Annotated in this window: 92 protein-coding genes and 2 pseudogenes; 41 read left to right on the forward strand and 53 right to left on the reverse strand. The window is 58.3% G+C overall.

What is annotated here, in order from left to right:
* Positions 1-203: 203 nt before the first annotated feature.
* Positions 204-1,307, forward strand: coding sequence for an NADH:flavin oxidoreductase (locus ACWKV9_RS18855; RefSeq protein WP_483837646.1), 1,104 nt, complete (start codon positions 204-206; stop codon positions 1,305-1,307).
* Between the two features lie 6 nt (positions 1,308-1,313).
* On the opposite strand, the gene ACWKV9_RS18860 is transcribed toward ACWKV9_RS18855, so the two are convergent.
* The 3 genes from ACWKV9_RS18860 to cysZ form a co-directional block, all read right to left on the reverse strand.
* Entirely contained in the window at positions 1,314-2,501 is a 1,188-nt protein-coding gene (locus tag ACWKV9_RS18860; RefSeq protein ID WP_483837647.1) for a glycosyltransferase family 4 protein, read from the reverse strand.
* 63 nt (positions 2,502-2,564) lie between these two features.
* Complete coding sequence (locus ACWKV9_RS18865) at positions 2,565-2,867, reverse strand: hypothetical protein (RefSeq protein WP_483837648.1); 303 nt, start codon at positions 2,865-2,867, stop codon at positions 2,565-2,567.
* Positions 2,868-3,200: 333 nt separating this feature from the next.
* Positions 3,201-3,965, reverse strand: coding sequence for a sulfate transporter CysZ (gene cysZ, locus ACWKV9_RS18870; RefSeq protein WP_483837734.1), 765 nt, complete (start codon positions 3,963-3,965; stop codon positions 3,201-3,203).
* Positions 3,966-4,400: 435 nt separating this feature from the next.
* Between cysZ and trxB the strand changes: the two genes are divergently transcribed.
* A complete protein-coding gene (gene trxB, locus ACWKV9_RS18875; protein ID WP_483837649.1) occupies positions 4,401-5,363 on the forward strand; it encodes a thioredoxin-disulfide reductase in 963 nt (320 codons plus the stop codon).
* 150 nt (positions 5,364-5,513) lie between these two features.
* Here the strand turns inward: trxB and ACWKV9_RS18880 are convergent, their stop codons facing one another.
* The 6 genes from ACWKV9_RS18880 to ACWKV9_RS18905 all read right to left on the reverse strand — a co-directional run bounded on the left by ACWKV9_RS18880 (position 5,514) and on the right by ACWKV9_RS18905 (position 8,852).
* A complete protein-coding gene (locus ACWKV9_RS18880) occupies positions 5,514-5,855 on the reverse strand; it encodes a HopJ type III effector protein (protein ID WP_483837650.1) in 342 nt (113 codons plus the stop codon).
* On the reverse strand, positions 5,848-6,144 hold the full coding sequence (locus ACWKV9_RS18885; RefSeq protein WP_483837651.1) for a DUF1244 domain-containing protein: 297 nt from the start codon (positions 6,142-6,144) through the stop codon (positions 5,848-5,850). The genes ACWKV9_RS18880 and ACWKV9_RS18885 overlap by 8 nt, the downstream gene beginning before the upstream one ends.
* Before the next feature lie 187 nt (positions 6,145-6,331).
* Positions 6,332-6,703, reverse strand: a complete 372-nt coding sequence (folX, locus tag ACWKV9_RS18890; protein ID WP_483837652.1) for a dihydroneopterin triphosphate 2'-epimerase — start codon at positions 6,701-6,703, stop codon at positions 6,332-6,334.
* Between the two features lie 3 nt (positions 6,704-6,706).
* Positions 6,707-7,267: a GTP cyclohydrolase I FolE gene (gene folE, locus ACWKV9_RS18895; RefSeq protein ID WP_483837653.1), complete on the reverse strand. Its 561-nt coding sequence runs from the start codon at positions 7,265-7,267 to the stop codon at positions 6,707-6,709.
* Positions 7,268-7,288: 21 nt separating this feature from the next.
* Complete coding sequence (gene folM / locus ACWKV9_RS18900; protein WP_483837654.1) at positions 7,289-7,999, reverse strand: dihydromonapterin reductase; 711 nt, start codon at positions 7,997-7,999, stop codon at positions 7,289-7,291.
* A 283-nt stretch (positions 8,000-8,282) separates the two neighbouring features.
* On the reverse strand, positions 8,283-8,852 hold the full coding sequence (locus tag ACWKV9_RS18905) for an antibiotic biosynthesis monooxygenase (protein WP_483837655.1): 570 nt from the start codon (positions 8,850-8,852) through the stop codon (positions 8,283-8,285).
* Positions 8,853-9,065: 213 nt separating this feature from the next.
* Between ACWKV9_RS18905 and ACWKV9_RS18910 the strand changes: the two genes are divergently transcribed.
* On the forward strand, positions 9,066-10,016 hold the full coding sequence (locus ACWKV9_RS18910) for a MerR family transcriptional regulator (RefSeq protein ID WP_483837656.1): 951 nt from the start codon (positions 9,066-9,068) through the stop codon (positions 10,014-10,016).
* A 108-nt stretch (positions 10,017-10,124) separates the two neighbouring features.
* On the opposite strand, the gene ACWKV9_RS18915 is transcribed toward ACWKV9_RS18910, so the two are convergent.
* Together ACWKV9_RS18915 and ACWKV9_RS18920 are read right to left on the reverse strand one after the other, a co-directional pair.
* Positions 10,125-10,730: a hypothetical protein gene (locus tag ACWKV9_RS18915; RefSeq protein WP_483837657.1), complete on the reverse strand. Its 606-nt coding sequence runs from the start codon at positions 10,728-10,730 to the stop codon at positions 10,125-10,127.
* A 73-nt stretch (positions 10,731-10,803) separates the two neighbouring features.
* Positions 10,804-11,259 (reverse strand): PAS domain-containing protein, encoded by a 456-nt coding sequence (locus ACWKV9_RS18920; protein ID WP_483837658.1) that lies wholly within the window; start codon positions 11,257-11,259, stop codon positions 10,804-10,806.
* Positions 11,260-11,358: 99 nt separating this feature from the next.
* Between ACWKV9_RS18920 and ACWKV9_RS18925 the strand changes: the two genes are divergently transcribed.
* Complete coding sequence (locus tag ACWKV9_RS18925) at positions 11,359-11,814, forward strand: flavodoxin (protein WP_483837659.1); 456 nt, start codon at positions 11,359-11,361, stop codon at positions 11,812-11,814.
* Between the two features lie 30 nt (positions 11,815-11,844).
* Here the strand turns inward: ACWKV9_RS18925 and ACWKV9_RS18930 are convergent, their stop codons facing one another.
* Positions 11,845-13,305: an aldehyde dehydrogenase family protein gene (locus ACWKV9_RS18930; RefSeq protein ID WP_483837660.1), complete on the reverse strand. Its 1,461-nt coding sequence runs from the start codon at positions 13,303-13,305 to the stop codon at positions 11,845-11,847.
* A 302-nt stretch (positions 13,306-13,607) separates the two neighbouring features.
* On the opposite strand from ACWKV9_RS18930, the gene ACWKV9_RS18935 reads away from it, so the two are divergent.
* The 4 genes from ACWKV9_RS18935 (at position 13,608) to ACWKV9_RS18950 (ending at position 20,481) form a co-directional block, all read left to right on the forward strand.
* Positions 13,608-14,405 carry a class II aldolase/adducin family protein gene (locus ACWKV9_RS18935; RefSeq protein WP_483837661.1) on the forward strand — a complete coding sequence of 266 codons (798 nt, stop codon included), beginning with the start codon at positions 13,608-13,610 and terminating at the stop codon, positions 14,403-14,405.
* A complete protein-coding gene (locus tag ACWKV9_RS18940) occupies positions 14,405-15,307 on the forward strand; it encodes an alpha/beta fold hydrolase (protein WP_483837662.1) in 903 nt (300 codons plus the stop codon). The genes ACWKV9_RS18935 and ACWKV9_RS18940 overlap by 1 nt, the downstream gene beginning before the upstream one ends.
* 347 nt (positions 15,308-15,654) lie before the next feature.
* Positions 15,655-16,566 carry an SDR family oxidoreductase gene (locus ACWKV9_RS18945; RefSeq protein ID WP_483837663.1) on the forward strand — a complete coding sequence of 304 codons (912 nt, stop codon included), beginning with the start codon at positions 15,655-15,657 and terminating at the stop codon, positions 16,564-16,566.
* A gap of 429 nt (positions 16,567-16,995) precedes the next feature.
* Positions 16,996-20,481, forward strand: a complete 3,486-nt coding sequence (locus ACWKV9_RS18950; protein WP_483837664.1) for a dermonecrotic toxin domain-containing protein — start codon at positions 16,996-16,998, stop codon at positions 20,479-20,481.
* Here ACWKV9_RS18950 and ACWKV9_RS18955 read toward each other — a convergent pair.
* Positions 20,478-21,281 (reverse strand): SirB1 family protein, encoded by an 804-nt coding sequence (locus tag ACWKV9_RS18955; RefSeq protein ID WP_483837665.1) that lies wholly within the window; start codon positions 21,279-21,281, stop codon positions 20,478-20,480. The two genes, ACWKV9_RS18950 and ACWKV9_RS18955, sit on opposite strands and share 4 nt — an antisense overlap.
* A gap of 206 nt (positions 21,282-21,487) precedes the next feature.
* Here ACWKV9_RS18955 and ACWKV9_RS18960 point away from each other — a divergent pair, with 206 nt between their 5' ends.
* Entirely contained in the window at positions 21,488-22,510 is a 1,023-nt protein-coding gene (locus ACWKV9_RS18960; protein WP_483837666.1) for a Leu/Phe/Val dehydrogenase, read from the forward strand.
* Between the two features lie 109 nt (positions 22,511-22,619).
* Here the strand turns inward: ACWKV9_RS18960 and ACWKV9_RS18965 are convergent, their stop codons facing one another.
* The gene (locus ACWKV9_RS18965) at positions 22,620-22,880 is read right to left on the reverse strand and encodes a YebG family protein (protein ID WP_483837667.1); all 261 of its coding nucleotides are present in this window, start codon (positions 22,878-22,880) and stop codon (positions 22,620-22,622) included.
* A gap of 253 nt (positions 22,881-23,133) precedes the next feature.
* Here ACWKV9_RS18965 and ACWKV9_RS18970 point away from each other — a divergent pair, with 253 nt between their 5' ends.
* Positions 23,134-23,622 carry a phosphate-starvation-inducible protein PsiE gene (locus ACWKV9_RS18970; RefSeq protein ID WP_483837668.1) on the forward strand — a complete coding sequence of 163 codons (489 nt, stop codon included), beginning with the start codon at positions 23,134-23,136 and terminating at the stop codon, positions 23,620-23,622.
* Between the two features lie 63 nt (positions 23,623-23,685).
* Here the strand turns inward: ACWKV9_RS18970 and ACWKV9_RS18975 are convergent, their stop codons facing one another.
* From ACWKV9_RS18975 to ACWKV9_RS18985, 3 genes are all read right to left on the reverse strand, one after another.
* Complete coding sequence (locus ACWKV9_RS18975) at positions 23,686-24,030, reverse strand: YXWGXW repeat-containing protein (RefSeq protein WP_483837669.1); 345 nt, start codon at positions 24,028-24,030, stop codon at positions 23,686-23,688.
* A 367-nt stretch (positions 24,031-24,397) separates the two neighbouring features.
* Positions 24,398-24,727 carry a DUF3509 domain-containing protein gene (locus ACWKV9_RS18980; RefSeq protein ID WP_483837670.1) on the reverse strand — a complete coding sequence of 110 codons (330 nt, stop codon included), beginning with the start codon at positions 24,725-24,727 and terminating at the stop codon, positions 24,398-24,400.
* 526 nt (positions 24,728-25,253) lie between these two features.
* Positions 25,254-25,673, reverse strand: coding sequence for an HPF/RaiA family ribosome-associated protein (locus ACWKV9_RS18985; protein WP_483837671.1), 420 nt, complete (start codon positions 25,671-25,673; stop codon positions 25,254-25,256).
* 325 nt (positions 25,674-25,998) lie between these two features.
* Between ACWKV9_RS18985 and ACWKV9_RS18990 the strand changes: the two genes are divergently transcribed.
* From ACWKV9_RS18990 to ACWKV9_RS19015, 6 genes are all read left to right on the forward strand, one after another.
* Positions 25,999-26,316: a DUF3649 domain-containing protein gene (locus tag ACWKV9_RS18990; RefSeq protein ID WP_483837672.1), complete on the forward strand. Its 318-nt coding sequence runs from the start codon at positions 25,999-26,001 to the stop codon at positions 26,314-26,316.
* Entirely contained in the window at positions 26,313-27,938 is a 1,626-nt protein-coding gene (locus ACWKV9_RS18995; RefSeq protein ID WP_483837673.1) for a PepSY-associated TM helix domain-containing protein, read from the forward strand. The genes ACWKV9_RS18990 and ACWKV9_RS18995 overlap by 4 nt, the downstream gene beginning before the upstream one ends.
* Positions 27,938-28,270: a DUF3325 domain-containing protein gene (locus ACWKV9_RS19000; protein WP_483837674.1), complete on the forward strand. Its 333-nt coding sequence runs from the start codon at positions 27,938-27,940 to the stop codon at positions 28,268-28,270. Before ACWKV9_RS18995 ends, ACWKV9_RS19000 begins: the two co-directional genes overlap by 1 nt.
* 7 nt (positions 28,271-28,277) lie before the next feature.
* Positions 28,278-28,889: an RNA polymerase sigma factor gene (locus ACWKV9_RS19005; protein WP_483837735.1), complete on the forward strand. Its 612-nt coding sequence runs from the start codon at positions 28,278-28,280 to the stop codon at positions 28,887-28,889.
* Positions 28,886-29,878 carry a FecR family protein gene (locus tag ACWKV9_RS19010; RefSeq protein ID WP_483837675.1) on the forward strand — a complete coding sequence of 331 codons (993 nt, stop codon included), beginning with the start codon at positions 28,886-28,888 and terminating at the stop codon, positions 29,876-29,878. Before ACWKV9_RS19005 ends, ACWKV9_RS19010 begins: the two co-directional genes overlap by 4 nt.
* 122 nt (positions 29,879-30,000) lie before the next feature.
* On the forward strand, positions 30,001-32,355 hold the full coding sequence (locus tag ACWKV9_RS19015; protein ID WP_483837736.1) for a TonB-dependent siderophore receptor: 2,355 nt from the start codon (positions 30,001-30,003) through the stop codon (positions 32,353-32,355).
* 239 nt (positions 32,356-32,594) lie between these two features.
* Here ACWKV9_RS19015 and ACWKV9_RS19020 read toward each other — a convergent pair whose 3' ends face one another.
* On the reverse strand, positions 32,595-33,467 hold the full coding sequence (locus ACWKV9_RS19020) for a helix-turn-helix transcriptional regulator (RefSeq protein WP_483837676.1): 873 nt from the start codon (positions 33,465-33,467) through the stop codon (positions 32,595-32,597).
* Positions 33,468-33,728: 261 nt separating this feature from the next.
* On the opposite strand from ACWKV9_RS19020, the gene ACWKV9_RS19025 reads away from it, so the two are divergent.
* Positions 33,729-34,628, forward strand: coding sequence for a DMT family transporter (locus ACWKV9_RS19025; protein WP_483837677.1), 900 nt, complete (start codon positions 33,729-33,731; stop codon positions 34,626-34,628).
* 114 nt (positions 34,629-34,742) lie between these two features.
* Here ACWKV9_RS19025 and ACWKV9_RS19030 read toward each other — a convergent pair whose 3' ends face one another.
* Positions 34,743-35,717 carry a 2-hydroxyacid dehydrogenase gene (locus ACWKV9_RS19030; RefSeq protein WP_483837678.1) on the reverse strand — a complete coding sequence of 325 codons (975 nt, stop codon included), beginning with the start codon at positions 35,715-35,717 and terminating at the stop codon, positions 34,743-34,745.
* Between the two features lie 271 nt (positions 35,718-35,988).
* Complete coding sequence (locus ACWKV9_RS19035) at positions 35,989-36,936, reverse strand: LysR family transcriptional regulator (RefSeq protein WP_483837679.1); 948 nt, start codon at positions 36,934-36,936, stop codon at positions 35,989-35,991.
* Positions 36,937-37,118: 182 nt separating this feature from the next.
* Here ACWKV9_RS19035 and ACWKV9_RS19040 point away from each other — a divergent pair, with 182 nt between their 5' ends.
* From ACWKV9_RS19040 to ACWKV9_RS19055, 4 genes are all read left to right on the forward strand, one after another.
* The gene (locus ACWKV9_RS19040) at positions 37,119-38,630 is read left to right on the forward strand and encodes an efflux transporter outer membrane subunit (RefSeq protein ID WP_483837680.1); all 1,512 of its coding nucleotides are present in this window, start codon (positions 37,119-37,121) and stop codon (positions 38,628-38,630) included.
* Between the two features lie 133 nt (positions 38,631-38,763).
* The gene (locus tag ACWKV9_RS19045) at positions 38,764-40,950 is read left to right on the forward strand and encodes an FUSC family protein (RefSeq protein WP_483837681.1); all 2,187 of its coding nucleotides are present in this window, start codon (positions 38,764-38,766) and stop codon (positions 40,948-40,950) included.
* Positions 40,940-41,140 (forward strand): DUF1656 domain-containing protein, encoded by a 201-nt coding sequence (locus tag ACWKV9_RS19050; protein WP_483837682.1) that lies wholly within the window; start codon positions 40,940-40,942, stop codon positions 41,138-41,140. The genes ACWKV9_RS19045 and ACWKV9_RS19050 overlap by 11 nt, the downstream gene beginning before the upstream one ends.
* 15 nt (positions 41,141-41,155) lie before the next feature.
* On the forward strand, positions 41,156-42,019 hold the full coding sequence (locus ACWKV9_RS19055) for an efflux RND transporter periplasmic adaptor subunit (RefSeq protein ID WP_483837683.1): 864 nt from the start codon (positions 41,156-41,158) through the stop codon (positions 42,017-42,019).
* On the opposite strand, the gene ACWKV9_RS19060 is transcribed toward ACWKV9_RS19055, so the two are convergent.
* The 17 genes from ACWKV9_RS19060 to yaaA all read right to left on the reverse strand — a co-directional run bounded on the left by ACWKV9_RS19060 (position 42,010) and on the right by yaaA (position 64,987).
* Positions 42,010-44,130 (reverse strand): hypothetical protein, encoded by a 2,121-nt coding sequence (locus tag ACWKV9_RS19060; protein ID WP_483837684.1) that lies wholly within the window; start codon positions 44,128-44,130, stop codon positions 42,010-42,012. The two genes, ACWKV9_RS19055 and ACWKV9_RS19060, sit on opposite strands and share 10 nt — an antisense overlap.
* Positions 44,131-44,435: 305 nt before the next feature.
* Complete coding sequence (locus tag ACWKV9_RS19065) at positions 44,436-44,825, reverse strand: hypothetical protein (protein ID WP_483837685.1); 390 nt, start codon at positions 44,823-44,825, stop codon at positions 44,436-44,438.
* 134 nt (positions 44,826-44,959) lie between these two features.
* The gene (locus ACWKV9_RS19070) at positions 44,960-45,784 is read right to left on the reverse strand and encodes an SDR family oxidoreductase (RefSeq protein ID WP_483837686.1); all 825 of its coding nucleotides are present in this window, start codon (positions 45,782-45,784) and stop codon (positions 44,960-44,962) included.
* Positions 45,785-45,927: 143 nt separating this feature from the next.
* A complete protein-coding gene (locus ACWKV9_RS19075) occupies positions 45,928-46,392 on the reverse strand; it encodes a multidrug transporter (protein WP_483837687.1) in 465 nt (154 codons plus the stop codon).
* A 286-nt stretch (positions 46,393-46,678) separates the two neighbouring features.
* Positions 46,679-48,133, reverse strand: coding sequence for a mannose-1-phosphate guanylyltransferase/mannose-6-phosphate isomerase (locus tag ACWKV9_RS19080; RefSeq protein WP_483837688.1), 1,455 nt, complete (start codon positions 48,131-48,133; stop codon positions 46,679-46,681).
* A gap of 259 nt (positions 48,134-48,392) precedes the next feature.
* On the reverse strand, positions 48,393-49,073 hold the full coding sequence (locus tag ACWKV9_RS19085; RefSeq protein ID WP_483837689.1) for an alginate O-acetyltransferase AlgF: 681 nt from the start codon (positions 49,071-49,073) through the stop codon (positions 48,393-48,395).
* Between the two features lie 13 nt (positions 49,074-49,086).
* A complete protein-coding gene (locus ACWKV9_RS19090; RefSeq protein WP_483837690.1) occupies positions 49,087-50,262 on the reverse strand; it encodes an alginate O-acetyltransferase in 1,176 nt (391 codons plus the stop codon).
* A 10-nt stretch (positions 50,263-50,272) separates the two neighbouring features.
* The gene (locus ACWKV9_RS19095) at positions 50,273-51,853 is read right to left on the reverse strand and encodes an MBOAT family O-acyltransferase (RefSeq protein ID WP_483837691.1); all 1,581 of its coding nucleotides are present in this window, start codon (positions 51,851-51,853) and stop codon (positions 50,273-50,275) included.
* Positions 51,854-52,068: 215 nt separating this feature from the next.
* A complete protein-coding gene (locus ACWKV9_RS19100) occupies positions 52,069-53,205 on the reverse strand; it encodes a mannuronate-specific alginate lyase (RefSeq protein ID WP_483837692.1) in 1,137 nt (378 codons plus the stop codon).
* Positions 53,206-53,212: 7 nt separating this feature from the next.
* Positions 53,213-54,652, reverse strand: coding sequence for an alginate O-acetyltransferase AlgX-related protein (locus tag ACWKV9_RS19105; protein ID WP_483837693.1), 1,440 nt, complete (start codon positions 54,650-54,652; stop codon positions 53,213-53,215).
* A 9-nt stretch (positions 54,653-54,661) separates the two neighbouring features.
* Complete coding sequence (gene algG / locus ACWKV9_RS19110; protein WP_483837694.1) at positions 54,662-56,293, reverse strand: mannuronan 5-epimerase AlgG; 1,632 nt, start codon at positions 56,291-56,293, stop codon at positions 54,662-54,664.
* Positions 56,294-56,319: 26 nt separating this feature from the next.
* Complete coding sequence (locus ACWKV9_RS19115; protein WP_483837737.1) at positions 56,320-57,828, reverse strand: alginate export family protein; 1,509 nt, start codon at positions 57,826-57,828, stop codon at positions 56,320-56,322.
* Between the two features lie 2 nt (positions 57,829-57,830).
* Positions 57,831-59,243, reverse strand: a complete 1,413-nt coding sequence (gene algK / locus ACWKV9_RS19120; RefSeq protein WP_483837695.1) for an alginate biosynthesis TPR repeat lipoprotein AlgK — start codon at positions 59,241-59,243, stop codon at positions 57,831-57,833.
* A 2-nt stretch (positions 59,244-59,245) separates the two neighbouring features.
* Positions 59,246-60,418, reverse strand: a complete 1,173-nt coding sequence (locus ACWKV9_RS19125; RefSeq protein ID WP_483837696.1) for a PilZ domain-containing protein — start codon at positions 60,416-60,418, stop codon at positions 59,246-59,248.
* Positions 60,419-60,471: 53 nt separating this feature from the next.
* Complete coding sequence (gene alg8 / locus ACWKV9_RS19130) at positions 60,472-61,953, reverse strand: mannuronan synthase (RefSeq protein WP_483837697.1); 1,482 nt, start codon at positions 61,951-61,953, stop codon at positions 60,472-60,474.
* A gap of 127 nt (positions 61,954-62,080) precedes the next feature.
* On the reverse strand, positions 62,081-63,397 hold the full coding sequence (locus tag ACWKV9_RS19135) for a nucleotide sugar dehydrogenase (RefSeq protein WP_483837698.1): 1,317 nt from the start codon (positions 63,395-63,397) through the stop codon (positions 62,081-62,083).
* 810 nt (positions 63,398-64,207) lie between these two features.
* Entirely contained in the window at positions 64,208-64,987 is a 780-nt protein-coding gene (gene yaaA / locus ACWKV9_RS19140) for a peroxide stress protein YaaA (RefSeq protein ID WP_483837699.1), read from the reverse strand.
* Between the two features lie 231 nt (positions 64,988-65,218).
* Between yaaA and ACWKV9_RS19145 the strand changes: the two are divergent.
* The 8 genes and pseudogenes from ACWKV9_RS19145 to ACWKV9_RS19180 all read left to right on the forward strand — a co-directional run.
* Positions 65,219-66,382, forward strand: a pseudogene (locus ACWKV9_RS19145) (polysaccharide deacetylase family protein); the annotation flags it as partial.
* A gap of 414 nt (positions 66,383-66,796) precedes the next feature.
* On the forward strand, positions 66,797-68,191 hold the full coding sequence (locus ACWKV9_RS19150; protein WP_483837700.1) for a PhoH family protein: 1,395 nt from the start codon (positions 66,797-66,799) through the stop codon (positions 68,189-68,191).
* A 155-nt stretch (positions 68,192-68,346) separates the two neighbouring features.
* Entirely contained in the window at positions 68,347-68,832 is a 486-nt protein-coding gene (gene moaC / locus ACWKV9_RS19155; protein ID WP_483837701.1) for a cyclic pyranopterin monophosphate synthase MoaC, read from the forward strand.
* A 2-nt stretch (positions 68,833-68,834) separates the two neighbouring features.
* On the forward strand, positions 68,835-69,080 hold the full coding sequence (locus ACWKV9_RS19160; RefSeq protein WP_483837738.1) for a MoaD/ThiS family protein: 246 nt from the start codon (positions 68,835-68,837) through the stop codon (positions 69,078-69,080).
* A 2-nt stretch (positions 69,081-69,082) separates the two neighbouring features.
* Positions 69,083-69,532, forward strand: a complete 450-nt coding sequence (gene moaE, locus ACWKV9_RS19165) for a molybdopterin synthase catalytic subunit MoaE (RefSeq protein WP_483837702.1) — start codon at positions 69,083-69,085, stop codon at positions 69,530-69,532.
* Between the two features lie 369 nt (positions 69,533-69,901).
* Positions 69,902-70,576: a CsgG/HfaB family protein gene (locus tag ACWKV9_RS19170; protein ID WP_483837739.1), complete on the forward strand. Its 675-nt coding sequence runs from the start codon at positions 69,902-69,904 to the stop codon at positions 70,574-70,576.
* A 24-nt stretch (positions 70,577-70,600) separates the two neighbouring features.
* Positions 70,601-70,972, forward strand: a complete 372-nt coding sequence (locus ACWKV9_RS19175) for a DUF4810 domain-containing protein (RefSeq protein WP_483837703.1) — start codon at positions 70,601-70,603, stop codon at positions 70,970-70,972.
* A complete protein-coding gene (locus ACWKV9_RS19180) occupies positions 70,969-71,631 on the forward strand; it encodes a DUF799 domain-containing protein (RefSeq protein WP_483837704.1) in 663 nt (220 codons plus the stop codon). Before ACWKV9_RS19175 ends, ACWKV9_RS19180 begins: the two co-directional genes overlap by 4 nt.
* Before the next feature lie 234 nt (positions 71,632-71,865).
* Here ACWKV9_RS19180 and rhlB read toward each other — a convergent pair.
* Positions 71,866-73,152: pseudogene (gene rhlB / locus ACWKV9_RS19185) on the reverse strand (ATP-dependent RNA helicase RhlB); the annotation flags it as partial.
* Positions 73,153-73,457: 305 nt separating this feature from the next.
* Positions 73,458-74,114, reverse strand: coding sequence for an alpha/beta hydrolase (locus ACWKV9_RS19190; RefSeq protein WP_483837705.1), 657 nt, complete (start codon positions 74,112-74,114; stop codon positions 73,458-73,460).
* Positions 74,115-74,593: 479 nt separating this feature from the next.
* Here ACWKV9_RS19190 and ACWKV9_RS19195 point away from each other — a divergent pair, with 479 nt between their 5' ends.
* The 9 genes from ACWKV9_RS19195 (at position 74,594) to ACWKV9_RS19235 (ending at position 88,051) form a co-directional block, all read left to right on the forward strand.
* Positions 74,594-75,625, forward strand: coding sequence for an amino acid ABC transporter substrate-binding protein (locus ACWKV9_RS19195; RefSeq protein ID WP_483837706.1), 1,032 nt, complete (start codon positions 74,594-74,596; stop codon positions 75,623-75,625).
* A gap of 65 nt (positions 75,626-75,690) precedes the next feature.
* Positions 75,691-76,872 carry an amino acid ABC transporter permease gene (locus tag ACWKV9_RS19200; RefSeq protein WP_483837707.1) on the forward strand — a complete coding sequence of 394 codons (1,182 nt, stop codon included), beginning with the start codon at positions 75,691-75,693 and terminating at the stop codon, positions 76,870-76,872.
* Between the two features lie 10 nt (positions 76,873-76,882).
* Positions 76,883-77,980, forward strand: coding sequence for an amino acid ABC transporter permease (locus ACWKV9_RS19205; protein ID WP_483837708.1), 1,098 nt, complete (start codon positions 76,883-76,885; stop codon positions 77,978-77,980).
* Between the two features lie 10 nt (positions 77,981-77,990).
* Positions 77,991-78,755: an amino acid ABC transporter ATP-binding protein gene (locus ACWKV9_RS19210; protein WP_122726492.1), complete on the forward strand. Its 765-nt coding sequence runs from the start codon at positions 77,991-77,993 to the stop codon at positions 78,753-78,755.
* Between the two features lie 317 nt (positions 78,756-79,072).
* Entirely contained in the window at positions 79,073-80,368 is a 1,296-nt protein-coding gene (locus ACWKV9_RS19215; protein WP_483837709.1) for a CynX/NimT family MFS transporter, read from the forward strand.
* Between the two features lie 103 nt (positions 80,369-80,471).
* Positions 80,472-80,957 carry a nuclear transport factor 2 family protein gene (locus ACWKV9_RS19220; RefSeq protein WP_483837740.1) on the forward strand — a complete coding sequence of 162 codons (486 nt, stop codon included), beginning with the start codon at positions 80,472-80,474 and terminating at the stop codon, positions 80,955-80,957.
* 99 nt (positions 80,958-81,056) lie between these two features.
* Positions 81,057-86,588: an NEL-type E3 ubiquitin ligase domain-containing protein gene (locus tag ACWKV9_RS19225; protein ID WP_483837710.1), complete on the forward strand. Its 5,532-nt coding sequence runs from the start codon at positions 81,057-81,059 to the stop codon at positions 86,586-86,588.
* A 134-nt stretch (positions 86,589-86,722) separates the two neighbouring features.
* Positions 86,723-87,055 carry a GIY-YIG nuclease family protein gene (locus ACWKV9_RS19230; RefSeq protein WP_483837711.1) on the forward strand — a complete coding sequence of 111 codons (333 nt, stop codon included), beginning with the start codon at positions 86,723-86,725 and terminating at the stop codon, positions 87,053-87,055.
* 63 nt (positions 87,056-87,118) lie between these two features.
* A complete protein-coding gene (locus ACWKV9_RS19235; protein WP_483837712.1) occupies positions 87,119-88,051 on the forward strand; it encodes a glutathione S-transferase family protein in 933 nt (310 codons plus the stop codon).
* Between the two features lie 10 nt (positions 88,052-88,061).
* Here ACWKV9_RS19235 and ACWKV9_RS19240 read toward each other — a convergent pair whose 3' ends face one another.
* Together ACWKV9_RS19240 and yejK are read right to left on the reverse strand one after the other, a co-directional pair.
* A complete protein-coding gene (locus ACWKV9_RS19240; RefSeq protein ID WP_483837713.1) occupies positions 88,062-88,412 on the reverse strand; it encodes a glutaredoxin family protein in 351 nt (116 codons plus the stop codon).
* Between the two features lie 36 nt (positions 88,413-88,448).
* The gene (gene yejK / locus ACWKV9_RS19245; protein WP_483837714.1) at positions 88,449-89,450 is read right to left on the reverse strand and encodes a nucleoid-associated protein YejK; all 1,002 of its coding nucleotides are present in this window, start codon (positions 89,448-89,450) and stop codon (positions 88,449-88,451) included.
* 353 nt (positions 89,451-89,803) lie between these two features.
* On the opposite strand from yejK, the gene ACWKV9_RS19250 reads away from it, so the two are divergent.
* Positions 89,804-90,085, forward strand: a complete 282-nt coding sequence (locus tag ACWKV9_RS19250; RefSeq protein WP_483837715.1) for an HU family DNA-binding protein — start codon at positions 89,804-89,806, stop codon at positions 90,083-90,085.
* 173 nt (positions 90,086-90,258) lie between these two features.
* Here ACWKV9_RS19250 and rlmF read toward each other — a convergent pair whose 3' ends face one another.
* The 5 genes from rlmF to ACWKV9_RS19275 form a co-directional block, all read right to left on the reverse strand.
* Complete coding sequence (rlmF, locus tag ACWKV9_RS19255; RefSeq protein ID WP_483837716.1) at positions 90,259-91,281, reverse strand: 23S rRNA (adenine(1618)-N(6))-methyltransferase RlmF; 1,023 nt, start codon at positions 91,279-91,281, stop codon at positions 90,259-90,261.
* 193 nt (positions 91,282-91,474) lie between these two features.
* Entirely contained in the window at positions 91,475-94,321 is a 2,847-nt protein-coding gene (locus ACWKV9_RS19260) for a valine--tRNA ligase (protein ID WP_483837717.1), read from the reverse strand.
* Between the two features lie 243 nt (positions 94,322-94,564).
* On the reverse strand, positions 94,565-94,981 hold the full coding sequence (locus ACWKV9_RS19265) for a DNA polymerase III subunit chi (protein WP_483837718.1): 417 nt from the start codon (positions 94,979-94,981) through the stop codon (positions 94,565-94,567).
* Positions 94,982-94,988: 7 nt separating this feature from the next.
* Positions 94,989-95,417, reverse strand: a complete 429-nt coding sequence (locus ACWKV9_RS19270; protein WP_483837719.1) for a DNA polymerase III subunit chi — start codon at positions 95,415-95,417, stop codon at positions 94,989-94,991.
* A gap of 53 nt (positions 95,418-95,470) precedes the next feature.
* On the reverse strand, positions 95,471-96,961 hold the full coding sequence (locus ACWKV9_RS19275) for a leucyl aminopeptidase (RefSeq protein WP_483837720.1): 1,491 nt from the start codon (positions 96,959-96,961) through the stop codon (positions 95,471-95,473).
* 306 nt (positions 96,962-97,267) lie between these two features.
* Between ACWKV9_RS19275 and lptF the strand changes: the two genes are divergently transcribed.
* Positions 97,268-98,392: an LPS export ABC transporter permease LptF gene (gene lptF, locus ACWKV9_RS19280; protein WP_483837721.1), complete on the forward strand. Its 1,125-nt coding sequence runs from the start codon at positions 97,268-97,270 to the stop codon at positions 98,390-98,392.
* Entirely contained in the window at positions 98,385-99,446 is a 1,062-nt protein-coding gene (lptG, locus tag ACWKV9_RS19285) for an LPS export ABC transporter permease LptG (protein WP_483837722.1), read from the forward strand. The genes lptF and lptG overlap by 8 nt, the downstream gene beginning before the upstream one ends.
* 171 nt (positions 99,447-99,617) lie before the next feature.
* On the opposite strand, the gene ACWKV9_RS19290 is transcribed toward lptG, so the two are convergent.
* From ACWKV9_RS19290 to ACWKV9_RS19320, 7 genes are all read right to left on the reverse strand, one after another.
* On the reverse strand, positions 99,618-100,106 hold the full coding sequence (locus ACWKV9_RS19290; RefSeq protein WP_483837741.1) for an RDD family protein: 489 nt from the start codon (positions 100,104-100,106) through the stop codon (positions 99,618-99,620).
* Between the two features lie 99 nt (positions 100,107-100,205).
* On the reverse strand, positions 100,206-100,418 hold the full coding sequence (locus ACWKV9_RS19295) for a cold-shock protein (protein WP_003227496.1): 213 nt from the start codon (positions 100,416-100,418) through the stop codon (positions 100,206-100,208).
* Between the two features lie 394 nt (positions 100,419-100,812).
* Positions 100,813-101,934, reverse strand: coding sequence for a glycine cleavage system aminomethyltransferase GcvT (gcvT, locus tag ACWKV9_RS19300; protein ID WP_483837723.1), 1,122 nt, complete (start codon positions 101,932-101,934; stop codon positions 100,813-100,815).
* A 62-nt stretch (positions 101,935-101,996) separates the two neighbouring features.
* On the reverse strand, positions 101,997-103,373 hold the full coding sequence (locus ACWKV9_RS19305) for an L-serine ammonia-lyase (protein ID WP_483837724.1): 1,377 nt from the start codon (positions 103,371-103,373) through the stop codon (positions 101,997-101,999).
* 178 nt (positions 103,374-103,551) lie between these two features.
* Complete coding sequence (gene gcvP / locus ACWKV9_RS19310; protein WP_483837725.1) at positions 103,552-106,413, reverse strand: aminomethyl-transferring glycine dehydrogenase; 2,862 nt, start codon at positions 106,411-106,413, stop codon at positions 103,552-103,554.
* A 10-nt stretch (positions 106,414-106,423) separates the two neighbouring features.
* A complete protein-coding gene (gene gcvH / locus ACWKV9_RS19315) occupies positions 106,424-106,807 on the reverse strand; it encodes a glycine cleavage system protein GcvH (protein ID WP_483837726.1) in 384 nt (127 codons plus the stop codon).
* A 386-nt stretch (positions 106,808-107,193) separates the two neighbouring features.
* Positions 107,194-108,702, reverse strand: coding sequence for a sigma-54-dependent transcriptional regulator (locus ACWKV9_RS19320; protein WP_483837727.1), 1,509 nt, complete (start codon positions 108,700-108,702; stop codon positions 107,194-107,196).
* Between the last annotated feature and the right edge of the window lie 251 nt (positions 108,703-108,953).

A 108,953-nucleotide genomic window follows, 5' to 3' on the forward strand; every position in this document is an offset into this window, starting at 1 on the left:
TGTAGGAGCCAACTTGTTGGCGAGGCGGCCGATGCGGTGTGTCTGTCGTACTGCCTCGCGAACAAGTTCGCTCCTACCGTCGGGTGTTGTTTTTACCCGCTTCTTGGCCTTAATCACTCCAATCAATAGTGCTGTCACCCGCCCAATCTCCGGCTCTATCCTCCGTGGTCTGAATTTCGACCTGATTCCCGAGGACGCCACTAATGCCGGTAAAAGCTTTGTTCAAACCCTTCCACCTGGGCAGCCTGCAACTGCCGTCGCGTGTGGTGATGGCGCCCATGACTCGCTCGTTTTCTCCCGGTGGCGTGCCGAACTCCAAGGTTATCGAATACTACCGCCGTCGTGCGGCGGCGGGCGTTGGCCTGATCATCACCGAGGGCACCACGGTCGATCACAAGGCCTCCAATGGCTACCCGAACGTGCCGCAGTTTTTCGGCGAAGCACCGCTGGCGGGTTGGAAGAAAGTGGTGGATGCGGTGCATGCAGAGGGCGGCAAGATCGTCCCGCAGCTTTGGCATGTCGGCGCCGTTCGCCGCCTGGGCACCGAACCGGATGGTGCAGTGCCTGCTTACGGCCCGACTGAAAAGCTAAAAGACGGCAATGTTGTGATTCACGGCATGACCAAAGCGGACATCGACGAGGTCATCGCAGCCTTTGCCCAGGCCGCCAGTGATGCCAAATCCATTGGCATGGATGGCGTTGAGATCCACGGCGCACACGGCTACATCGTCGATCAGTTTTTCTGGGAAGGCACCAATCAGCGCACCGATGAGTACGGTGGCAGCCTGGCTAATCGTTCGCGTTTTGCCATCGAGTTGATTCAGGCAGTGCGTGCGGCGGTGGGGCCGGACTATCCGATCATTTTCCGTTTCTCTCAGTGGAAACAGCAGGACTACAGCGCCCGCCTAGTGCAGACGCCTGAAGAGCTGGACGCGTTTCTCAAGCCACTCTCCGAGGCGGGCGTGGACATTTTTCACTGCTCGACACGGCGCTTCTGGGAGCCTGAGTTCGACGGTTCTGATCTGAATCTTGCCGGGTGGACGCGCAAGCTCACCGGCAAGCCGACCATTACAGTCGGTAGCGTGGGACTGGACGGCGAGTTTTTGCAGTTCATGGTCAACACCGACAAAGTCGCCCAACCTGCGAGCCTGGAAAACCTGCTGCACCGATTGGCGAACGATGAGTTCGATCTGGTGGCGGTGGGCCGGGCGCTGCTGGTCGATCCTGATTGGGCGGTCAAGGTACGCGAAGGCCGCGAGCAAGACATCCTGCCGTTCAGCCGTGATGCCCTGACGCGGCTAGATTGAGATGGTCTAGTGTGATTCCGAACGCGGGAGATGGCCCATTGCAGGCATGTCCCGCGTCTCGATCACTGAGCTCAACTGCTTTTCGAACAGCTCCACAATCGCTGACCAACCTTGATGGCTCGCATGCTGGCGCGCGTTCAATCGCACCCGCCGCAGCGTTTCCCGATCCTCAAGCATCCAGCACGCCGCATCGATAAATCCCTCCTCATCGCCCGGCATCGCCACAGCACCATTGTGGCCATGGCGGATGTGCTGCGCGGCAGCGGCTTCGTCGTAGGCGACCACGCCAAGCCCTGAAGCCAAGGCTTCCATGACCACATTGCCGAAGGTATCAGTCAGGCTCGGGAATAAAAAAATATCGCCGCAGGCATAGTGCGCCGCCAGTGTCTCGCCACACTGGGTGCCGCAGAACACAGCATCGGGCAACTGCTGCTCAAGGGATGCGCGTTCCGGACCGTCGCCAACGACGATCAGCTTGATTCTTTTGTTCGGATGGGTGTTTGTCAGCGCCTCTAACGTGGGCCTGAGCAGCCGCAGGTTTTTCTCCGGAGCCAGGCGACCGACGTGCAACAGGGCGATGTCATCTGGCGCCAGGCCCCAGCTTTCCCGCAGCGTGTTTGAGCGTTTGGCGGGGTGAAACAGCTGGCTATCGACGCCGCGTGACAGCAGTTCCAGACGTTCGAAGCCCCGTCGCTCCAGTTCCGCTTTTTGACTCAGGCTCGGCACCAGCGTGGCGTTAGAACGGTTGTGGAACCAGCGCAGATAATGGGTTAGCGCCCGTGTGAGAAATCCTAATCCGTACTGCGATGCGTATTGCTGGAAGTTGGTGCTGAAGCCGCTGATGGTCGCAATCCCCAGACGCCGCGCCGCACGCAGCGCAGAAAACCCTAGTGGCCCTTCTGTGGCGATATATAAAACGTCCGGTCGGCTGCGCTTCCAGCGCCGCAGCAACTTGTGCATCGACGATTGCCCCCACTGCAATCCTGGATACCCCGGAATCGGCCACCCCCGGCACAGCATCACATCGTCCCCGGCATGGCCCGGTTTATCGCCGCTCTGCCTCGGGCGCACCACTTCAACCTGATGCCCGCGCGCGCGTAATCCGTCGCACAACCGACTCAGGGTGTTGGCGACGCCGTTAATCTCAGGGGCGAAGGTTTCGGTCACTAGCGTGATATGCAGGGGTTTGCTCATGACTGCCAGTTTCGAGGGCGGCCGTTGCGCTTGTGTGGCGATTGGGTGATGGATTTGTGAACGTCAAGGGGAGCTGCCCACCGCAAATGGTACAAGCCGTGACGTGCCGATCTTCTCAAGCGCGGCAGCCTTTGGTGAGTAGATCGTTTCCACCGGATTCAGACTTCTCAGCTCCATGGATGAGCGCGGGCTGACGAGGCGGGTGAGGGCGGCGGATTGGGGGGCGACCGTCTTTTTATCGACTTGCTTTGCCGTGTCCAACGTTTCGGCCAGCGCCTGCATGAATTTTGTCGAGCGGGGCTCCACTTTGCGCTGCAGATAGGCCGGTGGATTTTGGACCGATTGAGTATTGTTTTTCACTTCCATGGCGATCAAGGCTCCTGAGGATAACGCTGGCCTGCGAACAATGTTCACAGGCATTTGCTCTCTCGGATGAGGCTTGTTGATGGTTGTTCAGGTGGGCTGTGGGACGTATGGAAGAGTGTTGTAGGACGGGTCCTGATTTTCGCAGCGGCGCTGATGAGCCAGTTCAACCGCCACACCGCAATCGCGGCGTTCGGCAGCACGGCAGCTCCTACAGGTTACTGTGTGTACCAAGTGATGTAGGAGGGAGCTTGCTCGCGATCGCGGCCGATCAATTGCGCAGCGGGCGGCTGGCCTGCCTCCATTTCGGGCAGGCGGTTTCCTATAGGGGAGCGTTTATCTGGGCTGCTGGATCTTCGCCAGCTGCGTCTCTGCCCCTCGCTCCCTGACCCAAAATAACGTCGCCCCGGCCACGGCCGCCGGCATCATCAGGATGTTGACCACCGGGATCAGCAGCACCAGATACACAATCCCGCCAAAGCTCAGGCTCTGCCAGCGTTTGGCCCGTAGCCAGGCGAGCATGTCCTGCCAGCTCATTTTGTGGTTGTCGGCGGGGTAGTCGATGTACTGAATCGCCATCATCCACACCCCGAACAGCAGCCAGAGCGGCGCGGCGATGATGTTGACCGCAGGTATCCACGACAGGATGAACAAGCCGATGGCCCGGGGCAGGAAGTAGCCCAGCTTGCGCATCTCCCGGCTGAGGGTGCGGGGGACCATTTCCGCCAGTTCGCCCCAACTGAAGGCTGGAAAATCGTCCGTGCCACGGATCACGACCTCAACCTTCTCCGCAAGAAACCCGTTGAACGGGGCAGCAATGACGTTGGCGATCATGGTGAAGGTGAAGAACACCATCAGGATCACCAGCACCACAAACAACGGCCAGAGAATGTAGTTGAGGAAACTCAACCAGCTCGGCAGCGTGGGCATGAGGGTGTCGACCCACATTTCGAACTGATGACCTGCGAGGTAAATCAGCCCGGCGAACAGCACCAGGTTGATGGTGAGCGGCAATAGCACAAACAGTCGCAGGCTGGGACTGAGTACCAGTTTCAGGCCTTCGCGCAGGTATTGCGGGCCAGACAGAGCGGGTGCAGGCATGGTGGCCTCCAGACAGGGGAACGCGCCGACCTTACCGACTTTGCCGATGGGTTGAAAGCGGCGTTGGGGCAGGGCGAGGTCTGCGTGAGGGCGTGGGTCGCCAAGGGCCATGTCGGGCATGTGAAAAGGCGCCGTGGCTGACATTCGCCGAAACAATCCAGCGTCGCGAACGTCTATTCACTCGATCGTAGCAACAGCTCGTCGGGATAGGCCCCGGCTATGAGCTGGATTGCAAAACGAAATTTCCTTAAATCACCTCGGCCCGATAAGCTTGCGGCCAATTTATACCGTTGCTGCAGTTTTGGCCGCAGTTTCATATTTTCAGGATCAGCGAGTTACTAGCCTTCCCCAAGTGCGGTCGCCGATCCTTTTTATCCCGCCGGTGCGCCGGTTTCCCGACCTCGCGTCACGAAGGCCGGTTGATAGGAGTGTGTCATGTCCGATTCACGTCATTCCCGAGTGATTATTCTTGGCTCCGGCCCTGCCGGTTATAGCGCAGCGGTCTACGCCGCCCGCGCCAACCTCAAGCCATTGTTGATTACGGGCATGCAGGCTGGCGGTCAATTGACCACCACCACCGAAGTCGACAACTGGCCCGGCGATCCGCACGGCCTGACTGGCCCGGTTCTGATGGAACGCATGCGTGAACACGCAGAGCGTTTTGAAACCGAGATCGTGTTCGATCACATCAACGCAGTGGACCTGGCCGGCAAACCGTTCAGCCTCAAAGGCGACAACGGCACCTACACCTGCGATGCGCTGATCATCGCGACCGGCGCCAGCGCTCGTTATCTGGGGCTGCCGTCCGAAGAAGCGTTCATGGGCAAAGGCGTATCGGCCTGCGCAACCTGCGACGGTTTCTTCTATCGCAACAAGCCAGTGGCTGTGGTCGGTGGCGGCAACACGGCCGTGGAAGAGGCACTGTATCTTGCCAACATCGCTAGCAAGGTAACCCTGGTTCATCGTCGCGAGACTTTCCGTGCCGAGAAGATCCTGATCGACAAGCTGCATGCGCGGATTGCCGAAGGCAAGATCGAGTTGAAGCTCAACGCCACGCTGGACGAAGTGCTGGGCGACAACATGGGCGTCACCGGTGCGCGATTGAAGAACAACGACGGCAGCTTTGACGAGCTCAAGGTTGATGGGGTGTTCATCGCCATCGGCCATACGCCAAACACTTCGTTGTTCGATGGCCAGTTGGCGTTGAAAGACGGCTACATGGTCGTTCAGGGCGGACGTGAAGGTAATGCGACGGCCACCAGTGTTGAGGGTGTATTTGCGGCGGGCGACGTGGCTGACCACGTTTATCGTCAGGCGATCACCTCGGCAGGCGCCGGTTGCATGGCGGCACTGGACGTAGAGCGTTATCTGGACGGACTGGCGAACGTTTCGTTCTGATCAGCGTACGGACGTAAAAAAACCGGCTTCGGCCGGTTTTTTGTATTCGCCATAAACTTGGTCACTGTAGGAGCCAACTTGTTGGCGAGCCCGGACACTCGGTGTGTCAGTCAAATCGCCTCGCGAACAAATTCGCTCCTACAGAAACTCTTAGGCCTTGCGGGTCAGCGGCGGGGCGCTGAACGTTACGCCCGCCAAACCGTTGGCAATCAACGCACGGATATTGCCGTGGTCGCTGCCTTCTGGCGTTGCCTGCACAGAGCGGTAATGCTCGCCGAACGCCAGCAGCGCCTCTTCGTCGCTCAATCCTTCCAGCAGCGCCAGGCCCAACGTCTTGCACGAGCCTTCGTTCTGACCGGCAGCGTTTTCCACATTGCCGTTAACGAACGCCTGTGGCTGGTAGACATAATGCTCGGTTACGAACGCCAGGGTGTCGGCGAACGCGTGTTCGCCGCTGCGCAGGCTGTCTCGCAGGGTGTTCAGATCAGTCATGCTTCTTTTCCTTGGCGAACGCCGCTTGCTGCTCGGTGCTGGCTTCTTTCTGGTAGGTGGCTTTCCACTCGTTGTACGGCATGCCGTAAACCACTTCGCGGGCGTCATCGAGGCTGATGTCGATCTGCTTCTCGTCGGCGGCGGCTTTGTACCACTTGGACAAGCAGTTACGGCAGAAGCCGGACAGGTTCATCAAGTCGATGTTTTGAACGTCTTTGCGGCTGTCCAGATGTGCGACCAGACGGCGAAAGGAAGCGGCTTCGAGTTCGAGGCGTTCTTGCTCGGTCATGGGAAGGCTCTGTGGGGAAATGATGGGGCGGATGATAAGAGTGATGGGCGAGGCGGGCAATGGTTGCAGGCTTAACGCTAATCAAGTGTAGGAGCGCGCTTGCCCGCGATATAGGGGTGAATCAATCGACAATGAGGTCACAGACAAACGGCTATCGCGGGCAAGCGCGCTCCTGCATCAGCATCAACTAGCGTTCTGCGGCGAGGGTAATCGACACCGATTCTGCAAACCGCAGCGCGTGGGGCTTGTCGACTTCCACTTCGGCGTACTGAACGGCCTCATGGCTCATCACCAGGTCCAGCACTTCCTGGGTCAGGCGCTCCAGCAAAGCAAAACGGTTGCTTTCGACGTGCTGAATGATGGCCTTGGTGATGGTCCGGTAATTCAGCGCGTGGTCGATGTCGTTGTCGCGCACTGCCTCCTGCGCGGCGTACTCGATCGTCAGATTGATCAGCACATCCTGCTTGTTAAGAATCTCGTCTTCGTTGATCCCGATGAAGGTGCGCAGACACAGGTCCTTGACCCGTATACGCGCGGTGCCTGGTTCAAGTCTTGCCATGGACTAATTACTCCGTCCGATCAGTTGCAAAAATTCCATCCGGGTATTGGTCTGTTCCCGAAACGCGCCCAGCATCACTGACGTGTTCATCGTCGAATTCTGCTTCTCGACGCCGCGCATCATCATGCACATGTGCTGCGCTTCGATCACCACAGCCACGCCAGCAGCGTTGGTCACTTCCTGGATGGCGTCGGCGATTTGCCGGGTCAGGTTTTCCTGGATTTGCAGGCGGCGAGCGAACATGTCGACGATCCTCGCGATCTTCGACAGCCCCAGCACCTTGCCAGTCGGGATATAGGCCACGTGGGCCTTGCCGATAAAGGGCAGCAGGTGATGCTCGCACAGTGAATACAACTCGATATTTTTGACGATCACCATCTCATCGTTATCGGAGGCAAATAGCGCGCCGTTGACGATTTCTTCGATGGTTTGATCGTAACCATGACACAGGTATTGCATGGCCTTGGCCGCGCGTTTAGGCGTGTCCAACAAGCCTTCGCGGTCAGGGTCTTCGCCCAGGCCGACAAGAATTTCACGGTAGTGCTGCGGCAGTGACAAAGTCATCAAAAGGATCCTCGGGGCGGCTTACTTGACGTGCCGTCCACCGTTTACGGTCAGGGTGGTGCCGGTAACGTAGGGGTTGTCCAGCAAATAGCGCACGCTTTGGTAAATGACCTCGGCGCCGGGTTCAATGCCCAGCGCGGATTTGGCCAGCGTGCGGGCGCGGTACGCCGCGTCGTCGTCGGGTTGAAACATGACCATCGCTGGAGCGATGCCATTAACTTTGATCTCAGGGGCAAACCGGGCAGCGAACGACAGCGTCAGGTTGTCCAGCCCCGCTTTGCTGGCGCAGTAGGCAATGTGCTTGCTGCTGCCCTTGCGGGTGACGTCGTCACCGATATGGATAATGTCGGCCGTTTCCGAACGGTGCAACAACTGCGCGCAATGCAGGTTGATCAGGTAGGGCGCCAGCATGTGAACGTTGAACATGCGCATGAATACGTCACCTTCGTCCCCCTGTGTCTCGGCAAGCCATTCGGATGCATTGTGGACAATGGCGCGCAGGCAATCGGTGTGGGTTTTCAGTTCGGCAATGAACGCGAGAATCGTGTCCTGCGACGAAAAATCTCCATGAATCGCAATGGCCCCCAAGTCCCGCAGATGCTGGATGCCGGGGCGATCGTTTCGATAGCTGACGATCACGGCTTGCCCCTCCGCCAGCAGACGCTCGGCGCAATACAGGCCGACACGCTGACTGGCACCGGTGATCAAGACAGGGGCAGAGGAAGAAGCCATGAGCCGCTCGCGTATCAGGTAGGGAATTGGACGTCGTGGGATTTTTGGCGCTGAAGGAAGAAGCGGCTGCACTCCATCAACCCATTCGCGCGGCAGAAAACCTGCAGGGAAGTTATACCAAGTGGGAGCGGCTGTACAACTGAAGGGGAGTCCAGTCAGGCGTGCGGCAATAGATTGGTGGGACAGAGCTTGCTCGCGATGCTCTACGGCAGACATTGCTGAAGTGTCGATTGCAATAATCTCTCGCGAGCAAGCTCCCTCCCACGTCAGTGCGTGATGCCAATTACCGAGTGGAAGCAGGATCGGCGATAACGGCAGGCACCGGAGGGGCAGGGTGCAGCCAGGACGCCAGCAGGTGCGTCGACAGCGGAATAAACCAGAACACCATCAGCGGCGTCAGGATCAGCGTGCTGACCATAATCCGTGGCATCAACTCAAGCTGACCCAGCAAAGGTCCTAGCGCGAAATTGAAAATAAGCGACACCGGAAAGAACGCCAGCCAGATGGCCACGGCCTGTTTCCAGCGAGGCGGGCGCTGACCCGCGGCGCCAAACCAGCCGTCGATGCCTTTGACCCGATGTTCAGACGGCGCAGCAAACAGCCCGCTGCCGCGCACCAACCAGGAGCGGCGCGACGCCGAATGCTCCCAGGCGTGCAGGGTGGCCTCATCGGCAAAGCGGAAAATAATCTGGAACTCGTCATCGTCGGGCGGCGGAGCAAGCACACCTGAACCGAGATAACCGGGGAAGTCTGTAGCGAGTTGTTCGCCTTCATGCAGCCAGGCAATCAGTTCCTGATAGCGGCCATGGGCGACGCGACGGGCAACCATCAGCGTGACGGGTGAGGTAGACATTGTGTATCTCCGATAAACGAGTGAGGTTCCCGGGTAGGGAAATCACATGGCGAAACGCCTAGGTGGTGGCGCTGCGTCAGCTTCGCTGGAAAAAGCAAGCAAGGATTATTCCTGAAACCATCTGAAAAGCCAGAAGACTTTGTCGGACTTCACGCTTATATGCCGGACGGCGAAGGTACAATGCGCGCACTGCCCATGACCGACACCTGATCAATGACCGAGCTCCTGACCCACCACGCGGTTGCCGAAGCGCTGCAGCAGGAAGAACTTTTCCCGATCCGTGAAGTGTCGCGCCTGACCGGTATCAATCCCGTGACGCTCCGGGCCTGGGAGCGTCGATATGGTTTGATTCAGCCGACACGCACCGAGAGCGGCCATCGTCTTTATTCCCAGTCCGACATCGAGGACGTTCGCAGCATTCTCGGCTGGATCGAGCGCGGCGTAGCCGTGAGCAAAGTCGGCAAGATTCTCGCCAAAGCCCACACAGCGCGTGCTGAAATCCAGACGGTTGACAGCGACGTCGGCGCAGGCGAATGGAGCGAGTGGCAGACGCAAATCCGGCGAGCCGTCAATGAGTTCGATGAGCGACGCCTTGAGCAGGTGTACGGCCAGATCTTTTCCAGCTATCCGATCGTTCAGGTGTTTCAGGATATTCTGATGCCGGTATGGCGAGAATTTACCACCCATCACGATCAGTTCGGCCAGGCCAGCGAATGGCTGTTTCTCGACAGCTTTCTGCGTGCCCGGACGCTGCAACGGCTGCAATTATCCAGTGCAAATGCCGAGAAACGCGTGGTGCTGGCTGCCATTCCCGGCCAATGTCGCGAGCTTGAGTTGTGGGTGGCGGGATTGATGATGGGCACTGCCGATACGGCGATCATCGCGCTCGCGCCCGGCCAGCCGCTGGAAGAACTGAGCCTGGTGTGCGGCAAGATGAAACCGGATGCGCTGATCATGTTTTCCAATCACCCGCCGACCACCGATTTGGCCAAGCGGCTGGTCAGGTTGGGACTGGGTCTGTATTGCCCGCTGTTGCTGGCCGGCGAGGCCGCGGATATGGGGCAGGAAAACTTCGAGGGCACCCCGGTTGCGTGCCTGGGCAGCGACGCGCTCGTTATGCGGCGACGCTTGCAGCAGTTTTTGGCGGACAGGTTGGATAGCTAAGGGCGTGTGATATGTAGGAACGAATTCATTCGCGAGACGATCTGGCAGCCAACACAGATACATCAGCGGCTGCCGAACTTCGCGAATGAATTTCGCTAATACAAAGGGTCAGAGGTGCATCGAAGGATGTATCTTGCGGTGTTCCTGAAGGATGTACTGGCGCAGCCGTTCTGTGTCTTCTTTTTTGTTCTGGCTCAGGCGGTATGCCGCAAGCCCCTGCTCGGTCAAACGCTCGAAGGTCCCGCGAAGGGCGATGGGCGCCAGACCGATGGGTGTGAACCAGGCCGAAAAATACTTGGGGGGTTTGGTCTGTTTGCGGATTTCCAGCAGGATGCCTTTGAACGAAATCTCATGAACCCATAAAGCGGTCAGTGAACCTTTTTCGGTTTCCAGCGCAACGGGCTCAGTCAATATAAGGCGCCACGGACGTATTCGAGGGCCTTCTTCAAAAATGCTGGGTGCGCCCAGTTCCAGATGCAAGGCGTGGAACTCGTCTTCGACCAGATGCAGCGGGAAGGTCATCTGCTGGTTATCGAACTGTGCCTGGATAGTGACTTGTTCATGGGCCGCGAGTCGGGTCAGCAGGTCCTGAATCTGCACGCCACCGTTTACCACCAGGCTGCGGGATTTGTCGCGCAGATTGAGGTTCGGGTTGTGCTGCATATTCTGGATGAAATCCAGTTCATCCTGCGTGAGGATCGTGTCGCGCTGCATGATCGAGCTCGATTAACCGGTTATTGTCAAAGCAGACAGTAAATTCCGTAACAGGTTGCTGCCGCTCATCAGTCTAGACGCTCTTGTGCTTCAAATCGATGATTTCAAGCCGAGCTTGCGCCAGTTCAGCCTGCAGTTCGACAACTTTCTGTTGCGCCAGAACCTGCTCAGTGACGTCCTTCTGGATGCCAATGAAATACATCAATTTTTCAGCGTCGTTGAATACCGGGGTAATCGATAGCTCATTCCAGAAAGACGTGCCGTCCTTGCGATAGTTGCGCAGTACCTGACGACAGGGCTGATTATTGATGATGGCCTCGCGAATCAGCGCCAGACCCTCCTGCTGACGGTCGTCGCCCTGCAGGAAACGGCAGTCCTGATAAAGGATGTCGTCGCTTGCGTACCCGGTCATTACCTCAAATGCCTTGTTGGCATAGATCAGGATGTTGTCGTCACCTTCCTGTTCGGCGACGACGATCCCATCGTTGGACGAATCGACCACCAACTGCAGTAATTTTGCACTGATCATGAAAGGCATTCCGAGGCAGGTCGTGAGGTTGCATTCTAAGACATTGCGCCTTCCTGGGGCATAATGCCGGACGTTTTTACTCTGCCACAGGATTACGCAATGAAAGTCGCCATCCTTTCAGGATCAGTCTATGGCTCGGCCGAAGAGGTCGCCCGACACGCCGAGACCCTCATCAAAGCTGCTGGTCATGAAGTGCTGCACAACCCGCGCATCACGTTAGCTGCGCTGCAGGCGTTCGAGCCTCAGGCTTTTCTGGCCGTGACCTCGACTACGGGGATGGGGGAGCTGCCAGACAATATTCAGCCCATCTATTCGCAAATTCGTGATTTCTTGCCAGCAACGTGGCGGGGGCTACCGGGCGGGGTCATCGGCCTGGGCGACGCCAGCTACGGCGACACTTTCTGCGGCGGCGGCGAGCAGATGCGTGAGTTGTTCGCAGAGCTGGGCGTGCAGGAAGTGCTTGAGATGCTGCGACTGGACGCCAGCGAAACGGTCACGCCGGAAACAGATGCGGAACCGTGGCTGGCTGATTTTCTCGAACGACTTCAGGCCTGAATCAAACGTTAAGTCGCGCCGCAATCGGGATTAGCAGAAACCGACAATCGCTTTGGTTTCCAGATACTCCTCAAAACCGTGGACACCGTATTCGCGGCCATTGCCCGAGCGCTTGTAGCCGCCAAAAGGCGCCATCGGGTTCCAAGCCGGGTAATTCAGATGCACTTGCCCGGCACGGATGCGAGCAGCGACTGCCCGTGCAAGATCAAGGTCCTGACCCTGAACATGGGCGCCAAGGCCGTAAACCGTGTCATTGGCGATAGCGACTGCTTCATCCACTGTCTCGTAGGCGATGAGGCACAGCACCGGGCCGAAGATTTCTTCCTGGGCAATCCGCATACCGGTGCTGACGTTGGAGAACACGGTAGGCCTGGCATAAAAGCCCTTTTCGAAACCTTCCATGCGGCCCGGACCGCCGCAGATCAGTTTCGCGCCTTCGCTCAGGCCTGCGTCGATCATGGCTTGCACCCGAGTGAACTGGGCCTCGTTAGCAATAGGGCCCAGGACCGTCTCTTCCAATCGGGGATCACCCACAACAATTGCATTGGCAGTCTCGACCGCCAGCGCTTCGACTTCGGCCAGGCGGCTTTTCGGCACAATCATGCGGGTCGGTGCGCTGCACGATTGACCGACATTGCGAAAGGCTGCCATCACGCCTTGGGCGACAGCCTTGGGGAAATCCGCGTCGGCCAGCAGGATGTTCGGCGACTTGCCGCCCAGCTCTTGAGTAACGCGTTTGACTGTGACGGCTGCCGCCTGAGCGACCAGCGCACCAGCGCGGTTGGAGCCGGTGATGGAAATCATGTCGACATCGGGATGAGCCGCCAACGCACCGCCCACTTCCGGGCCACTGCCGTTCACCAGATTGAATACTCCCGCAGGCAGCCCGGCGTCATGCACCAATTGGGCAAACAACAGAGCGCTCAGGGGGGACAGTTCGCTGGGTTTGAGCACCACGGTGCAACCGGCGGCGATGGCGGGCGCGACTTTCGCCGTGATTTGATACAGCGGCCAGTTCCACGGTGTGATGAGCGCACACACACCGATAGGTTCGCGGGCAATGGCGGTGCTGCCTTCGACGGTCTGAAAGCGATAGGTGGACAGCAGGTCCCGGGCGACCCGCACATGTTCGGCTGCGAATGGCACCTGCGCCGCCCGTGCTGACGTGATCGAAGCGCCCATTTCCAGCGATATCGCCTGGGCCAACTCTTCTTTGCGCTCGATAATCAGGTCGTAGATTCTTCCCAGGATCTGCGCCCGGGATTCGACCGGGGTGGCCGACCAGTCCGCTAATGCAGCGCGTGCCGCCGCCACGGCAGCGTCGACGTCCTCGGCGCGCCCGCTTGCCACATGCGCAACGACTTCCTCGGTGGCCGGATTGATCACGGGCACGCTGTCCGGTGTGATCGGCGCGCACCAGCGGCCATTGATATAAAAGCTGTGGGAAGTTTCTGGATCGGCACGATAGCTGTTCGACGCGTGAATGGTCATCCGGCGGGCTCCTGGAGCGGTCATGAGTTGCAGGTGAATACGCTAACAAAGCGCCTGAAAAAAAATGCACCGTTGTTGGAATCCCCAAAGAATAATCTACTGTATCGCCTCGGCTAACTGTGCATTAACGCTGCTCCAGAGCCGTCGCTGCCACACTGACTCGCCAAGCCATTAACGTGGCTGCCAAGGCGACTATCGCAGGTTCGGCGGCTGGCTAGACTGCTCACTCCCAAGAGCAAGAAAAACGCCGAGGACCTGCCACTGTGAATGTCGCCCAGGTTGTACCAGGCGCTGACGCGCCCATGAGTCAACAGTCCGTTACACCCAATCCCGTCACCCGGATAGAGGCCGTGAAAGATCAGGTCAGTGCCGCCGAGTGGAAGGCGCGCGTGGATCTGGCTGCCTGCTATCGCCTGGTAGCCATGCACGGTTGGGACGACCTGATCTTCACCCACATTTCGGCCAAGGTTCCGGGGACGGATGACTTCCTGATCAATCCATTTGGGTTGATGTTCCACGAGATCACAGCGTCCAGTCTGGTCAAGGTCGATCAGTCCGGCCGCAAATTGATGGACAGTCCCTACGAGATCAACCCCGCGGGCTACACCATTCACAGTGCCGTGCACGAAGTGCGTCACGACGTGAACTGTGTTCTGCATACGCACACCGCCGCCGGAGTTGCGGTTTCGGCGCAGAAGCAGGGCGTATTGCCGATCAGTCAGCAGTCGTTGTTTGTTCTTTCAAGCCTGGCGTATCACCCGTATGAAGGCGTAGCGCTCAATCATGAGGAAAAGGCTCGGCTGCAAGCAGACCTGGGACCCAACAGTTTTTTGATGCTCAATAACCACGGTTTGCTGACCTGCGGTGGCACCATCGCCGATACCTTTCTGATGATGTTCACTTTCCAGCGCGCCTGCGAGATTCAGGTGCTGGCACAAGGTGGTGGAGCGCAACTGATCCCCATCGACGGGCAGATTCTGGCCGGCGCCAAGGCAATGATTGCCGGTGTCACTCGAAGCGCGGAAGGCATGGGCGGTTTGCTTGCCTGGCCGGCACTGCTGCGCAAGCTCGACCAATTCTCTCCGGGCTACGCAGCATAATGAGAATCGCCGAAATCCCTCTCTCGGTATGGCGTACCCGTGGGCACGACTTTGTGTTTCGCGGCCATGTCATTCGCTACTGGGTGGCCGGGCAGGGCGAACCGCTGCTGTTATTGCATGGGTTTCCTACGGCCAGCTGGGACTGGAATTACCTATGGCAACCTTTGGCACAGCGCTATCAGGTGATCGCCTGCGACATGCTTGGTTTCGGCGATTCGGCCAAGCCGCGCAAGCATAAATACAGTCTCGTCGAACAGGCCGACCTGCAATTGGCGCTACTGGCCCATTTGCAGATCGATCAGCCGCTCCACATTCTGGCCCATGACTACGGTAACAGCGTTGCCCAAGAGTTGTTGGCACGCCAAAGCGCGTGCAGGGCTGAGCTGGCCAGTTGCGTGTTCCTTAACGGCGGACTTTTTCCAGAAACCCATCGCCCGTTGTTTATCCAGAAACTGTTGCTAAGCCCGGTGGGCTGGATGATAGGCCGGGTGTTTGATCGCGCCCGTCTGGACAAGGATTTCAGCCGCATTTTTGGGGTTGATACCCGGCCCAGCGAGAGCGAGCTGGATGACTTCTGGAGCCTGATTGCGGCCAACCACGGCACTCGCGTACTCCATCGTTTGATCAACTACATTCCCGAACGCATTCAGTACCGCGAACGCTGGGTGTCGGCGATGCAGCAGACCCATGTGCCGATGAAGTTCATCAGCGGTTCCGCCGATCCGGTCGCAGGTACACACATGGTCCAACGCTACCGCGAACTGGTGCCCAACCCGGACACTGTTCTGTTGCACGGCATCGGCCGTTACCCCCACACCGAAGCGCCGATGCTGCTGTTGAAGCATTACCTGGCTTTGCGCGCGTCACTCGTCACCTGCCGCAAACGGCTTGCCGTGTCCTGAGCATTGATCGTTCTGCATACACTGATTCCCAGCGCTTCACATCAGCCCGCACCGACACAAAACCCGTGGGAACGGACTGTCCGCGACGGCATTTGTTTTGACGAATGGTTTGTATTGCCTGGCCCGGCCTCTTCGCGGACAGGTCCGGTCCCAAGTTGGAGCTGCGGCGCGACTGAAGTCTTGGGTCAAGGCAGACCGGTGGGAGAAGTCTGCTTTGTAAGCCAGTTCATCGCGCTGCGTTATCGAGCACTATTCAGCGCTCCCTGTTTTGATTGTGACCATCAGCGCTCTGATCGACACTCGACCGATTCGCACGTGCGTGCGCTGGCCATATTCGGGAGATGAACATGAGTGAATCCGTACGTCTGGAAGACAAGGTCGTGATTGTCACGGGGGCTGGCGGCGGGCTAGGGCGTGCCCACGCGCTGCTGTTTGCGCGGCATGGCGCGAAGGTGGTGGTCAATGATCTGGGCGGGTCCGCTCACGGCGAGGGCGCCAATGCCTCGGCCGCTGACCGAGTGGTAACAGAGATTCACGAAGCAGGCGGGCAAGCGGTGGCCAATCATGACTCGGTCACCGATGGCGACAAAATTGTGCAGAACGCACTCGATGCGTTTGGGCGTATCGACGTAGTGGTCAACAACGCGGGCATTCTTCGCGACAAGACCTTCGCGAAAATGGACGACGCCGACTGGGATCTTGTCTACCGCGTGCATGTCGAGGGCGCCTACAAAGTCACCCGCGCGGCCTGGCCTCATCTGCGCGAGCAAAATTACGGGCGAGTGATCTTCACTTCCTCAACTTCCGGCATCTACGGCAACTTCGGGCAGTCCAATTACGGGATGGCAAAACTGGGGCTGTATGGACTGACCAGAACCCTGGCCATCGAAGGGCGTAAAAACAATATTTTGGTCAACGCTATCGCCCCCACGGGCGGCACGCGCATGACCGAAGGCCTGATTCCAGCCAACGTTTTTGAATTGCTCAAGCCAGAACTGATCAGCCCGCTGGTGGTTTTTCTGGGCAGCGAGCAATGCCAGGACAGCGCCGGCCTGTATGAAGTCGGCGGCGGCTGGATCGGAAAAGTCCGTTGGGAGCGTAGCCTGGGCAAAGGCTTCGATCCACGTGCTGGTTTTACTCCTGAAGATGTGGCGGCACAGTGGGGCGTCATTGCTGATTTCGAAGGTGCGGTACATCCGCAGGACACCGCAGAGGCCCTTCGAGAAATGATGGCTAATCTGCAAAAATATGCAGATTGAATCAGCTGTTTCACAGGCAAAAAAAAGCCGTTGCAATCGCAACGGCTAAAACAAAACGTTGAATTCAGGAGCTTCAAAAAACAACGTCGAGGGAATATCGGACAGTCATCGAAATTGCTCGCTGACCTTTGAAACATGATTGATGACTTCGCATCGAATGGCTAAATGTTAGGTTTTAACCTGCGCCAGAAAAAGCCTGATTTACGAGATGCACCCTTACCGCCATCGCAACAGTAAGAAGAATTCCTCATTAGGCGGCTGTGGTTTCCATTTCCTTCAAACTGCGTCGGTCCGCTGGTCATCGCCCAGCAATATGTACCGCCGACCGAGGGCTGAGGCGGTTTTAGATAGGCGCTCTTTCGAACGGCTCAGGTTGTACTCATTGGCTGGATGCCCTTGAGCGTGAGCGTTCAATTTTGGAGCGTCAGCATGACCGATCTAACCGTTTTAAATGCCATCAAAGAACAAAGTGCAGTGCTCCGCCAACGCAAAGTTGCCGATCACCTGATTGCATTCACGGCTGCCTGTTCTCAGTGTTCCGCAGTGCTGGAAAATACCCCTTCGCTTCGAGAGGTCGCCTTTGATCGTCTCTCCAGCTTTCTGCGTGGAAACACCAAGGTCTGGAATCCGGATGTGCTGTTCTTGAACATGGCCTGCGCTTCCCCCGCCTCGGGATGTTTTCAGTCTCTTACGGACGCATTGATGCAGGCGATGGCGCAGGGCAAGAATCCTTTCGATCACGATGCACAGGCGCTCTATTACCGTCATGACAGCCTGGATGCGCAACATCGGGTCGCCGACGCTGAATTTGCGACGATTAAAAGCATCTTTGCCCAAGCCTTGCAGCTTCTTCAACAGACCTATCAGGGTGTGCTTGCGCAAGCATGGAGCAGCGTTGAGAACAGCCCAGGAAATCCCGGGCAAAGCGCCCCTCGCCATCAAATCGTCAGCAGTCTTCATCATTCGGCACTTGAGCATGAAGTCAAGATCGAAGTCGCTCAACAACGAATTGGCGCTAAAGAGCAGCAAGTGCTGCTGGACGTTTTAAGTCAACGGCCGCCCAAGGGACTGTTTAAAATCTTTCTCCGAATGCCTGACGGGAGAGCGGCTCCCTTATTTTCAGTTTTTGCGGTCGCTCATGATCAGCAGGCTACTGAGGCGCGAAGTACTGCGGGAGTCTTTCATTTGGTGATGCCGACAGGTGGCATTGAGCTGTGTGAGTCCTTTGCGGTGCTAAACAGCAAACTGGTCCAGCAGTTCTCGATGCCAGCGAGCAGGGAGTCGCTGCTCAACGGTATGTATTTGTCTGACATCAATGCCGTACCGGAAGGCCTTCAGATCGGTGACGATGATTTTATTTATGAAGTCTGCTCCGAGCCAATGTTGCACTGCCACGTGCAAACACTTCGTAGCAAGCAACTGGAAGACTTCGATTATCTGGTTGCGCAGGCAAGAGCAGGCATTGACGATGTTCAAACCTTTTGCGCCAAGCTTGGCAAAGTCCAGATATGCGCTCATGTCGACCAGGCGATGGGATATCGCTTCAACAGTCTTGCCGTGCAAGCTGAGGAAAACGCGCGACCTGAATGGCTAATGCATGCCGCGGACGATCATCGAGAGGGCCACCTCAGATTGCTTCAGATGTATCGCGAGCGAAAAAGCGCTGTCGATACGTTGCTTGCCGGGTTTGAATCCCTGGAAGTATTTGGCCGCCATGAAATTGACCGTTATGTCCTGGAACACTTGGGATACCGGATTGACCCACAGAAAGTAACGATCGCTGTGTCGGACGATTTCGATATTCAGGATGGCAAGTTCTCAGCGAACTACAACAAGTCGTTGCTTGAGTTCGCAATGGAAGGTCTGCCTGTCGTGGCCCAGGGAAACGCGCATCTGACAGTGCCGGAAGCGCACGCGAATCCGGCTCTCACGATCACTTTTGTAAAAGCCATGATCGATCAGTTGGACTTGCCACGCCGCTACCGTCAGCAACTACGGCAGCGCTACACCGCCGAGGCGACTTTACGAGCACTCACTCACATGCGCGATAGTGCTCTAGCTGTAAGCACTTCGGCGGCAGTGCTTCAAGGCCACTTCAACAATGACCGAAGTGAGGAACTGGTGCATCGGGTGCGGGGTGACAGCGGCAAGAACGGCGCTGAACTGAGTATGGGAGCGCTACGGCTGGCAGCGAGCGACACAAGATTCAAGGATCTGTTGGTGTTTCGTAACCGCGCTGGGGCAGGGGACGATCATTACGTGCTCCACGCACCGGGTGCCCCAGGTGGGCGGGACATGTTCGAGTTCACTTCATGGCGTCAGTTGTCTTTTGAAGTGGGTGGCTGGCTCAAAACCGATAATGGCAGCCGTTATGTAAGCGATCAGACGGCAACGACAATTGAGCCTGGCCATTCCGATTTCCTTGAGAGGGTTCGCCAGAAAGGGACTTTATGGAATGAGCACAGTGTGAGTTTCCAGGAGTTGGAAGGGCAAAACTTTGAAGAACAGTTGTCGGATGCGACGCTCCAAAAGTTAGAGCGAGCGCTGACAATGGACGACATTGCGTCCTTGGGGCTTAACACTGAAACAAGCTATGCAAACCGCGGGACTCTTGCACTGCTCGAACACAGGATCGATGAGTTGAACAGCGCCTTCGTGCGCACCACACAGGACATGGTTTCCTTCCAGGCCTTCGCTCGACGCGAAGGGAGCAAACTCATTAATGACTACCTCCGCAAAGAGGGTTTTAGCGAGACAATTGATACCGACACTGTCTACATCGATCTTGATAACCCGTTCCATGTCGAGCATCCGGACTTCAGTGAATACACGCAATTGACGTCGCTCACCCAGCTGTTCATGGATGGATTTTCCGATAAGTACGACTATAAACCGACGGCTCCCATGTACTCCTCAATCGGTCAGGATCTCAGGGCATTGCCGCTGTACTTTGTCCAGTTCGTGGATAAAGCATTACGGGATGCGGCCTTGGGGGAGCGATACATAAAGTGGATTCAAGGCGAATTTCTTACCACGGGTCATGATCGGTATGCCTACCGCAGAGCATTGTTCGGCAGACGCATGCAGTTCGGTATGCGCGCGGCGGCAATGCGGGAGTTTTTGCAAGGCGATCTGTCGTCAGAACAATATCAGTGGCTGGTCAAGTTAATCGTTTCGCTGGATAAGCAGGTACTTGCAAATGACCAAGGGCTGCAGCGCGATATCAGTCGCAGTACGGCATCGGTCTTTCGGTTTGCCGGTTATATAGTCCAGGGCGTTTATATGCTCAGGGACTTCAGCACGGAGGATGGAGACTTCAATCTGCTCTATACGCCGAACGCGCCGGATGGCGTGAGCTTCAGAAAGATTACCGATTACGTTGATCTAATGAGTTCGCCGCAGATGCGCCAATATTATTATCTTCGGGTTCCTTACAACGGGCAGCCAAGTGTGGGTTCGCTTTTTGATGACATGGACCGCAATATCGCGCCGCAATGGGTGAGCGTCGAGAACCATGAGAGTCTCGATCCTGACCGGGTGCTGGACGTTCATGATCTGTACGATGCCTTGATAAGCCGCATCATTCACGATGTTGACGAGCGGACCGAAAGCACCGCTGAGCGATGGGCCGGCAGGGCTTACTCAGTCGTAAGAGTTTTGGGGTCTGTACTGCTTATTCCGTTTCCTGGCGCATCGCTTGCCTGGACAGCGCTTCATGTGGCAGTTGATGCGCAGCGAGGATTACTTGCGTACCAAGACGGAGACCGTGCCACGGCGTCATGGTTTTTTGGGAGCGCTTTATATGGGGCGGCCAGTGGCACCGACGGTGCCTTGGCAATCCTGATGAAGAATGAAACGCTAATCAAGCAAGTCGGCTGGTGGGCGGCAGGAAAACTGGCGACGCGGCTTTCTTAATGAATCGCTCGTCCGCTGGGCAACGCTTGTAGCCGTTGAGCAAGGCGCAAGCGCTGGACCTGATCATCGCTGAGCAACAACGCATGCTCCAGGTCGAAACGTTCGGCCTGCGGGCATTCCAGCGATTGATACAAGCTGGCACGCGCAAGGTAGTCGCTGGTAGTGGCAGCACCTAACTCCAGGACGCGGGTGGCATCCTTGAGCGATGCCAGCAAATCGTCGTTGATCTGATGCAGATGCCGCAGGTTGCGTGACAGTCGTTGCAGCATCGCCTGTGGCGTGGCCGTTCGCATATGTTCGGCGGTGAGTGGCATGTCCGGGCCAAACTGACGCATTAGCAGTTCTCGGCAATCTTTGGGGTAAAGTCGGCGCCCCCCGCAAGAGTCCAGCAGATGATCAGCGCCTGGTACTCGTAGTAAAAAATGTCCCGGAAAGTTGACACCCTCTAGCGGAATCTCCAAACGCCGGGCAATTTCCAGACTTATCATCGCCAAGCCCAAGGGTTGACCGCGACGACGCTGAATCACTTTGTGCAACAGCGCCGAGTGCGGCTTTGGATGCGCCACATCATCCTGCTGAAAACCCAGTGTCGCCAGTTGGCGAAGCAGTGGCTGTGCCAGCTCAGCGGGGGGCAACATCGGCAATGCGCAGCTGATCTTGCGGGTGAGGTCGTCGATCTCGCTCAGCGTATCTTTCACGCTGCATTGCGCATCGTGCTCAACGGAAATCCAAAGCCCCGCTTCAAACGCCGAAGGAGGCGTACGTTGCAGGCAGGCAAGGCATTGGCTAAGTGGGGTCATCGACTTCTCCGGCAGGATCAGGCGGTTGGACTTGGGTCTTCACATCACTCGTTGTAGCCCTTCTGCCACCGGTTCGTCCAGTGGCGATCAAGGCAGCGAAGCTTATGCCGCAAGTGCTTGGCCGTCTCGTCGCCATATGCCGCAGCAGTCCGTCATTTTTTGCGGCAGCGCCTATACTCGCAATACAAAAATCGGGAGCCCCGCCGATGTTTGCTCTCATGCAAAGTTCACGCGTTGAGTCGTTGCATGTGGTCGTTGATTCGGCCTCGTGCCTTAAAGCTGTGATCGCCATTCACAGCAGCCATAGAGGCCCTGCACTGGGCGGCTGCCGATATTTGTCCTATCCCAACGAACAGAGCGCCATGGAAGACGCTATTCAGTTGGCAAGGATCATGAGCTACAAAGCCGTGCTGGCAGGTTTGTCGCTAGGTGGCGGTACAGCGGTGATCTTGCGTCCCGCTCATGTGCCCGACAGGTCGGCGTTATTCGAGGCCTTCGGGCGATTCGTTCAGACCCTGGATGGGCGATACATCACCGCGATAGACAGCGGCACCTCCAGCGAAGACATGGACTGCATCGCTCAATACACCCAACACGTCACCAGCACAACAGAGGTCGGCGATCCATCACCCCATACTGCGATGGGGCTTTATTCGGGCATCCGGACTACCGCCATGGCGCGGTTGGGCAGCGAAAATCTGGAAGGGTTGCGGGTAGCGATCCAGGGTCTGGGGCATGTGGGTTATGCCTTGGCCGAGCAGTTACATGCGTCGGGCGCCGAGTTGCTGGTCAGCGATCTGGACAGCGGAAAAGTGCAATTGGCCATGGAGCAATTCGGCGCCAAACCCATCGCCGCTGAAGCGTTGCTCAGTACGCCGTGCGACATTCTCGCACCCTGCGGGTTGGGCGGTGTGCTCAATAGTCACAGCGTCGCCAAACTGCGTTGCGCGGCGGTGGCAGGCGGCGCCAATAACCAGCTGAGCTGTGCGGCGATTGCCGATCAACTGGAAGCGAGGGGCATCTTGTATGCCCCTGATTACGTCATCAACGCTGGCGGCCTGATCTACGTCGCGCTTCAGCATCAGGGGGAAACCCCCAATACCATCAGCGCTCATCTGACTCAGATTGGCAGGCGACTGACGGAAGTGTTCGCTCATGCACAGGCAGAAAAGCGTTCACCCGCGAGAGTGGCCGATGCACTGGCCGAGCGGTTGTTGAATATTGAGTAGTCAGTTAATGGTCTAGTGAGCGCGGACCTGTAGGAGCCAACTTGTTGGCGACAGGCCCTTTGATTGAATCATTCAGCACGCCTCGCGAACAAGTTCTCTCCTACAGGGGCTAGTCGTCTGACGGGCTTATTAACTCAGCCAGCGCGCTGGCGTTGCTCTTGAACGCTGCGGCGAACACGGCGCGATTCTTGGCCATGAAAATGCCAGCGTCTTCTGCCTGCTTCTCGGTCAGGCCAGCCACGTTCTTTTGCAAAACCTCCGTGAGCGATTCAGCCAGCTCAAGCATTTGGTCATGCGCATCGGCGAGTTTGCGGTCCACGAATGTAGTCTCCAAGTCGCGGGTACTGCGATACAGGGTCTCAACAGCCATCTTTCGGCCTCGTCATCGGGTGCAGTAATGAGTACTGTTTATTTATACAGTGCGCAGCATAAGGGAATCGATTCGGTTTGGATAGTGGCGCTGCAAGTACATTTTTGGTGATCGATGTGCCTTGCGACAACCCGTCACGCCCTGAACCCTAGTCGATGGCCCCGTTTCTGCTAGAGAATATGCCGATCGGCGCGACCAAAAGCGTCATGCTGGCGCGGCATCATCCGTTCTGGATTACTCAAGGAAGTACATCGTGAAAATCAACTGGGCCGAATCACTGCGTCAACAGGTGCACAGCTGTGCCGAGTCGATCGGCAACCTGTTCGTCGAAAGTTTCCACTACCTGGCGCTCTTCGCCATTGGCGGCGTCACAGCGTGGGCGGCCGTCGTAGCGTTTCTCGGGATGCTTGAAAAGGGGCATATCAACGTCGATGACATCCTGCTGCTGTTCATCTACCTGGAACTGGGTGCGATGGTGGGGATTTATTTCAAGACCAACCACATGCCCGTGCGCTTTCTCATCTACGTGGCTATCACTGCGCTGACCCGCTTGTTGATTTCTGATGTGTCTCATCACGCGCCGCCGGACTTGGGCGTGGTGTACTTGTCCGGCGCGATTCTGCTGCTGGCGTTTGCGATTCTGGTGGTGCGTTACGCGTCCTCGCAATTTCCTTCGGCGAAGGTGCCAGACCCCCATGGCAAGGCCAAAGGTGCGCTGGTGGAGGAGAAAGGGGAGATTTGATTCCGTGATTTCCGGAATAAAAAATGCCCCGTTGATCGGGGCATTTTGCCGTGTGTCTGATGCTCAGTTAACCCAAACGCCAACATGATAATGCCAGCCGTCACCGCGGCTTTCCCAATAAGGATGCTGGTAGCGATAACCGGGACGCACGGCTTCCCAGTGTCCGTGAACCGGCACGTAGCGGTTGCCATTCCAGTGCCAGTAGCCGCGGGCCCAGACATAGCCGGGGCGAGGGGCGGGTTCTTCTTCGATGATTCGTTCCGGTGGCGCTTGCGGGGCGACGACTTCGACATATTCGGTGCGTGGCCCTGGTCGGTCGACGACCCGACGCTCATGGACAACCCGCTCCTGCACGCAGCCGGAGGCCACGGCCAGTGCTGCGATCACTGCTGCATTACGTATAAACATGGCGCCACCTCAGACTTATCCACAGCGTGAACACGCACGATTGATCGACCGAAGTCTCTCTTGTAGGTTTGTTGTAACAGGTGGTTTCTGTATGAGGCCTGAACTGGAGGGGGATCAGGACTTTGGCGCGATGACTGGAAGTTTGGGGGAGTCTGGACGTTTTGCTGCCGGTGCCCGGCAGATCGCGAGCAAGCTACGTTCCTACGCCTTCGGCAGAAGCAGAATTTACACCCCTACGCCTTCGGCAGAAGAAGTTAAGCGTCCACGCCTTCGGCAGAAGCGGCGTCGTAGTCAGTACCGGGATCGGAAAATAGAAAAAAAGAAGGGGGAGGCGATAGATTTATCGCCTCCGGGCGATTGAAGTCATTCAGATGCCCACTGCCGCTGCGGGCCTGCTGTACAAGGCAGTTTTAGCGGGGATAGGCGCCAGTTGCCTGAGATCGCCATCGGTCATGGCGGCGAGGATTTTTATGGCGCTGTGGCCTTGTTCGATCGCAATGCCAAATTGCACGCTTTCGATCAGGCGCCGAAGCCGCTTGGGCGAGTTGCGTTGTTCTGCACTGATCAAACGTTTGGCAACCACCCCTGACTCGTTTGAGAGTGTCAGCATGATGGTGCCGTCCAAGCCTTGGATACTTAAATTAACCCGGTAGTCGGGGTGGAATGCATCGGTGATCTGTTGAAACGGATTGTCCATGGCTTGATACCTGATAATCGATTCTGCATAAATTGACCGGGGGTTAGTCCCTTTAGTTCTCGACGCTGATCAACGGTAGAGAAATTCCTGCCTTGGCCGTTATCGCTGACTTAACGGTTTCGTCCGTCACTGATCCGTTGATGTGCAATCTGTTAAGCGAAGTACTGATCATTAGTTGCGTCAGCGCATCTGCGCCCCGTTGTAACTCTCTCGATACAAGGCTTGCATGGTTTGGGCCACCTGCGATGAATGGTATTCACGAAACGATTCAGCGGCGTGGATGCGACATTTACGAACGCATTAGAGACTTAACCCAGGAAAACGCGTAACGGCCAAATGCCCCCACTGCCCACTGTCAGCACCAATAAGGCACGGTCCGCCTGTTTTGTGTGCAGCCCTTGTCCCCCGTGGCCTGCGTACGATCCGGAAAAACAAAAAAGGGCGAGCCTGTTTGCACAGGCCCGCCCTTTATTAACGCTTGAATCGTGAATCGACTGTTGTCAGTCGATCCTCGAATGCTGCCGGATTAACCGTGCAGAGCGTCGTCTTTTTCCAGAAATTCTTCTTGCAACAGTGCATCCGGACTTTCTATATCGCTATCGCGTGCTGTGCTGATGGACGAGACGCCTCCGCGTTTGCTGCGCAATTTGCCGAAAAGATGTTCCAGCGCGTGATCAAGTTTTACGGCCGCGCCGTCCACCGCCAAGTCCAGAGAGCTGGCTTTGTGGGTAACAGAAATAGGTTGGTGTCCTTTTGGCCGGGCTTCCATCTGGCAACGGATGTCATGCGGGCCGGGCTTATCGCCGTTCTCGTCCTGAATATGGACTTCGATGCGGGTGAGATCTTCTTCATAGCGGTCGAGGTTGCTTTCAACGGTGGTTCGTACCCACTCCTCCAGTCGCACGCTGCTTTCGATGTGGTTATCGCTGTTGACCTGGATTTGCATAGTTCTTCCCTTACTTTGGCTTGCTCGGGAGAGTCTCGACGTCACTGAGTTTCGTCTGCCCTCATTCACAGTGTTGGCGCCGATGAAGGAACAATTCAACCCCTAATCACAGAGAATATATTTCACCGTAGTGCGGAACTTTGGGTCGGCATCCTTTGCGTATGAGAATATTTATCATTAATATTGCGATCCGTCGTACGCCAGTTCTTACGAATTCCTACCCACTACCACCTTCCAGGGGACAGCACCCGATGTCGATTCAGACAAATATTGGCGAAATCTCCTGCGCTCATCCGGGTGTTTTTTGCTGATGGAAGGCGTTGCGATGAGTAGACGCAAGGCAGGCAAAGCCAGACGAGGGGGGATTTCCCTGCGCTGGCGTCTGGCGGTGGCTTCTCGCGTGCTCGCTGCGGCATTGGGGGGGTATCTGGTGGCAGCGCTATTCAGCGTGTGCCTGGCGCAATGGCTACCATTCACCCGCGCTGAATCCGTGGTTTTGGCCATGACGGTCTCGTTTCTGGCCTGGTTGCTGATCGCGCTCTGGTGTTTCGCCTGTCGCTACGCGTGGCAGGCCTGGTTCGGGGTATTGGCACCATCGGCGGCGTTCGCAGCGCTCTATGGTGTCGGGCGGTGGCTGTCATGAAGGAGGGACTGCGTCAATCCTTGGGCTGGCTGCACACTTGGGCGGGACTGGTGTTCGGCTGGTTGCTGTTCGCGATATTCCTGACGGGCACAATGTCGTATTTCAAGGACGAGATCACACAATGGGCGCAGCCGGAAGTCCAGGTGCGTGACGTGGACGCAGGTCTGAGCCTGGACCGCGCGCAAAGCTGGCTCCAGCAAAACGCCGCCGACGCCCCGCGTTGGTTCATCAGCCTGCCCGATGCGCGTTCACCCGGTCTGTCGGTGATGTGGCAAAAAGCTGCGGGCGGTTTCGAAGACAAGACGCTGGACCCGCTGACCGGCACCAAGGCCAACGCGCGTGAAACCAAAGGGGGTGAGTTTTTCTACCGCTTCCATTTCCAGCTGCAGATGCCATATCCCTGGGGACGCTGGCTGGCGGCGATCGCCGCGATGGTCATGCTGGTGACGATGATCAGCGGGATCATCATCCACAAGAAGATTTTCAAAGAGTTCTTCACCTTCCGCCCGCGCAAAGGCCAGCGTTCTTGGCTCGACGGGCATAACGCTGTCGGCGTGCTGATCCTGCCGTTTCACCTGATGATCACCTACAGCAGTCTGGTCATCTTCATGACGATGGTCATGCCGGCGAGCATCCTCACGGCCTATGACGGCAACCCTCAAGCGTTTTTCAACGATCTGTTTCCTTCCCAAAAACCGGTGCAGGCAGCTGGCACGCCTGTGCCGCTGGCGCCATTGCGAGCGATGGTAGATACCGCGCGCGAGCATTGGCAGGGTGCTGCGGTGGCGCGAGTGGTGGTGAATCGGCCGGGCGACGCCAACGCAACGGTGACTGTGGTGCGCGGCGACGATAATCGGATTGTCTACGAGCCAGGCTCCGGGATGACCTTCAACGGCACTACCGGTGCGCTGGACAGTGAAAGCGTGATGAGCGCGGCGCCACTGAAACTGGCGGGGACGCTGTACGGGTTGCATATGGGCCACTTCGCCGGGCCCGTGCTGCGCTGGCTGTACTTTGTGTTTGGCGTGGGCGGTACGGCGTTGATTGGGACGGGCCTGGTGATGTGGCTCGGTAAGCGCCGCCTCAAGCATGCGAGCGCTGGCGTGTTGCCCTTTGAATTGCGTCTGGTTGAAGTGCTGAACGTTGCCAGCATGGCTGGGCTGATGCTGGCGGTGGTGAGTTTTTTCTGGGCCAATCGCTTGTTGCCGGTCAGCTTTACCGCACGCGAAGGATGGGAAGTGAACATCTTCTTCATCGTCTGGGGCTTGGCAGTGCTGCACGCCCTGGTGCGCAAAGGTGCTGCCGCGTGGCGCGAACAATTGGGGCTGGGCGCCGTGTTGTTTGCCGGTTTGCCGGTACTCGATGGGCTGACGGCCGGGCCTTATTTGCTGGACGCCATTGAACAGGGCCATTGGGCAATGCCCGGGCTGGATCTGACGGCGTTGGCGGTTGGGTTGTTTCTTGGATGGACGGCGTTGAAGTTTCGGGTGACGCGGCAAAAACGCATCGCGAGCAAGCTCACTCCCACACAAATTAGCAGCACGCAAAAACGTTATCTGGCCGACGTCCGTGGAAGGGATCTTGCTCGCGAAAAAATGGCCTCCCATCGAGAGGCGCACTGATGTTCCTCGCCACGCTGTTGTGTTATCTGGGGTTCACCGCGCTGAGCCTGTCGATGAGCCGTCACTATGCCGATGTGGTCGGCGGCAAGCTGGCGCCTGGGCGCCGTCAGCTATTGCGCGTGCTGGGTTGGCTCACTTTGCTGTTGTCCGTTTGGGCGGGCGTGGTGGCCGGTGGCTTGAGTATCGGCCTGGTGCAATGGTTCGCCGCGCTGATGGTCAGTGCGTTGGTGTTGTTGATCGCGATGTCCTTGCGCCCTCGGCTGGTGCTGTTGCTGGCCGGCGTGGGTTTGCTGATTAGCCCCGTCGTTGTTGTCAGTCAGTGGTTAGCCTGACGTGAGCCTGATGACTTCACCGACTCCCGATACGCCAGAACCTCTGCCCTCAAGCGCAGACCAGGACGGGGCAAGCGGCAGTCGCGCGCATTTTCTCAAGGTGTTTTTGTCCCAGCGTCCGCAGATGGAAGCCTTGGTCAGCCGCCGCGTGGGATGTCGGGCCACGGCAGCGGATCTGGTGCAGGATTTGTTCGTGCGCTTCTGGCGGCGTCCGCTGGTGCAAGTCGAAGAGCTCAACACCTATCTGCTGCGTTGCGCGAGCAATATCGCCATCGACCATTTGCGCAATGAGGGCACGCGGGCGCGGGTCAGTGAAGAATGCATGTCGCAGCCTCAAGACGTGATCGACGATCAACCTCATGCCGCACTGCAAGCCAAAAACGATTTGCGCTATGTCGAAGCCGCGTTGCGCGGTCTGCCGGAAAAGACCCGGCAGATCTTCCTGCTCAACCGCATCCACGGCCGCAAATACGCCGAAATTGCCAAGGTCATGGGGCTTTCGCAAAGCGCGGTGGAAAAACATATGATGCGCGCCCTGCAGGCCTGCAAGGCGAGTCTTGATCACGACGCGTTGCCGGCCCGCGCCCTGCGAAGCCAGTCAGAGGACGCTCGCCGATGAACGCGTCATCTGAAGCCATCAACGTTTCTGCGGATCAGCACCAGGCCGCGCTGGTCTGGCTCATCCGTTTGCATGATCAGCCTGACGCCGCCGATCACGCTGATTTCGGCCGCTGGCTGCGCGCCGATCCTGCGCACGCCGAAGCCTACGCCCAGGCGCAAGTGCTGTGGGAGTTGAGCGAAGGGCCCGCTGCACAACTTGCTCGTGAAGACGATGCCACGCTTCAGGCGCTGATGGCCGCAATGGACGCTCCCAAACGCAGGGCGTTGCCGCGCTGGAGTGTAGGTCTGGCGATGGCGGCGTGTCTGGTACTGACGGTCAGCGTCGGCATGGGCTGGCAGCCGCAACGCTGGATGGATGATTTCGGTGCGGATTATGTCTCGGCGCCGGGGCAAGTTCGGACCGTGACGCTGGCCGATCAGTCTCAGGTCACGCTGGACGCCGACAGCGCCATTGCCGTCGATTTCAAACAGGGCGAACGCCATGTTCAGTTGCGTCGAGGGGCAGCATTTTTTCAAGTGACCCATACCGGTCAGCCGTTTGTGGTCGATGCTCATGGCGGCGAAACCCGGGTGTTGGGCACGCAGTTCGAAGTGCGTCTGCAACCGGTGGGCGCCCAAGTTACAGTGCTGTCGGGCAAGGTGGGGGTGAGTGCTGGCGGTGATCATGCACAACAACTGCTCAACGCTGGACAGCAAGTCAGTTATGACGCGCTCAGTACCCGCGATCCGGCTGCGGTAGACAGCGAAAACCACCTGGCCTGGCGTCAGGGCTGGCTGAATTATTACCGGACTCCGCTGGCCGACGTGATCGACGATCTGAGCCGTTATTACCCCGGCCGGATCGTGTTGCTCAACGACCAGCTTGCAGCCAAACGCATCAGCGGCAGCTTCCCCAGCCATGACCCTGAGGCGGTACTGGCGGGGTTGAAGTCAGTGGTCGGGTTTGAGCAGACCGAACTGTTTGGCCGCGTGATTGTGCTGCGGTGAGAAACGCGCCTCCCTGCCTTGTAGGAGCGCGCTTGCCCGCGAAAACAGTGGGTCAGTCGAGTTCGCAAGTGCCGATAAAATGCTATCGCGGGCAAGCGCGCTCCTACAGGGTTTGCTGGGGATTGATACTCGCGCTCTGGAGTCTCTGCGCCCAGGCCGCCGAACCGGTGTTCACCTTCGCCATCCCGGCCAAATCCTTGCCTCAGGCGCTCAGTGACTTCACCCGCACCACCGGCCTGAGCGTTGTTTACGTCCAGGAAACGCCCTACAGCATCAATACCCCCGCGCTCGAAGGTGCCTACAACCCGGAACAGGCGCTGAAAACCCTGCTGGGCGGTTCAGGATTGACCTACCGCCGCGCCACCGAGCGCACCTTCACGCTGGAGCCGGTCGCGAGCGAAGAGGCGATCACCCTGCAAGCCACCACCATCGACTCGCGCTCGCAATCAGCGTTCAGCTACCAGCCGCCGTCGGGCAGTTCAGTCGTCCGCTCATCCACGCCAATCCTCCAGACACCGCAAGCCATCAGCGTTGTGCCCGCGCAAGTGCTGCGTGATCAGGCGCCGCGCAATCTCGATGACGCCCTGAGCAATGTCAGCGGCGTGACTCAGGGCAACACGCTGGGCAGCACGCAGGACACCCTGATGAAGCGGGGTTTTGGCGACAATCGGGACGGCTCGATCATGCGCGATGGCATGCCTGTGGTGCAGGGCCGCAGCCTCAACGCCAGCGCCGAGCGCATCGAAGTGCTCAAAGGCCCATCGACCCTTCTTTATGGCATTCAAGACCCGGGCGGGGTGGTGAATGTGGTTAGTAAACGTCCGGAAATGACGCCCTATAACGCCCTTACTGCACGCGGCTCGACTTTCGGCAACGGCAAGAACGGCAGCGGCGGCACGCTGGACAGCACCGGCCCATTGGGCGGCCCGGAATTGGACGGTCTGGCTTATCGCCTGATCCTCGACCACGAAGACGAGGATTACTGGCGCAACTTCGGCGTACACCGCGAGACGCTGATTGCCCCGTCGCTGGCCTGGTATGGCGACACCACGCAGCTGCTTGCTGCCTATGAGCATCGCGAGTTCGTCTTCCCGTTTGATCGCGGCACGGCCATCGATCCGCGTACCGGGCACCCGCTGGACATCCCGGCGACGCGGCGGCTGGACGAGCCGTTCAACAACATGGAAGGGCGCTCGGGCTTGTATCGTTTCGAGGCCGATCATCAATTCGACGACAACTGGACCGGGCACCTGGGATACAGCTACAACCGCGAAACCTACGACGCCAGTCAGGTGCGGATCACGGCGGTGAATCCCGTAAACGGCACTTTGACTCGCTCGATAGACGGCACGGGGGGCGCGTTGAGCACCGACCGCTTCACGACGATGACGCTCAATGGCAGCGCCCAATTACTGGGGATGCAACACGACCTGTTGCTGGGGCTGGATGACGAGTACCGCAAAATCTACCGTGGCGAGTTGATTCGCCAGAAAAGCCAGACCACCTTCAGCTACCTCGACCCGATCTATGGTCTGGAGCCGAGGGGCACGGCGGCCAGCCTGCCGGACAGCAATCAGAGCGATATTCTGCGCACTGATTCGGTGTTCGCTCAGGACGCGATTCACCTGACTGATCACTGGATTCTGGTCGCCGGCGCACGCTTTCAAATGTACGACCAGGTGGCTGGAAAGGGACGGCCGTTCACCGTCAATACCGACCTGAATGGCCAGAAGTGGATACCACGCGCCGGGTTGGTGTATCGCGTCGATGATCAGCTGTCGTTTTATGGCAGCTACACCGAGTCCTTCAAGCCCAACTCCAGCATCGCTGCGCTGGCGGGGGGCACCACGCTGGATTCGGCCACGCTGCCCGAGCAGGCGAAATCCTGGGAACTAGGCGCCAAGTGGGAGGTGCCGGACGCGTTCAGCGGGACACTGGCGCTGTTCGATATCAAAAAGCGCAACGTGCTGGTGGCGAACTTTGATTCGTTGACCGCCAACACGGTGTACAGCACGGCAGGCGAGGTGCGGTCACGTGGTCTGGAGCTGGACCTGAGCGGGCAGTTGTCCGAGCGCTGGAGCCTGATCGGCGGTTACGCGTTCACCGATGCGCAAGTGATTGAAGATCCGACGCTCAAAGGCAATCGCCTGCAAAACGTGCCCAAACACAGTGGGTCGTTGTCGGCGGTGTATGACGTGGGATCGGTGTTTGGTGGCGATCGCTTGCGATTGGGCGCCGGCGCGCATTATGTGGGGCGGAGGGCGGGCAATCCGGACAACGACTTTGACCTGCCGGGTTACACCGTTGCCGATGCGTTCGCCACCTACGAAACCCGTCTGGACGGGCAGAAAGTGAAGGTTCAGCTCAACGTCAAAAACCTGTTCGATCGCACGTATTACAGCTCGGCAGTGAGCCGATACTTCGTGTCCATGGGGGATTCGCGGCAAGTGGTGGTGGCGACGACGCTGGAGTTTTGATTCGAGACCGGTGCATCGTAATCGCGAGCAAGCTCCCTCCCACATGTTTGCCGCAATCCTTGTAGGAGCGCGCTTGCCCGCGAAGACATTCTACCCGACTCATTGCCACCGACTGACCCAATGCAATCGCGGGCAAGCGCGCTCCTACAACGGTATGTCCTGTGGCGATTACACGTTGGAGTGCCATTCTTGTAGGCCGTCGCTTCCTCGCGAAGCGTCGGATCAGACGCTGCAAGATTTCAAACAAACGCCAACCGATACTCCCCCGGCGTTGCCCCCACTGCCTGGCGAAAGCGATTACTGAAGTGGCTGGCGCTGCCAAAGCCGCAATCCAGCGCGATGTCGCCAAAAGCCAGGCGGGTGGTCCGCAGCAACAGGCGCGCCCGGAGCAGTCGGCGAGCGAGCAAATACTGATGGGGCGGCACACCGAAGCTTTCACGAAACATCCGCGCAAAATGGTATTCCGACAGAGCGCACATTCCTGCCAGTTGCCCAAGGCTCAGTGGGTCGGCCAAGTGGCTGTCGATGAACTCGATCAACTGCCGACGCAGATGCGGCGCCAGCCCGCCTTTCAAACGCACGCCGTCTCGCGGCCCGACTTGAGCGAGCATCGTGTGATTGAGCATTTCATGGGCCAGGCTGCTGGCCAGCAACCGTTCGCCGGGCTCGCTCCAGTCCATCTGAATAAGCTGGCGAAACCGCATGGCCTGCAGCGGGTCGTCTGTGAAAGTGCTTTCGCGCAACGCCATTTCTCGGGGTTCACGGTCAAGCATCGTCACGCAGCTGAGGGCGAACTGTTCAGGGCTGATGTACAGATGCGCCAAGCGAATTTCCCCGTTTACTACCCATGCCGATTCATGGCCTGCGGGCAAAATGCACAACTTGCCGGGGGCGCCTTTATTGTCCGGCTGACCGCGCCGGTGCGTGCCAAGACCGCCATCGATGTAGCACGACAACGTGTGATGCGTCGGACCGTGATACTCCTGCGCGTCATGCCGGTTATTCCACAACGCCGCCACCATCCCGTCGCCCAGCGACGCACTCTGCTCTAGACGAGCATTGGGCGAGCTGTTCAGGGACTGGAACACCTGGATGGTTTCGAGGGGTGGCATAGGGTTGAACTCGGTGCATAACCTGTGGGAGCGGACCCGTCCGCGAATACGGTGTATCAGATGGAAACGATGTATCGGATTCACTGGCCCCTTCGCGGACGGGTCCGCTCCCACAAGAGTTAGATCGAATGTAATGATTCACGCCTTGCATCCTACGCTGTAGCGACCGCGCTGCCAGCCACCTGCCGATCAAATGCGCAAGATTGTGCAAGTGCCCGCCGTGCTGACTGTTCAGACTGAGGCTTCATTGAGGAGCCCGCCATGAACATCTCGCTGTATCTGCTGACCGTCTTGATCTGGGGCACCACCTGGATCGCCCTGAAGCTGCAACTGGGCGATGTGGCGATTCCGGTTTCTATCGTTTATCGCTTCGGCCTGGCGGCGCTGATCCTGTTCGCCATGCTGTTGTTCAGTGGCAAACTGCAGCCGGTCAATCGGCGCGGGCAGCTGATTTGTCTGGCCCAGGGCTTGTGCCTGTTCTGCGTCAACTTCATGTGTTTCCTGCACGCCAGCCAGTGGATTCCCAGCGGGCTGGTGGCGGTGGTGTTCTCAACCTCCACGCTGTGGAATGCCCTGAATGCGCGGATCTTCTTTCGTCAAAAGATCGCCCGTAACGTCTTGACCGGTGGCGCACTGGGGTTGGTCGGGCTTGCGTGCCTGTTCTGGCCGCAGTTGGCGGGGCATGGCGCCAGCCACGAAACCCTGATTGGCCTGGGGTTGGCGCTGCTGGGGACCCTTTGCTTTTCGGCGGGCAACATGCTGTCGAGCGTGCAGCAGAAGGCCGGTCTGCGCCCGCTGACCACCAACGCCTACGGCATGCTTTACGGCGCGGCGATGCTCAGCGTTTATTGCCTGATCAGCGGCACGCCGTTCACGTTCGAATGGAACACACGGTACATCGGTTCGCTGCTGTATCTGGTGATCCCGGGTTCGGTGATCGGCTTTACCGCGTACCTGACACTGGTCGGACGCATGGGGCCGGAGCGCGCGGCCTACTGCACGGTATTGTTCCCGGTGGTGGCGCTGAATGTGTCGGCGTTCGCCGAAGGCTACCAATGGACGGCGCCGGCGCTGATGGGGCTGGTGTTGGTGATGCTGGGTAATGTGTTGGTGTTCAGAAAGCCTAAGACAGTGGTGCCGGTGGGGGCGAAGCTGGCTTGAGGTTTGTGGCGTCTGAAACGGCCTATCGCGGGCAAGCGCGCTCCTACAGCGGACTACGGTCATCTGTAGGAGCGCGCTTGCCCGCGAAGGCGTTGGATCAGGCACCGAAGAATTTCACCCCTTCCACACCTGTTGATTCACCAGATCCTGCGGTTTCTCGCCCAGCAGCGCAGCGCGCAGGTTGGCGTAGGCGCGGTCTGCCATGGCCTGACGGGTTTCGTGGGTCGCGGAGCCGATGTGCGGCAGGGTTACGGCGTTGCTCAGCTTATAAAGCGGCGACTCGGCCAGTGGCTCTTTCTCGTACACATCCAGCCCGGCGCCACGGATGGTGCCGTTCTGCAACGCTGCAATCAGCGCCGGTTCGTCGACAATCGGGCCGCGTGCAATGTTGATCAGGATCGCGCTTTTCTTCATCAGCGACAGTTCGCGGGTGCTGATCAGGTGTTTGGTCTTCTCACTCAACGGCACCACCAGGCATACAAAGTCCGACTCAGCCAACAGCTGATCCAGCGTGCGGAATTGCGCGCCCAACTCCTGCTCAATCTCGGCCTTGCGGCTGTTGCCGCTGTAGAGGATCGGCATGTTGAAACCCAGGCGCCCACGACGCGCCACTGCTGCGCCAATGTTGCCCATGCCCACAATGCCCAACGTCTTGCCATGCACATCGGTGCCGAAATGCGGCGCTTCGATGCTGCGCGTCCAGTTGCCGGCCTTGGTCCAGGCGTCCAGTTCAGCGACGCGGCGGGCGCTGCTCATGATCAGGGAGAAACCCAGGTCTGCCGTGCTTTCAGTCAGTACGTCCGGGGTGTTGGTCAGCATGATCCCGCGTTCGCTCAGATAGCTGACGTCGTAATTGTCGTAACCGACCGAAATGCTTGATACCACTTCAAGTTGCGTCGCGCTTGCCAGTTGCTCACGGCCCAGCTTGCGGCCCGCGCCGATCATGCCGTGGGCGTGGGGCAGCGCTTCATCGAACTGCTGGTTGAGGTCGCCTTTTTTCGGATCAGGGATGATCACATTGAAATCTTGCTGCAAGCGCTCGGCCATTTCCGGGGACACGCGGCTGAAGGCAAGGACGGTCTTTTTCATCGGATAGCTTCTCTCGGGCAGTTCAGAAGTGAGTTGCGTAGCACGCTAACATTCTTGCCGGGGGATTGGCAGCGGGAGCTTTTTCTTTCATCAGATCGAGGATTATCTGACGGTACTCGATACCTGTGGGAGCGGACTCGTCCGCGAAGACGGATGTCCGGGCGCTAACGATATGTCGTTTGTTCCGGCATCTTCGCGGACGGGTCCGCTCCCACAGGTTTTGCGTATGACGCAGAAATTGCGTGCGTGTCTCAATGGATCGTTGCCGCCGTTAGACCGACTCAAGCACTGCGTGGGTCTGCAAGTCCGCCTCATGAGCGGCCATGATTTCCGGCAGCGAGCCGCGCAGGTACTCGACCCAGGTCTTGATCTTCGCGTCTAGGTACTGACGAGAAGGATAAATGGCGTACAGATTCAGCTCATGGGAACGGTATTGCGGCAACAGCCGGACCAGCGTGCCGTTGCGCAGCCCTTCGATGGCCGAGTAAATCGGCAGATTGCCAATCCCCATACCGCTGATGATCGCTGCCGTCATCGCATCGGCCGAATTCACCAGGAACGGCGAGTTGGCAATCGTCACCACTTCCTGGCCATCAGGGCCATCGAATGCCCACTTCTCCACCGGAAACACCGGGCTGATCAGACGCAGACAGGCGTGATTAAGCAGATCGGCCGGTTTGTTGGCGGTGCCGAAGGCTTTTATGTAGGCCGGAGACGCACAAACGATGCTGTAGGTGATGCCCAGACGCTGCGAGACGAAGCCCGAATCCGGCAGTTCGCTGGCGAGCACGATCGAAACGTCGTAGCCCTCTTCGAGCAGGTCCGGCACGCGGTTGGTCATGGTCAGGTCGAACGAGACGTCCGGGTGATTGCGCCGATAACGGGCAATGGCGTCGATCACATAATGCTGGCCGACACCGGTCATCGAATGCACGCGAAGCTGCCCGGAAGGTCGCGCGTGGGCGTCGCTGGCTTCGGCTTCGGCTTCCTCGACATACCCCAGAATCTGCTCGCAGCGCAGCAAATAACGCTTGCCTGCTTCGGTCAGCGCGATGCGTCGGGTGGTGCGGTTGAGCAGTCGGGTCTGCAGGTGGGCTTCGAGATTAGAGACTGCCCGCGAGACGTTGGCGGTGGTGGTGTCCAGCTGAACTGCTGCTGCAGTGAAGCTGCCCGCTTGTGCCACGCAACTGAAAGCGCGCATGTTTTGCAGAGTGTCCATTGGCCGTTCTCTGGAGAGATGGCAAATTGTGACATGAAGTAACTGATCCATGTCAGCCATACCAAAGGATTATCCTTCGTTCGGTAACAAAGATTCACAGAAGTCCCGGCTTATCGCCGTGGCAGACGCATCCTAGAATCGCGGCTCCTTTGGTATTCCTCTTCATTCGGGTATTTGCAGCTGTGCCGCGTCGCATCATCAGAGGGCTCAAGCCCCTCACTGTTCTGGCTTTAACGTTGGTCATCAGCGGCTGCATCGGAACGGGCGGGATAGCCCCTCAAGGCACCTCATTGCCAGCCAATACGCTGGCCACCGACGAAGCCATCAAAGACGCGGCCCAAGACGCCCACTGGCCTGCAGGTCAATGGTGGCGTGCGTATGGCGACGATCAGCTCAATCACTGGATCGACCTGGCCGCGCTTGGCAGCCCGAGTCTGGCGATGGCTGCTGCGCGCGTGCGTCAGGCGAAAGCCATGGCGGGCGTGGCCGAATCGGCAGAGTCGATACAGATCAACGGCGACAGCACCCTGAAACGGCACAACTGGCCGACAGACCAGTTCTATGGTCCCGGTGAGTTATCCAACACCAGCACGTGGGACAACAACGCATCCTTGGGGCTGAGTTATTCCCTGGACCTGTGGGGCCGTGAAAGTAATAACAGCGAACGCGCGCTGGACCTTGCCCATATGAGCGCGGCGCAAGAGCGTCAGGCACAGCTGGAATTGCAGGACAACATGGTCCGCGCTTACATCCAGTTGTCGCTCAACTATGCCCAGCGCGATATCGCCCAAGCCACGCTCGCTCAGCAACAGCAGATTCTCGACCTGGCGCAACGGCGTCTGCAGGGTGGCATCGGCACGCATTTCGAGGTCAGCCAGGCTGAAACTCCGTTGCCGGAAACCCACCGCCAGATCGACGCGCTGGACGAGGCCATTGCCCTGAGCCGTAACCAGATTGCAGCACTGGCAGGCAAAGGACCGGGGGAGGGCGCGCAGTTGCACCGGCCGACCCTGTCGCTGCAAGCGGCGTTGAAACTGCCGTCGGCATTGCCGGCCGAATTGCTGGGGCAGCGTCCGGACGTGGTCGCCAGCCGTTGGCGTGTAGCGGCGCAGGCGCGGGGCATTGATGTGGCGCACGCAGGCTTTTATCCCAACGTCGATTTGGTGGGTAGCCTCGGTTACATGGCCACCGGTGGCGGCATGCTGGAATTTTTGACCGGCAAGAAATTCAACTACAGCGTCGGTCCGGCGATCACGTTGCCGATCTTCGACGGTGGGCGCTTGCGTTCCGAGCTGGGCGAAGCGTCGGCGGGCTATGACGAGGCCGTGGCGCAGTACAACCAGACCCTGGTGAACGCGCTGAAGAGCATTTCCGACCAGCTGATTCGCCGGGCGTCGATGGACAAGCAGCAAGGCTTTGCCGATGAATCGGTGGCGACGGCGCAGAGGACTTACGACATCGCGATGGTCGCCTACAAACGCGGGCTGACCGATTACCTGAATGTGCTGAACGCGCAGACATTGCTGTTTCATCAGCAGCAGGTGCAACAGCAAGTGCAGGCTGCGCGTTTGACCGTGCATGCCGAGTTGGTGGTGGCGTTGGGTGGCGGTTTGATGGCGGGCAATGATTCGCCGGAGCAGGAGCGGACGGCTGCGCCGAAGACGCCTAAGACGTTGGCGGTGTTTGATCAGTGAACCAGATAATTGTGCAGTGCCGATTCAGGCCTCTTCGCGGACAGGTCCGCTCCCACGAAAACTCCACTTCGCCTTGTGGGAGCGGACCTGTCCGCGAATGCGATAGGCCGGTCGCCACCGGCCGTGACCTGAAATGACCACTCTCCTGCACCGCTTCACCGCTCTGCCATGGCGCCGGGAACTCAACGGCTGGGCGCGCAGCGATGGCGTGACCTGGATCTACATTTTCAAGGTGCTGATTGCCGCGTTCCTGACCTATTGGCTGGCGATGCGTCTGGAGCTTCCGCAACCGCGCACGGCGATGATCACGGTGTTCATCGTCATGCAGCCGCAGAGCGGGCACGTGTTCGCCAAGAGTTTCTATCGCTTCCTCGGCACGCTGGCGGGTTCGGTGGTGATGGTGCTGCTGATGGCGCTGTTCGCACAAAACAGCGAGCTGTTTCTCGGCAGCCTGGCGCTGTGGGTTGGCTTTTGTTGCGCTGGCGCAGCCCGTTATCGCAACTTCCGCGCCTACGGTTTCGTGCTGGCGGGCTACACCGCAGCGATGACCGGCCTGCCTGCGCTGGCACACCCGGAAACATCGTTTATGGCGGCCATGTGGCGGGTGCTGGAAATCTCCCTGGGGATCGCCTGTTCGACGCTGGTCACGGCTGCGATCCTGCCGCAAAGCTCCGGCGCATCGATGCGCAACGCGTTGTATCAGCGCTTCGGCGTCTTCGCTGCATTCGTCAATCATGGGCTGCGCGGCACCTCCGATCCTGCGGCGTTCGAAGCCAATAATGTGCGCTTCATTGCCGATGCGGTCGGGCTGGAAGGGCTGCGTGCGGTCACCGTGTTTGAAGACCCGCACATGCGTCGGCGCAACGGGCGGCTTAATCGCCTGAACAGCGAATTCATGACCCTGACCACGCGTTTCAATGCGCTGCATCAGCTGCTCGAACGCCTGCGCAATCGTGGGGAAACGACGGCCCTCACAGCCATCGAACCAGGCCTTGCGTCACTGGCGACTCTGCTTGATCAGTTCTCAGGGCGCGCGCTGATCGATGCGGATGCCAAGCTGCTGGCGAGCCGGTTAAGTGCCTACCAGGCGGAGTTGCCCGAGCGGGTGCGCAGCCTTCGCGCCGAGTTTATGAAAAGCGAACCCAGCGACGACGAGCTGCTGGATTTTCATACCGCCTATGAACTGCTTTATCGCTTCGTCGACGACATGCACGACTACGCGCAAACCCACGCTTCGCTGGCGGATCACAACCACGAGCGAGAGAAGTGGGTTGAGCCGTTCCTGTCGAAAACCAACTGGATGGCCTCAGCCGCGTCGGGTATTCGGGCGACGTTCATACTGGGCGTGATGTCGGTGTATTGGGTGGCGACAGCGTGGCCCAGCGGCGCGACGATGACGCTGGTGTCGGCAGCCACCGTGGCGCTTTCGGCGACCACCCCCAATCCGCGCCGCATGTCTTTCCAGATGGCCTGCGGAACGGCACTCGGTGCGGTGCTGGGGTTTTTCGAAACTTTCTTCATCTTCCCGCAGATCGACGGTTTTCCCTTGCTGTGCATGGTGCTGGCGCCGGTGTTTGCCCTTGGCGCATTCCTGGCCTCGCGTCCGCAGTGGGCCGGATACGGTTTGGGCTTGCTGATCTTCTTCAGCATTGGATCGGCACCCGACAACCTCACGGTCTACAACCCGTACGTGTTCATCAACGACTACATCGCCATGGTCATCGGCATGCTGCTGTGTGCAGCCGCGGGTGCGATCATCCTGCCGCCCAACAGTCGCTGGCTATGGCGGCGGCTGGAAAATGACCTGCGACGGCAAGTGGTGTTTGCCATCAGCGCGCCGCTCAAAGGCATGCGTTCAGGCTTCGAAAGCCGCACCCGGGATTTGATGCATCAAGCCTACGGCCTGGCAGCGGGGCGTCCTGAAGTGCAGCGCAATCTGCTGCGCTGGATGTTCGTGGTGCTGGAAATCGGTCAGGCGATCATCGAACTGCGTCGCGAGCAGGATGTGTTGCCGGTCCATCCCAGCTACGCCGAATCGCAAGCTTGGCGACAGGCGATTCGTGTCATGGGGCGCTCGCTGATTCGGCTGTTTATCCAGCCGGATCGCAACAATCTGGAGCGCAGTCTGTACGCCGTCGATCACGCCATTACCTGCGTGGCGCAGACCGACGAGCCCTTTGCACCGCACTTCGACACTTCGCCGTTGCGTCGGGTCAAGAGCCATCTGCACTTCATCCGCACCTCGCTGCTCGACCCGCAGTCGCCGCTCGCCGCCTACGCCCCCAACCACGAGCCCCAAGGACTTCTGCATGCCGCGTGAAATTGCTTTCCACGGCGTTTACATGCCCACCGTGACCGTGATGTTCGTGGTGGCGATGTTTATCGCCTGGGCCTTGGACCGGTTGATGTCGGGGCTCGATCTATACCGTTTTTTCTGGCATCCGGCGCTGCTGCGTCTGAGCCTGTTCAGCTGCATTTTCGGCGCCATGGCGCTCACTGTTTACCGTTGAGGCACGTTGGTTGAGATGAAAAAGCTCTTGAGTCTGATTGCCACTTTGTTGGTGCTGGCGTTGGCCATCTGGATAGGCCGGCTGCTGTGGATTCACTACATGGACACGCCTTGGACCCGCGACGGGCGTGTGCGCGCGGACGTGATCAACGTTGCCGCCGACGTGACAGGCACTGTGGTGGATGTGCCGGTGCGCGATAACCAACAGGTGAAAAAGGGCGATCTGTTGATGCAGATCGACCCCGAGCATTATCAGCTGGCGGTCAAGCAGGCGCAGGCGCTGGTGTCGTCGCGCAAAGCCACGTGGGAAATGCGCAAGGTCAATGCCAGCCGCCGCGCCGATATGGACAATCTGGTGATTTCAGCCGAAAGCCGCGAAGACGCGTCCAACGTCGCTACCTCCGCCCAGGCCGATTACCAACTGGCCCAGGCGCAACTGGAAGCTGCCGAACTGAACCTCAAACGCACCCGAGTGCTGGCGGCAGTCGACGGCTACGTGACCAACCTTAACGTGCATCGCGGCGACTACGCGCGCATCGGCGAGGCGAAGATGGCGGTGGTCGACATGAACTCGTTCTGGGTTTACGGCTTCTTCGAAGAAACCAAGTTGCCCCACGTCAATATCGGTGATCCGGCGGATATGCAATTGATGAGCGGCGAAGTCATGAAAGGCCACGTCGAAAGCATCGCCCGCGCCATCTACGACCGCGATAACCCGGAGAGCCGCGAACTGATCGCCGACGTCAATCCGACCTTCAACTGGGTGCGCCTGGCCCAGCGCGTGCCGGTACGTATTCACTTGGATCACGTACCGGCCGGCGTGGTGTTGGCGGCGGGCATCACTTGTACTGTGATCGTCAATCCGGGTGATCAGTTGTAGAGATAGGCAGGATCGATCTCTAAATCTTGGGCCTGAGCGTTTAAAGCCGCACCCGGTTTGATCGCCACTGCGGCTGCCGACGCTGCCAGCAGCTCTCTGATGGCAGCTTTGGCCTGCTCGCGGCCCAGCTTGCGCAAGGCTGGGGGGTTGGGGATAAACACTCCGAGCCTGTCGTAGGCCCCGAGCACCGTGGACCCGGCCAGCCCCTCGGCGTAGTTGATCTCGGTCGGCTTGAAGTCGACAGGAGGCGCCTTCGGATACTGCGCTTTGTAATGGTTGGCGTAGAGGTGATAGCCCTCGTACCGGCGAGCATCGATGAGGTAGGTGTAACCGCCTTTGCCGCCGCCATAGACGAATGCCCCGGTGTTTTCCTCCAGGTAAAAAAGCGACGTGGAGATGCCCTTGCCGTCGGGGTCCAGCGCATCGTGACCACCGCCGAATCCACCGCGCACACCGGTGACCTGATGAATATCGCGTTTGATATCCCCAGGTGGCGTACGCAGCTGGAATCCTTCTTTGAACACCACTTCGGGCGGCCGCATGTCGCCGCGAAACACCTGGCCGCGCCAGATCGTCAGGTCATGACCTTCCACAGGCCTGTTCAACATCCGCCCCTGACGCTTGATTAGTTTTTGCGCATGCTCAGGTCCCGTTGCGAGCTGTTGGGTGAGCGCCACTTTGAAACGTTCGATTTGCGCCATAGTGGGTTTACGTATCGCGCCCATTACCTGATGAGGCAGCCGCGCGGGGGTGGAAAGATAGTAGCTGCGCAGCAATCTGGCGACTCGTGTGCTGACCTTCGATTGCATCGCTGCTGACAGGGCTTTACCCAGCATCTTTTGTGCAAGCGGCCCTGCTATTTCTGAAATGCCCATGATGAAAGCAACTGTATAGCGCTCGCTTGCTTGATGCGGTGTGTCGGCCAGGGCGCCGCGAATCGTTTCCAGCGTCGATGCCGTCATCCCTAAGAGGAACGAGGCGACCATCCTCCCCGCCAATGCAGCGCTGCCCGCCGGCAACAGCACGGCCATAGAGAGTCCTTGCAACATCGCCACGCCCAGCTCAAGGCTTTTGTCAGCGAAGCGTTCAGCGTCTGTGGAGATCAGCGTGTCCATGTCCGACAACATTCGGTTGAGCCGGAGCACATACAGCTCGCCGACGATATCGTCGCTGTCGACGAACGTCAGAGAAGGCCGGGTTATGGCTTTCGTGCCCAGGTAAGTCTTCCTATAGAGCAGGCTGTCGTTACCGTCCCTGAGCCGTTCATAAATGGGCAGGCGTTCGAGTATCAGGCGCTTGAGCGTCGCAGAGCGTGTGACAAATATCATGCGCTGAGTGTTGCTGGCGGGCAGCTCCAGCACCGCCATCCCGGGGGTAACGCCAAGGAAAATCAGCAAGCTGTTTCGGGTCGCGGCGTGCTCACTGTCTTTGGGCCACGCCAGCCGCGCGACCTGTCCCAGGCGTACCCCGCTGGCCCGATGAAATTGAACCGTTTGCAGTTTGATTTGCTTGTCCAGGCATTCCTTCACCAGGCTGCGATTATCGGCCGTAATGTCGCCGCGGCTCAGATACGCGTTGAGGATAGTGTCCAGCTCGTTTTCGATCAGCAGTTTGGAGATGTACTCGACATCCGGGCGCACGAATGTCGTGTCGATTTCGCTCTTGTAATCGCTTTGCAAGTCGGCACTTTCCAATGCTGTGGTGAGGGCATTGGGGTATTCGGGAGGCCAGATGATGCGCAGGCTTGTGCCGTTTTGCAGCTGTTTGAGGTAGCTGTCGGTGACGATGTCGAACAGTCTGAATTGCCTGCTTCTGGGCAGCAAGTTAGGTATGCCGCCCTGAATAGGACCGGAAAAAGGCGCAGGCAGATGTTCCAGATAGCGCACGGTAATCAGCGTTTGGCTGGTGATGGCGGCTTTGATTTGCGGCGTTGCTCCTGACTCCTCCACCATTCTTGCGATTGCCGATTCGATATAGGCAATAGGACTGAAGAGCCTGGGGTTTACGACGTTGGTGAAGAAGTGGGCGATTTCTTCAATCGCGGTATCCAGTGCGGGGGTTTCGGTCTCTATCGTGTCCGGCACCCGGATGTTGCTTTGCTCGTCGCTCATGTTCGTCATCCTTGACGTTAGGCGTCAGCAGTGTGGCTGACGTTCGTCACGGAGTATGGCGACAGGCATGGGAAACGGCTGTCGGAAAAGTCGTCTGTCCGGATAGGGCGGGGGCGTGTTTCACGCTGATTTCTGCGGCTGTGCTGCGGGATTTTGTCAGCACCGCTGACGTTTATCCGACATTCAACCGGGGGCGATTGGCCCATCTTGCCGGTACGTATTCATTTTGGGGCACGTACCGGCTGCGGGTTTGGCGGCGAGGATTACGTTTTCGGTGGTTCTGATTGCGAAAAAGTAATTAAAGATTACGAAGTTGCGAATGTGTAAAGCGGCGAGTCAGGCAAATTTCGACTTCCACCGCCGAACTCAGGTTTTACAATGATAATAGTGTGAATATAAGCCTGTTCGCCGGGAGAGAATGGTTGGGCGAGCGAGCTATTTCTTATTACTATCCTATGTGCTTGATTGTCTACCAGCGGTTCAGAGATCGTGACAGTTCCTCCTGTTCCAGTAATCCCGTGAACACTCATGACAGTCCTGTTGTAGCTGGTGCTAACAACGGGTACTACTACGGTGAACGATGTGTCGAGCATGTTTTTCGTAATGATGTTGTTTACGGCTCCCTCTACATAGGAAGGTTGTTCCTGCTGAGGTAATACGGTTTTATTGCCGGGTTTTTCGTCTTTCGTGCTCATGCTAACGCTCCTTGTTTTTAAAGCTATCGCGCCGGTTTTTTAATGGCGTTTCATTAAACTAGCAGTGACTAAAAGTTTTTCAATAGTCCTGCTAGAGTGATTCGCGATAGGTAAAAAAACCCTTATCGCGAATATTATAATTTCCCGCCCAACCCAAACCGTTTGCTCAACACCCGATCCAGCAATCCTTTTGGCAGCAACCAGGCCAGCAGCGGCAGGGCGTGGCAGCCGTTGCCGGACCTCAGCAGACGGGGCGGTCGGCTTTTTTGCACGGCTTTGAGCACATCTCGGGCAAAGTCGACGGCGGGTGTTGGATTGTTTTGCGAGGCGTTGGCCCGGGCGCGGATGCTGTCACGCAGCGGCCACCACGGTGAGCCTTCGTGGATCACGCTCTCTGCTTCGCGTTTGGCGTTGTTGGCAAACTGGGTGTCGATGGCGCCAGGCTGGACTTCCATGACGCGAATGCCAAACGGTGCCAGCTCAAGCCGCAGGGCTTCGTTCATCGCATGCACTGCCGCCTTGGACGCGCAATACGCACCGGCAAAGGGCGTGACCAATACGCCTGACACGCTGCCGATATTGACCACCAATCCTTTGCTGCGCCGCAGCGCCGGGAACAACGCGCGCGTGACGCCGACGATGGAAAACACGTTGGTTTCAAATTGCCTGCGCAGCGCCTCGACGCCGCCATCGAGCAGCGGGCCAATGCCGCCGTAACCTGCGTTATTGATCAGCACTTCGAGCGGGGTATTGCGTTGCTTCAGCGTGGTCACTAATTGTTCTAGCGCTGCGGGGTCATTGACGTCCAGCTCAATAGCGAAGAAGCCTGCTGCATTGAGTCGGACGACGTCTTCTGGCTTGCGTGCCGTGGCGATTACGTCATAGCCGGCCGACTTGAATGCATCGGCCATGGCGCGACCGATGCCGCTTGAGCTACCTGTGATCAGAACAACGGGCATGGCGGGTTTTCCTTGCGTAGAGCGATGTGGGAGGGAGCTTGCTCGCGAAGCGTTGTTCCAGCCCATAGAGATGCATTAGCCAGGTCGGCGCGTCGCGAGCAAGCTCCCTCCCACATAGCGTTTTGTTGGGCGCGCCCTATGGGCTAATCCGAAAAGGTGCCCTGCAGGCGTTCGGCGCGAAATTCCAGTGTTTGTGGTCGATAACCTGCGCGCAGCGGAGGCAGGGGCAGGCAGTCCTGCCATTGACTGCCGGGAAGCAATTCGCCAGGCCCGCGATAGCGCGGAGCGGTGTAAGTGTCTTCGGCGAGATTGACGGTATCGCCCGGTGCGTAAGCGGCCACTTTCCAGCGCAGTTCGCTCAGCGGCACCTTGTTGCCGTTATCGATCAGCACCAGCAGCGGTCGACCAATCGGGCATTGCTGCGGGGCGAAGTCCAGACGCAATTGCAGCCGCTCCAGCCGCTGGGTATCGCGGCTGTCCTGCCAGATCACGCACAACGCAACGATGCCCAATCCCGCAGCTGCTGCAAGGGATACCGGCAACGCTTTGGACGGGTAACGTAAAAGCAAAACCAGCCAGGTGAGCAGCAGTATGGCGCCGAAGATCATGGGGGAGCGTCCGGAACGGGCAGATGTGGGCATCGTACCGAAAGGGCAGGGATAGACCAAATCTCTTGGGCAGGCTCGGAGCCTGTGGGAGCGGATCTGTCCGCGAAGACGTCGTCACATCCGATGCATCTGTCGGCTGAAACCCGGCATTCGCGGACAGGTCCGCTCCCACGTATTGTGCGAGAGCGTATTGATATCCGGTCCACAAAAAAGCCCCCGTCGGGCCACTGCGGATAGGATTCGCAGAGGCCCGACGGGGGCCGTTACTACTCGTTGAAGGCGAGCATTAGCGCGCGATGGTTTGGGTTTTTATGCCTGCTTCCACCGAGTTGTTGGAGCGACCGTAGACGTCTTCGAAACGTTCGATATCATCTTCGCCCAGGTAGCTGCCCGATTGCACTTCGATGATTTCCAGCGGGATCTTGCCTGGGTTACGCAAGCGGTGGACCGAAGCGATCGGAATATAGGTGGACTGGTTCTCAGTAAGCAGGAACACGTTCTCGTCACAGGTGACTTGAGCGGTGCCCGACACGACGATCCAGTGTTCAGCGCGGTGGTGGTGCATCTGCAAAGACAGGCTGGCGCCCGGCTTGACCGAGATGCGCTTGACCTGGAAGCGTCCGCCCATGTCCACCGAATCATACGAGCCCCACGGGCGATAGACTTCGAGGTGGTTCTGGGTTTCGGTGCGACCCTGTTCGTTCAGGGTGTTGACCATCTGCTTGACGCCCTGAACCTTGTCCTTGTGCACGATCATCATGGCGTCTTTGGTTTCGACCACGACAATGTCGTCCAGACCGATCACCGACACCAGTTTGCCGTTGCCATGAACCATGCAGTTTCGGCTGTCCTGCAGAATGACGTCGCCTTTGGTGACGTTGCCGTTGACGTCTTTGTCATGCACGGCCCACAGCGATGCCCAGCAGCCAACGTCGTTCCAGCCGGCCGAAAGCGGCACAACGCAGGCGCGCTGAGTTTTTTCCATCACGGCATAGTCGATCGAGTTGTCCGGGCACTGAGCAAAAGTTGCCGCATCGATTTCGACGTTCTCGCCTTCTTTGGTGCTGCGCTCCAGGGTCAGCAGGCAAGTGTCGTAGATGTCCGGATCGTGCTTTTTCAGTTCTTCGAGGAAGCGACTGGCGCGGAACAGGAACATGCCGCTGTTCCAGTAGTAACCGCCAGCTTCAACGAATTCGGTGGCGCGTCTTTCGTCTGGTTTTTCGACGAAGTGCGACACGCGGCTCACGCCTTCAGGCAGCAGCGCGTCGGCGGTGGATTTGATGTAGCCATAACCGGTTTCCGGCTTGGTGGCCGGGATACCGAACAACACCATTTCGCCGCGCTCGGCCGCCACGGTGGCCAGGGCCAGCGCGCGCTGCAGGGCTTTTTGATCTTCGATGACGTGATCTGCCGGCAGCACCAGCATCAGGTCATCACGGCCTTCGTTGACCAGCATCATCGCGGTCAGCGCCACGGCGGGCGCGGTATTGCGGCCGAACGGTTCCATGATAATGGATTGGGTGTCCAGGTTCAGCGAGCCTAGTTGCTCGTTGACGATGAAGCGGTGTTCCTTGTTGCAGACCACGATCGGGTGCTGCATGCCTTCGAACACCAAGCGCTCAAGGGTTTGCTGGAACAGCGTGTGGTCGCCGGTCAGCGCCAGGAACTGTTTCGGGAACTGTTTACGCGAAAGCGGCCAGAGTCGGGAACCGCTGCCACCTGACAAGATCACTGGAATCATTTGTTTCTCCAATAGCAAAAGCGTTCGAATGGGCTGAATCGATTTCTGTCGTTTCGTCTTGCTTATTGTTGTGCGGCATCGGTCGGCGCTCTCATGGCAACAATGCCTAGCGCCGACCGTAAATTTCGCTTGTAGGAGCGCGCTTGCCCGCGAAAGGGCCGTAAATTCGACGGATATCTACCGTCTGAACTAATGCAATCGCGGGCAAGCGCGCTCCTACGTGAATCAAAAACGGCGTTTTGCCGGAATCAGCAATCGTTTATCGAGTCGCGGTAGGGCGTTTTACCCAGACCGGCGACAGGTTGCTTCCGCTACCGGTGACATACAGCACGGCGGCCTCGCCACGCTCCAGCGCAACGGGCTTGACGTCGCTGACTTTTTTGTCGCCGTCGTACAGGGCCAGGCTGACTTTGACCGGGTTGATTTCGCGCTCGCCGGTGCCTTTGGCTTTGACGGCTTCGACCACGGCAGTCTTGCCGTCGGCGGTTTTCAGTGTCAGCGGTTTGTCGCTCAGGTTCTGCACGCGCACCAAGGACTTCTGCTTGTTCTTGAACGGCGGTTCTTCGACCAGTTGCGGCGTGCCGGAGGTGTTGTTGACGATGGTGTAGTAGTGGTCGCCCGCCAGTTTCACCGGCAGAGTCTGGCTGCCGACTTTGGCGCTGTAGTCGCCTTGGGGCATGAAGCTGAAATCAGTGCTGGCCAATGGGCCCACTTCGCTCAGGTTGGTATTGCCGACGCTGGCGCTGACTTCGGCATTGCTGGCGTTGTAGACACGCACGAAGGTCGAGCCTTTCGGCGCGGTCGGGCCGTAGAGCGCGGAATCACCGGCATAGGCCTGCAAAGAAACGAAGCCAAGGCTGGCGGCCAGGACGCAGGTTTTCAGCAGACGGCTGGTACGTACGCAAGTGGCCAAACGATTTGGAGTGGTCTGTAAGGTCATTTTGAGAGTCCTCTCAGTTTTGCGCCCGGTTGGGCGACTCGGAGTTGTTGGCGGTAAGTGCCAGATTTTGTTGAGGGTCACGAGCCTTTTTGAGTTCTGCGATCCACTGCGGATCGAACTCGGCAAGGTCGTTGTGAGCGGGCAGGTAACGCTCCGGGAATTCCCAGATCAGCACCTGCGGCGGGCTGCTCTTGAAGGCGTCGGTCTGCAGATACTTGAGCATCGGCAGGATCGGGCCATGGCCGTCTTCGGCGTAATTGACGACGTCACTGTGCAGGGCCTGCTTGAGGGCACCGGCAAAGTTCCAGTTAGGATTGGCGCTGTAGCTGGTGCCGACGAGGCCAACTGCTACCTGATTATCGGCAAACAGTGCATCGCCGCTGTCGGCCTCAGGCTCGGCAGGGTTGGTGCTGCGTTGTTGCAAGTCATCGGGTTTCGGCAGCAGGTTGCTGAACAACGGGTCCAGTGGCAGGAAGTTGGTCAGGTCGCCCGTGTAAGGTTCACTGGTTTTCGCTTCGGTGACGAAGGTCTGCGGATCGCCGTTCAGGGGTGTCTTTTTCAAGATCGCTGCGCCCAGTTGCTGCGCGACCACTTCGGCACCCATGGGCGTCCAGTGGGTATCGGTGCGCAGGAACACCTGGCCGTTGTTTTTGGCGTTTTGCAGCGGCGTCAGCAGGTCAGGGGCAAAAATCCCGGCCTGACTGACTTGCGCGTGAAACTGCTGGTACAAGTCGGTGTGCAAACTGGCTGGAGCATTGCTGCCGATGTGTTCCGGATACAGACGGGTCTTGGCCGGAATGATCGCCAGCACCAGCTCAGTACCTTGCTTTTTAAGCTGATCGCGTACGCCCTGAATCAGCGCCAGGTTGTCAGCTTCGTTCTGCTCGCCGTTGGCCACTGCATCGAACTCTTCGTCGGTGTAGAGCCATTGGTCCTTGCCCAACACAACGCCAGGACGACCTTCGTTGAAGACCTTGTAATCCAGTGCTGCCCAGAGGTTGGTGCCCAGGCGCTTGATCGGAAACTCTTCGTCATAGTGAGTTTCCACGGCCTTGGTCCATCGACCGTTAAGCACTGTGGTTTCCTGCGACGTCGAGAAGCCGCTGAAGCTGCGCAACGACCAGATTCCCAGTGCCAGCAGGATCGCCAGAAACAGCGCGATGTAGAGGATTCGTAATGAACGGGTCATGTCAGGCTCCTCAGAACTGGAAGTAAAGGAACGGCGAGAAGCTGGCCGCCGAGAGTTTGAGAATGGAGGCCACGAACATCAGCAGAATCAGGCCGCGCATCACGTAGCGCGACCAATCGGCAGTCCAGTAGGCAGGCTGCACCTGGGCTTCGACGCCCACGGTGTAACCCGGCTGATGAATGCTGCCCGGCGTGTCGCCCGGTACGGCTTTGATCATCCCTGGTTGCGCGGTGGCAGGACCGTCAGCGCGTACCGCCTTGTCACTGTTGCTTGTGTCACTCGTGGGTTTGACCGGCGCGCGGTTCTTGTAGAAGTCGCGAAGACCGAAGAACGCCAGCGTGATGTACGCCACCACCAGCGTTGCCACTTGCAGGCCGGTGAGGCTGGCCTGATTGAGTTCGGACAACTGCCATTCACTGAAGCTGAACATCGCGCCGTACATGCGACCGGCCACGTGCAGGTTTTCCGAGCGGAAGATCACCCAGCCCATCACCACCAGCAGGAAGGTCAACGCCCACCGAACCGGATTGAAACTGCGCGGCGTGGTGTTGATGCCCAGCGCTTTCTCAATCGCCAGCCAGATGCCGTGCCATGCGCCCCAGACGATGTAGGTGATGTTAGCGCCGTGCCACAGCCCGCCCAGCAACATGGTCAGGAACAGGTTGCGATAGGTCGCGATTTTGCCGCCCCGGTTGCCGCCCAACGTGATGTACAGATAGTCACGCAGCCAGGTGGACAGGCTGATGTGCCAACGCCGCCAGAACTCGGTGATCGACTGGCTGATATAGGGCTGTTTGAAGTTTTCCATGAAGCGGAAACCCATCATCAGGCCTAGGCCGATGGCCATGTCGCTGTAACCGGAGAAGTCGAAATACAACTGCGCGGTATAGGCCAGCGCGCCCAGCCAGGCATCGCCGGTGGTGGGGTGCTGCAAGGCGAAACAATGGTCAGCAACCACCGCCAGCGTGTCGGCAATGAATACCTTTTTGATGAAGCCCTGCATGAAGCGCGTGGCGCCTTCAGAGAACTTGTCCAGGGTGTGCGTGCGATTGTTGAACTGGTCGGCCAGGTCGCGGAAACGCAGCACTGGGCCGGCAATCAGGTGCGGGAAGATCGCAACGAATGCAGCGAAGTCGATCAGGTTGCGGGTCGCCGGGGTATCGCCACGGTACACGTCGATGATGTAGCTGATGGACTCGAAGATGTAGAACGAGATCCCGATCGGCAGCAGCACGTGCGTGAGGATGAAGGGCGAAAGACCGACCGACGTCATCATTGCGTTGATGCTGTCCACGCCAAAGTTGGCGTATTTGAAATAGCCCAGGATGCACAGGTCCACGGCCACACCGAGCAGTAACCAACGCTGCGCCGGTTTGGTTCGCACGCCTGCTGCGCCCACCCTGAGACCGATCCAGTAGTTCCACAGCGTCACCGCTGCAAACAGGGCCAGGAAGTCCACTCGCCACCAGGCATAGAACACATAGCTGGCGATCAGCAGCAGCAGGTTGCGATAGCGTTGCCCGCTCAAGTAGTACAAGCCGAGAAACACCGGCAAGAACAAGAACAGGAACACGTTGGATGAGAAAACCATCCTGATATCTCCGTTTGTACAACATCCAGAGGCCGAAGCCCCCCCAAACCCCCCAGCGCGAGAGCGGGGGAGGTGAAACATAAATCTTTGAACCGGTGCCGACCTCTGTAGGAGCGCGCTTGCCCGCGATTGCGATATTCCTGCCGACGCATTTCCATCGGATGTACAGGCCTCATCGCGGGCAAGCGCGCTCCTACAGATAAAAAGAGCCGTCCTTACGAACCGCTTTTCTCACCCTTTTCGTGACTCGGGTCATAGGTGCGGGTCAGGTCGCCGCCGAGGCGGAAGTTCTTGAACGGTTGCATCTTGTGCTTCTGTTCCAGCACATCCGGGCCGCAGTCGTACAGCGAGCAGTACGGTTCCAGCCAGGCGAATTTCATAGCGGTTTTTAGGTCCGTCATGTCCTGCTTTTCACCATCGCGGGCGGCAAATTCGCTACCGGAATCCTTCACGCCAGCGAGCACCCGATCACCCAGACGCTTCAACGCGCCGTTGTTTTCAGGGCGAAGATCCACGCCGTTTACCTGCGCAAAACTGGCGATCATCGCCAGCGGCGGCAAGGCGTAGTTGTGATAGGCGAGGGCGCGTTGCTTGCGCTTTAACTCGTTGGGCAGGAAACCTTGGGCATCGACCTGATTAGCGGCGAGGCGGAATTCCTTCACCGACCAGTCGAACAAGTCCTTGCGATTGGTGGCGACAGACGTTGCCATGACCGACCAGGCAGCCCAGTACGAATGGTTGTTGGTCTTGTCGAGCGGCAGATTGTTCCAGTCGCTCACGACCTGATCACCCAGCTTGCTGAACCAGGCTTCGATGACCTTGGCGTCCTGCTGGCGCGTGGCCAACGGGTGGGAATCGGAGAACTTCAGGCGCAGGTAAGACGAGGACATACTGCCCAGCGCCCATTTGCGCATGGACTTGCCGGTGTGGTTGAAGTCGGTGGACTCCAGCGCGTCGGCCTTGGCCCAGGTGGTCAGCATGTTCAGCGCGCAGTCGAGCTGTTCCGGACGACCATCGCGCATGTATTGCATGACCACTTTGCTGGTGTTGCGCTCCATCGTGGTGATGGATTTGGTGGCATCACGGAACGCCTGTTCGGACTCTTTGTTGAGCGTGGAACGCGCCTTGTCCGAGCCTTCATATTTGCTGCGAAACACCAGTTTGTCGGTGTACGGCTGCGGAATGGCGTCACAGGAAAACTTGTTCTCACCCTTTTTGAATTTCTCTATGCCCTGGTAATAGCCTTGCGGCGGCACGAGAGTCGTGGCAGCGCTGGCACCGGTTGCAAATACGGCCGATGACATCATTGCCAGCGAGAGAAGAGTGGGGAGCATCATTTTTGGAGTGTGCATAGGAGCCTCATAACCCGGCTTGCGCGGCGCGATGCGCGACATTCGGGAACACGTTGCGTTTGCATACTTTGGCTTCGACTTGCTGGGGTGCAGTGCCCGCTTCAGGACCCTGTACTTCCAGTGCGAGCAATTGCTGGTCAGCCCAGTCCTTGTCATCGCGCAGTTCGAAGGCGAAGCGCCCGTCGGTATCGGATGTTTCAGGTTTCTCGATTTTCAAATCTTCGTGGCGGCCGTTCATGTACCAGAGTCGGGCCTGAAGGGTCTTCACCGAGGTGTCGGCAAATTTGATATCGATCTGATTACTGCCGTTACGCACGTCCTTGATGCCATTCTTACCGTTGACCAACAGTTCGTTGGTGCCCGGCTTGAGCGAAGTGCTGGTGCTCATGAGCGCCGGCTTGCCCTCGCAGCCGTTGTCCAGCAAGGACATCATCTGGCGGTAGATGGTCTCCTGGTCCAGACGGTACAGCGGCGAGAACTCCCAGATGAGAATCTTCGGTGGGTGTTTCTGGAAATCATCGCTGCCCAGGTATTGCAGCATCGAGCCTTCGAGACCGCCGCCAGGGAACGCAACGTTCAGCACGTCAGCGCCCATGTATTCCTGAAGAAAACCGGCGAAGTTGTAGTTCTTGCCGCTGTGGCTGGTGCCGACGAGGGTGATTTCCGGGGTCCCGGAATCGCCGAACAGATCGCCGTCAGCCGCTTCGCCCTTAGGCTCGGTTTCGAACATGTCCATGTACTGGATCGCGTAGCTGGTGTTGCACAGCTGACCGGCCATGTTGTGCAGGGTGCCTTTCTTGCCCATGCGGCCGGAGATGTGGGACTCGAATTCACGCTTGGGCACGCTTGCGAATTCCGGAAGTTGTTTCACCGATTCGGCGACGATCTTCGCGGTGCGTTGAGCGCCGTATGGCGTCCAGTGTTGGTCGCCACGGAAGTAGAAGTCGTGGGCCTGCTGCTCGTTGGTCAACGGCGACAAGTCCGGCACGGTGTAGCCCATTTTCGCGAAACGGCCGAGCATCGCCTGATAGTTTTTCAGCGCGGTGTCGTAGTCGAACTTGTCGCGTTCGGCCGGGAACAATTTGTTGCGATCAACCAGGCCACGGGTAGGCTGATACACCACCACAAGCTCTACGCCTTTACTCTTGAACGCGTCGTGCAGTTCTTTCATCCGGGCATAGCCTTCGGGCGTGGTGTCGAACTCGGTGCGCAAATCTTCTTTGGTCCGAAATAGCCAGTCGCCCTGGGCCTGGACCAGCGTGGTGAAGTTCTGCTGATAGCGTGAAACGTAGTTTTTCTCGTCGTGCGCTTCCGGGCACATACTGCAGCAAGGGTCGGCCTTGAAGGTTGGCGCGGCGGCTGCGTCATCTGCGTAAGCATTACCCGCAGCGAATAGTGCTGCGGTGAGGCTGGAAAGGCTGAGAAACTTGATCAATTGAGCGTGCATAGAAATTCCTCAGTCCCGCAAGTCTGTCTGACGTTCGACCGGGTCGATCAATACGGCTTTTTGTTGGCGCACCAGCAGGTCGAGGATTTCATCCTGGCGGTCGCCAAGAATCCCGTTGAAGGTGATGCCACTGGTTTTGGTCGGGGCCAGCATCGAGACTTTGTACAACTCGACGCTCAGCGGGGAGTCGATAGACAAAGGCCCTGAGCCGTTGGACGCCAGATTGCCGCCGACCAGGATCAGCGACACTTGAGCGTCGAACGGATCGAGCTTGATGTCACGGTCGGTGTCGCTCAGGTCCTTGATGTGGCCGTAAACGCCCATCAGGCCGTTGCCCATGGCAAGGTTTTCGTACAGCCGGATGTTGACGCTGTTGCGAACCCGGATGCCGTGGCGCTTGTTGGCGAAAACGCGGTTGCCCCAGATCAGGTTGTCGCCACTTTCATACAGCGTTATGCCGTCGGAGTGGTTGCGGTAGATCTCGTTGTAAGCGACCAGATTGTTGACGCTGTTACGGTCGAGCACGACGCCGGACAAGTGGTTCTCGTAGCTTTTGTTGTTGATGATGAAGCTGTCGTTCACTTCACGGGACACGATGATGCCGTGCTTTTTCTTGGTCCCGAACACCGTGTTTTCGGCAATGATCAGACCGTGGGAGCGGTCGTGAGGGTCGATGCCGTAAACGATGTTGTCACGGTAGGTACTGCCCTTGACCACGAAGTCGCGGCTTTCGTAGCAATAAAAGCCGTACCACAAGTCAGAGAACTCGGAGTTGATGATCCAGCCGGTAGGGTCAGGGCGCTTCATTACCGCTTTCATGTTCGGCGTGTACTGGGAAATGCTCACCCCGTACGACTTGCTGTTGTTGTAGCCAAGGCTCGCGACCTTGGTGTTGACGATGTAAGTCTGCGTGCCGCCCCAGGACAACAGGAACGGCCGGAATTCTTTTGGCGCCTTGTAGGTAGACGGACCGTTGGCCTTCTCGCTCCAGCCGGTCACCTTGGTATCGGTGATGAAGAGCATGTTGTCGTTGACCACGAACGCCCCGGCCTCTTGTGACAGGCGCAGTTCCTGGGTCTTCTTGTCGACTTCAAGGATTCCTTTCTTACCGACCACAATCGGCAGGCGCGCAATGAATACGCCCGGCGAGATCTCGCTCAGGTACTGGTTTGGCACCTTCTTGGCGAGATCACGAAGGTTGATGTAACCGTCGTCGATGAAGATCGCCTGCGGGATACCGTGCTGACGCGCGACCCATTCGGCCATCTTGTTATCGCCGCCGATGAACTCCTTCAGCGAGTCTTCCTGCATCATCCGTTTGATGGAAACCTTGCCCGGCTTGATGCGCACGATCTTCTTTTCCACCGCTTGTGCGGTGTAGCCGGACAGGTCAGGCAACTTCGGCTTGTCCATCATCAGCGGCTCGCTCGGTGGGCTGCTGATGGTGTAGGTCTTGGCTTGCTGTAACCCTTTGACCACATCAGGTTTAGCCGCTTCTTTGCTCACGGCCGGCGCTACTGCCGGAACCGTATTGGCCATGGCCGCAGTGCTCGCCAGCAGTAAGGCGCTGCTCAGCACTGCGCATTCGAGCAGGGCATGGGGCCAGGCCCTGTTGCGCGGACTGCTTGCTTGACTGTTCATTTCATTGCACTCCTTTCGCAACTGCATCAGAAGCGCCAGATAACGTCGACGATGGCGCGGTGCATGTATTCATCCACACCGTTGTGATACGCATCGCCGGGCTTGAACACGCCAGCGCGCAGACGTACCAGAGCAGAAGGCTCATCGAACGACTGGCTGACCGAGGCGGGCAACAGGCCTTGTTTGAAATACTTGGTCACCACCAGGTCCATCTCTTGACCCAGGTCCTTGCGACCGTCTTCCAGCGGCAATGAATCAAAAGTACCGGTGCTGATGCCGTCTGCATCGACGTTCTCGCGAGCCGGATTCACGCCCGCACCGCCGATGCCGGAGTGGCCATCCACGCGACGGAACTTGTGGTAGACCAGCGAGGCGTCGTACTCGTCGCGCAGCTGCCAGGAAGCGAACAGAGAGCCGGACTCCACGTTGGCCATTTCGCCCTGGAAGGCTTCACCGAAGCGATGGACGCGTGAGCGAGTGCCCGTCCAGTTCGAGCGGTTGCTCTCAAGACCGTTCTGTTCGTAGTTCTTGCTGGCACGGGAGTAGGCGCCACCGACCTGCCACATCGGATCAAGCCGGAAGCGCAGGCCCAGGTCACTGGCCCAGCCGTTCACGTTGCTCTTGTCTTTGGCGCCTGCCAGGTATTGATCGCTGGTGGCGTCGTAGGCGGCGCCGATACGGTCGCGGTCGCCGTTGAGCCAGGTCACGCTGCCCCAATAGTTGATCGGGTTGGTGTTGCGGTAGTTGTATGCATCGCTGTTGGCTTGCAGGCCCAGCCAGGTCAGATCGCCGGTGGACGTCTTGTCCAGATCGTCCAGCGCTTCGCCCTGATGTTTCAGGCTGCCGTCGTCGTGGCTGTAATGTCCGCGAATGCCGGCCCAATGACCGGGCGTCCACTGGTAGCTGACATCGCCGTACAAATGCTGGCGGTCTTTGTCCTGCGGGTCGAGTTCGGTCAGGTCAGTGCGGTATTCGCTGAAACGCTGAGCGGCGCCGACTTCTGCCTTGAGCAGCGTGGTGTCGAAGGTCCAGTCCAGCGCTTCGATGTTCACGTCGTGCCACTGGCCGTCGTCATTGCGCAGGCGCTGGCGACCGAACTTGAGGATTTCCCCCGGATACGGCGTGAAGCCGCTGTAGCCAACCCAGAACTCACGCAGCGCGGCGTAGCTGTCAGAAACCTTGCGGCTGTTGGCGGTGCCGCGAGCCTGTTGGCTGGTCTGCCCGGTCTGGCTGTCGGTGGATTGCTGTTCCAGCGGGTCGGTCTGGATGGTGTCGGTGGCAGTCACCACCTGGCCCATCGCATAACCGCTCCAGTCGCCCCACTTGCCGTACATCCATGGGCGCACGTCGAGGCCGATACCGTTCACGTCGCCACCGTCGCGGGTGCCCAGGTCTCGGTCATCTTCGGCCTGGCCGGTGGCTTTGACTTCGATGCCAAAATTCTTGTCTTCGGTCAGCGCGGCGAGGGCAGGGGTTGCCCAGATCAGGGAAAAGCCCAGGCCCAGACCCGCTGCCATCAGGGGATTTAACTTCAGCTTCATAGGGGTGCGTCCTCGCCGTCTTTTTCTGGTTGCAGGGCTTGCATCGCCAACGCGTTTTGAGCGCTGGAGCCACGCACCTGCTGTTCTTGTTGGAGGAGGCGTTGCGCGGTTGCACGCTTCTCCGGCGGCAATTGATCATTGAGTTGCGTGGCAAGATCCTTGGCTTCAGGGGTGTCCTGAAGCATTGCCAACTGGCCGAATACCCACGCATTCACAGGGTCTGGCTTGATGCCTTTACCTTGTGAGAACAGCTGCGCGATTGCGAAGTCGGCACTGCTCTGGCCGCCACGGGCAGCGGTCAACAACTGGTCGACGGCTTTCTGCGGCTCAGGGTTGCCGAGGTAGCCGCGACGATAAAGCTGGCCGAGGTAGTAGTGCGCGGACAGTTGAGTGGCCGCCGCTTTTTGCAGGTGCTCTTCAGCCTTGTGCGCGTCCGGCAGTACCATTTTGCCTTCGTAGTACAGGCGACCCAGCAACAGCTCGGCGCGCGGTTGATCGGCTGCGCGGCCGTTGTCCAGGTATTCCATCATCTTGTCGACGTCGCCCAATTCCGGGTAGTCGTAGAGCAATTGCGCGAGGCTGACCCAGGAAGCGGGATAGGCCAGGGCGATCTTCTCAAGCAGTTGCTGAGAGGTCTTTTCGTCAGGCTTGCCCAGCGTTGCGTCAGACAACACTCGCGCGACGCTGTCGACGCGTTGCGCCGTCACCGAACCCACCGCGTAACCCTTTTGCATCTGCTCCAGCAGCGCCGCCTGTTTGTCGGCCGCGCCTTGTTTCTGGTAGACGGTTGCCAGTTCGACGTAGCAGACGTCGGTGGTGTTGAGCGCCTGCTTACAGATGCTTTCCACTTCCGCCAGATGCTGGTCGTAGGTGCCTTGGGTGCGATAAAGCAGCACCTGCGCCAGGCCCGCTTCTGGATAACCTTGCGCACGCCATTGGCTGATTTTCTGCTGCGCGTTGACGTTCGGGAAACTGTGCGGGTATTGCAGATAAAGCATGGCCAGCGGGATCAAGGTGCCTTGTTCGCCATTGGCAAAAGCTTTTTTCAGCAAGTCTTCGGCTTCGTGCTGTTCGGCTTCAGTCGAGTTCGGTTTGACCGCCAGCAGCTTGCCCAGACGCGATTGCGCGCGAGGGGAAGTGTCGGCAGCGGCGCGATAGGTCGCCTCGGCCTGCTTGATCAGCTCAGGGTCGCGGGTGCCAACCTGAATGTCTGCCAGGCCGACCTGTGCATCGCTATAACCCAGGTCCGCCAGTTGTCGATAGTTTTGCTCCGCGACCGCGGTGTCACCGCGCTTCAGGGCTTCATTGGCCAGGCGCTGATCTGGCAGACCGGCACAGCCGCCGATGCCCATCGCAATGGCGAGGCTCAATAGCGTCGGGGCTGACAAGCTTCGTAGTGGGCTAGCCATGTTTAGAGACCTGCGGCCGTGGCTTTATCGACCAGCCAGTTCAGCGATGGACCGCGGTCGCTGACCACTTCTACCGGACGGCCAGCCAGGTTGCTGTTGATGGATTCGTCCGGCTTGATCTGCACACGGATGTCCGAAGAAAGATCGACCGGGTTCAGGCTGGTGGCGCTCACGATCTGACCACCATGGGAGCCTGGCTCACCGGCCACCTGAAAATTAACGCGCGCACCGGGCTGGACGTCGGAGAACTGGCGATAGGTAAAGCGTGCTTCCACATTGGCGGCGACGTTGCGCGGCGTCAGCTGGAAGATCACCTGACCTTTGGCGGCGTATTGACCGTCAGCCACCAGTTGCTTGCCGACCACGCAATCACAAGGACTGGTCAAGGTGCCAGCCATCTGGCGACCGAACAGTTCTTCGATTTTGGCGGGCTGCATTTCGTCAGGGTCGAGGTTGCCCTTGAGCATCTCCAGCATGCTGGTGCTGAACGAGGCGAGCGGGGCGCCTTTGGCCACGTTGCCATCGGCACCTACCAGGCTCGAAACAGTGCCTTCGCGCGGCATGGTCACGTCCATGGTAGGCACACTGACCAACCCTGCGGTCGAGTGGCTAACGAAGTACATGCCGTACACCGACTTGGCGACAAAACCGAACGCCACCAGCCCCACGACGAAAATACCGGCGCTGAACGTCACGGCTCGCAGTCGACCGAACGCGGTCATGCCGCTGCCGCCATCCTTGATCTTGCGCGCCTTGGTGAAGTTGTCGCGCTGCAGTGTCGCCAATACTTCGCCCATGCTGACGATATCGCCGCTCAGGTGTGAGGTGATCAGGTGGCGCAGTGTGGCGATATCCGGCGCTTCCAGAAGCTGAAACTGGCAGCCCACTCGACCGGTGCTTTGGTCAACGGCCCGGATCTGCAGCTCCACATCCATCGCAAGTCCGAGGTTGTCGATTAGGAACTGCAGACGACCCTTGATGACTTCGCCTGGCATCGGGCGCTGATTTGCAGGAGCAACGTAGCTCAGACCGCCAGCGGAAAGGTCTTCAACGCGGACCAGCGGCGCGTTGGGTTGGCCGTTGAGCAGGCGCAGCTTGGCGGGGATCTTCACGCGGGCATGCTGACGCTGAGCTTCGGATTCGTGGACGACGTTTGCATTCAAGGCTGTATTCATGGCGGTAATTCCTGATTAATCGAGTAGATCCATTAGTCCGGCTGGGACTTGTTTCACACCATCGTCAGCAGTACTGCGACGAAGATGCTGCCAGCCGAAAAAGTCATGGTTCGAGACGACCAGGTGTTGAACCACCCCTGGAAGCTGGCCATGTCGCGGCTGAGTTTGGTGTCCTGGCGGGTCCAGGACTGGCGATCGAGGCGGAAGAAAACGTAGATCTTCATCAACGCGCCGACGATCTGGTTGTAATAGAGAATCACCGGGTAGGCCGGTCCGATCGAGTGCCCGCTAAGGGACAGCAACAGCGTGAGAATCAAGCGAGTGATACCGATCCACAGCAGATACACCAACAGGAACGCGAAGCCGTATTTGAATGCGGCGATCATGGCAACGGTCAGACCGAGGATGGAGGTCCACATCGAGACGCGCTGATCGAACAGCACGATGCTGGTGAATACCCCCAGACGTCCGACGCCCAGACCCAGCGCGCGGGAGTTCTGCCGCAGGTTGTTGCCGTACCAGCGATACATCAGCTTGCGGCTGGCTCTGAGAAAGCTCTTTTCGGGTGGATGTTCTACGGTATTGATGGCGGCGTCCGGCACGTAAAACGTGTCGTACCCAAGGCGCATCAGGCTGAACCAGCTGGACTTGTCGTCGCCGGTCAGAAACTTGAAGCGGCCCAGACGCCAGTGCTGCAGCGAATCGCTTTCCACATCGGCGATGAACGCGGGGTCTGTCACCACGGTGGCGCGAAACACAGACATGCGGCCGGTCATTGTCAATACGCGCTTGGACAGGGCCATGGAGCACATGTTGATGTGACGCTGGGCGAAACGCAGCTTGTGCCACTCGGCCATGATGTAGCCGCCGCGCACTTCGCAGAATTCGTTGGTGGTCAGGCCGCCAACGTTTTCGAATAGCTGAAACCACGGCACAGTTTTGCGAACCACACCTTCGCTTAGCACGGTATCGCCATCGACCACTGCAACCACGGCACGATCGTCAGGCATGTGGCGCGAGATGGCGCGGAAACCAAATGCCAGGCCGTCACGTTTGCCCGTACCGGCGATGCGTACGAAGTCCAGCTTCACGTGCTCGGGCGGGTTGTACTTGGCCCACAGTGCCTTGACCAGCAACTCGTCAGACATTTCCACGAGGGAGCAGACAACCGTCGTCGGAAAGCCGCATTCAATGGCCTCACGAATGACCGAGCTGTAAACCTGCGCGGTGGTCAGTGCGTCGATCCGAAAACTGGTGACCATGAGAAATACATGGGACGGATCGGCCGACTTGCCCAATTTGCGCACTTTGCGACGCAGATGCGGGTAAACCACATACAAAAACAACATGCCGCGCACAAAGTGCGTTGCACCCATCGAGTACCGCCAGATACCGATGATCCCGATGAGGAAAATAAAGTCTTTCGACTGCGAGTCGAAGATGCTTGAAGGCAACGCCATGGCAATGGCGGCCAGCAAACTTAAATAAAACAGCCAACCTGCGGCCTGAAGAAGGCCGTGCTTTAGCTTCAGCATAATGTGTATCCGCATAGTGAAAAACAGAGGACCGTTGGAGCGAGGCTTGCCCGCGAAGCAAGCGCTGCGGTGTGCCAGGCAGCCCGCGTCGTCAGCTTCGCGGGCAAGCCTCGCTCCTACAGGTGCCTTACCAGCAAATACCTTCGGTCTGGCCGTTTTCTTCGGTTGCGTTGGCCATGAAGCCGACCAGGTCAATGACGCGCTTGCCGGCAGGCGCTTTGTTGGCCAGCGCACGGAAGCGCTCGTCGCGGTTACCCAGAATGATCACGTCAGAGTTGTTGATCACTTCGTCGAAGTCCGCATTGAGCAGGGACGAAACGTGAGGGATTTTCGACTCGATGTACTCTTTGTTCGCGCCGTGGACACGGGCGTACTCGACGTTCTTGTCGTAGATGCTCAGGTCGAAACCCTTGCCGATCAGCATTTCTGCCAGCTCGACCAGTGGGCTTTCTCGCAGGTCGTCAGTGCCTGCCTTGAAGCTCAGGCCCAGCAGCGCCACTTTGCGCGAGTCGTGGGCAGCGACGATGTCGAAAGCGTTCTGCACCTGCGACACGTTGCTGCGCATCAGGGAATTGAGCAGCGGTGCATCGACGTCAAGCGAGCTGGCGCGATAAGTCAGGGCACGCACGTCTTTGGGCAGGCAGGATCCACCGAAAGCGAAGCCTGGACGCATGTAGTACTGCGACAGGTTGAGCGTTTTGTCCTGACAAACCACTTCCATGACTTCGCGACCATCGACGCCGACGGCTTTGGCAATGTTGCCGATTTCGTTGGCGAAGGTGACTTTGGTGGCGTGCCATACGTTGCAGGTGTACTTGATCATCTCGGCAACGGCGATGTCCTTGCGGATGATCGGAGCGTCGAGTTCTTCGTACAGCGATTGCAGAACATCACCGGACGCTTTGTCGAACTCACCGATCACGGTCATTGGAGGACGGTCGTAGTCGGCAATGGCGGTGCTTTCGCGCAAGAATTCCGGGTTTACCGCAACGCCGAAATCCACACCGGCTTTCTTGCCCGAGCAGTCTTCGAGGATTGGGATGACCACGTTTGCAACGGTGCCGGGTAGCACAGTGCTTCGCACAACGATGGTGTGACGAGAGGTTTTGTCCCGCAGGACGAAACCGATTTCGCGGCATACCGATTCAATGAAATCGAGCTCCAGATCGCCATTCTTTTTGCTTGGCGTACCGACACAAATCATTGAAAGGTCAGTGGCGCGAATTGCCTCGGCGAAGTCTGTGGTACCGCGCAATTTGCCGGTTTTGATGCCTTGTTCCAAAAGCTCGCCCAGCCCCGGTTCAACGATAGGCGACTTGCCCTGGTTGATCAGATCGATCTTGGCGCTGGAGATATCCACACCAACAACATCATGACCGCGCGCAGAGAGGCAACCAGCACATACTGCACCGACATAGCCCAAACCAAAGATGCTGATATGCATCGTAATCTCCTCGATTTTTACGCCATTAGTTGGCTGGATATAAATACTGTCATCAACTTTCACGCACTTGATCGCCCGGCAAGTTAATGCCGTCGAAAAAATACAGACAGAATTTAAATATGAGGGCCTCAGGTGGAGGCTGGCTCAAATGTTACAGAATACGGACGCCGGATAGCCCATAAATATATATGTGGGTTTCCGATTTGGGATGTGGCATAGCACTCCGGTAAATAATGTAAAGCCGCCTGTCGCGCCTCTGGCTCAAGGGTTTCCCTGGGTCAGTCATGTCTCGCTCGTCTGGTGACTCAAGCTCCGGTACGGTGCTTGCCCGATCTATGTCAACTAGTTTGGTTCGTCGTCTTAATGTACGGACCATATTGACCGATGGGTCTAACTACGTTGATCAACTTCCAGATTCTTCCCTTTTGCATGTAAGAGATGTCCTACGCAAAGGGGTGAATTGTTACGGGATGTAGGAGCGCCATGTTCCGATATAAGTTCCTGGCCGCTCGTCCTCTTTTTGAGATTTCCTGAAATATATGATCTGTAGGGAGTGGTCGCATTTTGCTAGCAAGTTATGTTCGGCCCTTAGTTATAAGGCGTTTCCCAGCCTTACATGTTTAAGTGCCACCATTGAATAGCGCCAATACGCCAGCATGAAAAAAACCTGTTAAATTTCTGAGACTCAGGAGGGCGCCTAACAAGTTGTCTGTTTGCTGGCGTCAATAAGCCGTCGAAAGACGGCTTATTAGTGTGTTGTTAGTTGGTGCTTGAAGCGCAACAACTTGGCGTCCCGTCCGTGGAATCCTATTACGCGTCTTGTTCATCTCTGAGAAACACAAATTTATCGGCTGTAGACTGCGCCGAGTCGAATCGGTAGCCGTTTACATCGAACTCTTTCAGGGCGTCTGGGTGCTTGATGCGCTCCGAAATGACAAACCGGCTCATCATGCCCCGTGCTTTTTTGGCGTAAAAACTGATGATTTTGTACTGCCCGTTTTTCTGGTCGCGGAACTCGGTGCTGATCACCCTGGCGTTCAAGGCTGGACGTTTGACGGCTGAAAAGTACTCATTGGAGGCCAGGTTCAATAGAACATCGTCTCCCTGCTCGGCAAGTGCTTCGTTGAGCCATTCGCTGATACGGTTGCCCCAGAACGCGTACAGATCCTTACCGCGCGTATTAGCGAGCTTGGTCCCCATCTCCAGGCGATATGGCTGCATCAGGTCCAGCGGGCGCAGCAGACCATAGAGGCCTGAGAGCATGCGCAGATGCTGCTGGGCATAGTCGAGGTCCGTTTCGCTCAGGGTTTCAGCTTGCAGCCCGGTGTAGACGTCGCCTTTGAAGGCAAGCAGAGCCTGCTTGGCGTTATCTGGCGTGAAGGCTGGATTCCAGCTGCCAAAGCGCGCTGCGTTCAGACCGGACAGCTTGTCGGAAAGATGCATCAACTCACCAATTTGCGCGGGTGTGAAATCCCGCAGCTGGGTAATCAGCTCTTGAGCGTGATCCAGATACTGTGGCTGAGTGAAGCGATCGGTGGTCGGCGGAGTTTCAAAATCGAGGGTTTTAGCTGGGGAAATCACCATCAGCATGCGCGTATCTCCTTTAATCGTGGGGCGATTCTAGAGGTTGTCTGCGGGTGACTCCAGCTATGGTGGTGATAGCGGGCGATATCGGAATCTGTAGGAGCCAACTTGTGGCGAGAGGTTGATGCGGTGTGGCTGGCCTGACGCCTCGCGAACAAGTTCGCTCCTACAGATCGGTTGCCTTTATAGTGCTGCGCTTGCTTGGCATTTCGATGATCAGGGTAGGGAGCCGTTGTTTTGCGCACAGTTTTGTTGATCGTTGCCTGCCTTGTCGGGCTCACTGCGCAGGCCGCGCCTATCAGCGTCGCGACGCTTGATCGAAGTGTCTGGCCTGAGACCTTGAGTACCCCGCAGCTTTTCGATGTCGCCTCTCGGGCCGAGATCCTCGGTTTTGCCCATCAACTGCTTGAAAGTGAAAACCTCTCGGAAGTTCAGCTCGCTGCGCGTCTGGGCTTGCGACAGCTCAACCTTTCCTCCGTGAACGTTATCCGCAACCGTCTGTGGTCGCGTCTGTTCGACAACTACCAGTTTGCGCAAAAAAACTGCGATCAAGATGCCTCGTTCTGCGTGTTGGTCGACGACCTGCCGATGCTGCGTCAGCGTGCGGCGGAGTTCAAGGTGGCGGACGACTCCTTTTATGCTCAGTGGGCGGCACCGGCGGCTGCCTTCAATCAGCGATATCTGAACGAGTTATTGCGCATGGCGGCGCTGTTCCCCGTCACCAGTAGCGAGATCGAACGCTACAATTCCGACGAGCTCAGCGGCGAAGAAATGCCTGATCGCAACTTCCTGCTCAATTTCGACAGCGGCCCGACGGTTGCTGACGGGGCAACCGACTGGCTGGCTGACTTCATGCGCCAGCAGAAAATCAACGCCACCTTTTATGTGCTCGGCAAAACGCTGCAGGCGCGGGTCGATAGCAGTTCGGCTACCGCATTGCAGACACTCTACAAACAGCAATGCGTCGGCGTGCAGGGATGGGAATATCGCTCTCACGCGCATTGGATGGATTGGCAGGATTCTGTCACCCGCAGTGCCGCGCTGGTCCAGCAAGTGCTCCCTGACAATTTCGTTCCGCTGTTTCGCCCTCCATACGGTCATCGTCGTGCCGACAGCGCCGAGTTTTTCCGTGATCAGCAAATACGCGTCGCGCTCTGGAATATCGATTCCCAGGACAGCACGGGCCAACTAGATGCTGAGCAGACCTCGCAACGGGTGCTGACACTCATGCTGCTCTGGCGCAAGGGCACGGTGGTGTTTCATGACAGCCAAAAGATCGCGCAGCAGGCGGTGCCGTGGCTCATGGCCAACACGGCGCAGTCAGGGGTGATCTGGGAGGATTGTCATATATACCCGCAGCAATTGTCGGACGAGTCTGATGAGGCGGAAGCTGAAGGCGACGCACCGGATGAGCAGGAAGACGAGTCGCCGGACAACCAGCTACAGGAACAGCCGGATCAGGCTGAGGCGCCTGCTGAGCAACGCGAGGAGTGAATATCGAAGGAGAGGCAAATGCCGGATTTTCCGAAGATTTCACCTCAACCGGACTTCCGACTGTAAACGCCTGAGACCCGTCCGCCAAGGGCTATTCGTCATGCTGAGAAATAAACTTCAAAACCGGTAAAAACACTTTTTTATGTCACAGGTTTTGCGGTATTACGACAGCAGACCGCCGAACCCTGCAACACAGGTGGCGTCACCCAGACTCCACTTTGCGCAATGCTTCCCTGTCTTAAGAGAAGCGACTCGGCGGCCTTTTCGTAGCGCAGCATCGTCGTGTACTGCGTTATCTGGCTTTTATAAAGGTGAGCGAGTATGGATGACCACGGACGCACCCCTTCCTCTAACCAGCCAATCCTCTACGTGCTCGATACAAACGTTCTGATTCATGATCCAAACGCGCTGCTGAATTTCGAAGAACACCACGTCGCAATCCCCATGACGGTTCTGGAAGAACTGGACAAGCTCAAGGCGGGTAAGCATTCGGTCGCCGCAGAATGCCGCCAGGCTATCCGGTTGATCGACAAGACACTTGGCGAAGCGACCCCGGAGGAGGTCGAACAAGGCGTACCGATAGATCGCGGCACCGGCGTTCTCAAGGGTTATCTGTCGATCATGATGAGCAAACGTGAAGAGCCCAACAGCCTTCTGCCCGAGCATCTGAACGACAACATCATCATCAACCAATTGATTGACCTGCACGCCCGTAAAACGGACTTGCGCATCGTGCTGGTCACCAAAGACATCAACATGCGCCTCAAGGCCCGTGCGTGTGGGATCGCGGCCGAGGACTACAGTACCGATCAACTGGTGGACGACGTTTCGCTGTTGTCCCGTGGTTATCAGAACATGACCGGTTCTTTCTGGGACCGCGTCAGCAAGGTCGAAACCCGTCAGGAGCGTGGTCGCACCTGGCACCGCGTGCAATTAAGCGAAAGTCTGCCGCCCATGCACATGAATGAATTCATCATTGATGAGCAGGGTTTTGTCGGCTGGGTCAAAGGCGTGAAGGCCGATGAGCTGCTGATTCTGGACATGCATCAGGAACCGCTGATGCACCAGGAAGCCTGGGGCCTGAAGCCACGGGACATTTATCAGGGGCTGGCGCTATTCGCGCTGCTCGACCCGGATATCCATCTGGTGAACCTGTCCGGCGCGGCAGGTTCCGGTAAAACCATTCTGGCACTGGCTGCTGCCATAGAGCAAACCATGGTCACAAAACGTTATCGCCGCATCATCGCCACCCGCAGTGTGCAAGGGCTCGACCAGGAGATCGGCTTCCTGCCCGGTACTGAAGCCGAGAAAATGGAGCCTTGGCTGGGCGCTATCACCGACAACCTCGAAGCGCTGCACATGGACGACGAAAACACCCATGGCAGTGTCGATTACATTCTCAGCAAAGTGCCATTGCAGTTCAAATCCCTCAACTACATCCGAGGCCGCAGTTTCCAGCAAAGCCTGATCCTGATCGACGAATGCCAGAACCTCACCCCGCATCAGATGAAAACCATCATCACCCGTGCTGGCGCTGGCTCCAAGGTGGTTTGCCTGGGTAACCTGGCGCAAATCGATACTCCTTACCTGTCGGCCACCAGCTCTGGCCTGACCTACCTGACGGAGCGCTTCAAGGATTTCCCCAACGGCGTGCACATCACCCTGCAAGGGGTGCCACGCTCGATCCTGGCCGAGTATGCGGAGAGTCATTTGTAAAATAGCTGCATAACCTTGTAGGAGCGCGCTTGCCCGCGATTGCAATCTGTCAGTGACATTCATTTATCTGACACACCGCCATCGCGGGCAAGCGCGCTCCTACAGTTCGCTGCACACAAGCGCTACAATCCCCGCTCCTGCTCAGGAGTACCGTTGTGCTGACTCATCTCGATTCCCAAGGTCGCGCCAATATGGTCGACGTCACCGAAAAAGCCGTGACGTCCCGTGAAGCCGTGGCCCAAGCGCGTGTTCGCATGCTCCCTGAAACTCTGCAAATGATCGTGTCCGGCGGCCATCCAAAAGGGGATGTATTCGCTGTGGCGCGTATCGCAGGTATCCAGGCAGCGAAAAAAACCAGTGACCTTATCCCGTTGTGCCACCCCCTGATGCTGACCAGCGTCAAGGTCGAGCTCAGCGCCGAAGGCAACGACGCTGTCCACATCATCGCCCGCTGCAAACTATCCGGGCAGACCGGCGTGGAAATGGAAGCATTGACCGCCGCCAGTGTCGCTGCACTGACGATCTACGACATGTGCAAAGCGGTTGATCGCGGCATGGTCATCGAGCAGGTTCGGCTGCTTGAGAAGCTGGGCGGTAAAAGTGGCCATTTTGTTGCTGACGACCAGGAGCAGAGCCAGTGAGCATTCACGTTCAGGTTCAGTTTTTCGCCCGCTTTCGCGAAACCCTCGGCACTGAAAGCGAGCGCCTGGAAGGCACTTTTGCGACGGTCGAGGCAGTGCGTCAGCATTTGCTGACGCGCGGCGGCGTGTGGGATGTCCTGGGCGAGCCCAACATCATGTGCGCCCGCAATCAGGAACTCTGCCAACTGGACGAACCTGTCGAGCCTGGCGACGAAGTGGCGTTTTTCCCTACCGTCACCGGAGGTTGAACATGGGCGTCCGAGTCCAGACAACGGCCTTCGATCCGGGGACTGAAGTCAATGCAATGCATGCCGCCAATGTGGGCGTTGGTGCGGTGGTGAGTTTTGTCGGCTATGTCCGGGATTTCAATGAGGGGCGCGATGTGGCGGGGATGTTCCTGGAGCACTATCCGGGCATGACCGAAAAGGCCTTGGGCAAGATCGTCGATGAGGCCCAGCAACGCTGGCCGCTGCTCAAGCTGGAAGTGATTCACCGGGTCGGCGCGCTGGAGCCGGGCGAGCCTATCGTATTTGTCGGCGTCGCCAGCGCCCATCGTCAGGCCGCGTTTCAGGCCTGTGATTTCGTCATGGACTACCTCAAAACACGCGCGCCGTTTTGGAAGAAAGAAACCACCTCGCAAGGACCACGCTGGGTGGAAGGGCGGGAGAGTGATCACATGGCGGCCGATCGCTGGAAGTGAAGCGATGGCGCGCCGTTGGTTGACGTCGGGAAAGCGCCCGACTAGCATGTCGCGAAAATGATGTCACAGTGATATTTCTCAGGGAGTGAGCACGTCTTTCGAGCATTTGTGTCAGGCATCTTTGCCAGCCTTCAGGCCTTTGCGCGTCATCCCTCGTAGCATCCCATCACTATTTCCTGCCAATGCGCTCATCTTGAACGCTGGTGCATTGCACCAAAAAAATACTTAATCGGGCGGTACAGCAGTACTGACCCCTGTCGCTGCAGCGATGCAATGATTCAACCACCCCTGCGCAGTGAGCACATAAGTGTTCGGCAACCGCGGGTGACGTTTCAGATTTTCGAATTATGGAGAGTGGGTGTGAGCAGAATGCACAAGGTTTTGGTTTCAGGGATAGCGGCCGCAATGCTGACATTGGTCAGCGGCTGTGCAACGGAAAGTTCACGTTCAGTGCCGGTGGAGAAGGTCGAAACCGCAGGTATTGCTTACTCTGGCGTTCGGACGCCGATTGCTGTCGGCAAATTCGATAACCGCTCAAGCTACATGCGCGGCATTTTCTCCGATGGCGTTGATCGTCTCGGGGGCCAGGCCAAGACCATTCTGATCACGCACATGCAGCAGACCAACCGCTTCAGTGTGATGGACCGCGACAACATGGCTGAGATCGGCCAGGAAGCCACCTTCAAGAACAAGGCTCAGCACATCAAGGGTGCTGACTTTGTTGTCACCGGCGACGTGACTGAGTTTGGCCGTAAAGAAGTCGGTGATCAGCAATTGTTTGGCTTGCTGGGTCGTGGCAAGCAACAGATCGCTTACGCCAAGGTTGCGCTGAACATCGTCAATATCGGCACCTCTGAAGTGGTTTACTCCACCCAAGGTGCGGGCGAATACCAACTTTCGAATCGAGAAATCATTGGCTTTGGTGGCACGGCGAGCTATGACTCGACGCTCAATGGCAAGGTCCTGGACCTGGCGATGCGTGAAGCGGTTAACAACATGGTGCGTGCTATCGACAGCGGTGCCTGGAAACCAACTGCTAACTAATTCACACAGGGAAGTGTATGCATCATGACTAAGAAAATGATCGGGTTGCGCGTGATCGCAGCCGTAGCGGCAACCGTGTGGCTCAGTGGCTGCGCACAACAGCCCAAGACTTTGTATCAATGGGGTAGCTATCAGCCTGAGGTCTACGAGTACTTCAAGGGTGAGTCCAAGGAGATGCAGGTCGCCAAGCTGGAGGAAGACTTGCAGAAAATCCGCTCGACCAACGGCAATCCCCCTCCGGGTTATCACGCGCAACTGGGCATGCTGTATGGCGGCCTGGGCAAGGATGACCAGATGGTTCAGGAGCTGCGTACCGAGAAGGCGCTGTTTCCGGAGTCTGCAACGTACATGGACTTTCTGCTTAGAAACGTCAAGACAGGAGTCGCCTCCAAATGAGCGCACGCTATCTGAAATTGGCGGCCAGCCTGCTGGCCGCAACCGTTCTGGGCGGCTGCGTTGCACCGAAAGCGAATGTCGACTATTCGGCGTTCAAGGAAAGCAAGCCGCGTTCAATCTTGGTGATGCCGCCGGTCAACGAGTCGCCTGACGTCAAGGCCACCTACAGCCTTTATTCTCAAGTGACGTTCCCTCTGGCAGAGGCGGGCTACTACGTACTGCCGGTTGGACTTGTCGATGAGACGTTCAAACAGAACGGTCTGACAAACGCCACGGATATCCAGGAAACATCGCCAGCCAAGTTGCGTGAGATCTTCGGCGCTGATTCGGCCTTGTACATCAAGGTGACTCAGTACGGCACCACCTACATGGTTATCAGCAGCCAGACTCTGGTGACGGCGACCGCCAGACTCGTTGATCTGCGCACTGGCACGACACTGTGGACAGGCACCGCCAGTGCCTCCAGCGATGAGGGCGGAAATAACAGCGGCGGCGGTTTGATCGGCATGTTGATCACCGCTGCTGTTACGCAGATCGTTAACAGCTCCAGCGATGCTGCCCATCCTATCGCCGGTATTACCAGCGGTCGTCTGCTATCCGCTGGGCACCCGGCAGGTCTGCTTTATGGACCACGCTCGCCCAAGTACGGCACCGACTGAACGCTTCTGCCTAGCTAAACGCGGGGTACAAAAAAAGCGCAGCCTGTTCAGGCTGCGCTTTTTTATTGCCGGCGTGTCAACACCAGGCCGGTACGGCGGTCTGTTTTGAATCTGACCGTATGGACGTAGCGGTCGAGCTGGCGTGCGTCTGGCCATAAACCGCTCGTAAAGGCTGAGAGGTAGGGGCTACCACAGCTGCGCGACGACGTGGTATCGCCGCGCGCAGGGTGATGATTACTCTACGGCGGGTTCAGACTTGGGCTGACGCACCACCGCGCGCAACAAATGCGTCGGCGGCGTTTCACAGCTGATCTTGCGACCCAGCTTTTCTTCGATAGCCGGCAACTGGTACGAGTCATCTTCGCCAGCAAAGCTGATCGACACGCCATCTGCACCGGCGCGACCGGTACGGCCGATACGGTGGACGTAATCGTCCGGCACTTCCGGCAGGGTGAAGTTGATCACATGGCTGATGCCGTCGATGTGAATCCCGCGACCGGCGACATCGGTGGCCACCAGCACGCGGATCTTCCCTTCTCGGAAGCCTTCCAGCGTTTTGATTCGCTTGTGCTGCGGTACGTCGCCTGACAGCTGAGCGGCGTTGACGCCATCGCGCACCAGGCGCTCTTCAATGCGTCGAACCTCGTCCTTGCGATTGGCAAACACCATCACCCGCTCCCAACCGTTGTCGGTAACGAGGTTATAGAGCAGCTTGTATTTGTCGGCACCGGCGACGGCATAGACATGCTGTTCGACGGTATCGCTGGCGACGTTGACTGATTCGATCTCGACAATGGAAGGATCGGTGGTCCACTGCTTGGCGAGGTTCATCACGTCTTCGGTGAAGGTCGCGGAGAACAGCAGGGTCTGGCGTTCGCCCTTGTGCGGGGTCTGGCGAATGATCGAACGCACCTGCGGGATAAAACCCATGTCGAGCATGCGGTCAGCTTCGTCCAGGACCATCACTTCGACCATGTCCAGATGCACTTCGCCGCGCTGGTTGAAGTCCAGCAGACGACCCGGTGTCGCCACCAGAATATCGCAGTGACGGGCTTCGAGCTGCTTGAGCTGCTTGTCGAAATCCATGCCGCCAACGAACGTCATGACGTTCAGGCCGGTGTACTTGGTCAGCAGTTCGGCGTCTTTGGCAATCTGCACCACCAGCTCGCGGGTCGGCGCGATGATCAGCGCACGTGGTTCGCCCATGTAGCGTTCTTTAGGCGGCGGCGTTTGCTGCAGCTGAGTAATGATTGAGATCAGGAACGCGGCAGTCTTGCCGGTGCCGGTCTGGGCGCGGCCGATGGCGTCCTTGCCCTTGAGAGTAAAGCCCAGAACGCCTGCCTGGATCGGCGTGCAGTACGGGAAACCCAGGTCGTGGATCGCGTGCATCAGCTCGGGGGATAGAGCGAAATCGTGAAAGCGGGTTTTGCCTTCTTGCGGTTCAACGGCGAAATCTTCGAGCTTCCATGGCTTGACTGGCGGCTTGGGCGCGCGTTCGCGGCGTGGGCGTTCGGCCTTGGGCTCGACGGCTGCGTCCATATGGACGGACTCTTTAATCTCGACGGTCGGAACGACAGGCGCTACAGCAGCGGCCTTGCGTTCCCTTGGTGCGCCTTCAGTGGGGCTTCTGGCGCCGGGGAGGGGAGCGACTGGGCTGGGTGCGAGCTGCTCAGCCTCGCCTTTGCCGAACATCTTTTTGAGTGCTTTGAGCACGGTCATCTCATCAATTGATTAAGGAATGTACGCCGGGCAGTGTAAAGCAAGAACGGGGCCCGGCGTAGTGCCATACCAAATCTGCTGAACAATTGAAAGGACCGACTGGCCGTTTAGCGCAGCCGATCCCCGAGCCAGACACCTATGTCGGCAATCTCTTGCGGTAACACTTCGTGCCCCATTGGGTATTCCTGCCATGTCGCGGTGACGCCTTGAGCCTTCAAGTGCTCATACGCCGAGCGCCCCATCGCATTCTGGACAACTTCGTCGTGCTGCCCATGCAAGCAGTACACCGGAATGCGTTGCTGACTGGCTGACAGCGTCATCTCATCACTGAAGGTTGGCGCGTAGGTGGACAGCGCAAGCACGCCGCCAAGCGGTCCTTGCCAGCGTAAGAACGCTGCGTGATACACCACGGCGCCCCCTTGGGAGAAGCCGGCGAGAAAGATCCGCGCCGGGTCGACGCCGCTGTCGCGTTGCTCTTCGATGAGGTCAAGAACGCGCTGGGCCGAGGCCTCCAGTTGATCGGCGTTGATGGCGCGCGCCGGGCTCATGGCCTTGATGTCGTACCAGCTTGGCATTTGATAGCCGCCATTGATGGTCACGGCCTGGGTTGGCGCCTGGGGCAATACGAACCGCGTGGTCAGCAACGAGCGTTGTAATGCCTCTGCAACGGGCATGAAGTCAAATCGGTCGGCGCCCAGGCCGTGCAGCCAGATAACGCAAGCGTCCACGGGCTTTTCGGGTTGCAGAATGAGAGGTTCGCTCATGGGTGCTCCAATTGTGTGCGAGGGCTCTGGCGCGGCGCTTCAAGGCGGTGCGTCCAGTTGTTCGAGGATGAAAGAAGATGTCGCAAGACTACAAGTTTTTGGCTTGACCTGTCGCTAATTCGACAATGCCAGCATGGTGGTACGGGCTTTGCTACAAAACCTGCGGAGTGAAAGCGCTCACCTGTGTCGGTAACACTAGCAGGCAACTGATAGTGCCGTCCGGGGCGGCAAGGAGTCCATTCAGGAGGACTCCGGGCACGGTTCGTCTCAGGCCCGCAGGGCCAGGGAACATCAGGGGGCTTCAGTCCACAGGCCAAACACGACGCTGTAATGCGGTTGACGAGAAGATCTTGCGCCGGTTGCAGCATCAGGCCTTACGTCGCATGACCCAAAAAAAAGCCAGCACGGGTCATTAATGCCTCACAAGGGTGCGACGGGGCTAAAGCTCCTACACAACAAAGAGCAAACTGGAGGTTTGAATGAAGATGTTGAAATCCACCCTGGCTGTAGTGGCCGCCGCAGCAGCGCTCGGTCTGACCGGGTTCGCTCAAGCGGGTGCGAAACTGGACGCCATTCAGAAGAAAGGCTTCATCCAGTGCGGCGTGAGTGACGGTCTGCCAGGTTTCTCGGTTCCGGACGCAAGCGGCAAGATTCAGGGCATCGACGCTGACTTCTGCCGCGCTGTTGCCGCCGCCGTATTTGGCGACGCGACCAAGGTCAAGTTCAGCCAGTTGAACGCCAAGGAGCGCTTCACTGCGCTGCAATCCGGCGAAATCGACATCCTGTCGCGTAACACCACCTGGACCAGCTCCCGTGACGCAAGCATGGGTCTGGTATTCCCGGGCTTCGTGACTTACTACGACGGCGTTGGCTTCCTGGCCAACAGCAAACTGGGCGTTAAAAGTGCCAAGGAACTGGACGGCGCGACCATCTGTATTCAAGCCGGTACCACTACCGAGCTGAACGTGTCCGACTACTTCCGCGCCAACAACCTGAAATACACCCCGATCACCTTCGACACCTCTGACGAAAGCGCCAAGTCGCTGGAATCCGGTCGTTGCGACGTACTGACTTCCGACAAATCGCAGCTCTACGCACAGCGCTCCAAGCTGGCCAAGCCTACCGATTACGTCGTTCTGCCTGAAACCATCTCCAAAGAACCTTTGGGCCCGGTCGTTTCTCGTGGTGACGAAGAGTGGACCACTATCGTTCGCTGGGTCGGTTACGCACTGCTGAACACTGAAGAAGCCGGTATCACTTCCAAGAACGTTGAAGCCGAAGCCAAGTCCACCAAGAACCCGGACGTTGCTCGTCTGCTCGGTGCTGACGGCGACTACGGCCCACAGCTGAAACTGAAGAAAGACTGGGTTGTTCAGATCGTCAAGCAAGTCGGTAACTACGGCGAAATCTTCGAGAAGAACCTGGGCAAAACCACTCCTCTGGCCATTGATCGCGGTCAGAACGCTCTGTGGAACGCTGGCGGCATTCAATACGCACCACCTGTGCGTTGATTGACCTGCGCCCGGCTACGTAACGCGTCGCCGGGCGCTTCGTTCCATTTTTCCTGGGGCACTCCATGCAAAATCAAATCAGCGCACCAAAGCAGAGGCTGACCCTCAGCGATCCCAAAGTGCGCGCGTGGCTATTTCAGATAATCACGGTTATCGCTGTAGTCGCGATGGGTTGGTATCTGTTCGATAACACCCAAACCAACCTGCAACACCGGGGTATTACCTCAGGTTTCGGTTTCCTTGAAAACAGCGCCGGGTTTGGCATCGCGCAGCATCTGATTCCTTTTACGGAATCGGACAGTTATGCGCGCGTGTTCCTCATCGGTCTGTTGAACACCCTGCTGGTGACGTTCATCGGTGTCATTCTGGCAACCCTGCTGGGGTTTCTCGTCGGTGTCGCGCGCCTTTCCAACAACTGGATCATCAACAAGCTGGCCACGGTTTACGTCGAAGTCTTCCGTAACATTCCGCCGCTGCTGCAGATCCTGTTCTGGTACTTCGCAGTCTTCCTGACACTGCCCGGACCGCGTGCGGCCCATGGCTTCCTTGGCTCGTTCTTTGTCAGCAGTCGCGGCTTGAATATGCCGGCGGCTATCACTAATGACGCAACGTTGCCGTTCGTGATCAGCATCGTGCTCGCGATTGTCGCGATCGTGCTGATGGCTCGCTGGGCCAACAAGCGTTTCGAAGCCACAGGTGTGCCGTTTCACAAGTTCTGGGCAGGTCTTGCCCTGCTCATCGTGATCCCGGCGCTGTGCGCGTTGATCTTTGGCTCGCCCGTGCACTGGGAAGTGCCAGAGCTCAAGGGCTTCAACTTCGTCGGAGGCTGGGTACTGATCCCGGAACTGCTCGCCTTGACCTTGGCTTTGAGCGTGTACACCGCAGCGTTCATCGCTGAAATCGTGCGTTCAGGCATCAAGTCGGTCACCCACGGCCAGACTGAAGCTGCGCGTTCGCTGGGCCTGCGTCCAGGTCCGACGCTGCGCAAAGTCATCATCCCGCAGGCCATGCGCGTGATCATTCCGCCACTGACCAGCCAATACCTGAACCTGGCGAAAAACTCTTCGCTGGCTGCCGGTATCGGTTACCCGGAAATGGTTTCGCTGTTTGCCGGTACCGTGCTCAACCAGACGGGTCAGGCCATCGAAGTCATTGCCATCACCATGAGCGTGTACCTGGCGATCAGTATCAGCATTTCTCTGCTGATGAACTGGTACAACAAGCGCATTGCGCTGATCGAGCGGTGAGGAAACGCGCATGACATCCCATACTTTCAAACCCGATATGCCGCCGCCGAACAAAGTGTTCGGCCCCATGGCATGGATGCGGCAGAACCTGTTTTCCAACTGGTGGAACACGGTTCTGACGCTGTTCGCCATTTATCTTGTCTGGCTGGTCGTGCCGCCGCTGTTGAGCTGGGCGATCTTCAATGCCAACTGGGTCGGCACCACGCAAGCAGACTGCACCAAGGCGGGCGCTTGCTGGGTGTTCATCGAGCAGCGTTTCGGCCAGTTCATGTACGGCTACTATCCGCAGGAGCTGCGCTGGAGGGTTGATCTGACCGTCTGGCTGGCAATCATCGGCGCTGCGCCGTTGTTCCTGAAGATGATGCCGCGCAAGGCAATCTATGGCCTGTCGTTCCTGGTCATCTACCCAATCGTTGCCTACTTCCTGCTGCACGGCGGGGTGTTTGGCATGGACAACGTGGCGACCAGCCAGTGGGGCGGCCTGATGCTGACCCTGGTGATCGCAACGGTGGGTATCGCCGGGGCATTGCCATTGGGCGTAGTGCTCGCGCTGGGTCGACGCTCGGAAATGCCGGCCATTCGCGTGCTGTGTGTGACGTTCATCGAGTTCTGGCGCGGCGTGCCGCTGATCACTGTGCTGTTCATGTCCTCGGTGATGCTGCCGCTGTTCCTGCCTGAAGGCATGAACTTCGACAAGCTGCTACGGGCGTTGATTGGCGTGATTTTGTTCCAGTCAGCTTATGTGGCGGAAGTGGTGCGGGGCGGCATGCAGGCCATTCCGAAGGGTCAGTACGAGGCCGCTGCGGCGATGGGCCTGGGTTACTGGCGCCGGATGGGGCTGGTGATTCTGCCGCAAGCCTTGAAGCTGGTTATTCCGGGTCTGGTCAACACCGTGATTGCGTTGTTCAAGGACACGAGCCTTGTGATCATCATCGGCCTGTTCGATCTGCTCAACAGCGTCAAACAAGCTGCCGCCGACCCTAAATGGCTCGGTATGGCCACCGAAGGCTACGTCTTCGCGGCCTTGGTGTTCTGGATCTTCTGTTTCGGTATGTCCCGCTATTCCATGCATTTGGAACGTAAGCTGGACACAGGCCACAAGCGTTAGGAGTTTTGACATGAGTGAAGTTATCACCAAGCCTCTGGGCGCCGAAGGCATGATCCGGATGGAAGGCGTCCATAAATGGTACGGCCAGTTCCATGTGTTGAAAGACATCAACCTGAACGTGCGTCAGGGCGAGCGTATCGTTTTGTGCGGCCCGTCGGGTTCGGGCAAATCGACCACCATTCGCTGCCTCAACCGTCTGGAAGAGCATCAGCAGGGCAAGATCGTCGTTGACGGCACTGAGCTGACGTCGGACCTCAAGCAGATCGAAACCATCCGTCGCGAAGTCGGCATGGTGTTCCAGCACTTCAATCTGTTCCCGCACCTGACCATCCTGCAGAACTGCACGCTGGCGCCGATGTGGGTTCGGAAAATGCCGAAGAAGAAGGCCGAAGAAATCGCCATGCACTATTTGGAGCGAGTACGCATTCCGGAGCAGGCGCATAAGTTTCCGGGCCAACTCTCCGGCGGTCAGCAGCAGCGTGTAGCGATCGCCCGTGCCTTGTGCATGAAGCCGAAAATCATGTTGTTCGACGAGCCAACCTCGGCCCTCGATCCGGAAATGGTGAAAGAAGTCTTGGACACCATGGTCGGTCTGGCAGAAGAAGGCATGACCATGCTCTGCGTGACCCACGAAATGGGCTTCGCCCGCACCGTGGCCAACCGCGTGATCTTCATGGACAAAGGCGAAATCGTCGAACAGGCTGCACCGAACGACTTCTTCGACAATCCGCAAAGTGATCGCACGCGTCTGTTCTTGAGCCAGATCCTGCATTGATCGGTTAAAGCGGCAGCGTGAAGAACCCGGACCCAGGTCCGGGTTTTTTTATGCCTGTTGATCGCGCTGTCGCAGCGCGTTTACGTCCGCATACCCTGTAGGAGCGCGCTTGCCCGCGGAAACATGTCAGGCGATGACGAGAGGTCGGGTGTACCTAAGTCTTCGCGGGCAAGCGCGCTCCTACAATAGTGCGTGTGTGCCTGCGCCCCTTACAAACTGTACGCAATCGCCCCAAAACTTGTGTTCCGTGCTGTTCTCGAACAGGATGCCCTCTTTGCGCAATGCGCTGTTACACCTCCTGCCCCTACGAGAATCCCATGACGACCAAGGCGCCAACGGCGAGCGACACCCCGAATAAGCCCATCCATCCCCACGACATCGATGATTTGTTGATTGACTGCGAAGCTGACGACGATCAGGTGCAGCAGGCGCATCCGGTGTTGAAACGCCCGTGGTTGCTGTTGCTGGGGTTGGTGTTCGTGGCGCTGAATCTGCGTCCGGCGTTGTCGAGCATGGCGCCGTTGCTCAGTGAAGTGTCGAGCGGCCTGGGATTGTCGGCTGCCAAAGCGGGCCTGCTCACCACTTTGCCGGTCTTGTGCCTGGGACTGTTTGCCCCATTGGCGCCGATTCTGGCTCGACGCTTTGGCAGTGAGCGAGTGGTGTTGGGCGTGTTGCTGGTGTTGGCTAGCGGCATTGTCCTGCGCAGCCTGTTTGGCGAAGCCGGACTGTTTGCCGGCAGCATCGTGGCAGGTGCCTGCATTGGCATCATCGGGGTCTTGCTGCCGGGCATCGTCAAGCGCGATTTCGCTAAACAGGCTGGCGCCATGACCGGCGTCTATACGATGGCGTTGTGTCTTGGCGCCGCTGTCGCGGCAGGCGCTACCGTCCCATTGAGTCATGTATTGGGCGACAGTTGGCAGTTGGGACTGGGCTTCTGGATCGTGCCTGCAATCCTGGCGGCCATCTTCTGGTTTCCTCAAGCGCGACAGGGTCATGGCCTGCACCAAGCGGCTTACCGCGTGCGCGGACTTTTCCGAGATCGCCTGGCCTGGCAAGTCACCCTTTATATGGGCCTGCAGTCGTCGCTGGCCTACATCGTCTTTGGCTGGTTGCCCTCGATTCTCATCAGCCGCGGTCTCACCCCTGTTGAGGCAGGGCTGCTGCTGTCCGGCTCTATCATGATTCAGCTCATAAGCTCCTTGACGGCTCCTTGGCTGGCAACTCGTGGTAAAGACCAGCGCCTGCCAATCGTGATCGTCATGGCCCTGACCCTGACGGGTTTATTCGGCTGTCTGTACGCGCCGATCGATGGACTGTGGGGCTGGGCGATTGTGCTTGGCTTGGGGCAGGGCGGCACGTTCAGCCTGGCGCTGACGTTGATCGTGTTGCGCTCGCGCGACTCCCATGTGGCCGCCAATCTGTCGAGCATGGCTCAAGGAATCGGATACACGCTGGCCTCGATGGGGCCGTTTGCGGTTGGCATCGTCCATGACGTGACGGGCGGCTGGAGCGCAGTAGGCTGGATATTCGGCGTGATTGGCGTAGCCGCTACCATCGCCGGGTTGGGCGCAGGTCGATCGCTATTCGTGCAGGTCACCAGCGAGAAGGTTTGAGTGCTGATATTTGCGCCGCGAATGCCCGTGGTAAAGCCACGCGCAGGCGCTTATTGTGCGGCTTCTGATGGACCACCCCAAGGACGCTGCCCGCATGAGCGAAATGACCCTGAGTGATGAAAACGCCGACCTGATCGCCCGCTTCTACGAGGCGTTCAACAGGCTCGACGCTGAGGCGATGGTCGCCTGCTACAGCGATGACGTTGTGTTCAGCGATCCTGTATTCGGCGAGCTCCGTGGGCAACAGGCTGGCGATATGTGGCGGATGCTGGCCTCGCGCGCGCAAGATTTTTCGTTGGTCTTTGATCATGTTGTTGCCGACGAGCGCAGCGGTGGCGCTCATTGGGTCGCCAAATACCTGTTCACTCAGACGGGACGAATTGTCATCAACGATATCCAGGCGCGCTTCGTTTTGCGCGATGGCAAGATCTGCGAGCATCACGATCAATTTGATCTGTGGCGCTGGTCCCGTCAGGCGCTCGGGGCGAAAGGTGCGTTGCTCGGCTGGACGCCAATGGTGCAGAACGCCATTCGCACTCAAGCCCAGAAGGGCCTTAAAGCGTTTCAGGCCAGCCGCCGGATGGAATAAAAATCCAGCCTGTTTGATCGCAATAATTATTTAGGCTTTTCCCCGCCTGTGGCTGTGTAACGTCAATTCCTTATCTTTCTGCAATAAGGAAATTGCGCCATGACCATCCCACAAACTCCCCCAACCACCGAGTCGACGCCGCTCAAAACGCTGCAGCAACGCTTCAGCGATGACCCGGTGCTCAGTGTCATTCAGAAGAACTTGCCCACCGCTTTCATCACCGCGTCAGCACAGCAAAAAGACGATTATCGGGCAGCGCTGAGTGCCAGCAAATATGCCCGTCAGGCGCTCAAAAACCTGCTCAAACCGTTGAAGGGCATGTCCGAATTTGCCGAACCGCTGTTGCGCAGCGCGCTGGACACCCGTTTCGGACCGGGACTTGAGCCACGAACCGACACGTTGTTCCACCCGGTGATGCGGCCAAGCGGTGCGCCAGGCTCGTCCACTCAACTGACCTTGCTTGAAGCCGCGCTGCATAACTTCGAGCGCAAGGAGTCGATAAACGGCGGCTTTTTGCGCCTGGCCTCCATCGATAAAGGCATTGACGGCCCGCACCCGAAAAACATCCGCCCTGAGCAATTTGCCGATGTTTGCCGACACCTGAACATTGGCAACAAATACCAGGACCACCTCAAGGGTGTGCTGGAGCCTGAGTCACTGCCAGGTGATTCTCCGACCGCTGCCTTGAATAACGCCCGCGCTGTGTTCATCACCAACGATCTGGCAGACATGGAGCTTTATGCCCGAGCTGCATCGCTGCGCGCAGACATCAGTGAACAAGCGCTGGCGGCGGTGCTGGAGGTAGTAAAGCGACGCGCCAATCCGACGTTCAGCGGCCAACCGATCGAATTCGATTCCCTGTCGCTGTTTGGCGTGGAAATCCCGCGCGTTGTGTTGATCAAGCCCTTGGCGACCTGGACATTCACTCAGGTTCCATTGGTGCTCTACGTTCCGCAGGACCCGATTGCGCCGTTCAAGGAATTCGCCACGCTGAGCGAAGTGGAGGACGCGCTGCGCAGCCGCTTGATGAATCCGTCTTATCAACAATTTTTTGCCCGGCTCATCGGCGAACGGGCCAGGGCGCAATTTTTCAGTCAATTGAATCGGCACTTGTTCCCGCTGGCGCCAGTGGATGGCAGCGTGTTCACCAAGGGGCTTTGGCACAAAGCACCCGATCACCGCGCTGATCTGCGTCTGGAAACGGCTCCGATAGACACCGAGTTATTCCAGCGCATGTACCGGCAGCAAATCGATTTGATCAAGGACAATGCTCGTTTCCTGGCCGTCCCGACCGAAGACGAGGACGCTAAAAGCCGTCAGGAGCGATTGCGCGCCTGGCTCAATATCGGCATGAACATCGCCAACGGCGCGTCATTTTTTGTTCCTGTGCTGGGTCAGCTGATGATGGTGTACGCCAGCGTCGAGTTGATCAGCGAGGTTTACCACGGTCTTGAAGACCTCAGCCACGGTGATCTGGAGCAGGGCTTTGACCACCTTGTCAGTGCCGGTGCCAACATTGCTTTTATGGCAGCGTTGGCCAAGGTTGCGCACGGAGCAACGCCGCCGGAGCCGCCACCGCTTACCAGCAGTCATTTTGCGGGGCAGCTTGTGCCCATCAAGCTGGTCAACGGCCAGATGCGCTTGTGGAAACCTGACCTTGAGCCATTCCAGTCAAACATCGAACTACCAGAAGGTGCGGCTCCAGATGTCAGCGGTATCGTTGATGTGGGTGGGAAAAAGTACCTGACCGTCGATGAGCGGCAATACGAAGTGATTCATCGAACCGATCTGAATAAATGGCAGGTAAAGCATCCTTCGTCAGACGCGACCTTTTCGCCCGTTCTGGAGCACAACGGCGTGGGTGCTTTCCGGCACCCCGGTGAGCTGCCACAGCAGTGGGCGAGGGATAAGCTGTTCCGCCGTCTCGGCCATTCAGTCTCGGGGCTGTCGGAAACGTCCGCCGAGCAGCTACTAAGCGTCGTCGATGTCGATGAGTCACTCTTGCGCCAAGTGCATGTGCAAAGCGCCGTTCCGCCAGGGCAGCTGCGCGATACGGTCAAACGCTTTCAGCTGGACACGGCGCTGGACACGGCGCCGATCGAAGACGCCGACGTTCCGCGCGCTGAGCAGTTTCGGCAGCGATATGAGGCCACTGAAGTGTCCACTGACCCGCTGGTGCAGTTGATCCGCCGTGATTTCCCCGGCGTGCCGACCGCGGTGGCGGAGGATTTGGTTGTCACCCTGACGGCAGCGGAATCACAACAGATGCTCGACACCGGCCGTATTCCGTTGCGGGTGAACGAGGCAGCCGTCTGGCAGCAGCGACAAACGCGCCTGAACCGAGCACTGGAGGGTTTTTATCTGAAATCCGTGGCTACCCCGGACACCGAAACCCTCAGTCTGCGCCTGCTGAAAAAACTGCCGGGCTGGTCTGACGAAGTGCGTATTGAAGTGCGCCAGGGCACGCAACGGGGTGCTCTGCTCGATAGCATCGGCAGCATTCACGCCCCGGACTATAAAGTGTTGGTCAAATCCAGTGGCCGCTATCAAGCGTTCGATGCGCAGGGCAACGAACTCAACAGCGTGCCGACCGAGGGGAACAACCTGTGCGCATCGATACTGCATGCACTGCCGGACGGCCCTCGTGGCGCGTTGGGTTTCCCCAATGTGGCACAAGGTCCGCAGCTAAACGCAGCCTTGGCAAAACTGGCGACAGGAGATCGCACGCAGGCTTCAAGCTTGCTTGGCATTCGTGAGGCACGACTGAAATTCAATCAGCCCCAGCGCATGAAAAAGGGGCGGCTGGGTTATCCCCTCAAGGGGACGGGGAAGCTGCCGGGGTTTATCAGCGAAGACCATCTACTGGACCGCATCGGCTTGCTTGAACTGAGCAATGTCACTGCGCAGGACGTACTCACGAGCATGCGTCTTGAAGGGATGAGCAACGCCGACATCAATGCGCGCCTTGATGTGCTGCAAGATGAGCGTCAAGCATTGCGCGTCAGTCTCGATGATTGGGCGCAGGCGTCCAGTGTGGTATTGGAGCCTTCCCAGGCCCGCATGAACAGTCGAACGCGCATTGGCGAGGCCATCCTTCAACACTGGCAGGCCACCAGTTTGCCGGGTGCATCTGCCGACGTTGCGTTGCGTTTGGAGTCCGTGCGCTTGATCGATTTCCCTGCGCAGCTGCCGGAGTTTTTCTACGCGCGGGTCGAGCGCCTGCAGCTTTCCAATGTCCATGGCCATCCAGGGAATCCTGGTTCCTGGCTCGGCGGCGTGCCGTGGGGCTCGCGGGTGCTGGACGCTTTTCTTGGTCGCTTCGCGCACATCACAGCGCTGGAAATCAGCAGGCCGCTTTCGTCGGGTTTCAGCTTCTCGGAGTTTCATGACCTGCCGCGCATCGTCTCCACCCAGCTACCTGGGCTGCGAGAGCTGAGCCTGATCAACCAGGCCGTAGACATCAACACCGAGACCCTGAACCTGCTGGGTCAGATGCAACATCTGGAAAGCCTGGACCTGAGCGGGAATTTCAGCCTGGATGCTCCTGTCGTTGGCTCAGTAAACCTGAACCTGCGCAGGCTTGTGCTGGATCGTACTGGTCTGGAGCGGTGGCCAGAATGGCTGACACCGCTGCTGCCTGAGCATATCGAGGAAGTGTCGTTGGTCGACAACCAAATCCCGGACGTGCCGGATACGCTTTTGGGCGACGCGCAGTCTTTGCGTACGACACTCATCCACTTGGGTGGCAACCGGCTCTCGCGCACCGATATGATCGAAGCCGGTCTGCGTGGTGCCGGGGCGCAGCGCGCAGTCCGGGTCAATCCGGGTGTGCCCGCCGAGCTTCAATCGCGTATCGATGTGTTGATTGGTGAGCAGACAGAGCTTGAAGCCGCGCTAGCTGACTGGGCAGAGGCTTCGACATCCCGAGCGCCGTTGAGCGAAGAGGCGATCAGCACGCGACGAGCGCTTGGCACATCGTTGATCGATCACTGGCGCGGCAGCGTAGCGGGGCGGGCATCGCGGCCCATCATGATCGAGTCGATGGCCTTGTCGGAGTTTCCATCTCGCTTGCCGGACACCTTCTACCGCAACATCGATGGGCTGCTGTTGCGAAATGTGCTGGCCGATGCCGAGGAGTTGCATCAGTTTTTGTCCAGATTTCCTGATTTGACGACGCTGGAAATCATGGGGCACGGCACGCCAATGGTCGCGCCGCCGCGCATTTTGAGCGCGCTGCCAAGGCTGCGAACGCTAGCCCTGATGGACCAGGGCATGCTGATCGATTACGCAGCCATGGAATACCTCAGCAGCCTGGACCACCTCAGGAATCTGGATCTGAGTGGCAATCTTCTGGGGGCCATCGACTTTTCGCCCGCGCTCGCGCGCCATTGGGAATCCCTGACACTGGATAACGTCGGTATCACCACCTGGCCCGAGTGGCTGAACTGGTTTTTGCCCGGCGGTGTCGACGCCCTGTCGCTGGCGCAGAACGACCTGACCGAGTTACCCGAAGAGATCCTTCGAAACCGGCGCAACGAATCAGCGCACACCGAGATTTCGCTGGAGGGCAATCCGCTGTCTCGCGAAACCATGACCCGCGCCCACGTGAGCGAGTACGGAAACTCCCGCTCATTCAGTTTCTACATGGAACTGCCCGATGATATCCGCGCGTTGGCACCAGAGCGTGCCTGGTCGTCAACCGAGTCACTGAACGAATCGGATTCAGACCTTGAGTCAGACTCTGACGCGGGTATTCATCGCCATGGGCCGACCGGGGCTGACACCGCTGAGCCGGCGAATGTCGGTCAGTGGCTGGATGGTACTGCAGAAGAAATCATCGGTCATCAAGCGGTGTGGGACCAGATCGCCGCGGCAGGCGATGCGCCGATGCTCATGGCGTTGATCGGTCGCTTGCGCGAAACCGCCGACTACCTCAGGGCACGCGAGGCATTGGTGCAACGTGTCTGGCATGTGTTGGGGGCGGCTGCGCAAGACCCGCAGTTGCGCCATTTGCTGAATGCGATGGCCGAAGAAGCGATTGCCAGTCGTACCTGCGGCGATGGCGTGCGGCTGGAATTCAACCAGATGGAAGTCCAGGTGTTCGCGCTCGACGCTTTGCGCGATATCCCGGACGCCGAACGCGGGCCGACGTTGTATCGACTGATGCGCAGGTTCTACCGCCTGGATGAAGTGGACCGTTTGGCGCGCCTCAATGCCCGGGGCAGGGATGAGGCCGAGGTGCGCCTGGCATATCGCCTTCGGCTGGCTGAGCGACTGGATCTGCCGCTGCCGCCTGCGCGGATGCTCTACCGCACGGCTGCTGCTGTGACGGCGGATGAATTGCTGACGGTCGAGGGGCAAGTGCTGGCCAGTCAAGACGGTTCTCAGTTCTTCGCCAATGCGCTGAATCGGGATTTTTGGGCAGCATGGCTGCGCGATACGTACGCCTCGGCGTTTGCTGACCTCAAAGCCACGTTCGACAGCGAAAGAGCGCGAGTGGAGGACGAGTTTCCTGAGCTCGATGACGCGTACTTTGCGCGCATAAACACCCTCGATGCCGAGCAAAAAACCCGCGAGCAGGAATTGATGAAGCAGCTGACCTACCAGGAAGGCATGAGGTACAACGACTGATCGGTTTGCCGGTGGTTTAGGTCCTCGTACTGGAAAAATAGCCAGCCCGGTCATTGCCGGGTTGGCTTTTGTGCGTTTGCGGACGGCAGGATCGGTTCTGTTAGAATTCGCGCTCTTTTTACGTGTCGCCCGCCATGACCGATACCTCCCTCGCTGTGCCTGCTGACGACTGTGTGCCGAGCGTGCCAAAAGCCTGGTTCGTGTATCTGGTGCGCGCCGCCAACGGTGCGTTGTATTGCGGCATCAGCGATGACCCGGTACGCCGCTTTGCGGCCCATCAAAGAGGCAAGGGCGCGCGATTTTTCTACTCCAGCCCTGCCGTTGCGCTGGTCTACGTCGAGGCCTGCCGCGACAGAAGCGATGCATTGCGCCAGGAACGCCTTATCAAAAAACTCAAGAAAAGCGCCAAAGAAGCCCTGGCCGCCAGCACGCTTATCGATGGCCGTGATGGGTTGCCATCAGCCTGAGCGGCTAGGCCGTCCTGTTCTTCCCGGTTAAGCTCGGGGTTTGACCCGTCAGGCGGACCCAACATGTCAGAGCTGATCCTTCACCACTACCCGACCTCCCTGTTTGCCGAGAAAGCGCGGCTGATGCTGGGTTTCAAAGGGCTGTCATGGCGGTCGGTGACTATCCCGTCGATCATGCCCAAACCCGATCTGACAGCCCTGACCGGTGGCTATCGCAAAACCCCTGTATTGCAAGTCGGCGCCGACATCTACTGTGATACCGCGCTGATCGCTCGCCGTCTGGAACAGGAAAAATCAACGCCGACGTTTTACCCCGAAGGGCAGGAGTTCACCGTCGCCAGTTTTGCCGCGTGGGCTGATTCGGTCATGTTTCTGCACGCCGTGAGCCTGGTGTTTCAGCCCGCGTCACTGGCGGTGCGGTTCGCCAAAGTCCCACCGGAAGTGGTGAAAGCGTTCATCGCGGACCGAGCGGGCTTGTTCTCTGGAGGCAGCGCAAATCGTATCTCCCTTGAGCAGGCGCAGCATCAATGGCCGACGCTCATGAGCCGGCTGGAGACGCAACTTGAGCGTGGCGGCGAGTTCCTGTTCGGTGCCCCGTCGATCGCAGATCTCTCGGTGGCGCATACGCTGTGGTTCCTCAAGCAAACTCCTGTCACTTCGCCGCTGGTCGATGACTATCCGGCCGTGGGCGTCTGGTACAAGCGGGTCATCGGCTTGGGTCATGGCGCGTTCAGTGAGATGAGTTCAGGCGATGCCCTGGAGATCGCGCGCAACGCTACGCCGGTGGCGCTGCCTGATGAGTCCTTCAACGACCCGAACGGATTCGAGCCTGGTCAGCAGGTGGCGATTTCTGCGGTGGATTACGGCGTTGATCGGGTTGAGGGCGAGTTGATGTTTGCGGGACGAGAAGAGCTGATACTGCGCCGAGAAGACGACAGGGCAGGTTTCGTGCACGTGCACTTTCCGCGGTATGGGTTTCAGATCAAGGCGCTCTGATTGCGCCTTGTCACTTCAACGCCGCCAGAATGGCCTCTTCACTGAATCCCCTGATCAATGTGCCGTTTACATCGATCAGCGGGATGCCGCGTCCGCCCAATGCTTCATAGGCCTTGCGCCCTGCGGCATCTTTCTCGATATCAAACTCGGTGTAAGGGATGCCTTTGCTGTCCAGAAACCGTCGCGTCTGTTTGCAGTAGCCACACCAGTCTGTGGCGTACAGCACGACTTTCGCATTGGCCTGAACCTGCGCCGGCACGGCAGAAGAGGGGTTGACGAAGTTTTCGATCTTGCCCCAGTTCTGGTACACGACCACCACCAGCATGATCAGCAGAAACTTCTTCAGCGTGCGAATGAACATGCCCGGCGTTACTCCCAACCCGTCATATGAAAGCAATCAGCGCCGCTTGAGCTGATCGGTCAACTGCGTTGGCAGCCCCTTGATGATCAAGGTGCCTTTCTCTTCGTCGTATTCAATTTTGTCGCCCAATAAATGCGCTTCAAAACTGATGGACAATCCCTCTGCGCGACCGGTAAAGCGGCGGAACTGGTTGAGGGTGCGTTTATCGGCCGGGATCTCCGGCGACAGGCCGTAGTCCTTGTTGCGGATGTGATCGTAGAACGCACGCGGACGTTCTTCGTCGATCAGGCCGGACAGTTCTTCCAGGCCCATGGGTTCACCCATTTTGCTCTGGCTGCTGGCGTAATCGACCAGCGTCTTGGTTTTCTCGCGAGCGGAGTCTTCGGGCAGGTCTTCGCTTTCGACGAAGTCGCTGAAGGCCTTGAGCAGGGTGCGGGTTTCGCCGGGGCCGTCGACGCCTTCCTGGCAACCGATGAAGTCTCGGAAGTACTCGGAAACCTTCTTGCCATTCTTGCCCTTGATGAACGAGATGTACTGCTTGGACGACTTGTTGTTTTGCCACTCGGAAATATTGATCCGCGCCGCAAGGTGCAGTTGCCCCAGATCCAGATGGCGCGAAGGCGTCACGTCCAGCGATTCGTTCACGGCTACGCCTTCGCTATGGTGCAGCAGCGCGATGGCCAGGTATTCGGTCATGCCCTGTTGGTAGTGAGCAAACAGTACGTGGCCACCCACCGACAGGTTCGACTCCTCCATCAGCTTTTGCAGATGCTCGACGGCGGTGCGGCTGAAGGCTGTGAAGTCTTTACCTTCGTCCAGATATTCCTTGAGCCAGCCGCTGAAAGGGTGCGCGCCGGATTCGGCGTGGAAGAACCCCCAGGCTTTGCCCTGTTTGGCGTTATAGCTCTCGTTGAGGTCCGCCAGCATGTTCTCGATGGCCTGTGACTCGGCAAGCTCGGAGTCGCGTGCATGGAGAACTGCCGGCGTACCGTCAGGTTTCTTGTCGATCAGGTGAACGATGGCATGACGGATCGGCATGGATTTCTCGGCGGCTGAAATGAAACTGAACGGGTGAGCACCAGGCTCAGTCGAAAGTCGGCAAGTGTACCGCACCTGCCGCCAGGAACGCCCGAATCAGGCCGCAAACAGTGGTCGCGGGGGTTGTTGAGGGCTATTTGCGGCCTGGAAGGTGATAAAGCTGACCAAATGGGTAGGTAGGGGCGGATATTTGCCTAGCTCTGTGCTAGTTTTGCCCCGTCTTGCGCACTGAAGCGCGCCAAGCACGCAGTTTGTGGGCCTTTGGGCGAACCAAAGGTCGAATTCGGCATCTACATTTCGCGCCTGAACACACTCTGCAAACCATATGAATTTGATAGGGAAGGAACACCACCATGGCTCTGACTAAAGACCAATTGATCGCCGATATCGCAGAAGCTATCGACGCGCCTAAAACTACTGCGCGTAACGCTCTGGAGCAATTGGGCCAAATCGTTGCTGACCAACTGGAAAACGGGGGTGAAATCACTCTGCCAGGCATCGGCAAGCTGAAAGTCACCGAGCGTCCGGCTCGCACTGGCCGCAACCCTTCGACTGGCGCAGCCATCGAAATCGCAGCCAAGAAAGTCGTCAAGTTCGTTACAGCTAAAGGGCTGACTGACGCAGTCAACAAGTAAGCGACAACGCTTGCTGTAAGAGGCCGTGCAACGGAGTGATCCGGGCACGGTTTTTTTATGGGCGGGATTTGGCGTTCACACTATCTGTAGGAGCGAACTTGTTCGCGAGGCGATTTACCCAATGGATCGCGGGCAGCCCCTCGCCAACACGTTGGCTCCTACAGGGAGTGCGATCAGGGTTTAGTCCAGCGCTGGGCACGCCACGCCGCCTGTTGCGCCTTGTCATGAAAGGTCCAGGCAACGAATCGGCTTTGTTTCTGCCCCTGCGACATCTCCACCACCTGACTTTCAACCACGCCCGCCTTCTTCAGCGTGCTCTGGATCAACGGCAAATTCGACGCCTTTGACACCAGTGTGCTGAACCACAACACCTGTTGCTGGACTTGAGCGCTTTCGTTGATCAATTGCGTGACGAAGCGTGACTCGCCGCCCTCACACCACAATTCTGCCGCTTGGCCGCCGAAGTTCAGCACCGGCAGCTTGCGCTTGGGATCAGCCTTGCCCAGCGCTCGCCATTTGCGTTCACTGCCGCGCAATGCCTCGTCAGCTGAGGCGTGGAAGGGCGGATTGCACAGGCTGACGTCGAAACGCTCATCCTTGTTCAGCACATCCAGCAGGATCAGCTTGCGATCCTTCTGCTCACGCAGGCTGACAGCCTTGCCCAGACCGTTGGATTTGATGATCGCCGCGGCTGCAGCGACCGCAACGCTGTCGATATCGGTGCCTACGAACCCCCAGCCATACTCGCTGTGACCGATGAGCGGGTACACGCAGTTGGCGCCGGTGCCGACATCAAGGGCCGAGACCGAAGCGCCGCGAGGGATCACGCCCTCGTTGTGATCGGCCAGCAGATCCGCCAGAAAATGCAGGTAATCAGCGCGTCCCGGAATCGGCGGGCACAGATAGTCGGCCGGAATATCCCAATGGGCGATACCGTAAAAGGACTTGAGCAGCGCCCGGTTGAACACGCGGACGGCGGCTGGATTGGCGAAGTCGATGCTCTCCTTGCCATAAGGATTAAGGACGACGAACTTGCCCAGCTCCGGGCTGCTTTTGATCAGCTTGGGAAAGTCGTAGTGGCCTTGGTGACGATTGCGCGGGTGCAGGCTGGCCTTTTCGCGCGGAGCTGCGGGTTTGGCCGGTTGCGCGGGTTTGGGTTTTTTGCGTGGGGGTTTCGTGTGGCGTGGGGTGGTCATGAAGATTCGATTCTCGTGACAGGCACCGCACCCTTGTAGGAGCGCGCTTGCCCGCGATGACGTCGGATTTAACACCGCGTTTCTACCATCAGATCTGCGGTGTCAGGGCTGGCCTCATCGCGGGCAAGCGCGCTCCTACAAAAGTTGGCGTGACCTCAGCCAGCCCTTTATCAAGGCTGGCTGATCGGGTCGCTTACAAACTGGCAATCCGCGCGTGTTGCTCGGCCAGCTTGCCCAATGCCTGTTCGGCCTCGGTCAGTTTGGCGCGTTCTTTGGCGATGACTTCCGGCGGTGCCTTGTCAACGAACGATGCGTTGGACAGCTTGCCGCCCACTCGCTGGACTTCGCCTTGCAGGCGCAGGATTTCCTTATCCAGACGCGCCAACTCGGCAGCCTTGTCGATCAGGCCAGCCATCGGCACCAGCACTTCCATTTCGCCCACCAATGCGGTGGCGGACAAAGGTGCTTCGGCGCCGTCAGCCAGAATCGTGATCGATTCCAGCTTGGCGAGTTTTTTCAGCAGCGCATCGTTCTCGGTCAAACGACGGTGATCTTCTGCGCTCACGTTCTTGAGGAACAAGGTCAGCGGTTTGCCAGGGCCAATGTTCATTTCGCCACGGATGTTGCGCACACCGAGCATCAGGCCTTTGAGCCATTCGATGTCGTTCTCGGCGCCCTGGTCGATGCGTGCCTCATTAGCCACCGGCCACGGTTGCAGCATGATCGTTTTGCCCTCGGCACCGGCCAGCGGCGCGAGGCGCTGCCAGATTTCTTCGGTAATGAACGGCATGAACGGATGCGCCAGGCGCAGAGCTACTTCCAACACCCGAACAAGCGTGCGACGCGTACCGCGTTGACGTTCGATCGGCGCGTTTTCATCCCACAGCACGGGTTTGGACAGCTCAAGATACCAGTCGCAGTACTGGTTCCAGATGAACTCGTACAGCGCTTGCGCTGCGAGGTCGAAGCGGAACTGATCCAGCTGGCGCGTGACTTCGGCTTCAGTGCGTTGCAGCTGCGAGATGATCCAGCGATCAGGCAAGGTCAGCTCGAAGGCTTCGCCGTTCTGACCGCAGTCTTCGCCTTTGTCCAGCACGTAGCGCGCGGCGTTCCAGATCTTGTTGCAGAAATTGCGATAGCCCTCGACGCGGCCCATGTCGAACTTGATGTCGCGACCGGTGGACGCCAGTGAGCAGAAGGTGAAGCGCAGCGCATCCGTGCCATAACTGGCAATGCCGTCGGCGAATTCATCGCGGGTCTGCTTCTCAATCTTCTTCGCAAGCTTGGGCTGCATCATGCCCGAAGTACGCTTGGCGACCAGGTCTTCAAGCTCGATGCCGTCGATGATGTCCAGCGGGTCAAGGACGTTGCCCTTGGACTTGGACATCTTCTGGCCTTGGCCATCGCGGACCAGGCCGTGGACGTAAACGGTTTTGAAAGGCACTTGCGGCGTGCCGTCTTCGTTCTTCACCAAATGCATCGTCAGCATGATCATCCGGGCGACCCAGAAGAAAATGATGTCGAACCCGGTGACCAGCACGTCGGTGGAGTGGAAGGTTTCCAGGGCCTTGGTCTTTTCTGGCCAGCCGAGGGTGGAGAACGTCCACAAGCCCGAGCTGAACCAGGTGTCGAGCACGTCGTTGTCTTGTTGCAGCGCAACGTCCGGCCCCAGATTGTACTTGGCGCGGACTTCGGCTTCGTCGCGGCCGACGTAGACTTTGCCGGACTCGTCGTACCAGGCCGGAATGCGGTGGCCCCACCAGAGCTGACGGCTGATGCACCAGTCCTGGATGTCGCGCATCCACGAGAAGTACATGTTTTCGTACTGCTTGGGCACGAAAGCGATGCGGCCGTCTTCAACAGCTGCAATGGCAGGTTCGGCCAACGGCTTGGTGGAGACGTACCACTGATCTGTCAGCCACGGCTCGATGATGGTGCCGGAGCGGTCGCCTTTCGGGACTTTCAGGGCGTGGTCATCAACGCTGACCAACAGGCCCAGCTCATCGAACGCCGCGACGATCTGCTTGCGTGCTTCGAAGCGATCCAGCCCGGCGTATTGAGCGGGCAGGGTGCCATCTACGGTTTCATTCAACGTGCCGTCGAGGTTGAACACCTGAGCAGCCGCCAGTACATGGGCGTTCTTGTCGAAAATGTTCAGCAGCGGCAGGTTGTGGCGCTTGCCAACTTCGTAGTCGTTGAAGTCGTGGGCAGGGGTGATTTTCACGCAGCCGGTGCCAAATTCCGGGTCGCAGTAGTCGTCTGCGATGATCGGGATGCGACGGCCAACCAGTGGCAGCTCGACGAAGGTGCCGATCAGTGCCCGGTAACGCTCGTCCGAAGGGTTCACCGCGACGGCGGCATCACCGAGCATGGTTTCCGGGCGGGTGGTGGCAACGATCAGGTAATCCAGGCCGTCGGCAGTTTTCGCGCCGTCAGCCAGTGGATAACGCAGGTTCCACAGGTGGCCTTTCTCGTCGTGGTTTTCCACTTCGAGGTCGGAAATGGCGGTGTGGAGTTTGGTGTCCCAGTTGACCAGACGCTTGCCGCGGTAGATCAGGCCGTCTTCATGCAGGCGCACGAAGGCTTCTTTTACGGCCTCGGACAAGCCGTCGTCCATGGTGAAGCGCTCACGGCTCCAGTCCACGGATGAACCCAGGCGGCGGATCTGGCGGCTGATGTTGCCGCCGGACTGATCCTTCCACTCCCAGATTTTTTCGAGGAATTTGTCGCGACCCAGATCGTGACGGCTCAAGCCCTGCGCCTCGATCTGACGCTCCACCAGCATTTGCGTGGCGATACCGGCGTGGTCGGTACCCGGCTGCCACAGGGTGTTGCGACCCTGCATGCGGCGGAAGCGGATCAAGGCGTCCATGATTGCGTTGTTGAAACCGTGGCCCATGTGCAGGCTGCCGGTGACGTTCGGCGGCGGAATCATGATGGTGTACGAGTCGCCCGCGCCTTGCGGAGCGAAGTAGTTTTCGGACTCCCAGGTCTGGTACCAGGAAGTTTCGATGGCGTGCGGCTGGTAGGTCTTGTCCATGCGGGGCGGGAACCTAATTGGCATTAATTCAGGAAAGCCGGCAAGTATAGCGGCAGGGCTGGATGCAAGCCACAAGCGGCAAGGCGCAAGCTACGGGCGGTGGTAGGGGATGGCGGGGCGCAGTTGGAAGCGCGAACCTTCTGTAGGAGCGAACTTGTTCGCGAATCGGTCTGGCATCCTCCGCAGATGTATTGCCAGTCGAGGCCTCTCGCGAACAAGTTCGCTCCTACAGAGGCAGTCAGATCAGTTTTGATACTGGGCGAGGAGCCGCACCATCCGGGCATCCAGACGACGCTTGATTTCGTTTTCAATGTGCGGCGCGAAGTCGTCGATTACGTCCTGCATGATCAACTGCGCAGCGGCGCGCAATTCGTTGTCCAGGTGCAGAAGCGCGTCCGGGTTGGCCGTTGCGCTGCCCTCATGTTGAGGCTGCGCCGGTTCAGCGACCAGTGTCGGAATGTCGGCTTCATCCACCTGGTGTTCGTCGGCAGAGATCACTTTGCCATTCACTACATCGAACAGCAGGGGAATCTGGCCTTCGTCGGCAACCGTTTCGGTCAGCAACGGCGGGTGTGCGGATTCTTCGCCAAGCAGCTGGCGGATCGACTCAAGGTCGTCCAGCAGATCGGGCGGGGCTTTCAGGTGTTTTGAATTGTCCATCGTGTGCTCAAAGACGCTGCAGTCGGTGATCTTGCAGAGGATAGCCCTGTTCACGATAGAAGCGAAAACTCTCTCGTGCGGCTAATTTAATGGCCGGATCTTCCACCACGATTTCCGCCACGCGGGCGAAACGCTTGAAAAAGTCCGGGATACTCAAGTCCAGATTGACCAGCAGATCCTGATGCTGACCGGGATCATCACCCAATCCGAGGGCAACCGGCGCGTCGTGATCCTCTTCTGCATCGCCATGGGGAACGAAGGTTTCGCCCTTGAAGCGCCACAGCCGAGCGTCCAGGTCTTCGCGCTGAGCTGCATCGCTGCAGTGCAAATAAACCCGATGACCAAGACGCCAGGCTTTGTCCGTGAGTTTGCAGGCGAAATCCAGCCGCGCCATGGGATCGGCGCTGGGCAGAATGTAGAAATCCACTTGGGTCATGAAAGCTCCAGAGCGTAAAACGTGCCGGGCAGCCCGGCACGTTTCGCGACGCTTTAGGCGCCTGCGCGGTCGAGCAGGTATTGGGTCAGCAATGGAACCGGACGGCCAGTGGCGCCCTTGTCTTTGCCGCCGCTCAGCCATGCGGTGCCAGCGATGTCCAGGTGCGCCCACTCATAGGCCTTGGCGAAGCGCGAGAGGAAGCAGGCAGCAGTGATGGTGCCGCCTTTCGGGCCGCCAATGTTCGCGATGTCCGCGAACGGGCTGTCCAGTTGCTCCTGATACTCGTCGAACAACGGCAACTGCCAGGCGCGATCGTCAGCACGCTTGCCGGCGTCCAGCAGTTGATTGATCAGACCGTCGTTGTTACCCAGCAAGCCGGACGTGTGACCGCCCAGTGCAACGACACAGGCGCCGGTCAGTGTAGCGATGTCGATTACCGCCTGTGGCTTGAAGCGTTCGGCGTAAGTCAGCGCGTCGCACAGCACCAGACGGCCTTCGGCGTCGGTGTTGAGGATTTCTACCGTCTGGCCGCTCATGGTTTTCACAATGTCGCCCGGACGGGTCGCAGTGCCGCTCGGCATGTTCTCGGCGCAGGCCAGGATGCACACCAGATTGATCGGAAGTTGCAGTTCAAGCACGGCGCGCAGGGTACCGAACACGCTGGCGGCGCCGCACATGTCGAACTTCATCTCGTCCATGCCGGCTGCTGGCTTGATGCTGATGCCGCCGGTATCGAAGGTTATGCCTTTGCCGACCAGCACAAATGGCTTCTCGGCTTTCTTGCCGCCAGCGTAGTTCATCACGATCAGGCGCGGTGGCTGGGCGCTGCCTTGAGCCACGGCCAGGAACGAACCCATGCCCAGATCGGCAATTTTCTTCTCGTCGAGGACGTCGACTTTCAGATGCTTGAATTCCTTGCCCAGCGCCTTGGCTTCTTCGCCCAGATAGGTGGGGTGGCACAGGTTAGGCGGCATGTTGCCCAGATCGCGGGTAAATGCCATTCCCTTGGCGATCGCCTGGGCGTGGGTCGCGGCGCGTTCAACGTCAGCCACGTTAACCTTGTCGGTCAGCAGCGTGACTTTCTTCAGTGCGCGAGGGTCGGCTTTCTGGCTCTTGAAGCGGTCGAAAACGTATTCGCCATCGGCCAGGGTTTCAACCAGCAGGCGATTTTTGCCATACAGGTCACGATTCTTGACGCTCAGGTGGTCCAGCGCGAAGGTGGCGTCGGTGCCGCCCAAACCCTTGAGGGTCGACAACACGCCGCTGATGATTTTGCGGAATTGACGATCGGTCAGTTCGGCCTCTTTGCCAGTGCCAACCAACAGAACCCGCTCAGCTTTGAGATTTGGCAGGCTGTGCAGCAATAGGCTCTGGCCGACTTTGCCAGCCAGGTCGCCGCGCTTGAGAACGGCGCTGATCGCACCACCGCTGAGGGTATCGACATTTTTAGCGGCATCGCTGAGCGCGCGGCCTTCGCCAACGGCCACTACCAGCGTGGCGGTTTTCAAGGTTTCTGGACTGACGCTTTTAACAACCAATTCCATGTCGGGGTCCCCGAATAAACTGTGGGTTATCGCAAAATGATTGCGCAGCGTGGCATGAACGCACGTGTCTCCAATCGCCATGCCAGCGGTAAGGCCCGCAGTTTGACCCTGCGGGAGGACGGATGACAACCCCGTTAATACTCGCGTCTGACCGGTATGTGAGAAGTATCCGGCGCACGCAGTGACAGACACACCCAATCACAGGATAATGCCGCATATTTTTTTGGTCGTTCGTCTTGGCGAGCGACCTGGCTGATCCATTTCCTTGTCAGGCTGCCTGAGCGTGACAACCCTGGAGTGTCTGGTTTGATTGTCTTCCGTTACCTGTCCCGAGAAGTGCTGGTTACCCTGAGCGCTGTGAGCGCCGTGCTGCTGGTAATCATCATGAGCGGACGCTTCATCAAATACCTCGCCCAAGCGGCTTCCGGCGCACTCGATCCGGGTGTGCTGTTTCTGATCATGGGTTTCCGTCTGCCGGGCTTCCTGCAGTTGATTCTGCCGCTGGGGCTGTTCCTCGGGATTCTTCTGGCCTATGGCCGTTTGTACCTTGAAAGCGAAATGACCGTTCTTGCCGCCACCGGCATGAGCCAGCAACGTCTGCTGCTGATCACCTTGGCGCCGGCTGCTCTGGTGTCACTGTTAGTCGCCTGGCTGAGCTTCAGCCTCGCGCCTCAAGGCGCTACGCAGTTCTCCCTGCTGATCAACAAGCAGGACGCGATGACCGAATTCGACACCTTGGTGCCGGGCCGTTTCCAGGCGCTGCGCGACGGGACGCGAGTCACCTACACCGAGCAGCTATCGGATGACCGTGTGAACCTGGGCGGTGTATTCATTTCCGAAAAGCGCATGTCCTCTGATCAATCCAAGGATCGCGGGATCACCGTACTGGTTGCCGAGAAGGGCCACCAGGAAGTCAGGAACGACGGTAGCCGCTACCTGATTCTCGAAAATGGCTATCGCTACGACGGCAATCCGGGTGAGGCCAATTACCGCGCGATCAAATACGACACATACGGCGCCTTGCTGCCCAAGCCGGACATCAGCGACGAGGTCACCGACCGCGATGCGATTCCGACCAGCGAGTTGTTGTCGGGCGAGGATTCGCCGCGCAACCGGGCTGAATTGCAGTGGCGTGTCTCGCTGCCGATTCTGGTGTTCATCGTTACGCTAATGGCAGTGCCGCTGGCGCGGGTCAATCCTCGTCAGGGTCGCTTCCTCAAATTGTTGCCTGCCATTCTGTTGTACATGGCCTACCTGACCATTCTGATCGCTGCCCGTGGCGCGCTTGAACGGGGCAAGATTCCCGCCGCGCTGGGCTTGTGGTGGGTCCACCTGATCTTCCTCGCGATTGGTCTGGGATTGCTTTATTGGGAGCCTCTGCGCTTGAAAATGAAGAGTCGCCGCAGCGTGTCGGGGGTGACTCATGGTTAAGCTCGATCGGTACATCGGCAAGAGCGTCTTCGTCGCGATTCTTGCCGTGTTGGGCATCATCCTCGGGCTGGCTTCGCTGTTTGCCTTCATCGATGAAATCGCTGACATCAGCGACACCTACACCTTCTGGGATGCGGGCAGTTTCGTACTGATGACGGCTCCGCGCCGTCTTTACGACATGCTGCCGATGGCGGCGCTGATCGGTTGCCTGATCGGCCTCGGCGGTCTTGCCAGCAGCAGTGAACTGACCATCATGCGGGCCGCTGGCGTGTCCATCGGCCGCATTGTATGGGCAGTCATGAAGCCGATGCTGGTGCTGATGGTTGCAGGTTTGCTGGTGGGTGAGTATGTCGCGCCAGCCACTGAGGCTCAGGCGCAGGCAGCACGTTCGTTGGCCCAGGGCAGCGGCGATGCGCAAAGTGCGCGTCACGGTTTGTGGCACCGCCAGGGCGAGGAGTTCATCCATATCAACACCGTGCAACCGAACGGTTTGTTGTACGGCGTGACGCGCTATCACTTCGACGATCAGCGACACATGCAGACCGCCAGCTTTGCCAAACAGGCGAATTTCAACACCGATCATTGGCTACTCAAAGACGTCACGACCACGGTGTTCCACGGTGATCGCACCGAAGTTGTCAACACGCCGGAAGAACGCTGGAACGTCGCACTCAGCCCGCAGTTGTTGAGCACGGTCGTCCTGCCACCTGAGTCGCTGTCGATGACCGGGTTGTGGGGGTATGCGCATTATCTGGCCGATCAAGGGCTTAATAACGGCCGCTACTGGCTGGCGTTCTGGACCAAGATATTGCAACCGCTGGTGACTGTTGCGCTGGTGTTGATGGCCATCTCCTTCATCTTCGGGCCATTGCGTTCGGTAACGTTGGGGCAGCGGGTATTCACCGGCGTGTTGGTGGGCTTCACCTTCCGCATCGCACAGGATCTGTTGGGGCCATCGAGCCTGGTGTTCGGGTTCTCGCCACTGTTTGCCGTGCTGGTGCCAGCAGGGATATGCGCGCTGGCCGGCATCTGGCTGCTGCGGCGAGCGGGCTGACGTTCAGCCGAAATCAAAAAGCCGACCTCAGGGTCGGCTTTTTTGTGCGCGTGGAATTCGTTGCACGCCCCTTGTAGGAGCGCGCTTGCCCGCGATAGCTTTTTGCCTCTGAATACTGATGGGGCTGATCTACCGCGATCGCGGGCAAGCGCGCTCCTACAGACGACAGGGCTAATTCTTCTGCCGCGGAATCCGCACCAACTGGCTATTGGAATATAGGTCATGCCAGGTACGTTTCTGCTTGTCGATCAGGCTCCAGAAAAACCCGAGTCCGACACACAGCCATGATGCTATCGCCACCACAAACCGCAGCAGCGCCTGCCACAGGCTGATGCCGGTGCCATCGGCGTTCTGCACGCGAATCCCCCAGACCTGCATGCCCAGCGTTTGCCCGGCATGGGTCCAGAACTTGGCGAAGAAGCCGAACAACACGAAAAACAGAATTGTAGAGAGCAGCGGGTCGCCGTCCAGTGAGCCCGCTTCGGACATCGCCCTCAACTTTGCTTCGCCGACGAAGCCCATCCAGATCAGTTTGTAGATGAAGGTGGTGACCATCAGCAGCGCCACGCACAGCAAAAAGTCATAGAAGATGGCGGCCATGCGACGACCCAATCCCGCTGCGGGAAAATCGCCTTGGGGGCGGAGCAGGTGTTTCGGCATCAGGGCGCGCTCGTTGGCGGGGGAGCCAGCATGGTACAAAATTGCGGACATAAAAAAGCCCCTGATGATGGCAACAGGGGCTTTTTCGTTTTGCAGCTATCAGGCTTCGGCTTGTACTTCGTCAGCCTGCATGCCTTTTTGGCCTTGCACGGCAACGAACGTCACCTTCTGGCCTTCTTTCAGGCTTTTGAAGCCGTTGCCTTGAATAGCGCGGAAGTGGACGAACAGATCCGGACCGCTCTCGGGAGTGATAAAACCAAAACCTTTCTCGTCGTTAAACCACTTAACGGTGCCGCTCTGACGTGTAGACATTTTCTTATTTCCTTGGAACTTGAATTAATGACAGCCTTCTTCACACGAGGAAGTACTGGACTGGTTGCAGGAAGTAAGAAGCGTAGAGCGGGATGTAGCATTGGTTCTCGCTACTGCCCAGGTCACGGTCCAAAGCGACCCATGCAAACACAGTTAAGAAACTCTACGCTAACTGTTACAGAAAAAACAAGCCCCCGCTCACCCCCGGTTTCAGGCGGTCAAGCCCGTTTTTTGAAAAGTTTAACCAGTTCAGAGTGATCGATAGTTTTTACAATATGACTGCTGTTGAAAGTGCATTTTTTTGACACTTTCATCACTGTTTAAAAGCGCACTGTGATGCGGCAGCCAGACTGCGGGTGCACTCTTTTGGCTGCCTGTTTTTTTGACGCTAATATCAACCGCGGAAGTAACGTTGTGCTACGAAAGGCATTTTGGCGACCAGCATCGGTACTTTCTTGCCACGTACAATCGCCCAAACGGAGGTGTCGAGCGCAGCGAAGCCCGTATCGATACTGCCCATTGCCAGCGGTGCGCCCAATGTAGGCCCGAAGCCACCGCTACACACGGTACCAATCACTGTTCCCTCAGCATCCACGATCTCAGCGCCTTCGCGTACAGGCGTACGTTCTTGAGGCAGTAGACCTACGCGTTTGCGAGCAACGCCTGACGCCTGTTGGGCAAATATCTGGGTTGCGCCGGGGAAGCCGCCAGCTCTGGCGCCGTCAGCGCGACGGGTCTTGGAAATCGCCCACAACAAGCTGGCTTCAATCGGTGTGGTTTCGGTGTTCATGTCGTGGCCGTACAAGCACAAGCCCGCTTCAAGGCGTAGCGAGTCTCGGGCGCCCAGACCAATCGGCGCGACTTCAGGCTCGGCCAGCAGACGCCGCGCTAACGATTCGGCTTTGTCGGCGGGCACCGATATTTCATAGCCGTCTTCACCGGTATATCCCGAGCGACTGACATAGCACTCAATGCCATCAATGTTCACGCTGGCAAACTGCATGAACGTCATCTTCGCCACGTCCGGCGCCAGGCGCGCAAGGGCGGTCACCGCTTGCGGGCCTTGCAGGGCGAGCAGGGCGCGCTCTTCGAACAACGGCTTGATATCGCATTGGTCGCCGATGTGCTGTTGCAAGTGCGCAAGATCTTCATTTTTGCAGGCAGCATTGACCACAAGCATCAGTTGATCGTTGCCCAGATTGGCAACCATCAGGTCGTCGAGGATACCGCCGGTTTCGTTGGTGAACATCGCGTAACGCTGCATGCCCACTGGCAGGTCGATGATGTCGACCGGGACCAGGGTTTCCAGTGCTTTGGGGGCATTTGCGCCGGTCAGCAGAATCTGGCCCATGTGCGAAACGTCGAACAAGCCTGCTTGCTCGCGGGTGTGCAGATGCTCTTTCATCACCCCAGCCGAATATTGCACGGGCATGTCGTAACCCGCGAACGGGACCATCTTGGCCCCCAATTCAAGATGCAGGGCGTGCAGCGGCGTTTGCAGCAATTGAGTAGACATCTGAGGCTCCTTGGATTCGTGTCAGGCATCGACCGCAGTCGATGCATTGAAATTGGGCTGTTTCAGCATTCGATAATGTTGACGGCCAGCCCGCCACGGGCTGTTTCCTTGTATTTGCTTTTCATGTCGGCGCCGGTCTGGCGCATCGTGCGGATGACTTTATCCAACGACACAAAATGCTGGCCGTCACCGCGCAACGCCATGCGCACGGCATTGATGGCTTTCACCGAACCCATTGCGTTGCGCTCGATGCAGGGCACCTGCACCAGCCCGCCGATGGGGTCGCAAGTCAGGCCGAGGTTATGTTCCATGCCGATCTCGGCGGCGTTTTCCACCTGATTGACGTTGCCGCCCAATACCTCGCACAAAGCACCCGCAGCCATTGAACAGGCGACGCCGACCTCACCCTGACAGCCGACTTCGGCGCCGGAGATAGAGGCGTTTTCCTTATACAAAATGCCGATGGCTGCGGCGGTTAGCAGAAAACGGACAACGCCGTCTTCGTTAGCCCCGGTGATGAAGCGCATGTAGTAATGCAACACGGCCGGGATGATTCCGGCAGCGCCATTGGTAGGCGCGGTGACAACCCGACCGCCGTTGGCGTTTTCTTCGTTGACTGCCAGCGCATACAGATTGACCCAGTCAAGCACGGACAGTGCATCGCGCAATGCGGCTTCCGGGTTTTCACACAGCTGCCGGTGCAATGCTGCGGCGCGACGCTTTACCTTCAGCCCGCCCGGCAGAATGCCTTCGTTGCGGCAACCGGCTTCGACGCAGTCCTGCATGACCTGCCAGATACGCAGAAGGCCCTGGCGGGTTTCGGCTTCAGGACGCCACGCAGCTTCATTAGCGAGCATCACCTGGCTGATCGAAAGGCCACTGGCTGCGCAATGGGCCATCAGCTCCTTTGCTGTCTTGAACGGATACACCAGTTGCGTTTGGTCTTCGACGATACGGTCCGCCCCAGCGGCGTCTTCATCGACCACGAAACCGCCGCCGACGGAGTAGTACTCGCGGCTGCGCACTTGTAGGCCGGAGGCATCGAAGGCACGGAAAATCATGCCGTTGGGGTGGTAGGGCAAGGGTTTGCGAATCATCGCAAGATGTTGTTTCTCGATGAACTCAATGCTGTGTTCGCCGAGCAGATTCAGGCGCTCGCTGCTACGGATCTGTTGCAGGCGGGTGGCGACGGTTTCGGTGTCCACGGTGTCCGGATGCTCACCTTCAAGGCCCAACAACACGGCCTTGTCGCTGCCGTGGCCTTTGCCGGTGGCGCCGAGCGAGCCGTACAGCTCGACTTTGACGCAAGTGATCGTTGTCAGCAGGCCATCGCGGCGCAGGCCTTCGGCAAAACGCGCTGCCGCCCGCATCGGGCCCACGGTGTGGGAACTGGAAGGGCCGATCCCAATCTTGAACAGGTCGAACACGCTCAGGGACATGGTTGGCTCCGGTTATTGTTATGGTTTCGCAGGCTTGCCTCGGCCGACTTCGTCGCGAGCAAGCTCCCTCCCACAGATTAACGTGTGGCCTGTTGGAGGAAGCTTGCTCGCGATAGCGGTTTGTCAGACAAATCGCGTCAGGCTATTCGCGGGCAAGCGCACCCCTACAGAAAACTGATCACGCGTCCTGATAGCTCTCGATCGACGGGCAAGCGCAGACAAGATTGCGATCACCAAACACGTTGTCGACGCGGCCAACCGGTGGCCAGTATTTGCCGTCGATCAACGAAGCTACCGGGTATACCGCTTGCTCACGGCTGTACGGGTGGCTCCATTCGCCTACCAGTTCTGCTGCGGTGTGTGGCGCGTTTTTCAGCGGGTTGTCTTCCTTGTCCAGCGCGCCGCTTTCGACCGCACGAATCTCTTCGCGAATCTTGATCATGGCGTCACAGAAGCGGTCCAGCTCTTCCTTGGATTCGCTTTCGGTCGGCTCGATCATCAAGGTGCCGGCCACCGGGAACGACATGGTCGGGGCATGGAAGCCGAAATCGATCAGGCGCTTGGCGACGTCATCGACGCTGATGCCGCTGCTGTCCTTGATCGGACGCAGATCCAGAATGCATTCATGCGCCACCAGGCCGTTGGTGCCGGAATACAGCACTGGGTAATGTTCTTCGAGGCGACGGGAAATGTAGTTGGCGTTAAGGATCGCCAGTTGTGAGGCGCGTTTGAGACCTTGGCCGCCCATCATGCGGATGTACATCCACGTGATCGGCAGAATGCTCGCGCTGCCGAACGGGGCGGCACACACCGCGCCTTCCTTGCGTTCCATTTTGCCGTGACCTGGCAGGAATGGCGCCAGGTGCGACTTCACGCCAATCGGGCCGACGCCTGGGCCACCACCACCGTGGGGGATGCAGAAGGTTTTGTGCAGGTTCAAATGGGAAACGTCGCCGCCGAACTTGCCCGGTGCGCACAGGCCAACCATGGCGTTCATGTTGGCGCCGTCGATGTAAACCTGACCGCCGTTGTCGTGGACGATGCCGCAGATTTCGCGGATGCCTTCCTCGAAAACGCCGTGGGTGGACGGGTAGGTGATCATCAGCGCTGCGAGATGATCGCGGTGCTCGATGGCTTTGGCGCGCAAGTCTTCGATATCGACGTTGCCGCGTGAGTCGCAGGCCGTCACGACAACGCGCATGCCGGCCATGTTGGCGGTTGCAGGGTTGGTGCCGTGAGCGGACGACGGGATCAGGCAGATGTCGCGACGGTCATCGCCACGGCTCTGGTGATAGGCACGAATGGCCAGCAAACCTGCGTATTCACCTTGGGAACCGGCGTTTGGCTGCAGCGAGATGGCGTCGTAACCGGTAGCGGCGCAGAGCATCTCTTCCAGTTCGTCGGTCAGCTGCTGATAACCGGCGCTCTGATCGGCAGGTGCGAACGGGTGCAGGTTGCCGAACTCAGCCCAGGTTACGGGAATCATTTCGCTGGCAGCGTTGAGTTTCATGGTGCATGAACCTAGCGGAATCATGGTGCGATCCAGGGCCAGGTCCTTGTCCGCCAATTTACGAAGGTAGCGCATCAGCTCGGTTTCAGAGTGATAGCGATTGAACACCGGGTGGCTGAGAATCGGCGACTGGCGCAGCAGCTCGGCGGGCAGTTTCGCTTCCACAGCGTCAGCCAGTTCTGCGAAGTCAGGCAGCGATTTGCCGTCCGCGAACAGGGCCCACAGGGCTTCGACGTCGGCTTGCTGTGTGGTTTCGTCCAGCGACAGCCCAAGAGTTTGAGCATCGACTTCGCGCAGGTTGATTTGCTGAGCGCGGGCTTTGCCGTGCAGCTCGGCAGTCTTGGCGCCGGTGTTGATCGTCACGCTGTCGAAGAAGAATGCCTGCTCGACGTTCAGACCCAGCTTGCTCAGGCCCTGGGCGAAGATCGCGGTCAGGTGGTGCACGCGATTGGCAATGCGCGTCAGGCCGCGCGGGCCGTGGTAGACGGCGTACATGCTGGCGATGTTGGCGAGCAGTACTTGCGCGGTGCAGATGTTGCTGGTGGCCTTCTCGCGACGGATGTGTTGCTCGCGGGTTTGCATGGCCAGACGCAGGGCGGTCTTGCCGAAACGGTCGATTGACACGCCCACCAGACGGCCCGGCATGTCGCGCTTGTAAGCATCGCGAGTGGAGAAATACGCCGCGTGCGGACCACCGAAGCCCAGCGGAACGCCAAAGCGTTGTGCGCTGCCGATGGCGACGTCAGCGCCGAATTCGCCCGGCGGGGTCAGCAGCGTCAAGGCGAGCAGGTCAGCGGCGACTGCGACCAAAGCGTTGGCAGCGTGGAAACGCTCAACCAATTCGCGGTAATCGAACACGTCGCCATTGCTGGCCGGGTATTGCAGCAGCGCGCCGAAGAACACGCTGACGTCGGTCAACTCGCTTTCATCTGCAACCACCACCTCGATGCCGAGCGGTTCGGCGCGGGTGCGCAGCACGTCGAGGGTTTGCGGGTGGCAGTGGCTGGAAGCGAAGAATTGCTGGCTGCTTTTGTTCTTGCTCAGGCGCTTGCAGAAGGTCATCGCTTCAGCGGCGGCGGTTGCTTCATCGAGCAGCGATGCGTTGGCAATCGGCAAGCCAGTGAGGTCGCTGATCAGGGTCTGGAAGTTCAGCAGCGACTCCAGACGGCCTTGGGAAATCTCTGGCTGATAAGGCGTGTAAGCCGTGTACCAAGCCGGGTTTTCCAGCAGGTTGCGCAGGATCGGTGCCGGGGTGTGGGTACCGTAGTAGCCCTGACCGATGAAGGTCTTGAACAACTGGTTTTTGCTGGCGATGGCTTTGATCGCCGCCAGCGCATCGGCTTCGCTCTGGCCGTCAGACAGGCCCAGCACGCTGGTACCTTTGATCGATTCGGGGATAACGCTGGCGCTCAGCTCTTCCAGGGAGGTGAAGCCCAGGGTGGCGAGCATGGCTTTTTCGTCGTCGGCTCGCGGGCCAATATGACGTGCGATGAATTCGTTGGCAGTGCTCAATTCGATACGGTCAGTCATGTCGGACTCCTCAGGCTTCGGCGTTGGCTTTGATCAGACGGTCGTAGGCGTCCTGATTCAGCAATTGACCGACAGCGTTTGCATCGGAAGGGATGAAGCGAAAAAACCAGCCTTGGCCCATTGGGTCTTCGTTGACCAGTTCAGGGTTGCTGTCGAGCGCCGGGTTGATTTCAACCACGTCACCCGTTAGTGGCATGTAAACGCCGCTGGCAGCTTTGACCGATTCAACCGTAGCTGCTTCTGCGCCTTTTTCGTAGGACTGCAGCTCAGGAAGTTGCACGAAAACCACGTCACCCAGTGCGTCCTGCGCGAAAGCGGTGATGCCGACGGTAACGCTGCCGTCGGTTTCAGTGCGCAGCCACTCGTGATCTTCGGTAAAACGCAACTCGCTCATGAAAACTCCCCTGAATAAACAAACTGCTCGTCGAAAGGCGCGAGCGTGAATGGGGCAAGTGCATAGCAAGTTTGCGGCCAGTTTGTTGCAGGGCTTGTAGCATGGGGGTTTCAGCGAAGACGAGGGTTTTAGAAGCGATAGCGCTGTAGCGAAATCGATACAGTTTGCGGGGTACGGAAAATGCTTACGGGATCAACACCTTGTGAAGCGGGCTTGAGCGTCTTTTGTAACGATATCGTTCCCCTGGATCGAAAGCGTTACGAATTGTTGGCTTTCGTGGGAGCGGACCTGTCCGCGAACGGGCCGGTACATCAGACATTAATTTACTGCTTGTCAGATTGCATTCGCGGACAGGTCCGCTCCCACGGTAGGTGCAGTTGTCTGGCTTATACCTTCCCGGAAATCCCGTACTTGCGCAGCCGGTGGGCGATGGCGGTGTGGGAGGTTTGCAGTCGCGCCGCCAACTGCCGGGTTGAGGGGTAATGGCTATAAAGCTTTTCCAGTAACGACTTTTCGAAGTCATCGACGGCTTGCTCAAGGCTGTCTATCTCTCCGTCGTTTTCCCGGGCTACGGATGTCCCGGCGATGTCCAGATCACCGATGTCTACCAGGTTGCTTTCACAGATCGCCGCAGCGCGGAAGATCACGTTCTGCAACTGGCGCACGTTTCCCGGCCAGCGGTTGCTTAATAAAGCGGGGTAAGTGCCGGGCGCCAGACGACAAGTAGGCCGCTGAATCTGCGCGCAAGCCTGTTCCATGAAATAGCGCGCCAGCAGCAGGATGTCCTGGCCGCGTTCACGCAGGGGAGGCACGTCGAGATTGAGCACATTCAGGCGATAGAACAAATCTTCACGGAACGTCCCTTCCGCCACCATCTTTTCCAGATTGCGGTGGGTGGCGCTGAGGATGCGCACGTTGACCTGCACCTCCTTGTCGCCGCCGACGCGGCGAAAGCTACCGTCATTCAAAAACCGCAGCAGTTTGGCCTGCAGATACGGCGACATTTCGCCTATCTCATCGAGAAACACCGAGCCCTGGTTCGCCAGCTCCATCAGCCCTGGCTTGCCGCCACGCTGGGCGCCGGTGAACGCCCCGGGTGCGTAACCGAACAGCTCACTTTCGGCGAGGTTCTCCGGGAGCGCCGCACAGTTCAACGCCAGAAACGGGCCGCTGTGGCGAGCACTGACTGCATGACAGGCGCGCGCGACGAGTTCTTTGCCGGTGCCGGTTTCGCCTTGGATCAACAGCGGGGCATCCAGCGCGGCGACCCTTTGGGCGCGGGCTTTCAGGGTGCGAATGGCGGCTGAATCGCCCAGTAATGCATCGAAGCCTTCGGCATGATCGTGATGCAGTGCGGACAAGCGCTCGCCAATGCGGCTGGGCAGGTACAACGTCAGCAGCGCTCCTGCGTCGGTAATCGGCGTGGCGTCCAACAATAGCGCCGCACCGTTGAGCGTCACCTCGCGCAGGGGCAGACGAAAACCGTTTTCCACCAGTGCCGTTTGCAGGCCGGGATCGGAAAACAACGCACCGATGGATTCGCCGGCTGGTTCGCGTCCACACAGGGCGATCAATGCCGGATTGGCGAGCAGCACGTGGCCTGCGCTATCGAGCGCCAACACCGGGTCGGTCATCGCGGCGAGCAGGGCATCGAGTTGCAGGTGCCGGCGTTGCCCCGGAAGGATATCGACCACGGTGATTGCTTCAACGCCGCGCACCCGAAACAGCCGGTCTTTCAGCTCTTCGAGCACTTCATGGCTCAGGGTGGGGGCATCGATGTAAACGTTGGGCGGGACCATCTCCACGGCGTCGAGATTCAGATTCCTGCCGCCAAGAATCCCCAGGACTTCCTGAGTGATGCCGACTCGGTCGATGAAGCTGACATGAATGCGCATGGAGTGGAGGAGGTCAGGCTGTGGGAAGGGGGCGATTATGCCAGTAAACAGGCATTGGCAGCGCTGAAGGGTATGACAGAAAACTGATATCAGGCTAAGCATTCGCTCGTGGGAGCGGACCTGTCCGCGAAGGTGTCACTCCTGTCTCAACATATCCAGCTCCAGATATGACGCCTTCGCGGTGTAGAAACGGACACATCCTTTACGTTTCAAACCGGGGACATCCTTTACGTTTTTGTAGGCTGGTCAGG

It is taken from the genome of Pseudomonas corni (assembly GCF_057128765.1).

What these genes read in the sequence shown, in the direction of transcription:
- gcvH (WP_483837726.1), bottom strand. Translation starts at nt 106,807, where the DNA reads ATGAGCGAGTTGCGTTTTACCGAAGATCACGAGTGGCTGCGCACTGAA.
- ACWKV9_RS19125 (WP_483837696.1), bottom strand. Translation starts at nt 60,418, where the DNA reads ATGAATACAGCCTTGAATGCAAACGTCGTCCACGAATCCGAAGCTCAG.
- ACWKV9_RS19065 (WP_483837685.1), bottom strand. Translation starts at nt 44,825, where the DNA reads ATGAGCACGAAAGACGAAAAACCCGGCAATAAAACCGTATTACCTCAG.
- ACWKV9_RS19010 (WP_483837675.1), top strand. Translation starts at nt 28,886, where the DNA reads ATGAACGCGTCATCTGAAGCCATCAACGTTTCTGCGGATCAGCACCAG.
- ACWKV9_RS19295 (WP_003227496.1), bottom strand. Translation starts at nt 100,418, where the DNA reads ATGTCTACACGTCAGAGCGGCACCGTTAAGTGGTTTAACGACGAGAAA.
- folX (WP_483837652.1), bottom strand. Translation starts at nt 6,703, where the DNA reads ATGGCAAGACTTGAACCAGGCACCGCGCGTATACGGGTCAAGGACCTG.
- ACWKV9_RS19320 (WP_483837727.1), bottom strand. Translation starts at nt 108,702, where the DNA reads ATGCGCATTCATGTCAGCTTCATCGACCGAGTCGGCATCACTCAGGAA.
- trxB (WP_483837649.1), top strand. Translation starts at nt 4,401, where the DNA reads ATGTCCGATTCACGTCATTCCCGAGTGATTATTCTTGGCTCCGGCCCT.
- ACWKV9_RS18940 (WP_483837662.1), top strand. Translation starts at nt 14,405, where the DNA reads ATGAGAATCGCCGAAATCCCTCTCTCGGTATGGCGTACCCGTGGGCAC.
- ACWKV9_RS18995 (WP_483837673.1), top strand. Translation starts at nt 26,313, where the DNA reads ATGAAGGAGGGACTGCGTCAATCCTTGGGCTGGCTGCACACTTGGGCG.
- ACWKV9_RS19100 (WP_483837692.1), bottom strand. Translation starts at nt 53,205, where the DNA reads ATGCACACTCCAAAAATGATGCTCCCCACTCTTCTCTCGCTGGCAATG.
- ACWKV9_RS19095 (WP_483837691.1), bottom strand. Translation starts at nt 51,853, where the DNA reads ATGGTTTTCTCATCCAACGTGTTCCTGTTCTTGTTCTTGCCGGTGTTT.
- ACWKV9_RS19270 (WP_483837719.1), bottom strand. Translation starts at nt 95,417, where the DNA reads ATGACCCAAGTGGATTTCTACATTCTGCCCAGCGCCGATCCCATGGCG.
- algG (WP_483837694.1), bottom strand. Translation starts at nt 56,293, where the DNA reads ATGAACAGTCAAGCAAGCAGTCCGCGCAACAGGGCCTGGCCCCATGCC.
- ACWKV9_RS19170 (WP_483837739.1), top strand. Translation starts at nt 69,902, where the DNA reads ATGCACAAGGTTTTGGTTTCAGGGATAGCGGCCGCAATGCTGACATTG.
- ACWKV9_RS18930 (WP_483837660.1), bottom strand. Translation starts at nt 13,305, where the DNA reads ATGACCATTCACGCGTCGAACAGCTATCGTGCCGATCCAGAAACTTCC.
- ACWKV9_RS18920 (WP_483837658.1), bottom strand. Translation starts at nt 11,259, where the DNA reads ATGATCAGTGCAAAATTACTGCAGTTGGTGGTCGATTCGTCCAACGAT.
- ACWKV9_RS18905 (WP_483837655.1), bottom strand. Translation starts at nt 8,852, where the DNA reads ATGTCTACCTCACCCGTCACGCTGATGGTTGCCCGTCGCGTCGCCCAT.
- ACWKV9_RS19020 (WP_483837676.1), bottom strand. Translation starts at nt 33,467, where the DNA reads ATGCCACCCCTCGAAACCATCCAGGTGTTCCAGTCCCTGAACAGCTCG.
- folE (WP_483837653.1), bottom strand. Translation starts at nt 7,267, where the DNA reads ATGACTTTGTCACTGCCGCAGCACTACCGTGAAATTCTTGTCGGCCTG.
- ACWKV9_RS19225 (WP_483837710.1), top strand. Translation starts at nt 81,057, where the DNA reads ATGACCATCCCACAAACTCCCCCAACCACCGAGTCGACGCCGCTCAAA.
- ACWKV9_RS18965 (WP_483837667.1), bottom strand. Translation starts at nt 22,880, where the DNA reads ATGGCTGTTGAGACCCTGTATCGCAGTACCCGCGACTTGGAGACTACA.
- gcvP (WP_483837725.1), bottom strand. Translation starts at nt 106,413, where the DNA reads ATGACTGACCGTATCGAATTGAGCACTGCCAACGAATTCATCGCACGT.
- ACWKV9_RS19305 (WP_483837724.1), bottom strand. Translation starts at nt 103,373, where the DNA reads ATGTCCCTGAGCGTGTTCGACCTGTTCAAGATTGGGATCGGCCCTTCC.
- ACWKV9_RS19080 (WP_483837688.1), bottom strand. Translation starts at nt 48,133, where the DNA reads ATGATTCCAGTGATCTTGTCAGGTGGCAGCGGTTCCCGACTCTGGCCG.
- ACWKV9_RS19235 (WP_483837712.1), top strand. Translation starts at nt 87,119, where the DNA reads ATGTCAGAGCTGATCCTTCACCACTACCCGACCTCCCTGTTTGCCGAG.
- ACWKV9_RS18915 (WP_483837657.1), bottom strand. Translation starts at nt 10,730, where the DNA reads ATGCAGCGCGACACGATCCTCACGCAGGATGAACTGGATTTCATCCAG.
- ACWKV9_RS18985 (WP_483837671.1), bottom strand. Translation starts at nt 25,673, where the DNA reads ATGCAAATCCAGGTCAACAGCGATAACCACATCGAAAGCAGCGTGCGA.
- cysZ (WP_483837734.1), bottom strand. Translation starts at nt 3,965, where the DNA reads ATGCCTGCACCCGCTCTGTCTGGCCCGCAATACCTGCGCGAAGGCCTG.
- ACWKV9_RS18860 (WP_483837647.1), bottom strand. Translation starts at nt 2,501, where the DNA reads ATGAGCAAACCCCTGCATATCACGCTAGTGACCGAAACCTTCGCCCCT.
- ACWKV9_RS18950 (WP_483837664.1), top strand. Translation starts at nt 16,996, where the DNA reads ATGACCGATCTAACCGTTTTAAATGCCATCAAAGAACAAAGTGCAGTG.
- algK (WP_483837695.1), bottom strand. Translation starts at nt 59,243, where the DNA reads ATGGCTAGCCCACTACGAAGCTTGTCAGCCCCGACGCTATTGAGCCTC.
- ACWKV9_RS19190 (WP_483837705.1), bottom strand. Translation starts at nt 74,114, where the DNA reads ATGAGCGAACCTCTCATTCTGCAACCCGAAAAGCCCGTGGACGCTTGC.
- ACWKV9_RS18880 (WP_483837650.1), bottom strand. Translation starts at nt 5,855, where the DNA reads ATGACTGATCTGAACACCCTGCGAGACAGCCTGCGCAGCGGCGAACAC.
- ACWKV9_RS18935 (WP_483837661.1), top strand. Translation starts at nt 13,608, where the DNA reads ATGAGTCAACAGTCCGTTACACCCAATCCCGTCACCCGGATAGAGGCC.
- ACWKV9_RS19105 (WP_483837693.1), bottom strand. Translation starts at nt 54,652, where the DNA reads ATGCACGCTCAATTGATCAAGTTTCTCAGCCTTTCCAGCCTCACCGCA.
- rlmF (WP_483837716.1), bottom strand. Translation starts at nt 91,281, where the DNA reads ATGACCACCCCACGCCACACGAAACCCCCACGCAAAAAACCCAAACCC.
- ACWKV9_RS18975 (WP_483837669.1), bottom strand. Translation starts at nt 24,030, where the DNA reads ATGTTTATACGTAATGCAGCAGTGATCGCAGCACTGGCCGTGGCCTCC.
- ACWKV9_RS19250 (WP_483837715.1), top strand. Translation starts at nt 89,804, where the DNA reads ATGGCTCTGACTAAAGACCAATTGATCGCCGATATCGCAGAAGCTATC.
- ACWKV9_RS19060 (WP_483837684.1), bottom strand. Translation starts at nt 44,130, where the DNA reads ATGAGCGACGAGCAAAGCAACATCCGGGTGCCGGACACGATAGAGACC.
- ACWKV9_RS18925 (WP_483837659.1), top strand. Translation starts at nt 11,359, where the DNA reads ATGAAAGTCGCCATCCTTTCAGGATCAGTCTATGGCTCGGCCGAAGAG.
- gcvT (WP_483837723.1), bottom strand. Translation starts at nt 101,934, where the DNA reads ATGTCTACTCAATTGCTGCAAACGCCGCTGCACGCCCTGCATCTTGAA.
- ACWKV9_RS19230 (WP_483837711.1), top strand. Translation starts at nt 86,723, where the DNA reads ATGACCGATACCTCCCTCGCTGTGCCTGCTGACGACTGTGTGCCGAGC.
- ACWKV9_RS19075 (WP_483837687.1), bottom strand. Translation starts at nt 46,392, where the DNA reads ATGATCTTCGGCGCCATACTGCTGCTCACCTGGCTGGTTTTGCTTTTA.
- ACWKV9_RS19070 (WP_483837686.1), bottom strand. Translation starts at nt 45,784, where the DNA reads ATGCCCGTTGTTCTGATCACAGGTAGCTCAAGCGGCATCGGTCGCGCC.
- ACWKV9_RS19055 (WP_483837683.1), top strand. Translation starts at nt 41,156, where the DNA reads ATGAAAAAGCTCTTGAGTCTGATTGCCACTTTGTTGGTGCTGGCGTTG.
- ACWKV9_RS19210 (WP_122726492.1), top strand. Translation starts at nt 77,991, where the DNA reads ATGAGTGAAGTTATCACCAAGCCTCTGGGCGCCGAAGGCATGATCCGG.
- ACWKV9_RS18945 (WP_483837663.1), top strand. Translation starts at nt 15,655, where the DNA reads ATGAGTGAATCCGTACGTCTGGAAGACAAGGTCGTGATTGTCACGGGG.
- ACWKV9_RS19240 (WP_483837713.1), bottom strand. Translation starts at nt 88,412, where the DNA reads ATGTTCATTCGCACGCTGAAGAAGTTTCTGCTGATCATGCTGGTGGTG.
- ACWKV9_RS18955 (WP_483837665.1), bottom strand. Translation starts at nt 21,281, where the DNA reads ATGACCCCACTTAGCCAATGCCTTGCCTGCCTGCAACGTACGCCTCCT.
- ACWKV9_RS18990 (WP_483837672.1), top strand. Translation starts at nt 25,999, where the DNA reads ATGAGTAGACGCAAGGCAGGCAAAGCCAGACGAGGGGGGATTTCCCTG.
- ACWKV9_RS18885 (WP_483837651.1), bottom strand. Translation starts at nt 6,144, where the DNA reads ATGACCGAGCAAGAACGCCTCGAACTCGAAGCCGCTTCCTTTCGCCGT.
- ACWKV9_RS19150 (WP_483837700.1), top strand. Translation starts at nt 66,797, where the DNA reads ATGGATGACCACGGACGCACCCCTTCCTCTAACCAGCCAATCCTCTAC.
- ACWKV9_RS18960 (WP_483837666.1), top strand. Translation starts at nt 21,488, where the DNA reads ATGTTTGCTCTCATGCAAAGTTCACGCGTTGAGTCGTTGCATGTGGTC.
- ACWKV9_RS18910 (WP_483837656.1), top strand. Translation starts at nt 9,066, where the DNA reads ATGACCGAGCTCCTGACCCACCACGCGGTTGCCGAAGCGCTGCAGCAG.
- ACWKV9_RS19260 (WP_483837717.1), bottom strand. Translation starts at nt 94,321, where the DNA reads ATGGACAAGACCTACCAGCCGCACGCCATCGAAACTTCCTGGTACCAG.
- yaaA (WP_483837699.1), bottom strand. Translation starts at nt 64,987, where the DNA reads ATGCTGATGGTGATTTCCCCAGCTAAAACCCTCGATTTTGAAACTCCG.
- lptG (WP_483837722.1), top strand. Translation starts at nt 98,385, where the DNA reads ATGGTTAAGCTCGATCGGTACATCGGCAAGAGCGTCTTCGTCGCGATT.
- folM (WP_483837654.1), bottom strand. Translation starts at nt 7,999, where the DNA reads ATGGCTTCTTCCTCTGCCCCTGTCTTGATCACCGGTGCCAGTCAGCGT.
- alg8 (WP_483837697.1), bottom strand. Translation starts at nt 61,953, where the DNA reads ATGCTGAAGCTAAAGCACGGCCTTCTTCAGGCCGCAGGTTGGCTGTTT.
- ACWKV9_RS19275 (WP_483837720.1), bottom strand. Translation starts at nt 96,961, where the DNA reads ATGGAATTGGTTGTTAAAAGCGTCAGTCCAGAAACCTTGAAAACCGCC.
- ACWKV9_RS19035 (WP_483837679.1), bottom strand. Translation starts at nt 36,936, where the DNA reads ATGGACACTCTGCAAAACATGCGCGCTTTCAGTTGCGTGGCACAAGCG.
- yejK (WP_483837714.1), bottom strand. Translation starts at nt 89,450, where the DNA reads ATGCCGATCCGTCATGCCATCGTTCACCTGATCGACAAGAAACCTGAC.
- ACWKV9_RS19195 (WP_483837706.1), top strand. Translation starts at nt 74,594, where the DNA reads ATGAAGATGTTGAAATCCACCCTGGCTGTAGTGGCCGCCGCAGCAGCG.
- ACWKV9_RS19025 (WP_483837677.1), top strand. Translation starts at nt 33,729, where the DNA reads ATGAACATCTCGCTGTATCTGCTGACCGTCTTGATCTGGGGCACCACC.
- ACWKV9_RS19045 (WP_483837681.1), top strand. Translation starts at nt 38,764, where the DNA reads ATGACCACTCTCCTGCACCGCTTCACCGCTCTGCCATGGCGCCGGGAA.
- ACWKV9_RS19090 (WP_483837690.1), bottom strand. Translation starts at nt 50,262, where the DNA reads ATGACCCGTTCATTACGAATCCTCTACATCGCGCTGTTTCTGGCGATC.
- ACWKV9_RS18865 (WP_483837648.1), bottom strand. Translation starts at nt 2,867, where the DNA reads ATGGAAGTGAAAAACAATACTCAATCGGTCCAAAATCCACCGGCCTAT.
- ACWKV9_RS19000 (WP_483837674.1), top strand. Translation starts at nt 27,938, where the DNA reads ATGTTCCTCGCCACGCTGTTGTGTTATCTGGGGTTCACCGCGCTGAGC.
- ACWKV9_RS19085 (WP_483837689.1), bottom strand. Translation starts at nt 49,073, where the DNA reads ATGACCTTACAGACCACTCCAAATCGTTTGGCCACTTGCGTACGTACC.
- ACWKV9_RS19265 (WP_483837718.1), bottom strand. Translation starts at nt 94,981, where the DNA reads ATGGACAATTCAAAACACCTGAAAGCCCCGCCCGATCTGCTGGACGAC.
- ACWKV9_RS19200 (WP_483837707.1), top strand. Translation starts at nt 75,691, where the DNA reads ATGCAAAATCAAATCAGCGCACCAAAGCAGAGGCTGACCCTCAGCGAT.
- ACWKV9_RS19030 (WP_483837678.1), bottom strand. Translation starts at nt 35,717, where the DNA reads ATGAAAAAGACCGTCCTTGCCTTCAGCCGCGTGTCCCCGGAAATGGCC.
- ACWKV9_RS19205 (WP_483837708.1), top strand. Translation starts at nt 76,883, where the DNA reads ATGACATCCCATACTTTCAAACCCGATATGCCGCCGCCGAACAAAGTG.
- ACWKV9_RS19180 (WP_483837704.1), top strand. Translation starts at nt 70,969, where the DNA reads ATGAGCGCACGCTATCTGAAATTGGCGGCCAGCCTGCTGGCCGCAACC.
- ACWKV9_RS19215 (WP_483837709.1), top strand. Translation starts at nt 79,073, where the DNA reads ATGACGACCAAGGCGCCAACGGCGAGCGACACCCCGAATAAGCCCATC.
- ACWKV9_RS19050 (WP_483837682.1), top strand. Translation starts at nt 40,940, where the DNA reads ATGCCGCGTGAAATTGCTTTCCACGGCGTTTACATGCCCACCGTGACC.
- ACWKV9_RS19290 (WP_483837741.1), bottom strand. Translation starts at nt 100,106, where the DNA reads ATGCCGAAACACCTGCTCCGCCCCCAAGGCGATTTTCCCGCAGCGGGA.
- ACWKV9_RS19175 (WP_483837703.1), top strand. Translation starts at nt 70,601, where the DNA reads ATGACTAAGAAAATGATCGGGTTGCGCGTGATCGCAGCCGTAGCGGCA.
- ACWKV9_RS18855 (WP_483837646.1), top strand. Translation starts at nt 204, where the DNA reads ATGCCGGTAAAAGCTTTGTTCAAACCCTTCCACCTGGGCAGCCTGCAA.
- ACWKV9_RS19135 (WP_483837698.1), bottom strand. Translation starts at nt 63,397, where the DNA reads ATGCATATCAGCATCTTTGGTTTGGGCTATGTCGGTGCAGTATGTGCT.
- ACWKV9_RS19220 (WP_483837740.1), top strand. Translation starts at nt 80,472, where the DNA reads ATGACCCTGAGTGATGAAAACGCCGACCTGATCGCCCGCTTCTACGAG.
- ACWKV9_RS18980 (WP_483837670.1), bottom strand. Translation starts at nt 24,727, where the DNA reads ATGGACAATCCGTTTCAACAGATCACCGATGCATTCCACCCCGACTAC.
- moaE (WP_483837702.1), top strand. Translation starts at nt 69,083, where the DNA reads ATGGGCGTCCGAGTCCAGACAACGGCCTTCGATCCGGGGACTGAAGTC.